Annotated in this window: 105 protein-coding genes and 2 pseudogenes (1 of these 107 cut by a window edge); 46 read left to right on the plus strand and 61 right to left on the minus strand. The window is 73.6% G+C overall.

The genetic code is table 11. From position 1 onward, the window contains the following. A partial coding sequence (locus AB0C99_RS11220) for a transglycosylase domain-containing protein (protein WP_362472758.1) occupies positions 1–2,193 on the minus strand: 2,193 nt, incomplete at its 3' end. 226 nt (positions 2,194–2,419) lie between these two features. Between AB0C99_RS11220 and AB0C99_RS11225 the strand changes: the two genes are divergently transcribed. From AB0C99_RS11225 to AB0C99_RS11235, 3 genes are read left to right on the plus strand one after another with little or no spacing between them, the layout of a single operon-like run. After that, the gene (locus AB0C99_RS11225) at positions 2,420–2,944 is read left to right on the plus strand and encodes a PadR family transcriptional regulator (RefSeq protein ID WP_362472761.1); all 525 of its coding nucleotides are present in this window, start codon (positions 2,420–2,422) and stop codon (positions 2,942–2,944) included. Further along, positions 2,941–3,624 (plus strand): ABC transporter ATP-binding protein, encoded by a 684-nt coding sequence (locus AB0C99_RS11230; RefSeq protein ID WP_362472764.1) that lies wholly within the window; start codon positions 2,941–2,943, stop codon positions 3,622–3,624. The genes AB0C99_RS11225 and AB0C99_RS11230 overlap by 4 nt, the downstream gene beginning before the upstream one ends. Further along, positions 3,621–5,966, plus strand: a complete 2,346-nt coding sequence (locus AB0C99_RS11235) for an FtsX-like permease family protein (RefSeq protein WP_362472767.1) — start codon at positions 3,621–3,623, stop codon at positions 5,964–5,966. Before AB0C99_RS11230 ends, AB0C99_RS11235 begins: the two co-directional genes overlap by 4 nt. 92 nt (positions 5,967–6,058) lie before the next feature. Here the strand turns inward: AB0C99_RS11235 and AB0C99_RS11240 are convergent, their stop codons facing one another. Then, entirely contained in the window at positions 6,059–7,000 is a 942-nt protein-coding gene (locus AB0C99_RS11240) for a LysR substrate-binding domain-containing protein (protein WP_362472770.1), read from the minus strand. Positions 7,001–7,152: 152 nt separating this feature from the next. On the opposite strand from AB0C99_RS11240, the gene AB0C99_RS11245 reads away from it, so the two are divergent. Both AB0C99_RS11245 and AB0C99_RS11250 read left to right on the plus strand, forming a co-directional pair. After that, complete coding sequence (locus AB0C99_RS11245; protein WP_362472773.1) at positions 7,153–7,707, plus strand: peroxiredoxin; 555 nt, start codon at positions 7,153–7,155, stop codon at positions 7,705–7,707. Between the two features lie 2 nt (positions 7,708–7,709). Then, complete coding sequence (locus AB0C99_RS11250; protein WP_362472776.1) at positions 7,710–8,243, plus strand: alkyl hydroperoxide reductase; 534 nt, start codon at positions 7,710–7,712, stop codon at positions 8,241–8,243. 61 nt (positions 8,244–8,304) lie between these two features. Here AB0C99_RS11250 and AB0C99_RS11255 read toward each other — a convergent pair whose 3' ends face one another. From AB0C99_RS11255 to AB0C99_RS11275, 5 genes are all read right to left on the minus strand, one after another. Continuing rightward, positions 8,305–8,988: a hypothetical protein gene (locus tag AB0C99_RS11255; RefSeq protein ID WP_362472779.1), complete on the minus strand. Its 684-nt coding sequence runs from the start codon at positions 8,986–8,988 to the stop codon at positions 8,305–8,307. Continuing rightward, complete coding sequence (locus tag AB0C99_RS11260) at positions 8,985–10,394, minus strand: AI-2E family transporter (RefSeq protein ID WP_362472781.1); 1,410 nt, start codon at positions 10,392–10,394, stop codon at positions 8,985–8,987. Before AB0C99_RS11260 ends, AB0C99_RS11255 begins: the two co-directional genes overlap by 4 nt. Positions 10,395–10,495: 101 nt before the next feature. Then, complete coding sequence (locus AB0C99_RS11265) at positions 10,496–11,206, minus strand: transglycosylase SLT domain-containing protein (RefSeq protein ID WP_362472783.1); 711 nt, start codon at positions 11,204–11,206, stop codon at positions 10,496–10,498. A gap of 342 nt (positions 11,207–11,548) precedes the next feature. Then, positions 11,549–12,871, minus strand: a complete 1,323-nt coding sequence (locus tag AB0C99_RS11270) for a PhoH family protein (protein WP_362472785.1) — start codon at positions 12,869–12,871, stop codon at positions 11,549–11,551. Between the two features lie 308 nt (positions 12,872–13,179). Next, positions 13,180–13,941, minus strand: coding sequence for an isoprenyl transferase (locus AB0C99_RS11275; protein WP_362472788.1), 762 nt, complete (start codon positions 13,939–13,941; stop codon positions 13,180–13,182). Positions 13,942–14,051: 110 nt separating this feature from the next. On the opposite strand from AB0C99_RS11275, the gene mgrA reads away from it, so the two are divergent. Next, positions 14,052–15,089 carry an L-glyceraldehyde 3-phosphate reductase gene (mgrA, locus tag AB0C99_RS11280; protein ID WP_362472790.1) on the plus strand — a complete coding sequence of 346 codons (1,038 nt, stop codon included), beginning with the start codon at positions 14,052–14,054 and terminating at the stop codon, positions 15,087–15,089. Positions 15,090–15,388: 299 nt separating this feature from the next. Here the strand turns inward: mgrA and AB0C99_RS11285 are convergent, their stop codons facing one another. Both AB0C99_RS11285 and AB0C99_RS11290 read right to left on the minus strand, forming a co-directional pair. Further along, a complete protein-coding gene (locus AB0C99_RS11285) occupies positions 15,389–16,912 on the minus strand; it encodes a DUF2079 domain-containing protein (RefSeq protein ID WP_362472792.1) in 1,524 nt (507 codons plus the stop codon). A gap of 25 nt (positions 16,913–16,937) precedes the next feature. Further along, positions 16,938–17,681 (minus strand): A24 family peptidase, encoded by a 744-nt coding sequence (locus AB0C99_RS11290; RefSeq protein WP_362472795.1) that lies wholly within the window; start codon positions 17,679–17,681, stop codon positions 16,938–16,940. Between the two features lie 89 nt (positions 17,682–17,770). Here AB0C99_RS11290 and AB0C99_RS11295 point away from each other — a divergent pair, with 89 nt between their 5' ends. Next, positions 17,771–18,175 (plus strand): DUF192 domain-containing protein, encoded by a 405-nt coding sequence (locus AB0C99_RS11295; RefSeq protein WP_362472798.1) that lies wholly within the window; start codon positions 17,771–17,773, stop codon positions 18,173–18,175. Here AB0C99_RS11295 and AB0C99_RS11300 read toward each other — a convergent pair. Both AB0C99_RS11300 and AB0C99_RS11305 read right to left on the minus strand, forming a co-directional pair. Beyond that, positions 18,147–19,259 (minus strand): hypothetical protein, encoded by a 1,113-nt coding sequence (locus AB0C99_RS11300; protein ID WP_362472801.1) that lies wholly within the window; start codon positions 19,257–19,259, stop codon positions 18,147–18,149. The two genes, AB0C99_RS11295 and AB0C99_RS11300, sit on opposite strands and share 29 nt — an antisense overlap. 116 nt (positions 19,260–19,375) lie before the next feature. Then, the gene (locus tag AB0C99_RS11305; RefSeq protein ID WP_362472803.1) at positions 19,376–19,732 is read right to left on the minus strand and encodes a hypothetical protein; all 357 of its coding nucleotides are present in this window, start codon (positions 19,730–19,732) and stop codon (positions 19,376–19,378) included. A 169-nt stretch (positions 19,733–19,901) separates the two neighbouring features. Between AB0C99_RS11305 and AB0C99_RS11310 the strand changes: the two genes are divergently transcribed. Beyond that, complete coding sequence (locus AB0C99_RS11310) at positions 19,902–20,885, plus strand: hypothetical protein (protein WP_362472805.1); 984 nt, start codon at positions 19,902–19,904, stop codon at positions 20,883–20,885. Here AB0C99_RS11310 and AB0C99_RS11315 read toward each other — a convergent pair. The 14 genes and pseudogenes from AB0C99_RS11315 to AB0C99_RS11380 form a co-directional block, all read right to left on the minus strand. Next, positions 20,830–22,053, minus strand: a complete 1,224-nt coding sequence (locus AB0C99_RS11315) for a hypothetical protein (protein ID WP_362472808.1) — start codon at positions 22,051–22,053, stop codon at positions 20,830–20,832. The two genes, AB0C99_RS11310 and AB0C99_RS11315, sit on opposite strands and share 56 nt — an antisense overlap. A gap of 6 nt (positions 22,054–22,059) precedes the next feature. Then, the gene (locus AB0C99_RS11320) at positions 22,060–22,671 is read right to left on the minus strand and encodes an OmpA family protein (RefSeq protein ID WP_362472810.1); all 612 of its coding nucleotides are present in this window, start codon (positions 22,669–22,671) and stop codon (positions 22,060–22,062) included. Positions 22,672–22,681: 10 nt separating this feature from the next. Next, positions 22,682–23,227 carry a hypothetical protein gene (locus tag AB0C99_RS11325; protein ID WP_362472813.1) on the minus strand — a complete coding sequence of 182 codons (546 nt, stop codon included), beginning with the start codon at positions 23,225–23,227 and terminating at the stop codon, positions 22,682–22,684. Between the two features lie 57 nt (positions 23,228–23,284). Then, positions 23,285–23,902 (minus strand): annotated as a pseudogene (locus tag AB0C99_RS11330) (hypothetical protein); the annotation flags it as partial. A 35-nt stretch (positions 23,903–23,937) separates the two neighbouring features. Then, on the minus strand, positions 23,938–24,174 hold the full coding sequence (locus AB0C99_RS11335) for a Flp family type IVb pilin (RefSeq protein ID WP_362472816.1): 237 nt from the start codon (positions 24,172–24,174) through the stop codon (positions 23,938–23,940). A 90-nt stretch (positions 24,175–24,264) separates the two neighbouring features. Continuing rightward, positions 24,265–24,858: a response regulator transcription factor gene (locus AB0C99_RS11340; RefSeq protein ID WP_362472819.1), complete on the minus strand. Its 594-nt coding sequence runs from the start codon at positions 24,856–24,858 to the stop codon at positions 24,265–24,267. Between the two features lie 10 nt (positions 24,859–24,868). Continuing rightward, positions 24,869–25,756, minus strand: coding sequence for a DUF5936 domain-containing protein (locus tag AB0C99_RS11345; protein ID WP_362473187.1), 888 nt, complete (start codon positions 25,754–25,756; stop codon positions 24,869–24,871). Between the two features lie 15 nt (positions 25,757–25,771). Then, a complete protein-coding gene (locus tag AB0C99_RS11350) occupies positions 25,772–26,728 on the minus strand; it encodes a type II secretion system F family protein (RefSeq protein ID WP_362472822.1) in 957 nt (318 codons plus the stop codon). A 143-nt stretch (positions 26,729–26,871) separates the two neighbouring features. Further along, on the minus strand, positions 26,872–28,218 hold the full coding sequence (locus AB0C99_RS11355; RefSeq protein WP_362472825.1) for a CpaF family protein: 1,347 nt from the start codon (positions 28,216–28,218) through the stop codon (positions 26,872–26,874). Continuing rightward, positions 28,215–28,679, minus strand: coding sequence for a TadE/TadG family type IV pilus assembly protein (locus tag AB0C99_RS11360; protein WP_362472828.1), 465 nt, complete (start codon positions 28,677–28,679; stop codon positions 28,215–28,217). Before AB0C99_RS11360 ends, AB0C99_RS11355 begins: the two co-directional genes overlap by 4 nt. Then, positions 28,676–29,062 carry a TadE/TadG family type IV pilus assembly protein gene (locus AB0C99_RS11365; RefSeq protein ID WP_362472830.1) on the minus strand — a complete coding sequence of 129 codons (387 nt, stop codon included), beginning with the start codon at positions 29,060–29,062 and terminating at the stop codon, positions 28,676–28,678. Before AB0C99_RS11365 ends, AB0C99_RS11360 begins: the two co-directional genes overlap by 4 nt. Position 29,063: 1 nt before the next feature. After that, positions 29,064–30,317 carry a P-loop NTPase gene (locus AB0C99_RS11370; RefSeq protein WP_362472833.1) on the minus strand — a complete coding sequence of 418 codons (1,254 nt, stop codon included), beginning with the start codon at positions 30,315–30,317 and terminating at the stop codon, positions 29,064–29,066. 8 nt (positions 30,318–30,325) lie between these two features. Continuing rightward, complete coding sequence (gene cpaB / locus AB0C99_RS11375; protein WP_362472836.1) at positions 30,326–31,030, minus strand: Flp pilus assembly protein CpaB; 705 nt, start codon at positions 31,028–31,030, stop codon at positions 30,326–30,328. A 107-nt stretch (positions 31,031–31,137) separates the two neighbouring features. Then, positions 31,138–31,995, minus strand: coding sequence for a hypothetical protein (locus AB0C99_RS11380; RefSeq protein ID WP_362472838.1), 858 nt, complete (start codon positions 31,993–31,995; stop codon positions 31,138–31,140). A gap of 370 nt (positions 31,996–32,365) precedes the next feature. Here AB0C99_RS11380 and AB0C99_RS11385 point away from each other — a divergent pair, with 370 nt between their 5' ends. Both AB0C99_RS11385 and AB0C99_RS11390 read left to right on the plus strand, forming a co-directional pair. Then, positions 32,366–34,024: a glycosyl hydrolase family 18 protein gene (locus AB0C99_RS11385; protein ID WP_362473190.1), complete on the plus strand. Its 1,659-nt coding sequence runs from the start codon at positions 32,366–32,368 to the stop codon at positions 34,022–34,024. A 209-nt stretch (positions 34,025–34,233) separates the two neighbouring features. Further along, positions 34,234–35,577: a M14 family metallopeptidase gene (locus AB0C99_RS11390; protein WP_362472841.1), complete on the plus strand. Its 1,344-nt coding sequence runs from the start codon at positions 34,234–34,236 to the stop codon at positions 35,575–35,577. Positions 35,578–35,586: 9 nt separating this feature from the next. On the opposite strand, the gene AB0C99_RS11395 is transcribed toward AB0C99_RS11390, so the two are convergent. The 5 genes from AB0C99_RS11395 to AB0C99_RS11415 all read right to left on the minus strand — a co-directional run bounded on the left by AB0C99_RS11395 (position 35,587) and on the right by AB0C99_RS11415 (position 40,114). Then, complete coding sequence (locus tag AB0C99_RS11395) at positions 35,587–36,120, minus strand: hypothetical protein (RefSeq protein WP_362472844.1); 534 nt, start codon at positions 36,118–36,120, stop codon at positions 35,587–35,589. Between the two features lie 55 nt (positions 36,121–36,175). Then, on the minus strand, positions 36,176–37,642 hold the full coding sequence (locus tag AB0C99_RS11400) for a gluconate:H+ symporter (protein WP_362472847.1): 1,467 nt from the start codon (positions 37,640–37,642) through the stop codon (positions 36,176–36,178). Between the two features lie 115 nt (positions 37,643–37,757). Continuing rightward, positions 37,758–38,168, minus strand: coding sequence for a RidA family protein (locus tag AB0C99_RS11405; RefSeq protein ID WP_362472849.1), 411 nt, complete (start codon positions 38,166–38,168; stop codon positions 37,758–37,760). A gap of 12 nt (positions 38,169–38,180) precedes the next feature. Further along, positions 38,181–38,939 (minus strand): IclR family transcriptional regulator, encoded by a 759-nt coding sequence (locus AB0C99_RS11410; protein ID WP_362472852.1) that lies wholly within the window; start codon positions 38,937–38,939, stop codon positions 38,181–38,183. Continuing rightward, entirely contained in the window at positions 38,936–40,114 is a 1,179-nt protein-coding gene (locus tag AB0C99_RS11415) for a sugar kinase (RefSeq protein ID WP_362472855.1), read from the minus strand. The genes AB0C99_RS11410 and AB0C99_RS11415 overlap by 4 nt, the downstream gene beginning before the upstream one ends. Before the next feature lie 164 nt (positions 40,115–40,278). Here AB0C99_RS11415 and AB0C99_RS11420 point away from each other — a divergent pair, with 164 nt between their 5' ends. Beyond that, a complete protein-coding gene (locus tag AB0C99_RS11420) occupies positions 40,279–41,544 on the plus strand; it encodes an alanine racemase (RefSeq protein WP_362472858.1) in 1,266 nt (421 codons plus the stop codon). Between the two features lie 22 nt (positions 41,545–41,566). Then, on the plus strand, positions 41,567–43,159 hold the full coding sequence (locus AB0C99_RS11425) for a D-aminoacylase (protein ID WP_362472860.1): 1,593 nt from the start codon (positions 41,567–41,569) through the stop codon (positions 43,157–43,159). Here AB0C99_RS11425 and mptB read toward each other — a convergent pair. Further along, entirely contained in the window at positions 43,131–44,672 is a 1,542-nt protein-coding gene (mptB, locus tag AB0C99_RS11430; protein WP_362472863.1) for a polyprenol phosphomannose-dependent alpha 1,6 mannosyltransferase MptB, read from the minus strand. The genes AB0C99_RS11425 and mptB overlap by 29 nt on opposite strands. A 114-nt stretch (positions 44,673–44,786) precedes the next feature. On the opposite strand from mptB, the gene AB0C99_RS11435 reads away from it, so the two are divergent. From AB0C99_RS11435 to AB0C99_RS11460, 6 genes are all read left to right on the plus strand, one after another. Further along, a complete protein-coding gene (locus AB0C99_RS11435) occupies positions 44,787–45,998 on the plus strand; it encodes a pyridoxal phosphate-dependent aminotransferase (RefSeq protein WP_362472866.1) in 1,212 nt (403 codons plus the stop codon). A gap of 90 nt (positions 45,999–46,088) precedes the next feature. Next, a complete protein-coding gene (locus AB0C99_RS11440) occupies positions 46,089–46,481 on the plus strand; it encodes a hypothetical protein (RefSeq protein ID WP_362472869.1) in 393 nt (130 codons plus the stop codon). 123 nt (positions 46,482–46,604) lie between these two features. Beyond that, on the plus strand, positions 46,605–47,726 hold the full coding sequence (locus AB0C99_RS11445) for a hypothetical protein (protein WP_362472872.1): 1,122 nt from the start codon (positions 46,605–46,607) through the stop codon (positions 47,724–47,726). Further along, the gene (locus AB0C99_RS11450; RefSeq protein ID WP_362472875.1) at positions 47,723–48,913 is read left to right on the plus strand and encodes a toxic anion resistance protein; all 1,191 of its coding nucleotides are present in this window, start codon (positions 47,723–47,725) and stop codon (positions 48,911–48,913) included. The genes AB0C99_RS11445 and AB0C99_RS11450 overlap by 4 nt, the downstream gene beginning before the upstream one ends. Further along, positions 48,910–50,493 carry a VWA domain-containing protein gene (locus tag AB0C99_RS11455; RefSeq protein WP_362472878.1) on the plus strand — a complete coding sequence of 528 codons (1,584 nt, stop codon included), beginning with the start codon at positions 48,910–48,912 and terminating at the stop codon, positions 50,491–50,493. Before AB0C99_RS11450 ends, AB0C99_RS11455 begins: the two co-directional genes overlap by 4 nt. Continuing rightward, on the plus strand, positions 50,480–51,070 hold the full coding sequence (locus tag AB0C99_RS11460) for a hypothetical protein (protein WP_362472881.1): 591 nt from the start codon (positions 50,480–50,482) through the stop codon (positions 51,068–51,070). The genes AB0C99_RS11455 and AB0C99_RS11460 overlap by 14 nt, the downstream gene beginning before the upstream one ends. 150 nt (positions 51,071–51,220) lie before the next feature. On the opposite strand, the gene AB0C99_RS11465 is transcribed toward AB0C99_RS11460, so the two are convergent. Next, entirely contained in the window at positions 51,221–53,044 is a 1,824-nt protein-coding gene (locus AB0C99_RS11465; protein ID WP_362472884.1) for a phosphoenolpyruvate carboxykinase (GTP), read from the minus strand. Between the two features lie 214 nt (positions 53,045–53,258). On the opposite strand from AB0C99_RS11465, the gene AB0C99_RS11470 reads away from it, so the two are divergent. Next, positions 53,259–53,927 (plus strand): hemolysin III family protein, encoded by a 669-nt coding sequence (locus AB0C99_RS11470; protein ID WP_362472886.1) that lies wholly within the window; start codon positions 53,259–53,261, stop codon positions 53,925–53,927. A gap of 18 nt (positions 53,928–53,945) precedes the next feature. Continuing rightward, positions 53,946–54,578, plus strand: coding sequence for a TetR family transcriptional regulator (locus tag AB0C99_RS11475; RefSeq protein ID WP_362472889.1), 633 nt, complete (start codon positions 53,946–53,948; stop codon positions 54,576–54,578). Here the strand turns inward: AB0C99_RS11475 and AB0C99_RS11480 are convergent. From AB0C99_RS11480 to AB0C99_RS11490, 3 genes are read right to left on the minus strand one after another with little or no spacing between them, the layout of a single operon-like run. Further along, complete coding sequence (locus AB0C99_RS11480) at positions 54,532–55,551, minus strand: glycosyl hydrolase (protein ID WP_362472892.1); 1,020 nt, start codon at positions 55,549–55,551, stop codon at positions 54,532–54,534. The genes AB0C99_RS11475 and AB0C99_RS11480 overlap by 47 nt on opposite strands. Before the next feature lies 1 nt (position 55,552). After that, positions 55,553–56,206 carry a vitamin K epoxide reductase family protein gene (locus AB0C99_RS11485; protein ID WP_362472894.1) on the minus strand — a complete coding sequence of 218 codons (654 nt, stop codon included), beginning with the start codon at positions 56,204–56,206 and terminating at the stop codon, positions 55,553–55,555. A 19-nt stretch (positions 56,207–56,225) separates the two neighbouring features. After that, the gene (locus AB0C99_RS11490; protein ID WP_362472897.1) at positions 56,226–56,729 is read right to left on the minus strand and encodes a DUF5949 family protein; all 504 of its coding nucleotides are present in this window, start codon (positions 56,727–56,729) and stop codon (positions 56,226–56,228) included. Positions 56,730–56,878: 149 nt separating this feature from the next. Between AB0C99_RS11490 and AB0C99_RS11495 the strand changes: the two genes are divergently transcribed. Further along, positions 56,879–57,310: a tyrosinase family oxidase copper chaperone gene (locus AB0C99_RS11495; protein ID WP_362472900.1), complete on the plus strand. Its 432-nt coding sequence runs from the start codon at positions 56,879–56,881 to the stop codon at positions 57,308–57,310. Then, the gene (locus tag AB0C99_RS11500; protein WP_362472903.1) at positions 57,294–58,160 is read left to right on the plus strand and encodes a tyrosinase family protein; all 867 of its coding nucleotides are present in this window, start codon (positions 57,294–57,296) and stop codon (positions 58,158–58,160) included. The genes AB0C99_RS11495 and AB0C99_RS11500 overlap by 17 nt, the downstream gene beginning before the upstream one ends. Before the next feature lie 50 nt (positions 58,161–58,210). Here AB0C99_RS11500 and AB0C99_RS11505 read toward each other — a convergent pair whose 3' ends face one another. The 6 genes from AB0C99_RS11505 to AB0C99_RS11530 form a co-directional block, all read right to left on the minus strand. Continuing rightward, the gene (locus AB0C99_RS11505) at positions 58,211–58,483 is read right to left on the minus strand and encodes a chaplin (RefSeq protein WP_362472906.1); all 273 of its coding nucleotides are present in this window, start codon (positions 58,481–58,483) and stop codon (positions 58,211–58,213) included. A 297-nt stretch (positions 58,484–58,780) separates the two neighbouring features. Beyond that, positions 58,781–59,275: a hypothetical protein gene (locus AB0C99_RS11510; protein WP_362472909.1), complete on the minus strand. Its 495-nt coding sequence runs from the start codon at positions 59,273–59,275 to the stop codon at positions 58,781–58,783. Positions 59,276–59,406: 131 nt separating this feature from the next. Further along, positions 59,407–60,393: an LPXTG cell wall anchor domain-containing protein gene (locus tag AB0C99_RS11515; RefSeq protein WP_362472912.1), complete on the minus strand. Its 987-nt coding sequence runs from the start codon at positions 60,391–60,393 to the stop codon at positions 59,407–59,409. A gap of 195 nt (positions 60,394–60,588) precedes the next feature. Continuing rightward, complete coding sequence (locus AB0C99_RS11520; protein WP_362472915.1) at positions 60,589–60,858, minus strand: hypothetical protein; 270 nt, start codon at positions 60,856–60,858, stop codon at positions 60,589–60,591. Between the two features lie 252 nt (positions 60,859–61,110). Next, the gene (locus AB0C99_RS11525; protein ID WP_362472918.1) at positions 61,111–61,977 is read right to left on the minus strand and encodes a hypothetical protein; all 867 of its coding nucleotides are present in this window, start codon (positions 61,975–61,977) and stop codon (positions 61,111–61,113) included. A gap of 278 nt (positions 61,978–62,255) precedes the next feature. Next, positions 62,256–62,495, minus strand: coding sequence for a chaplin (locus tag AB0C99_RS11530; protein WP_362472921.1), 240 nt, complete (start codon positions 62,493–62,495; stop codon positions 62,256–62,258). A gap of 409 nt (positions 62,496–62,904) precedes the next feature. On the opposite strand from AB0C99_RS11530, the gene AB0C99_RS11535 reads away from it, so the two are divergent. Genes AB0C99_RS11535 through AB0C99_RS11575 form a run of 9 tightly spaced genes read left to right on the plus strand, consistent with a single transcriptional unit; the run spans position 62,905 to position 74,381 of the window. Then, complete coding sequence (locus AB0C99_RS11535; protein ID WP_362472924.1) at positions 62,905–63,996, plus strand: DUF3344 domain-containing protein; 1,092 nt, start codon at positions 62,905–62,907, stop codon at positions 63,994–63,996. Next, positions 63,983–65,119: a glycosyltransferase gene (locus AB0C99_RS11540; RefSeq protein WP_362472926.1), complete on the plus strand. Its 1,137-nt coding sequence runs from the start codon at positions 63,983–63,985 to the stop codon at positions 65,117–65,119. The genes AB0C99_RS11535 and AB0C99_RS11540 overlap by 14 nt, the downstream gene beginning before the upstream one ends. Next, positions 65,116–66,549, plus strand: coding sequence for a sugar transferase (locus tag AB0C99_RS11545; protein ID WP_362472929.1), 1,434 nt, complete (start codon positions 65,116–65,118; stop codon positions 66,547–66,549). The genes AB0C99_RS11540 and AB0C99_RS11545 overlap by 4 nt, the downstream gene beginning before the upstream one ends. A 2-nt stretch (positions 66,550–66,551) precedes the next feature. Further along, a complete protein-coding gene (locus AB0C99_RS11550) occupies positions 66,552–67,886 on the plus strand; it encodes an O-antigen ligase family protein (RefSeq protein ID WP_362472932.1) in 1,335 nt (444 codons plus the stop codon). Next, entirely contained in the window at positions 67,879–70,476 is a 2,598-nt protein-coding gene (locus AB0C99_RS11555) for a lipid II flippase MurJ (protein WP_362472935.1), read from the plus strand. The genes AB0C99_RS11550 and AB0C99_RS11555 overlap by 8 nt, the downstream gene beginning before the upstream one ends. Next, complete coding sequence (locus AB0C99_RS11560) at positions 70,391–71,212, plus strand: polysaccharide deacetylase family protein (protein WP_362472937.1); 822 nt, start codon at positions 70,391–70,393, stop codon at positions 71,210–71,212. The genes AB0C99_RS11555 and AB0C99_RS11560 overlap by 86 nt, the downstream gene beginning before the upstream one ends. Before the next feature lie 20 nt (positions 71,213–71,232). Then, a complete protein-coding gene (locus AB0C99_RS11565; RefSeq protein WP_362473193.1) occupies positions 71,233–72,573 on the plus strand; it encodes a glycosyltransferase in 1,341 nt (446 codons plus the stop codon). Positions 72,574–72,585: 12 nt separating this feature from the next. Continuing rightward, positions 72,586–73,242, plus strand: coding sequence for a lipopolysaccharide biosynthesis protein (locus AB0C99_RS11570; protein WP_362472940.1), 657 nt, complete (start codon positions 72,586–72,588; stop codon positions 73,240–73,242). Beyond that, the gene (locus AB0C99_RS11575; protein WP_362472943.1) at positions 73,239–74,381 is read left to right on the plus strand and encodes a GNAT family N-acetyltransferase; all 1,143 of its coding nucleotides are present in this window, start codon (positions 73,239–73,241) and stop codon (positions 74,379–74,381) included. Before AB0C99_RS11570 ends, AB0C99_RS11575 begins: the two co-directional genes overlap by 4 nt. Before the next feature lie 648 nt (positions 74,382–75,029). Here AB0C99_RS11575 and AB0C99_RS11580 read toward each other — a convergent pair. After that, positions 75,030–76,196 (minus strand): annotated as a pseudogene (locus AB0C99_RS11580) (glycosyl hydrolase); the annotation flags it as partial. Between the two features lie 159 nt (positions 76,197–76,355). Here AB0C99_RS11580 and AB0C99_RS11585 point away from each other — a divergent pair. Then, the gene (locus AB0C99_RS11585) at positions 76,356–77,672 is read left to right on the plus strand and encodes an ATP-grasp domain-containing protein (RefSeq protein WP_362472946.1); all 1,317 of its coding nucleotides are present in this window, start codon (positions 76,356–76,358) and stop codon (positions 77,670–77,672) included. A 143-nt stretch (positions 77,673–77,815) separates the two neighbouring features. Next, positions 77,816–79,075 carry an FAD-dependent oxidoreductase gene (locus AB0C99_RS11590; protein WP_362472948.1) on the plus strand — a complete coding sequence of 420 codons (1,260 nt, stop codon included), beginning with the start codon at positions 77,816–77,818 and terminating at the stop codon, positions 79,073–79,075. A 69-nt stretch (positions 79,076–79,144) separates the two neighbouring features. Here AB0C99_RS11590 and AB0C99_RS11595 read toward each other — a convergent pair whose 3' ends face one another. Together AB0C99_RS11595 and AB0C99_RS11600 are read right to left on the minus strand one after the other, a co-directional pair. Beyond that, on the minus strand, positions 79,145–79,336 hold the full coding sequence (locus AB0C99_RS11595; RefSeq protein ID WP_362473195.1) for a chaplin: 192 nt from the start codon (positions 79,334–79,336) through the stop codon (positions 79,145–79,147). A 194-nt stretch (positions 79,337–79,530) separates the two neighbouring features. Then, the gene (locus tag AB0C99_RS11600) at positions 79,531–79,734 is read right to left on the minus strand and encodes a hypothetical protein (RefSeq protein ID WP_362472951.1); all 204 of its coding nucleotides are present in this window, start codon (positions 79,732–79,734) and stop codon (positions 79,531–79,533) included. A 118-nt stretch (positions 79,735–79,852) separates the two neighbouring features. Between AB0C99_RS11600 and AB0C99_RS11605 the strand changes: the two genes are divergently transcribed. Then, positions 79,853–80,881 (plus strand): LCP family protein, encoded by a 1,029-nt coding sequence (locus AB0C99_RS11605; RefSeq protein WP_362472954.1) that lies wholly within the window; start codon positions 79,853–79,855, stop codon positions 80,879–80,881. A 46-nt stretch (positions 80,882–80,927) separates the two neighbouring features. On the opposite strand, the gene AB0C99_RS11610 is transcribed toward AB0C99_RS11605, so the two are convergent. After that, a complete protein-coding gene (locus AB0C99_RS11610) occupies positions 80,928–82,955 on the minus strand; it encodes a thioredoxin domain-containing protein (protein ID WP_362472957.1) in 2,028 nt (675 codons plus the stop codon). Between the two features lie 157 nt (positions 82,956–83,112). Next, positions 83,113–83,508, minus strand: coding sequence for a rodlin (locus AB0C99_RS11615; protein WP_362472959.1), 396 nt, complete (start codon positions 83,506–83,508; stop codon positions 83,113–83,115). Between the two features lie 295 nt (positions 83,509–83,803). Here AB0C99_RS11615 and AB0C99_RS11620 point away from each other — a divergent pair, with 295 nt between their 5' ends. Then, positions 83,804–86,968: a tetratricopeptide repeat protein gene (locus AB0C99_RS11620; RefSeq protein ID WP_362472962.1), complete on the plus strand. Its 3,165-nt coding sequence runs from the start codon at positions 83,804–83,806 to the stop codon at positions 86,966–86,968. 178 nt (positions 86,969–87,146) lie between these two features. Here AB0C99_RS11620 and AB0C99_RS11625 read toward each other — a convergent pair whose 3' ends face one another. Continuing rightward, positions 87,147–87,380 carry a hypothetical protein gene (locus tag AB0C99_RS11625; RefSeq protein ID WP_362472965.1) on the minus strand — a complete coding sequence of 78 codons (234 nt, stop codon included), beginning with the start codon at positions 87,378–87,380 and terminating at the stop codon, positions 87,147–87,149. Further along, positions 87,373–88,254 (minus strand): mycothiol conjugate amidase Mca, encoded by an 882-nt coding sequence (gene mca, locus AB0C99_RS11630; protein WP_362472966.1) that lies wholly within the window; start codon positions 88,252–88,254, stop codon positions 87,373–87,375. The genes AB0C99_RS11625 and mca overlap by 8 nt, the downstream gene beginning before the upstream one ends. A gap of 110 nt (positions 88,255–88,364) precedes the next feature. On the opposite strand from mca, the gene AB0C99_RS11635 reads away from it, so the two are divergent. The 4 genes from AB0C99_RS11635 to AB0C99_RS11650 all read left to right on the plus strand — a co-directional run bounded on the left by AB0C99_RS11635 (position 88,365) and on the right by AB0C99_RS11650 (position 94,631). Continuing rightward, positions 88,365–88,766 (plus strand): DUF4307 domain-containing protein, encoded by a 402-nt coding sequence (locus AB0C99_RS11635; protein WP_362472968.1) that lies wholly within the window; start codon positions 88,365–88,367, stop codon positions 88,764–88,766. A gap of 190 nt (positions 88,767–88,956) precedes the next feature. After that, positions 88,957–89,454 (plus strand): transcription elongation factor GreA, encoded by a 498-nt coding sequence (greA, locus tag AB0C99_RS11640; protein ID WP_362472971.1) that lies wholly within the window; start codon positions 88,957–88,959, stop codon positions 89,452–89,454. Between the two features lie 129 nt (positions 89,455–89,583). Further along, the gene (locus tag AB0C99_RS11645; protein WP_362472972.1) at positions 89,584–92,004 is read left to right on the plus strand and encodes a serine/threonine-protein kinase; all 2,421 of its coding nucleotides are present in this window, start codon (positions 89,584–89,586) and stop codon (positions 92,002–92,004) included. A 23-nt stretch (positions 92,005–92,027) separates the two neighbouring features. Next, complete coding sequence (locus tag AB0C99_RS11650) at positions 92,028–94,631, plus strand: protein kinase (protein ID WP_362472975.1); 2,604 nt, start codon at positions 92,028–92,030, stop codon at positions 94,629–94,631. 19 nt (positions 94,632–94,650) lie between these two features. Here AB0C99_RS11650 and AB0C99_RS11655 read toward each other — a convergent pair whose 3' ends face one another. The 3 genes from AB0C99_RS11655 to ilvA all read right to left on the minus strand — a co-directional run bounded on the left by AB0C99_RS11655 (position 94,651) and on the right by ilvA (position 98,011). After that, positions 94,651–95,508, minus strand: a complete 858-nt coding sequence (locus tag AB0C99_RS11655) for an ABC transporter permease (RefSeq protein WP_362472978.1) — start codon at positions 95,506–95,508, stop codon at positions 94,651–94,653. After that, complete coding sequence (locus AB0C99_RS11660; protein WP_362472980.1) at positions 95,505–96,563, minus strand: ATP-binding cassette domain-containing protein; 1,059 nt, start codon at positions 96,561–96,563, stop codon at positions 95,505–95,507. Before AB0C99_RS11660 ends, AB0C99_RS11655 begins: the two co-directional genes overlap by 4 nt. 215 nt (positions 96,564–96,778) lie before the next feature. Beyond that, on the minus strand, positions 96,779–98,011 hold the full coding sequence (gene ilvA / locus AB0C99_RS11665) for a threonine ammonia-lyase (protein ID WP_362472983.1): 1,233 nt from the start codon (positions 98,009–98,011) through the stop codon (positions 96,779–96,781). Between the two features lie 169 nt (positions 98,012–98,180). Here ilvA and AB0C99_RS11670 point away from each other — a divergent pair, with 169 nt between their 5' ends. The 3 genes from AB0C99_RS11670 (at position 98,181) to AB0C99_RS11680 (ending at position 99,461) form a co-directional block, all read left to right on the plus strand. Next, positions 98,181–98,708 carry a MarR family transcriptional regulator gene (locus AB0C99_RS11670; protein ID WP_362472986.1) on the plus strand — a complete coding sequence of 176 codons (528 nt, stop codon included), beginning with the start codon at positions 98,181–98,183 and terminating at the stop codon, positions 98,706–98,708. A gap of 145 nt (positions 98,709–98,853) precedes the next feature. After that, complete coding sequence (locus tag AB0C99_RS11675; RefSeq protein WP_362473198.1) at positions 98,854–99,213, plus strand: sigma factor-like helix-turn-helix DNA-binding protein; 360 nt, start codon at positions 98,854–98,856, stop codon at positions 99,211–99,213. Next, complete coding sequence (locus tag AB0C99_RS11680) at positions 99,210–99,461, plus strand: hypothetical protein (protein WP_362472989.1); 252 nt, start codon at positions 99,210–99,212, stop codon at positions 99,459–99,461. Before AB0C99_RS11675 ends, AB0C99_RS11680 begins: the two co-directional genes overlap by 4 nt. 49 nt (positions 99,462–99,510) lie before the next feature. On the opposite strand, the gene AB0C99_RS11685 is transcribed toward AB0C99_RS11680, so the two are convergent. Then, positions 99,511–100,665: a cystathionine gamma-synthase gene (locus AB0C99_RS11685; protein WP_362472991.1), complete on the minus strand. Its 1,155-nt coding sequence runs from the start codon at positions 100,663–100,665 to the stop codon at positions 99,511–99,513. Between the two features lie 72 nt (positions 100,666–100,737). On the opposite strand from AB0C99_RS11685, the gene AB0C99_RS11690 reads away from it, so the two are divergent. Together AB0C99_RS11690 and msrA are read left to right on the plus strand one after the other, a co-directional pair. Then, positions 100,738–101,844, plus strand: a complete 1,107-nt coding sequence (locus AB0C99_RS11690) for a hypothetical protein (protein ID WP_362472994.1) — start codon at positions 100,738–100,740, stop codon at positions 101,842–101,844. A 100-nt stretch (positions 101,845–101,944) separates the two neighbouring features. Beyond that, entirely contained in the window at positions 101,945–102,604 is a 660-nt protein-coding gene (gene msrA / locus AB0C99_RS11695) for a peptide-methionine (S)-S-oxide reductase MsrA (protein WP_362472997.1), read from the plus strand. A 4-nt stretch (positions 102,605–102,608) separates the two neighbouring features. Here msrA and AB0C99_RS11700 read toward each other — a convergent pair whose 3' ends face one another. The 4 genes from AB0C99_RS11700 to AB0C99_RS11715 all read right to left on the minus strand — a co-directional run bounded on the left by AB0C99_RS11700 (position 102,609) and on the right by AB0C99_RS11715 (position 105,336). Next, positions 102,609–103,058 carry a hypothetical protein gene (locus tag AB0C99_RS11700; protein ID WP_362473000.1) on the minus strand — a complete coding sequence of 150 codons (450 nt, stop codon included), beginning with the start codon at positions 103,056–103,058 and terminating at the stop codon, positions 102,609–102,611. Positions 103,059–103,063: 5 nt separating this feature from the next. Further along, complete coding sequence (locus AB0C99_RS11705; protein WP_362473002.1) at positions 103,064–103,645, minus strand: hypothetical protein; 582 nt, start codon at positions 103,643–103,645, stop codon at positions 103,064–103,066. A gap of 164 nt (positions 103,646–103,809) precedes the next feature. Beyond that, a complete protein-coding gene (locus AB0C99_RS11710) occupies positions 103,810–104,196 on the minus strand; it encodes a DUF1330 domain-containing protein (protein WP_362473005.1) in 387 nt (128 codons plus the stop codon). Positions 104,197–104,292: 96 nt separating this feature from the next. Further along, positions 104,293–105,336, minus strand: a complete 1,044-nt coding sequence (locus tag AB0C99_RS11715) for an NAD(P)-dependent alcohol dehydrogenase (RefSeq protein WP_362473008.1) — start codon at positions 105,334–105,336, stop codon at positions 104,293–104,295. Between the two features lie 129 nt (positions 105,337–105,465). Here AB0C99_RS11715 and AB0C99_RS11720 point away from each other — a divergent pair, with 129 nt between their 5' ends. Next, positions 105,466–106,341 carry a helix-turn-helix transcriptional regulator gene (locus AB0C99_RS11720; protein WP_362473010.1) on the plus strand — a complete coding sequence of 292 codons (876 nt, stop codon included), beginning with the start codon at positions 105,466–105,468 and terminating at the stop codon, positions 106,339–106,341. A gap of 80 nt (positions 106,342–106,421) precedes the next feature. On the opposite strand, the gene AB0C99_RS11725 is transcribed toward AB0C99_RS11720, so the two are convergent. Beyond that, positions 106,422–107,684, minus strand: a complete 1,263-nt coding sequence (locus AB0C99_RS11725) for an Ig-like domain-containing protein (RefSeq protein ID WP_362473011.1) — start codon at positions 107,682–107,684, stop codon at positions 106,422–106,424. Between the two features lie 201 nt (positions 107,685–107,885). Continuing rightward, positions 107,886–108,227, minus strand: a complete 342-nt coding sequence (locus AB0C99_RS11730) for a hypothetical protein (protein WP_362473013.1) — start codon at positions 108,225–108,227, stop codon at positions 107,886–107,888. A 109-nt stretch (positions 108,228–108,336) separates the two neighbouring features. Here AB0C99_RS11730 and AB0C99_RS11735 point away from each other — a divergent pair, with 109 nt between their 5' ends. Beyond that, positions 108,337–108,606: a hypothetical protein gene (locus AB0C99_RS11735; protein WP_362473015.1), complete on the plus strand. Its 270-nt coding sequence runs from the start codon at positions 108,337–108,339 to the stop codon at positions 108,604–108,606. A 69-nt stretch (positions 108,607–108,675) separates the two neighbouring features. On the opposite strand, the gene hutH is transcribed toward AB0C99_RS11735, so the two are convergent. The 3 genes from hutH to AB0C99_RS11750 form a co-directional block, all read right to left on the minus strand. Further along, a complete protein-coding gene (gene hutH / locus AB0C99_RS11740; RefSeq protein WP_362473200.1) occupies positions 108,676–110,217 on the minus strand; it encodes a histidine ammonia-lyase in 1,542 nt (513 codons plus the stop codon). A 254-nt stretch (positions 110,218–110,471) separates the two neighbouring features. Then, complete coding sequence (locus AB0C99_RS11745; RefSeq protein ID WP_362473017.1) at positions 110,472–111,128, minus strand: PIG-L family deacetylase; 657 nt, start codon at positions 111,126–111,128, stop codon at positions 110,472–110,474. Positions 111,129–111,140: 12 nt separating this feature from the next. After that, positions 111,141–112,003 carry the 3' portion of an aminoglycoside phosphotransferase family protein gene (locus AB0C99_RS11750; RefSeq protein WP_362473019.1) on the minus strand. 25 nt of this gene lie beyond the right edge of the window, so the window shows 863 of its 888 coding nt (coding positions 26–888); its start codon lies off the right edge, out of view — the gene reads right to left on this strand; its stop codon occupies positions 111,141–111,143.

A 112,003-nucleotide genomic window follows, 5' to 3' on the forward strand; every position in this document is an offset into this window, starting at 1 on the left:
GCGCGATGTCCCCCGGGTACGGCGAGGCCGGACCGGGGACGAAGGCGGTTCCGTCGTCGGTCCGGTCGTGCCCCCGGTCGGGGTCGGCTCCGGCGGCGTCGTGGCCGTCGACGTCGGCGGCCGGGTCGGCGTGGTGGCCGTCGAGGTCGGCGGCTGGGTCGGCGTGGTGGCCTCGTCGCTCGGCGTCGTGGTCGGCGTCGGCGAGCCGCTGGAGGTCCCGGTCGGCGTCGGCAGGCCGGTGTCGCCGCCGGAGGTGCCGTCGGTCTTCAGGTCGAAGGGGGTGTCCGAGCCGCCGCCGAGCGCGGCGGTGGTGTAGGCGCCCCAGATCTGCGCGGGGGTGCGGCCACCGTTGGCGCGGCCGTCGTTGATGGTGTTGGTGAGGGTGACCTGGTTGCCGCTGGCGTCCTCGCCGAACAGGCCGACGGCGGTGACCAGCTCGGGGGTGTAGCCGACGAACCAGGCCGAGCGGTTGTTCTCGGAGGTGCCGGTCTTGCCGGCCGCCGCGTAGTCGCCGGCGGCCCGGAAGCCGGAGCCGGACTGGACGACGCCCTGCATGGCCTTGGTGGTGGTGTCGGCGGCCTCGCGGCTGATCACCCGGTCGCCGATCGACTTGACCGGCTCGGCCTTGCGGTCCTTGTGCTCGGCGGACTTCACCAGGGTCGGGGTGACCTTGACGCCGTGGTTGTCCAGGGTCGCGTAGACGCCGGCCATGTCCATCGTGGAGGCGCCCATGACGCCGAGGGACATCGACGGGGTGGCGCCGAAGTCGACGCCGTCCTTCATGCCGAGGCCGATCGCGGTCTGCTTGGTCTTGGTGGGGCCGACGTCGACGATCATCTGGGCGTAGACCGAGTTGATCGAGGAGTTGGTGGCCTTCTGCACGCTGACCGGGCCGTAGCTGCGGTTGTCCTCGTTCTCCGGGGCGAAGGCGATCCGGCTGCCGACGACCGGGCGCTTGCTGTCGCCGTCGTAGACCGTGCCGAGGCCGATCTTGCGCCCGTCCTGGGTCACGGAGCCGTTGTCGATCGCGGAGGCGAGGACGAGCGGCTTGAAGGTCGAGGCGGGCTGGTAGTCGCGCCGGGTGGCGTTGTTGGTCCAGTGCTCGGTGGCGCCGACGCCGCCGTACATGGCGACGACCGCGCCGGTCTTCGGGTCGACGGAGGTCGCGCCGGCCTGGACGGTGGCCTGCTTCTTGCTGTCCTTGCGGTTCAGCTTGTCCTCGAGCTCGTCGTCGACGGCCTTGACGAGGGCCTTCTGGCGCTTCTCGTCGATGTTGAGGGTGATCGTCCAGCCGCCGGCCTTCAGGTCCTCCTCGCTGACGCCCTGGCGCATCAGCTCCTGGTTGGCGGCCTCGACGATGTAGCCGCTCTGGCCGCTCATGCCCTTGGGGGCCTTCGGCTTCTGCGGGACGGGGAACTTCATGCCCGCGCGCTTGCCCGCGTCGAGCCAGCCCTCCTCGACCATGTTGTTGAGGACGTAGTTCCAGCGCTGCTCGACGAGCTTGCGGCCCTCGGGGCCGGCGGAGGTCCAGTCGTACTGGCTGGGGGCCTGGAGCACGGAGGCGAGGTAGGCGCCCTGGCCGGCGTCCAGCTTGCTCGCGTCGACGCCGTAGTACGCCTGGGCGGCGGCCTGGATGCCGTAGGCGTTGCGGCCGTAGTAGCTGGTGTTCATGTAGCCGGCCAGGATCTCCGGCTTCTCCATGTTCTGGTCGACCTTGATCGCGATGACCATTTCCTTGAGCTTGCGCGTGGCCGTCTGGTCCTGGCTCAAGTAGTAGTTCTTCACGTACTGCTGGGTGATGGTCGAACCACCCTGCTTGCCCTTGCCGGTGAGGGTGTTCCAGGCGGCGCGGACGGTGCCCTTGATGTCGACGCCGTTGTCCTTGTAGAACGTCTTGTTCTCGGCGGCGACGAAGGCCCGCTGGACGTCGAGCGGGACCTTCTCCAGGCCCACGATCTCCCGGTTGACCTTGCCCGTGCGGGCCATGACCTTGCCGTTGGAGTACTTGTAGATGTTGCTCTGGAGCGTCGCCTCGACGTTGGCGGTCGGCACCGGGACCAGGGTGTAGACCGTGTAGAAGGCGCCTATGACGAGCAGGCAGCCCACGATGAACGTGCCCAGGAGTTTCTTCCAGGTGAAGAGCCGGCGTATCCGCCCGCCCTTCTTCGCCTGGCCCTTGCCCGTTGGACCCATGTCTCCGTGCTCCGCTCGTCGTGGAATCAGCTCAGAAAGCTAACACCGCCCATGGAGACAAAGGGCGATCGATCCGTATTTTCCGGACGTGACAATCAGCACCCGCTCCCGACGGAACCGACGCTCGGGAGCGCCCGATGGTTGTGTGCCGCCGGTCACAGTCCGCCCGTTCGAGGCCCCCACCTCGGTATACATCGTGCGTATACACCCCATGTACAGTGCCACCATGTCCATCGGTCACACCCTGCTCGGACTCCTGGAGTCCGGCCCGCGCCACGGCTACGACCTCAAGCGCGCCTTCGACGAGCGGTTCGGCCACGACCGGCCGCTGCACTACGGACAGGTCTACTCGACCATGTCCCGGCTCCTGAAGAACGGCCTCGTCGAGGTCGACGGCATAGAGGCCGGCGGCGGCCCCGAGCGCAAGCGGTACGCCATCACCGAGGCCGGCATCACCGATGTCGGCCAGTGGCTGGCCACCCCCGAGAAGCCCGAGCCCTACCTCCAGTCGACGCTCTACACCAAGGTCGTCCTCGCACTGCTCACCGGCCGCGGCGCCGCCGAGCTCCTCGACGTGCAGCGCACCGAGCACCTGCGCCTGATGCGCGAGCTCACCCGGCGCAAGAAGGACGGCGACCTCGCCGACCAGCTCATCTGCGACCACGCCCTCTTCCACCTGGAGGCCGACCTGCGCTGGCTGGAACTGACCGCCGCGCGGCTGGACCGGCTCGCCGAGGAGGTCCGCCGATGAGCGCCGAACCGCTGCTCAGGGCGAGCGGGATCGACAAGGCGTACGGGCCGACCCCCGCGCTCGCCGGGGCCGACTTCGCCCTGCGGGCCGGCGAGGTCGTGGCCGTGATGGGCCCCTCCGGCTCCGGCAAGTCCACCCTGCTGCACTGCCTCGCCGGCATCGTCCGCCCGGACGCCGGGACCATCCACTACGACGGGCGTGAGCTCACCGCCCTCAGCGACGGGCAGCGCAGCGCCCTGCGCCGCGCCGACTTCGGCTTCGTCTTCCAGTTCGGCCAGCTCGTCCCCGAGCTGACCTGCGTCGAGAACGTCGCCCTGCCGCTGCGGCTGAACGGCGAGCGCCGCAGGAGCGCCGAGGAGAAGGCGCGCACCTGGCTGACCCGCCTGGAGGTCGAGGACGTGGCCGGCAAGCGCCCCGGCGAGATCTCCGGCGGCCAGGGCCAGCGGGTCGCGGTCGCCCGCGCGCTCGTCACCGCCCCGCGGGTGATCTTCGCCGACGAGCCGACCGGCGCGCTCGACTCGCTCAACGGCGAGCGGGTCATGAGCCTGCTCACCGACGCCTCCCGGGACACCGGCGCCGCCGTCGTCCTGGTCACCCACGAGGCCCGCGTCGCCGCCTACTCGGACCGCGAGGTCGTCGTCCGCGACGGCTCCGTACGGGACACGGAGTGGGCGGTATGAGACTGCGGAACTGGACCCGCGACCTGGCGCTCGGCGCGCGGTTCGCCGTCACCGGCGGGCGCGGCGGCTGGATCCGCACGGCCCTGACGGCGACCGGCATCGGCTTCGGCGTGGCCCTGCTGCTGGTCGCCGCCTCGCTGCCCCACATGCTCTTCCAGCGGGAGGTCCGGGAGTCCGCCCGGGTGCCCGACGCCAGCTACGAGGTCGCCAAGCCCGGCCCCGACACCTTCCTGCACGTCGGCCACCAGACCGAGTTCCGCGGCGAGTCCGTCACCGGCCTGGTGCTGCGGCCCGAGGGCCCGCGCGCCGCGGTGCCGCCGGGCGCCGCCGCGATCCCGGGGCCGGGCGAGATGGTGGTCTCCCCCGCCCTCGCCGAGCTGCTCGGCTCCCCCGAGGGGGCGCTGCTGCGCGACCGCCTGCCGTACAAGGCCGTCGGGACCCTGGGCGAGGCCGGCCTGATCGGCCCGGCCGAACTGCGGTACGTGGCGGGCAGCGCGACGCTCACCACCGACGACTACGACGGGCGCGGCAAGACCTACGGCTGGTCGGTGCCCGAGGAGCAGACGAACGCCTTCCTGCTGCTGCTCGTCGTCATCGGCTGCGTGGTGCTGCTGCTGCCGGTGCTCGTCTTCATCGCCACCGCCGTCCGCTTCGGCGGCGAACAGCGCGACCGGCGGCTCGCGGCGCTGCGGCTGGTCGGCGCGGACACCGCGATGACCCGGCGGATCGCGGCCGGCGAGTCCCTGGCGGGGGCCCTGCTCGGGCTCGCGGCGGGCGCCGGGTTCTTCGCCGCGGCCCGGCAGTTCGCCGGCACCGTGACGTTCTGGGACGTCAACGCCTTCCCGTCCGACGTGTCCCCGCTGCCCTGGCTGGCCGCCGTGATCATCGGCGCGGTGCCGGTCGCCGCCGTCGCGGTCACCCTCTTCGCGCTGCGCGAGGTCGCCATCGAGCCGCTCGGCGTCGTCAGGACCGCCGTCCCGCGGCCCCGCCGGCTCCTGTGGCGGCTGGTCCTCATCCTGGTCGGCGGGGCCCTGCTCGTCCCGTCCATGACGGGGGTGCGGATCGACCAGACGGAGATCGACACGGTCTGGATCGCGGGCGGCACCACGCTGTCCCTGATCGGGCTCACCACCCTGCTGCCCTGGCTGGTGGAGGCCCTGGTGAAGCGGCTGCGGGGCGGCCCGCTGGCCTGGCAGCTCGCCGTCCGCCGGCTCCAGCTCAGCAGCAGCGCCGCCGCCCGCACGGTCAGCGGCATCGTCGTCGCGGCGACCGGGGCGATCGCCCTGTCGATGATGTTCCAGGCGATGCAGCAGGACTTCATGCGGCCCACCAACCAGGACACCGCCCGCGCCCAGATGCAGACCCGGGTGCACGCCCGGGACGGGGACACGGCCCGCCGGGCGGTCGACCGGCTGGCGAAGACCAAGGGCGTCACCGGGGTCTCCGGCGTCATCGAGTCCAGCGTGTGGCGGTCCGGTCCGCTGCCGGAGGGCCAGGACGGCGGCGGGATCACCTCGGCGTTCGTCGGCGACTGCGCCTCGCTGCGCGAGCTCGCCACCCTGCCCTCCTGCGCGGACGGCGACGTGTTCATCGCCCTCACGCACGGCGACGGCGGCCCGGAGGACGCGTGGGTGAGCACGACCGCGCGGCCGGGGGCCGAGGTGGCGCTGGGCGAGCGGGTACGGGGCAAGGCCGCGCCGCCCACCTGGCGCATCCCGGCGTCCGCCCGCGTGGTGGACTCCCGCCTGGACCCGATGGGCATGAAGCAGTTCGGCGTCCTCGCCACCCCGAAGGCGCTCGACGCGGCCCGGCTCGACGCCCCGATCGCCAACGTCATGATCCGGGTCGACCCGGCGGTGCCGGACGCGCCCGAGTACATCCGCAACACGGTCGCCGCCCTCGACCCGCTCACCCGGGTCGACACCCTGCGGAACATGGAGCGGGACGCGCAGTACTCCAGCGTCCGCACCGGGATCCTGGTGGGCGCCACGCTCACCATGCTGCTGGTGGCGGCGTCGCTGCTGGTCACGACGTTGGAGCAGCTGCGCGAGCGGCGCCGGCTGCTGTCCTCGCTGGTCGCCTTCGGCACCCGGCGCTCCACGCTGGTCCTGTCGGTGCTGTGGCAGACGACGGTGCCGATCGTGCTCGGGCTCGCCCTCGCGGTGGCCGGCGGGCTCGGCCTCGGCATGGTGCTGCTGCGGATGATCGGCAAGTCGGTCGAGGACTGGTGGGTCTTCCTGCCGGTGGCCGGCGTGGGCGCGGCCCTGATCGCCGCGGTGACCCTGCTGAGCCTGCCGCTGCTGTGGCGCCTGATGCGCGCGGACGGGCTCAGGACGGAGTAGCGGGCCGGACGGCACGGCGGTCCGGACGGAGCAGACGGCCGGACGATACGAGGTGGGCGCGGGGTTTTCAGGTCTCCGCGCCCACCGGCGTCTCAGCCCCCGGTCCCCGCGCCCACCAGCCGTACCGGCAGCCGCCGCATCGCCTCCCGCAGCGCGTCCGCGAGCTGCTCGAACTCCGACTGGCGGGCCGCGCCCGTGCGCATGGCGAGGGCGATCCGGCGGGACGGGGCCGGGTCGGCGAAGCGCCCGGTGTGCAGGGCCGCGTCGCGGGCGGTCTCCACCTTGACGGCGGTGCGCGGCAGCAGCGTCACCCCGAGCCCGCCCGCCACCAGCTGGACCAGCGTGGACAGGCCCGCCGCGGTGGTGGTGACCGGGGTCCCCTCCGTGCGCCCGGCCTCGCGGCAGATGTCGAGGGCCTGGTCGCGCAGGCAGTGCCCCTCGTCGAGGAGGAGCAGCTTGAGCTCCTTGAGGGCCTCGCGCGGGATGTCCGTACGCCCGGCGAGCGGATGCCCCTCGGCGGTGACCAGCACGAAGTCCTCGTCGAAGAGGGGCAGCTCGGTGACCCCGGGCGCGCCGAGCGGCACCGCGAGCAGCAGCAGGTCGAGCCGGCCGGCGGCCAGCCCGTCGAGCAGCGAGGAGGTCTGCTCCTCGTGGACCTGGAGGTCGAGCGCGGGGTAGCGGGTGTGGACCAGGCGCAGCACGGTCGGCAGCAGGTAGGGGGCGACGGTCGGGATGACGCCGAGCCGGAGCACGCCGGTGAAGGGCGCCTGGGCCGCCTCGGCCTCCTCCATGAGCTCGCCGACCGCGTCGAGCACGGCACCGGCGCGGACCGCGAGCCGCTCCCCTGCGGGCGAGAGCAGCACCTTGCGGGTCGTACGCTCAAGGAGCTGGACACCGAGTGCCTCTTCGAGGGCCGACACCGCGCCCGAGAGGGCCGGCTGGCTCATCCCGATGGCCGCCGCCGCGTCCCGGAAGTGGAGGTGCTCCGCGACCGCCGCGAAGGCTCTGAGCTGGGACAGGCTGGGTTGCTTCACGCGCCGTACGGGAATCACTGATAACCACCTTCGATCAACGTGAGCAAGTCTAGCTATTTCACTGATCAATGCACTCCGTGCCATGCTGGGGATCCGTCCAACCCCTCACGGAAGACCCCAAAAGGGACCCTCCCGAAACGCAAGGAGAGCGCGTGCTCACTGTCGGTGACCAGTTCCCCACCTACGACCTGACCGCCTGCGTGTCGCTGGAGAGCGGCAAGGAGTTCGCGCAGATCGACCACAAGTCCTACGAGGGCAAGTGGCGCGTGGTGTTCTTCTGGCCGAAGGACTTCACCTTCGTCTGCCCCACCGAGATCGCCGCCTTCGGCAAGCTGAACGACGAGTTCGCGGACCGCGACGCGCAGATCCTTGGTGTCTCCGGCGACTCCGAGTTCGTCCACCACGCCTGGCGCAAGGACCACGCCGACCTGCGTGACCTGCCCTTCCCGATGCTGGCCGACTCCAAGCACGAGCTCATGAGCGACTGCGGCGTGCGCGGCGAGGACGGCTTCGCCCAGCGCGCGGTCTTCATCGTGGACCCGAACAACGAGATCCAGTTCACCATGGTGACCGCCGGCTCCGTCGGCCGTAACCCCAAGGAGGTCCTGCGGGTGCTGGACGCCCTTCAGACCGACGAGCTGTGCCCGTGCAACTGGAACAAGGGCGAGGACACCCTGGACGCCGGCGCCCTCCTGGCCGGTGAGTGAGCATGGCGCTCGATGAGCTGAAGGCCGCCGTCCCGGACTTCGCCAAGGACCTGAAGCTGAACCTCGGCTCGGTCATCGGCAACAGCGACCTGCCGCAGCAGCAGCTGTGGGGCACCGTGCTCGCCTGCGCCATCGCCTCGCGCTCGCCGAAGGTGCTGAAGGAGCTGGAGCCCGAGGCCCAGGCGAACCTGAAGCCCGAGGCGTACCAGGCCGCCAAGTCGGCCGCCGCGATCATGGCGATGAACAACGTCTTCTACCGGACCCGGCACCTGCTGTCGGACCCGGAGTACGGGACGATGCGCGCCGGTCTGCGGATGAACGTCATCGGCAACCCCGGTGTCGACAAGGTCGACTTCGAGCTGTGGTCGCTGGCCGTCTCCGCGATCAACGGCTGCGGCCAGTGCCTGGACTCGCACGAGCAGGTCCTGCGCAAGGCCGGGGTCGAGCGCGAGACCATCCAGGAGGCCGTGAAGATCGCCGCGGTCATCCAGGCGGTCGGCGTCACGCTGGACGCCGAGGCGGTCCTGGCCGAGTAGGTCCGGTCCGCACGCACGACGAGAAGGGCCCCGGGGCGCAGCACGCCCCGGGGCCCTTCCGTCATGCCGTCGACCTGAGCGCCGCCAGCAGCGCGTTCGCGTCCTCCAGGAGGTAGGTCCTGGTCGCGGCGGGATCGAGCGGCGGCGGCTCCTTGGGCGGCTGGTCGCCCTCGTAGACCAGCTCAGGGGTGAGCGCCAGCTCGACGACCGCCTGCCCGTCCAGGACGCTCAGGGTCATGTCGCCGGTGGCGCCCTCGTCGCGGAGGTAGGCGAGCTCGCCGGAGCCCGAGACGCGGTCGCCGATGCCCCGGAAGGGGTCGTTCATCCGCGCCTCGAACTCCGGGCGCGGGTCGGTGACCCGGTGCAGGGTGTACGTGACGGAGAGCCGGTACGGGACGGGCTCGGCGGCCAGGGTGACCGTGCACTCCGCCCGGAACAGGCCCGGGTGGTCCAGGATCATCGGGTTGGTGGCCTCTCCCTTGGGCCCGAAGGCGGAGGAGAGGCCGGGCAGGGCGGCCTTCCGGCAGGGCTCGTCCTCGGCCCGGTAGCCCTTGAAGTCGGGCCCGTCGGGCCCCGTCCGCTCGTACGCGACGAGCCCGGCGCCCCACACCGCCGAGGCGGCGGCGGCCCCGCCGAGCGCCCACAGCCAGGGGCGGCGGGGTCCGCGCGGGCCCCGCTCGGCGGGCAGCGGCTCCAGCGCGGCCGGGTATTCCGTACCGCCGACGAGCTCGGGTTCCGAGATCATCCGTCCACCCGCTCGGCCGTGCCGGGCGCCGGGGTCGGGGCGACCTCGTGGGCGGTGGCCCCGCGCGGCTCGGGCGCGGCCCGCAGGGCCTGCTCGTGGCTGTACGCGCGGAGGTAGCCGACCACCGTGTTGGCGACGGCGACCAGCGGGACGGCGACGACGGCGCCGCCGATGCCCGCGGTGAGTCCGCCGGCGGCGACGGCGAGGACCACCGCGAGGGGGTGCACCCGCACGGCCCGGCCCAGGATGAAGGGCTGGAGGACGTGGCCCTCGATCTGCTGCACGGCGAGCACCACGACGAGCACCATCAGGGCGGTGAACACCCCGTTGGTGACGAGCGCGACGACGACGGCGAGGGCGCCGGAGAGCACCGCGCCGACCATCGGGATGAAGGCGAACAGGAAGATGAAGACGGCGAGCGGCACCGCCATCGGCACATCGAGGAAGTAGAGCCCGAGGCCGATGAAGACGGCGTCGATCAGGGCGACGAGCACCGTGCCGCGGACGTACGCGGTGAGGGTGACCCAGGCCCGCGGGCCGGCTCCGGCGACCCCGGGCCTGGCCTGCGCGGGCACCAGCTTCAGCGTCCACTCCCAGACCTTCTTGCCGTCGTAGAGCAGGAAGAGGGTGGAGAACATGGCGAGCAGGATGCCGGTCATCGCCTCGACGATCACGGTCACACCCTGGAGCCCGGCGGAGGTGATCTGCTCGGCGTTGGCGCCGATGGTGTCGCTGAGGTTCTTGGCGATGTCGTTGATCTGCGACTCGGTGACGTGGAACGGGCTGTCGAGCAGCCAGCGCTTGAGCTCCTCGATGCCGTCGCGGACCTGGTCGGACAGGTTGTCGATGTTGTCCATCACCTGCCAGACCACGAACCAGCCGACCAGCCCCATCACGACGAAGCCGGAGACGGCGGTGACGGCGGTGGCCAGCCCGCGCGGCAGGCCCTTGCGGCGCAGCAGGACCACGATGGGCTGGAGCAGCGCGGTGATGAGGAGCGCGGCGACGAAGGCGAGCACGACGAGCTGGACGGAGCTGATCACCTTCATCAGCACCCAGACCGTCCCGGCGAGCACGAGCAGCCGCCAGCCGGCCTCGGCGGCGACCCGCATCCCCCACGGGATCGCGGCGACGGGGTCGGGGCGGGCGGCGACCGCGGGCGCGTAGGCGGGCGGCGCGGGGACGGAGGCCGCGGGGTCGGCGCCCGCGGGCGGCGCCGCGACGGGCTCCTTCACGACGGTGACCGCCGGTTCCGGCGGCATCGGCGGCGTCGGCGGTACGGGCGGCACGGGGGGCGGGCCCAGCGGGTCCTCGCGTTCGGCCTCCGCGCGGCGCTCGTCCAGGCGCTCGCCCATCCGGCTGACGCTCGCGCCCAGCCTGTTCAGCCATCCTGGCAGTCTCGACATGCTCTTTCCCTCTCCCCCTCCGAACCCCCGAACCTACACGCACGCAGCCCCCCACCGTAGGGACGGCGAGGGGCTGCGTGAAGTTGAGAGCGGTGCCGGTACTAGTACCAGCGGTTGGCCGTCCAGAACGACCAGGCGCCACAGGGGCTGCCGTAACGGCCGTCCATGTAGCTGAGGCCCCACTTGATCTGGGTGGCCGGGTTGGTCTGCCAGTCGGCGCCGGCCGAGACCATCTTCGAGCCGGGGAGCGCCTGCATGAGGCCGTAGGCGCCGGAGCTCGCGTTGACCGCGCGGTAGTTCCACCCGGACTCGTGGTCCACGATGTTGCTGAAGCACTGGAACTGGTCCGCCGGGATCATCTGGCGGGCCATCGCCTTGACCTCGGAGACGCTGTAGGAGCCCTGGGCGGAGAAGCTGCTCGCGTCGCGCAGCGCGGAACGGCTGGCGCGGTCGGCCTCCTCCTTGCGCTCCTTCTCGGCCTTGTCGGCGGCCTTCTTCTTGGCCTCGGCGTCCTTGGCGGCCTGCACGCGGGCGGCTTCCTCGGCGGACTTGCGCACGAGGGAGTCGGCGGCGGCGGCCTGCACGTCGGCCTGCTCCGCGAGGGTGGAGACCTGTACCTTGGCCTGCTCGCCCGCGGGGATCTCCGCGAGCAGCGTGGTGTCGGCCGCGGTGGCCTCGAAGTTGTCGTCGGCGGGCTGCGCGGCATTGCCCGAGGCGACGCCGACGACGGCGCCGACGGTGGTGACCGCAGTGGCCGAAGCCACCGCGAATCCCCGGACCGAGATCCGGCTCACACGGTTTCCTTCCAGCATCGCCCGCGCTGGTGACCGAGCGGGCGAAATCGTGCCCCTGGCGCTGGTCTCCGAACTGCTGGGTCACAGAAGACACGGGCCCGTGGTGCTGTGGGCGGCATACGGCTGACGGCTGTTCAGTTGTGTGGTGCCGCACCCCAGAGGGTGCACGTGTGCCGTATGCGGGGCCTGACGGAAGCAAGACTTTGCCGGACGCCCGTACCGCAAGGCAATTCCGAACTGCGTGTGAAAGCTCACACCCGAACAGGCGCACGGGATTTGGCCGATACGGCGGACAGCGCGGCGCCGCCCGGCTAAGCTCCTGCGCTTCGCCGGGCGGCGCCAACTGGGGTACGGAACGGGTCAGATCTGCCCGTCCTCCAGCAATTCGGTCACGAGCGCGGCGATCTGCGAGCGCTCGGAGCGGGTGAGCGTGACGTGGGCGAAGAGCGGATGCCCCTTCAGCTTCTCGACGACGGCCACGACTCCGTCGTACCGGCCGACCCGCAGGTTGTCGCGCTGGGCGACGTCATGGGTGAGCACCACCCGGGAATTCGAGCCGATCCGGGACAGGACGGTCAGCAGAACGTTCCGCTCCAGGGACTGGGCCTCGTCGACGATGACGAAGGCGTCGTGCAGCGAGCGGCCCCGGATGTGGGTGAGCGGCAGCACCTCCAGCATCCCGCGCCCGAGCACCTCCTCGATCACCTCGCGGCCCGCCACGGAGGACAGGGTGTCGAAGACCGCCTGGGCCCAGGGGCTCATCTTCTCGGCCTCGGTGCCCGGCAGATAGCCGAGCTCCTGGCCGCCGACCGCGTACAGCGGGCGGAAGACCATCACCTTCTGGTGCTGGCGCCGCTCCAGGACCGCCTCCAGGCCCGCGCAGAGCGCGAGCGCCGACTTGCCGGTGCCGGCCCGGCCGCCCATCGAGACGATGCCGACCTCCTGGTCGAGCAGCAGGTCCAGGGCGATCCGCTGCTCGGCGCTGCGGCCCCGGATCCCGAAGACCTCCCGGTCGCCCCGCACCAGCCGGACGCCGCCGTCGGCGGTGACCCGGCCCAGCGCCTTGCCGCGCTCGGACTGGAGCACCAGGCCGGTGTGCACGGGCAGCTCGGCCACCTCGGGCACGTACAGCCGCTCCTGGTCGTACAGGATGTCGATCTGGTCCGCCGAGAGGGCCAGTTCGGACATGCCGGTCCAGCCGGAGTCCGTGATGGCGAGCTCCGCCCGGTACTCCTCGGCGAGGAGCCCGACGGAGGACGCCTTGATGCGCAGCGGCAGGTCCTTGGAGACGACCGTGACGTCGTACCCCTCCGCCTGGAGGTTGCGCGCGACCGCGAGGATCCGGGAGTCGTTGTCGCCCAGCCGGTAGCCGGCCGGGAGGACGCCGGGGTCGGAGTGGTTGAGTTCGACGCGGAGCGTCCCGCCCACGTCCCCGATGGGGAGGGGGGCGTCGAGGCGGCCGTACCGGACCCGGAAGTCGTCCAGGTGGCGCAGGGCCTGCCGGGCGAAGTAGCCGAGCTCGGGGTGGTGCCTCTTGGCCTCCAGCTCGGTGACCACGACGATCGGGAGCACGACCTCGTGCTCCTCGAAGCGGGTCATCGCGCTGGGGTCGGCCAGCAGGACGCTGGTGTCGAGAACATAGGTGCGCCTGTCGGACAAGCGGCGCTTCGTGCTGGTCACCACGGAAGGACAGACCCCCTTCGAGCACCCCTGTGAGGTCGGGGTGCGACGGCTCCGCCCGCGGGGGAACCGCCGTCGCTGCGGAATGGGACCGGGCTCAGGCCACGATGCGCGGGCCGAGCTCCGGCCCTCCGCTTCGTCCGTACAGACACTGCACGGTCGTCCTGGTGCAAAGGGCCTCCCGGGTGGCGGTCTCCGTGCCGCTCACTTCACCAGGGATATGCCCTCGAACACACGCCGTCATGCAGGGGCATATGACGGCGTGTTCATGAACAAGGGGTGACCAGGGGTACCGGAGAGACCGGAGGGGGTCAGGAGCCGAAGCGGCGGTGCCGCGCCGCGTAGTCGCGCAGCGCGCGCAGGAAGTCGACCTTGCGGAAGGCGGGCCAGTGCACTTCGCAGAAGTAGTACTCGGAGTGCGCGCTCTGCCACAGCATGAATCCGGACAGGCGCTGCTCGCCGCTGGTGCGGATCACCAGGTCCGGGTCGGGCTGGCCGCGCGTGTAGAGGTGCTCGGAGATGTGCTCGACGTCGACGATCTCGGCGAGCTCCTCGAAGCTCGTGCCCTTCTCCGCGTGCTCCAGGAGCAGCGAGCGGACGGCGTCCGCGATCTCCTGGCGGCCCCCGTAGCCCACCGCGACGTTCACGAGTATCCCCGTGTTGTCGTGGGTGGACTGCTCGGCCTCCTTCAGCACGGACTGGGTACGGGCGGGCAGGAGGTCCATCGTGCCGACGTGGTGCACCCGCCAGCGGCCGTCGGAGGCGAGCGCGCGGACCGCGTCCTCGATGATCGAGAGCAGCGGGACGAGCTGCTCCTCGGGGCGGTTCAGGTTGTCGGTGGACAGCATCCAGAGGGTGACGACCTCGACGTCCGTCTCGGAGCACCAGCCGAGCAGTTCCCGGATCTTGTCCGCGCCCGCCTTGTGACCCTGCTCGGGGGTGCCGCCGGCGGCCTTGGCCCAGCGGCGGTTGCCGTCGAGGATGACACCGATGTGCTTGGGCACCTGGTCGTGGTCGAGTCGGCCTTCCACCCGGCGCGCGTACAGCCCGTACACCAGGTCGCGCAGGTTCACCGTGCTTTACCCCTCCATGAGTGTCGGCCCCCCGAAGCCGCCACATTACTGCGCACGGGTCACGGCCTCCCAGCCCGGGACTGTCACAAGTCCGTGATAAGCAGAGATACGTGACTGATTCCCCCCTGTACCGCGCCTCCTCGACCCGCTACGACGCCATGGAGTACCGGCGCACCGGCCGCAGCGGGCTCAAGCTGCCCGCCGTCTCGCTCGGCCTGTGGCACAACTTCGGCGACGACCGCACCCTCGACTCCCAGCGGGCGATCCTGCGCCGCGCCTTCGACCTGGGTGTCACCCACTTCGACCTGGCGAACAACTACGGCCCGCCGCCCGGCTCCGCCGAGCTCAACTTCGGCAAGATCTTCGCGCAGGACTTCGCGCCCTACCGGGACGAGCTGATCGTCTCGACCAAGGCGGGGTACGAGATGCACCCCGGCCCGTACGGCGAGTGGGGCTCCCGCAAGTACCTGATGTCGTCACTCGACGCCTCGCTCAAGCGGATGGGCCTCGACTACGTCGACATCTTCTACTCGCACCGCTTCGACCCGGAGACCCCGCTGGAGGAGACGATGGGGGCGCTCGCCTCCGCCGTCCGGCAAGGCAAGGCGCTGTACGTCGGCGTCTCCTCGTACACGAGCGAGCAGACCGCCGAGGCGGCGCGGATCCTCAAGGAGATGGGCGTCCCGGCCCTGATCCACCAGCCCTCGTACTCGATGATCAACCGCTGGACCGAGGAGGACGGGCTGCTCGACACGCTGGAGGCGGCCGGCATGGGCTGCATCTCCTTCGTGCCGCTGGCCCAGGGCCTGCTCACCAACAAGTACCTGAAGGGCATCCCGGAGGGCTCCCGGGCCACCCAGGGCAAGTCGCTCGACCCGAACCTGCTCTCCGACGAGGTGCTGCGCCGGCTGCGCGGCCTCGCGGACATCGCCGGGCGGCGCGGGCAGTCGCTGGCGCAGCTCGCGCTGTCGTGGGTGCTGCGGGACCCCCGGATGACCTCGGCGCTGATCGGCGCGTCGAGCGTGGCGCAGCTTGAGGAGAACGTGGCGGCGCTGGCGGCGGCTCCGCTGTCGGCGGCGGAGCTGGCGGAGATCGACTCCTTCGCGGTCGACACCGAGGGCACCAACATCTGGGCCGGCCGGGGCTGACGCGCCCCTGAGGGCACCGGAAGAGACCGGAAGAGAAACCAGAGAGAAAAGGGCAAGAAAAACGGGCCGGTCCGTGGGGGGGATACGGACCGGCCCGAGGGGGGGTTTCCACCATAACCCTTCATTAGTCGTGCTGCGCGCCACCCGCGCCGACCGGAGTGTCGCGGACGCCCCGGAGGCCAAGCGGCACAAGGGCTCCGGGGGTGTGTGGCGGGTTTGCGCCCGGGTGTGGCGGCGGAATCGGTACCTCCGACGGGGGACCCCCGCGCCGGATCGCCCGGTTGACGCGGCGCCGCAGGTCAGGACGGGGTGCGGGGGGTCTTCGTCCGGTGCAGCAGGGTGATGCCGTCACGGCGGGCGACCAGCTCGTAACCGTGCAGGCGCCGGGCGTCGCGGAGTTCCGCGAGCTGCTGGGGCAGCGGGTAGGGCCAGTGGCCGGGCTTGTACGGCCAGGACTCGGGGGTCTCGCTGTCGTGGACGATCCACTCGGCGGTCGGCGGCGGGACCTCGCGGGGGTAGTCGTAGAGCCTCCCGCCGACCGGGAAGGTCGGGAAGAGGACCACCTCGCAGCGGGCGGTGAGCTGGGGCGCGAGCCGGTTGGAGGCGGCGACGGTGGCGCCGTCGGGGATCTCGGCGAGCAGCGCGCGGGCGGCCCGTACGTGCGCGGTGGTGTGCCAGGTGGCCCGCTGGGCGAGCTGGGCCAGCGGGAACGAGGGCAGCAGCACCGCCGTCACGGCGAGCACGGTGGCGAGCGGGGCGCGGCGGCGGCGCGGGTCGGGCTCGCGGGCGAGGACGTCGACGAGCGCGGCGAAGACGACGGGCATCAGGATCGCGCTGTAGTGGAAGGCGGTCCCCCAGTGGAAGCCGTTCTCCGAGGCCATCCGCCAGCCGAGGGTGGGCAGCGCGATCAGCGCGAGCGGGGAGCGCAGCGCGAGGAGCGCGGAGGGGGCGAAGACGAGCACGAGGGTGGTGGCCTTCGTCTCCGGACGCAGCAGGTCGAGCGGGGCGTGCGCGAGGGCGCCGAGGAGCGAGCCGTGCGCCGCCGCGAGGTTGCCGCCGTGGGCGTAGCCGCCGGCCGGGGCGAGGGCCGGCAGCAGCACCGTGATCTCCAGGAACGAGCCGAGCAGGCCCGCGGCGACGGTGCCGAGGCCGAGCCGGAGCGTGCCGCGGTCGGCGCGGCCCTTGAGGACGAGGTAGCCGCCGACGGCGGCGAGGGTGAGGCCGAGGTCCTCCTTGACCAGGAGGAGCGGCGCCGTCCAGCCGACGGCGGCGCGCCAGCGGCGGGCGCCGAGCGCCTCCAGGCCGAAGGCGAGCAGCGGCACGGCGAGGCTGACCTCGTGGAAGTCGAAGGCGGCGGCGGAGGCGACGCCCCAGCTCAGCCCGTAGCCGGCGGCGACGCAGTGGGCGGCGCGGCGGCCGAGCGCGCGCAGCGCCCAGCGGGCGAGCGGGACGACGGCGAGCGCGAGGAGCGCGGACTGGGCGACGAGCAGGGTGAGCGGGGAGGGGAAGAGCCGGTAGAGCGGGGCGAGGGCGGCGAGCAGCGGGTGGAAGTGGTCGCCGAGCAGGTTGAAGCCCTCGCCGCGCAAGGGGGCGACGGGGATGCGGAGTTCGGCGTAGGCGCGGACGGCCTGTTCGAAGATGCCGAGGTCGTAGCCGGTGGTGCGCAGGAGCTGGTGGCGGCGGACCGCGACGGTCGCGTAGAGCAGGCAGAGCGCGAGGGCCCAGGCCCAGGGCAGGACGCCGGGGCGCCGGTGCCAGGGGGTGGGGGCGGGCGGGGCCGCTCCGCGCGTGGCTGATGCCGGTTTTTCGGCGATTGTCCGCATATGGGGTGATGCTAGGACGGCCTGTTCAGGGGGTGGCGGTGAACGCGCCGAGGAGCAGGCCGAGGAGGGCGCCGCCGAGCATGAAGGGGCCGAAGGGGATCGCGGAGCCGCGGCCCGCGCGCCGGGCGAGGACCAGCCCGAGGCCGTACAGCGAGCCGAGCAGGAAGCCCGCGAACGCCCCCGCGAACAGCACGCCCCAGCCGTACCAGCCGAGCGCGGCGCCGAGCGGCACGGCCAGCTTCACGTCGCCGAAGCCGAGCCCGGCCGGGTGGGTCAGGTGGAGCAGCAGATAGCCGCCGCCGAGCACCAGCGCGCCCAGCAGGGCGTGGCGCCAGGACCCGGCCGCGTACGGCAGCAGGGCGGCGGCCCCGAGCAGCGGCGGGAGCGCCGCCGCGAGCGACAGGGTCAGCGGGTCGGGCAGCCGGTGCACGCGCGCGTCCACCCAGGCCAGCAGGATGCCGACGGGGGCGGCCAGCAGCCAGACCGCCACCTCGGGCCGGGGCCCGCCGGCGGCGGCGAGCGCCGCGCAGACCAGCGCCGTGACCAGGGGCGCGGCGGACGGCGCCCGGGTGGTGGCGCAGCCGCCCCGGCCCGGCCCGCCGAGCCAGCCTCGGGCCGGACCGGCGAAGGGGTGCCCGGCGGGGCAGCGGTCCCGCCACGGCTCCCCGGCGGGGACGGCGAGCCGGTACGCGGCCCGGGGCACGAAGCGGCCCGCCGCCGCGCCCCACAGGGCGGCGGCGACGACGAAGGCGAGCGAGACGGGGTCCACCCGCCGACCCTAGGGCCTGTCGTCACACTCCGGTCGTCGCATGGCAGAGGGGAGTGTCACGACAGGCCCTGAGAACTAGGGTCGGCGCCATGGGGAGACCAGAGGGACGCGGAGGGCGGCGGCTGCGGCTGCCGGGCCGGGGGTGGCGGGACGGCGGCGGGTCGCTGGGGACGCCGGGCGGGGCGGTGCCGTTGGAGATCGCCGCTTCCTCTCGCGCGCGGCGGCGCGGGCTGCTCGGCCGGGACGGGATCACGGGGGCGCTGCTCATCACCCCGACCAACAGCGTGCACACCTTCGGGATGCGTTTCCCCCTCGACGTGGCCTATCTGGACCGCTCGCTGACCGTCCTCGCCGTGGTCGCCATGCGGCCGGGCCGGCTCGGCATGATCCGCCCGCGCGGACGGCACGTCCTGGAGGCGGAGGCGGGCGCGATGGCCGTGTGGGGGCTGCGCCCGGGGGTGCGGGTCACGGTGGACCCGACCCCAGCAGGGTGAAGGCCCCGTAGACGGCGGAGGCCAGCGCCAGCGCGGCGAGCACCGGGACGGCCGTACGGGCGCGGAGCCGGGCCAGGGCGACGGCGGGCGGCAGCAGCAGCCCGAACGCGGGCATCATCAGGCGCGGCCGGGAGCCGAAGTAGGCGGCGCCGACCAGGGAGATCACGACGACAGTGACCGTGTAGACGAGCAGCGGGAGCGGCTGCCGCTGCCGCACGCACAGGGCCACCAGCCAGCCCAGCAGCCCGAGCGCGGCGCACAGGCCGAGGGCGGCGGGCCAGGGCAGCCCGGCGATGAAGCGGGCGAGGGCGACGCCGCCGTCGATGGAGTTGCCCCAGGCCGACTGGACGTCGAAGTAGGCGGTGGCGCTGCCCTGCCGGACGCCGACGTAGACGATGTACGCGAGCCAGCCGAGCGGCGCCAGCAGCGCGCCCGCGAGGACCGGGGCCCGCAGCCGGCGTTCCCGTACGACCGTGACCAGGGCGGTGATCCCGATCGCGGCGATCAGCGCGGCGGCGGTCGGCCGGGTCAGGCCCGCGAACACGCACAGCGCGCCCGCGAGGATCCAGCGCCCGCGCAGCACCGCGAGGACCGACCAGGCGGCGAGCGCGGTGAACAGGGTCTCCGTGTACGCCATCGACTGCACGAACGCCGTCGGGTACACCCCCCACAGCACCGCGAGCACCAGCCCGGCGCGCCGCCCGGCCACATGGGCGCCGACCTCGTGAATGCCCCAGGCGGCGGCGAGCGAGGCGGCCCAGGAGACCAGCAGCCCGGCGGTGGGCACGTCGACGGGCAGGACGGCGGCGACGGCCCGTTCGAGGGCCGGGAAGAGCGGGAAGAACGCCAGGTCGGCGTGGACGGCGCCGTCGGGGAGGGTGACCTGGTAGCCGTAGCCGTGCTCGGCGATCCGGGCGTACCAGACCGCGTCCCAGCGCCCCGAGAGCCGGTGCAGCCCGTCCTTGCCGGTGGCCGCCGCGACGACGGCGAGCACGGCGAGGCCGAGCAGGCGGGTGGCGGCGTAGGCGCCCAGGGCGGCCCAGGGCGGCCCAGGGCGGGGCGGGGCGGCGGTGCTGCGGGACATGCGGTCGATTATGTCCGCAGCACCTCGCGGGACCGGCCGGGTGAGGGGCGGGGTGATCAGGGGCGTGATCAGCCGGGTGGCCGGCCCGGCGTCGGTCCGCCGGTTCGGCCCGGTGGTCAGCCCGGCGGGCGGAGCCGGAGGTATCGCGCGGAGAGCACCGGGCCGAGCTGCCCCGCGATCTCGTGGCCGGGCTCCGGCGGCTTGGGCAGGTCGCCCAGGAACGAGGTGACGATCACCTCGTCGATGCCGAGGACGCCCCGGCAGCACTGCTCCTCCAGGAAGTCCAGGGTCCGGCGCCAGCGGTCCTGGTCGGCGAGGAAGGAGCTGACCGTGCCCTGGACCACGTCCCAGAAGAAGACGTGCGGCAGGACACCGCCCTGGCTGAAGACATGCGACTCGTAGGCGTCACGGAACTCGGGAATCCGGTCGACGAGGTCGCTGACCAATTGGACACTCGGTGTCGTGGTCGTCATGGGCTGCCCATTTCGGACTTCGAAAGCGCTCTGTAGCTGTTGCTCTTCTGACCAGGATGCTCCTCCCGAAGTGCCCCGTCCCGTCACTTTTGCGCTTTCCTGACGACGTCTTATGCACGGTTTTCCACAGGGGGTGCGAATGATCCCCCATCCGTGGATCCTTGCGCGTATGTACGAGTTGGCGAGGCTCGCGAGGGGCGGGGTGCTCCTCACGGTGTGGGCGCTCGCGGCCGGCTGGCCGCGGGCGCGACTGGCCGCACGGCTGCGCGGGGAGGGCCGGCAGCGGATCTGGAGGGGCGCCTGGGCGGTCCCGGGGAAGGAGGTGGACCGGTGGGTGCGGGCCGGGGCGGTCCAGCTGCTCCGGCCGGAGCTGGTGTGCAGCCACCGGACGGCGGCGGCGCTGCACCGCATCGAGCTCCCGGCGGCCCGCCGGGGCGGGACGGGTGGGCCGGACGGGACGGAGCCGCTGGAGTTCACCGGGCCCGGGGGCGGCTCCGCCGGTGGCCGGATACGGGTGTACGGGACCGCCCGCCTGACGGACCGTGACCGGGGGACGCGGCGCGGGCTGCGGGTGACGAGCCCGGCGAGGACGGTCGCCGACCTCATACGGGCCGCCGCCACGCGCGAGGAGGCGCTGGTGGTCGCGGACTCGGCGCTCTCCCGCCGCCGGGTGGGCGGCCGCTGCCGGGAGCCGCTCCTGGACCGGGAGGCGCTGGCGGCCGCGCTCGCGGTGCCGCGCCGTCCGGGCGGCCCGCGGGCCCGGCGCCGGCTGCCGCCGGCCGAGCCGGGCGCGGGCTCGCCCGCCGAGACGGTCGCCCGGCTGCGGCTGCGGGACGCGGGCCTGTTCCCCGAGGTGCAGCCGGTGCTCCGGGCGCCCGGCGGGCAGGCGCTGCGCCCCGACTTCCTGTTCCGCGCCGAGGGGCTGGCCGTGGAGATCGAGGGCTTCGCCTTCCACGGCACCCGGGAGGCGCACGAGCGGGACGTGCGGCGGTTCAACGCGCTGGGGGGCTGCCCCGGGGTGCGGCGGGTGCTGCGCTTCACGGCACGGGAGGTGTTCGAGCACCCGGACCGGATGACGGCGGCGGTCCGGGCGGCCCTCAGCTCTCTCGGGACGCCGCCGCGTGCCGGCCCGCGGGCCGCCGCCGCCCCATGACGAAGGGCCAGACGCCGAGGCCCGCGAGGAGGACGGTGCCGGTGCCGATCCCGGCGAAGCCGAGCGCCCGGAGGGCGGGATCGGGGGCGGCGGGGCCGGCGGACCCGCCCCCTCCTCCGTCCCCGCCCCCGCCTCCTCCCCCGGCTCCTCCGGGGAGGTGGGCGAGGTCGAGGTCGAGGGCGAGGGGGGCGGGCGCTCGGCGGTCGAGGGTGAGCTGGACGTAGTAGGCGCCCGCGAAGCGCATCGCGCTCACCGCTTCCGTGGCGCCCTCGTTGCGCTGGGCGTAGGCGGCCGGGGCGGTGGCGAGGAGGAGCTCGGCCGGGGCGCCGGTGTACAGCGCCTTGCGCTCCTCGACGGCGCCGCGCGCGGGGTTGTAGAGCGCGAGCCGGAGCCCGTCCGGGAGGGCGGACCGGCCGGGCGGGGGCGTGCCGCCGGCGAACCGGGCCCGCGCGAAGAGCTGCTGGCCCCAGGCGACCGGCACCCGGTAGAAGCGGCTCTCCCCCGGGCGCAGTTCGTCGCGCCAGGTGCCGTCGGCGACGGGGGCGGCGTCGTTGAAGCCGGTGCCGCCGCGGGCCGTGCCGCGCGCGGGGCCGGTGCCGAGGGCGGCGGGCGGGGCGGTGCTCCAGCCGGTGGGCGCGGGGCCCGCGCCGTCGGGGGCGCCCGTGTCGGCGACGTAGCCGAGCTCGACGGTCCGCCGCCGCACCGCGCCCAGCGAGCGGCCGACGCCCTCGACCACGAGGACGTACTCCCCCGGCTCCTGGCAGGGGCGGCCGGGGCCGATCCGGCGGGAGACGTAGTCGGCGACGGGGCGGGCGGTGTCGCCGTAGAAGCGGATGTCGTTGGGCGGGCCGCAGGCCGCGCCGGAGGCGGAGCGCAGGGCGAGCGAGAGGCCGTCGACGACGTCGACGCGGTCGCCGGGCTCGGGGGCGAGGACGGCGGAGAGGAAGACGTCCGAGGTGCCGTCGAGCCGGAGCCGGTACGTGTGCGTCTCGCCGCGCGCGAGGGCGTCGGTGTAGGTGCCGGGGCCCGGCAGCACGGCCCCGGAGCGGACGGGGCGGGCGTCCGGGGCGGTGCGGTAGCCGGGCGGCTCGGCGGCGGGGCCGGGCGCCGCCGTGCCGCCCAGCAGCGCGGTGGCGAGGAGGGCGGCGAGGAGCGGGGGCGGCGGCACCGGCGGCTACCCGGTGGTCCGGGGGAAGGAGACCTCGACCCGGCGGTTCTTCTTCCGCCCCTCCTCGGTGGCGTTGTCCGCGATCGGGTAGTCCTCGCTGTAGCCGCGGATCTCGAAGGTGGTGCCCGCGTCGAGGTTCTTCGCGAGCTCCTGCTGGACGGCGTCGGCGCGCGCCTTGGAGAGCTTCAGGCCGTGCTCGTAGGTCCCGAGGTCGTCGGTGAACCCGAAGACGCGGACGCGGCCGGAGCCCTGCTTGTTGATCTCCACGGCGATGGCGGCGATGCGGGCGGTGGCGGCGGGGCTCAGCTTGGCGCTGTCCTTGCCGAAGAGGACCTCGGCCTGGAGCGCGAAGGTCACGTCGACGTTGGTGTCCTCGCGGCGCTGCTCGCCGCCCTGCTCCTCGACGATCTGCTTGATGTCGAGGATCTTCGCGGGGGCGAGGGTGGCGCCGTCGGGGAGCATCAGCTCGGGCGAGTTCGCGTCGATGGCGGGCGGCGGCGACGCGCTCCCGGCCGCCCCGGGCGGGTCGTCGGCCCGCGCGGTCCCTACGACGGCGGTACCGGACAGCAGCAGGAGGCAGGCGGTGAGAGCGGCGAGTCGGCGGGGTGTCGTCGTCATGGCTGCGCCCTCAGGAGAGCTTGATGGTGGCGGGGTCGAAGGTGGGGAGCTGGAGGGAGACCTCGGTGGTGGTGGGGGGTGGGGCGGGGAACTGCATGAAGACGGAGGTCCAGGCGCCGGCGGCGAGGCTGGAGAGGTCGGTGGTGGTGAGCGGCCGGCCGTCCGTGTCGCGGAGTACGTAGTAGCGCTTCTTCCCGACGGAGTCGACGAGGGTGGCGCCGCCGAGGGAGTTGCCGTGCTTGATGATCTCGGTCTCGTCGCCGCCGAGCTGGGCCGGGATGACGTTCATGGCATCGGACTTGTTCGTCAGTCTGCCCTTGACGGTCAGGAACCCGCCCCGGTCGCGCTTCGCCTCGAAGACCGAGAGTTCGAGGCCCTCCTGCCCCTTGAGGACGGCGATGGGCTCGGCGGGCTCCTCGGACTGTGGCCGGGAGTCGCCGCCGCCGCTCTTCGGGGAGCTCGTGGTCGCCGCGGGTTTGCCCTGCGGCGGCTTTTCCTCACCACCACAGGCTGCGAGACCCAGGGTCAGTCCGGCCGCGATGACCACCGCGGCCATCCCTCTTCCGGCCTTCGTTGCGTGCCGCACACTCATCAGAACAGGGTCCTTCGCTCGTCAGTCGGCCAGTCGGACGGAGAAGAGGACAGCCGCGTCGGGCAGCCTCGGGCGCTCGGGGTCGATGGTCCACTCGACGCCGTCGCAGACGAGGCCGGTGATGGGTTCCGGTTCGGGGCTCGGCGTCGGTGTCGGCTCGGGCGTCGCCGTGCCGGTGGGCGTGGGAGTGCTGGGCGTCGGCGGAGACGTCGGCGGAGGCTCCTCGAAGACGCAGCGCGGTTCGAGCACGGCGGTCGCGCTCGCCACCGCGTGCTGCTTGGCCGCCCCCGGCAGGCCCACGGCGTCGAGCGTGCGGATCCGCACCCGGAAGCCGGACTCCAGGGGGGTGCACCCCGTGTCCCAGAGCTCCGCGCGGTTCTTCGACGCGAAGAGATCCGCCCGCTCGCAGGCGCGTCCGGTGTCGTACTCCTCACCCCGCAGGTACCCGCCCCAGGCACCGGGATCCAGGATCACGTCGAGCCAGCCGTCCCGCAGTTGCTCCCGGGCGTCCTGCGCCGCCGCGAGCGCGGCGGCATCGGCCGCGGTCTGCCCGCCATTGCGGGTGGCCGCCGCCTGTCCGACGGCGAAGTACACGAACGCCAGGAAGAGCAGACCGGCGATCACCGCCACGTAGACGGGAAACGCCTGGCCCGCATCGCCCGCCGGGCGGCCGGCTAGTGCCCGCCGCCCTGGCCGCCGCCGCCGCCCGTCAGTTCGCCGATCTTCTTGGAGATCGCGTTCTTGATGTCCTGGCCGATGCTCGTGCCCGTGATCGCGACCACGATCGCCACCACCACCACGATGATCCCCAGGTACTCCACCGCCGTCTGCCCGCGGTCCCCGCGCCTCCTCGACCAACTGCCCGCCTGTACGCGGGCCTTGGTCAGGAGCTTCAGCAGTGCGTCGTTCATGGTCTTCCCCTCCGTGTCCGGCGACGCGGGCAGGGTACGCCTCCGAGGCGGGGCGTTCACAGGGTCCGTAGGCCCAATCACGGTGGGTAGTCATGACGCCGTCCTCGTGCCGAGCCAGGAGGCGATGGCCTCGCCGCGGGTGGCGCTGTCGAGTTTGGCGAAGATGCGGTTGATGTGGTTCTTCACCGTCTTCTCGGTGATGGAGCAGCTGGCGGCGATCTGCTGGTTCGTCATGCCCGACGCGATCAGGTCCATCACCTCCGCCTCCCTCGCACTCAGACCGAAGCGTCCCACACTTGGTTGCATCTGCGAAGCAGGATTTCGAAAACGCAATATGTTCGAGACAGTTGAGCTTCCGCCACCATGTGCAGTCGCACGCATCACCCGTAAGAGCTCCGCCACCGTGAACGCCCCGTGGACCAGGTGCGGCACCCCCTCCGGCACCCCCGCGCCCGGGTGGGTCAGCAGCAGGACCGGCGCCGCCGCGGTCAGGTCCCGCGGCGCCGTCGCGGAGTCCAGGAGGATCAGGTCCGGGGCCGTGCGGCGGGCCGTCGTCACCGTCTCGCGGGCGTCCGGCGGCTCCGCGACGACGCCCACCACCCGCAGCCCCGCCCGCGCCCCGAACAGCGTCGTGAGGCCCGCCCGGACCACCGGGTTCGGGCTCACCACCAGGACTCTCAGCACTCCCCTCACCTCACTCGCCGGTGATCGAGCCGAAGTCGGTGCCCGTGCCGAGGAACAGGCCCGCCCCCAGCAGGATCATCGTCGCCGGGACCATCAGGGTCGTGATCACCATCGTCGCCTTGGGCACCGCCTTCGCCGCCTTGCGCCGCGCGTTCTGCGCGTCGGTGCGCCGCATGTCGGTCGCGATCTGGATCAGCGTGTCGACGATCGGCGCGCCCAGCTCCTCGCCCTGCTGGAGCGCCGTGACGAACTGCGCCACCTGCTCCGAGTCGTTGCGTCGCCGCAGCTCGTCGAACGCCTGGCGGCGGCTGACGCCCATGTCCATCTGGCGCAGGGTGATCCGCAGTTCGTCCGCCCACGGCCCCTCGTACCGCTCCGCGACCCGCTCCAGCGCCTGCCGGAAGCCGAGCCCGGCGGAGACGACGACGGCGAGCACGTCGAGGAAGTCCGGGAGGGTCCGCTCGATCTGGTCCTTGCGGATCCGCACCGCCGACCAGATGCCCACCTCGGTCCAGAACGCGCCGAAGGCGAACAGCAGCACCGCGACCAGGAACGAGCCCCTGGTCAGCATCAGCAGCCCGCCGAGCACCCCGAGGAAGCCGTAGACGGCCCGCCGCGCCCCGTACCGGTCGATCGTCAGGCCCCCGGGGTTGCCGGCCAGGTCGATCCGGCGCCGCACCGAGCTGACCCGCTTGGGCCCCATCAGCCGCAGCACGGCGGGCGACCAGCGCATCCCGAGCCGGTCCACGAGCGAGTCGACGGCCCCGGTCCGGGTCGCGCCGACCTCCAGGGCGAGCTGGAGGTCCGAGGGCAGCTTCGCGTCCGCGCGGTAGAGCCGGACGCCGTAGCAGACACCGGCGACGGAGAGCCCGGCCAGCAGGGCGAGGAGGAGGTCCACGGTCGTCACACGCCCCTACACGTCGATCTTCGAGAAGCGGCGGATCGCGACGAAGCCGAGCCCGTACAGCGCCACGGCGATCACCACCGCGAGCTGCCCGAGGCCCGAGCCGGTCATCCGGTCCAGCGCGCCCGGCTGCATGTTGTCGATGAGCAGCAGCGAGCCGACGCCGATGACCGGCACCGCGTACGCCGTGAGGCTCACCTGCGAGAGCTGGGTGCGGACCTCGCGCCGGGTCTCCTTGCGCTCCTCCAGCGTGTCGGTGAGGTTGCGCAGCGAGGAGACCACGGTGCCGCCCGCCCGGTTCGCCAGGACCAGCGTCGTGACGAGGACGACGAGTTCGCGCGAGGGCAGCCGCTCGGCCAGCTCGCCGAGCGCCTCGTCGACCGAGGTGCCGACGGCGAGCTGCTGGGCCACCTTCTCCAGCTCGTCGCCGGCCGGGGCCTCCAGCTCGTCGGCGGCGAGCGAGAGCGCCATCCGCAGCGCGAGTCCGGCCTGGGTAGCGTTGGCGAGGATGCGGGAGAGCTCGGGGAGCTGGTTGATGAACTTCTCGATCCGCTTCTGCCGCTGCCAGTTGAGGAAGCCCAGCGCCACCCACACCCCGAGGAAGCCGCAGATCGGGCCGAAGAACGGGGAGAGCAGGGCCTGGCCGACGACCCACAGGACGACGACCGTCGCCGTCATCGCGACCACGAACTCGCCGGGCGTCACGTCGAGTCCGGTGGCCGAGATACGCCGCTCCAGCCGGCGCCCGAAGGCGGTGCGGCGGACGCGCCGGTCCAGGCCCCGGAACGGGCGGCGGCGCCCGCCCGGACCGCCGTCCCCGCCCTCGCCCGCGTCGGCGGACAGGCGGGCGATGAGCGCGGCCTTCTGGGCGGCCCCGCTCGCGTACGTCCGGATGCCGAGCACCGCCAGCACACAGCAGACCAGCGTCGCGCCCACGGTCAGCAGCGTCGGGTTCACGTCGGTCATCCTCTCCTTCTCCCCCTGGCCCTGTCCTCTGGCCCTGTTCCTCTGGCCTTGTTCCTCTGGCCTTGTTCCTCTGGCCCTGTTCCTCTGGCCTTGTCCCTCTGTCCCTCTGTCCCTCTTCGCCCGCTCCTCGTCCCCCGCTTCGGCTACTTCGCTTCCCGCACCGCCAGTTGCTCCTCGTGCGCGGCCACCCCGAACGCCTGCGGGAGCGGCTGCCCGGCCATGTACAGCCGCTGGGCGACCCGGCGCGGCAGCGGGTGGTACGCGAACTCCCCGTACACCCGTCCATCGGCCGCCGGCGGCTGGGCCAGGAACCGGCAGACGGTGGCCAGCAGATAGCGCTCGCGCCCGTCGGAGGCGAGGATCGCGATCTCGGTGACCCGGCGGGTGCCGTCGGGGTGCCGGGTGAGCTGGACGAGGACGTCGACGGCGCTGTTGATCTGGTCGCGCAGCGCCTCGAAGGGCACCTTGACCTCCGACATCGACGCCAGGGTCTGGAGCCGCATCAGGGCGTCCTCGGCCGAGTTGGCGTGCACGGTGGCGAGCGAGCCGTCGTGGCCGGTGGACATGGCCTGGAGCATGTCGAGGGTCTCGCCGCCGCGGACCTCGCCGACCACGATCCGGTCGGGGCGCATCCGGAGCGAGTTGCGGACGAGGTCGCGGATGGTGACGGCGCCCCGGCCCTCGATGTTGGGCGGGCGGGCCTCAAGGCGGATCACGTGGGACTGCTGGAGCTGGAGTTCGGCGGAGTCCTCGATGGTGATGACCCGCTCGCCGTCGGGGATCAGCCCGGACAGCGCGTTGAGCAGCGTGGTCTTCCCGGTGCCGGTGGCGCCGGAGACGATGATGTTGAACTTCGCCTGGACCAGCCCGGAGAGCAGCAGCAGCATCTGCTCGTCGAGGGAGCCGAGGCCGACCATCTCGTGCAGGGTGTACGCGCGGGGGAAGCGGCGGATGGTGAGGGTGGCGCCGGTGAGCGAGAGCGGCGGGATGACGACGTTGACGCGCTCGCCGGAGGGCAGCCGGGCGTCGACCATCGGGTTGGACTCGTCGACCCGCCGGTTGACGGTCGACACGATCCGCTCGATGGTCTGCATCAGCTGCTCGTGCGAGGCGAAGCGCAGCGGCAGCAGCTCCACCCGGCCCGCGCGCTCGATGTAGATCTGGTCCGGGCCGTTGACCATGATCTCGGTGATGGAGGCGTCTTCGAGGAGCGGTTCGAGGACGCCGAGCCCGAGCGCCTCGTCGACCACGCGCCGGATCAGCTGGGCCCGTTCCGCGGTGGAGAGGACGGGGCCCTCGCGGCTGATGATGTGCCCGAGGACCCGCTCCAGGCGGGCCCGGCGCTCGGCGGCGGCGAGCGCGGACATCTCGGTGAGGTCGATCTCCTCCAGGAGCTTGGCCCGGAAGGACGCGACGAGGTGTCCGTCCTCCCGGCCGCCGCCCGCGGCGCCGGTCTCCTCGGGGTGGCCGATACGGGACCTGAGACTCACGGCCGGTCCTCCTGGGGGGCGTCGGGCAGGGGCATGACGGCGGTCCTGGTCACGGGGTCGAAGCTCGCGAAGGGGATGAGGGAGGGGATGGAGACGGTCACGGTCGCCGTGCCGCCGTCCACCAGCACGCGCGTGATCCGGTTCGCCGTCCAGCCGCTGACCGACGCCCGCGCCACGGCCTCCGGCCCGGGTACGGACTCGGGGTCGTCCACGCTCGCGGCCCGTGCCGCCGCCCGCGCGGCCGTGCCCGCCTGCTGGGCGGCGTACGCGGCGATGCCGAACTGCACGCCGACGAGGCCGACGAGGAGCAGCAGCGGCAGGAAGCCCAGGTACTCGACGGCGACCTGGCCCCGGTCGCGCGGCCGTCGCGCGAGGCCCCGCCCACCGGGCCGCCCGGGCCGGAGCGGCCGGGTGCGCCGGGACCGGCGGAGGCGCGGGGGGCTTCCCCGTCGTCGTCTCATCGTCCCTCCCCCTCCCATACGGCCGCGGCGTCGCCGGTCACGTCGAACGGGAAGCTGCCCGCGCCCGGGAAGAGCACCGGCACCCGCAGCCTGACGGTCGCCCGGTAGAGCCCGCCGTCCCGCCCGCAGTCGGGCCTGGCGCCGGCCGCCCACGCCCCGTCCAGGTGCCGCTTCGCCGCCGCCGCGCAGTCGCCGTCCACGGCCCCGGCGCGCGCGCCCTCGTCGGCCGCGTTCCCGGCGAGGGTGAAGGTGTAGCCGATCAGCACGCACTGCCACAGGAGCACCAGGGTGAGCAGGATCAGGGGCAGCATGCCGACGAACTCGACGGCCACCTGCCCCCTGTCGTCCCGCCCGGCGCGTCCCGTGTCGGCGGCGCGTCCCATGTCAGCGGCCCGCCCCGCGCCGCCGCAGCCCGAGGGCGCCGCGCTCCCCGCCCCGTACCAGCTCCTTGCCCTGGGCCGGGGCGCCGGTCTTGACCAGGCCCAGTTCGCCCGCGAGCGCCCACAGGGCCTGCTTGACGGTGGAGCGGGTGTCGAGGTCGTGGAGGCGGCCCGCGTCGACGACGGCGGCGAGCTCCTTGAAGTGGGCGGGGACGGTGACGCCGGCGATCCGGGTGCCGGTGATCTTCTGGACCAGGGGCGGCTGGATCTCGGCGGAGCGCTGGTGCCGGTTGACGAGCAGGGTCGTCTCCTCCGGCTTGCGGACCTGGAGCCGGTCCCACATGCGGACGGTCCGCTTGGCGGCCCGGACGGCGACGACGTCGGGGGTGGTGACCAGCAGGGCCGTGTCGGCCATCTCGACGGCGGCGGCCCCGGCGCTGTCGAGGTGGGTGCCGCAGTCGATGACGACGATCTCGTGGCGGCTGCGCAGGGCGCTGACGATCTGGCGGGCGGAGCGGTCGGTGACCTCCTCGGCGCGCTCGCCCTCGGCGGGGGCCAGCAGCAGGCTGACGCCGGTCTCGTGGACGTACACGGCGTCCTGGAGGACCCGGGGCGAGATGTCGTCGACGGCGGCGAGGTCGGCGAGCGAGCGGCGGAACTGCACGTCGAGGTAGGAGGCGATGTCGCCGCCCTGGAGGTCCATGTCGACGAGGGCGACGGTGTGGCCGGAGGCGCGGGCGGCGAGGGCGAGGTGGACGGCGGTGACGGTGGCGCCGACGCCGCCCTTGGCGCCGCTGACGGTGACGACCCGGCCGCCGGGTCCGGTGAGGGCCTCGGTCCCGGCGCCGAGGTGGCGGCGGACGCCGGTGGACCACTGGGCGGCGGCCTGGACGCGGCTGGCGAGCTCCTCGTAGCCGAGGGGGAGGGTGACGAGGCCGCGGGCGCCGGAGTCCATGGCGGCGGAGAAGAGCACGGGGCTGGCGTCGGCGGTGATGAGCACGACACCGACGGCGGGGAAGCGGAGGGCGACCTCGCGGATCAGCTCCAGGGCGGGCACGGGGCCGATCCGCTCGTGGACGAGGACGACTTCGGGGAGCTCGTCGAGGGAGTCGGCGGCGAGGCGGGCCAGGGTGTCGACGAGCTGGGTCGAGTCGGTGACGGGGGCGGCGGGCTCGGCGTCGGGGAGCTGGCCGATGAGGGTGGTGACCGCGCGGGCCGCGTCCGGGTCGCCGACCGCCGGCAGGATCCTGGTGGTCATGCGGGGCCTCACTTGTCCTTGTCGAGCGTGTAGGTGCGGTCGCGGGCGTCGGGCGGGGTGCCGCCGCCGGGGGCGACCAGGGCGAGCCGGACGTGCTCGGCGAAGGACTCGGCGTAGGCGACGCGCTGGGTGTCGACGGTGGAGAGCGCGAAGGTGATCGGGACGGCCTCGGTGGCGCGGTTGCGGTCCTCGCGGTCGGGGGTGAGGGCGGTGAGCTGCCCGACGTCGATGACCTTGGCCCCGGCGACGATCATCTTGGACTGGGCGGCCTGGCCGCCGCGTTCGCCCGCGAAGGTGGCGTAGATGTTGACGGTGGCGCCGGGGGTGATCTTGCCGGCCACTCCGGTGGCGGCGTCGATCATGATGGCGATCTCCTGCTGGCCGGGTTCGAGCGCCGGGCGCTTGACGATCATGTCGCTCTGGAGGAGCGAGCCGGCCTTGAGGGTGGTGACGGCGATCTTGCCCTCGGTCTGCGCGAGGTCGGTGACGGCGGTGGCCGGAAGCCAGCGCTCGGGCATCGTGATCTTCTCGAAGCGGCCGGGCCCGAGCGCGGTGTACGGCTGGATGTCGTCCTTGACCCGGTACGCGGTGACCTCGGGGCCGACCTTGGAGTTCACGTCGCCGATCACCGAGAGCACGCCGGCGAAGGCGCCGAGGGCGCACAGGACGGAGAGGAGCAGCAGGATGACACCACGGCGCTGGCGGGAGTTCATGGCCGTACTACCTCGATCGTGGACGTGTGGCGCGACGGGCGGGCGGGGGACAGGGACGGGGGCGGGGAGGGCGACGGGGGCGGGGGCATGAGCGGCGGTCCACCGGGCTAGCGGGGCGACGGGGCGGTCGCCCTGGGCGGTTCGGCCGCGGGCAGCGGGGCGGCGCAGAAGCCGCAGCGGTCGCCGATGAGCTCCATCCGGCACCAGTGGCAGGTCTCCCGGCGGACGGAGGCGACCAGTTGGTAGAGGACGGGCAGGTCGGCGAGGTGGGCGGCGAACTCGACCAGCTTCGGCGTCCCCCACCAGCGGGGCGAGGACTCGGGCAGCGCGGTCTCCTGGACGGCGCGGACCTGCCAGCGCGGGGCGAGGACGGTGGCGGGCCAGTCGCTCTGGAGCTGGCCGCGGGCGAGCACGAGGTCGGTGGTGAACTCGGGCCCGGTGAGCGCGTCGGGGCCGGATCCGACGCGTACGAGTTCGGCCACGGGTCCGGCGAGGACGCCGAACTGGGCGCCGGGCAGCCAGCCCTTGACGTGCGAGGTGAGGCCGACGGGGACGCGGTCCAGTTTGGCGACGGAGCCGAGGACGGCGCCCGCGTAGACGTAGTGGGTGAGCAGCCGGGCGGCGGAGGCGAGGACGCCGGGGCTGAAGTCGCAGCCGGAGAGCTGGCGGAGCTGGCGGACGAGGACGGCGGCGCCGAGCGGCGGCAGGGCGGTCCTGACGATCGCGATCCGGTCGGATTCGAGCAGCGCGCGGACGGTGTGCAGGCGCTGTTCGGTGGCCGGGGACGCGGCGGCGGGGCAGACGACGACGACGTGTCCGTGCCGGTCGAGCAGGAGCTGGACGTCGGCGAGGGCGGCGTCGAGGGACCGGGTCTCCGGTCCGGGCAGCACGGCGGCGGGCGGGGTCGCCGGGTCGGTGGGCGGCAGCACCAGATCGGGGCTGGTGACCGCAATCGCTGTCGGCACGCGGGCTCCCCCGATCCCTCACTGACCCCTACGACCACTACGTGCCGCGTTCGCGGCGTCACGCCTCTGCACTTTATCCACGTCTCCCGGGGTGGTGAACAGACAATCCTTCAAGCTCCGTCACTTTCTCGGCCCTCGGACGTCCGCGACGGGGCGGTCCTGAACTGCGGCTCCTGCCAGAGGTCTTGACAACCCGATTGGTCTGGACCAGCTTGTTCCCCCGACGGTGGCCACCGTTCCGCACCTCCGTACGAAGGCGTACGGCCTCCCCTCCCCTGCCTTTTCCGCCTTTCCCGCCTTACCTGCCTTTCCCCCGCCCTCCCCACTCCCCCACCGGAGGCAGCAAGTGGACCGCACCACCAGAGCCGCCCTGGCGCTCGCCGTAGGCGCCGGACTCGTCCTCGTCGGCGGCACCGGAACCGCCCAGGCCGCGGACGTCAACGTGGCCAAGAACGCCGGCTTCGAGAACGGCCTCGCCAACTGGACCTGCTCCGCGGGCAGCGGCAGCGTCGTCGCCTCGCCGGTGCGCACCGGCGCCGGCGCCCTGCGGGCCGCCCCGGCCGGCCTCGACAACGCCAAGTGCAGCCAGACCGTCACGGTGAAGCCCAGCTCCACGTACACGCTGAGCGCGTGGGTGCAGGGCGGTTACGCGTACCTCGGCGCGAGCGGCACCGGCACCACCGACGTCTCCACCTGGACCCCGGACAGCGCCGGCTGGAAGCAGCTGACCACCACGTTCACCACCGGCGCCAACACCACCTCGGTGCAGGTCTACACGCACGGCTGGTACGGCACGGCCGCCTACTCCGTCGACGACGTGAGCGTCTTCGGGCCCGACGGGGGCGGCGGCACCGACCCGCAGCCCACCGTCCCGGCCGTCCCCGCCGGCCTCGCCGCGGGCGCGCCCACCACCACGTCCGTCCCGCTGACCTGGGGCGCGGTCTCCAACGCGACCGCCTACAAGGTCTACAAGGACGGCGCCCTCGCCACCACGGTCAACAGCGCCTCGGCCACGATCGCGGGCCTGACGGCCGACACGACGTACCAGTTCCAGGTCTCCGCCACCAACACCGCCGGGGAGTCCGCCAAGTCCGCCGCCGTCTCCGTGAAGACGGCCAAGCCCACCGACCCGGGCCCCGGCCCGGCCGTGCCCAAGCACGCGGTGACCGGCTACTGGCAGAACTTCGACAACGGCGCCGCCAAGCAGAAGCTGCGGGACGTCCAGGCGCAGTACGACATCATCGCCGTCTCCTTCGCCGACTCCACCACCACGGCCGGCCAGCTCGCCTTCAACCTGGACCCGGCGGTCGGCTACGCCTCCGTCGCCGACTTCAAGGCGGACGTCGCCGCGAAGAAGGCGGCCGGCAAGTCCGTCATCCTCTCGGTCGGCGGCGAGAAGGGGAACGTCACGATCAACAGCGACGCCTCCGCCACCGCCTTCGCCGACAGCGCGTACGCCCTGATGCAGGAGTACGGCTTCAACGGCGTGGACATCGACCTGGAGCACGGCATCAACTCCACGTACCTGACGAAGGCGCTGCGCCAGCTCTCCGCCAAGGCGGGCTCCTCGCTGGTCATCACGATGGCCCCGCAGACCATCGACATGCAGTCGACCGGGACCGAGTACTTCAAGACCGCGCTGGCCGTGAAGGACATCCTCACGGTGATCAACACCCAGTACTACAACAGCGGCGCGATGCTCGGCTGCGACGGCAAGGTCTACAGCCAGGGCTCGGTGGACTTCCTCACCGCGCTCGCCTGCATCCAGCTCCAGGGCGGCCTCGACGCCTCCCAGGTCGGCCTCGGCGTGCCCGCGTCGACCCGCGGCGCGGGCAGCGGTTACGTGGACCCGCAGATCGTGAAGAACGCCCTGGACTGCCTCGCCAAGGGCACCTCCTGCGGCAGCTTCAAGCCCGCCCAGACCTACCCGGGCATCCGCGGCGCCATGACCTGGTCCACCAACTGGGACGCGACGGCCGGCAACGCCTGGTCGAACGCGGTCGGCCCGCACGTCCACGGCCTGCCGTAGCCGTAGCCGTACCGACGCCATAACCCCTTCGGGGGAAATCACCTCGCAGCGCCGCCGCTCCCCCGGCGGCGCTGCGCCGTTTCCCGGGTCCGGGGCCGGAAGAATGTGGCCGAACCCCACGCCTTGACCGGTCCATGTCATGGCTCCACCATGTCAGCACCGCACGGCCGTCTGTCGCACTCCCCCACACTCCCCACCCAGGAGACAGCATGCGACTTCGTATCCGCGGAGGAAGGTCCGCCGCGCTGGCGGGCCTCCTGGCGCTCGCCCTCGCGGCGCCGATCTCCGCGCTCGCTACCCCCGCCGGGGCCGACCCGGCGCCGACCGCCGCCGCCCGCGGCGGGGAGGAGGTCATCCGGCAGTACGAGATCGCCGGACCCGCCACCCCCGCCGAACGCACCGCCCTCGCCGCCACCGGCGTCTCCATCGACGAGGTCGACGCCGGCCACGTCGTCGTGAGCGGCAACGCCCAGCAGGCGGCGCACCTCAAGAGCCTCGGCTACAAGCCGGTGGCCCTGCCCGCGCCGCCGGACCGCGGCAAGTCAGCCGCCAGCGCCCTCGGGCCGCTCGACTTCCCGTCCGCCGACGCGAAGTACCACAACTTCGCCGAGATGAACGCGGAGATCGACCAGCGCCTCGCCGCCTACCCCTCGATCATGAGCAAGCGGGTGATCGGCAAGACGTACCAGGGCCGCGACATCATCGCGATCAAGGTCAGCGACAACGTGGGCACCGACGAGAACGAGCCCGAGGTCCTCTTCACCGCCCACCAGCACGCCCGCGAGCACCTCACCGTCGAGATGGCGCTGTACCTGCTGCGCGAGCTGGGCGCCGGCTACGGCTCGGACCCGCGGGTCACCGACGTGGTGAACAACCGCGAGATCTGGATCGTGCCGGACCTCAACCCGGACGGCGGCGAGTACGACATCGCCAGCGGCTCCTACCGGAGCTGGCGCAAGAACCGGCAGCCCAACTCCGGCTCCACGTACGTCGGTACGGACCTCAACCGGAACTGGGACTACAAGTGGGGCTGCTGCGGCGGCTCCTCAAGCTCCAAGAGCTCCGAGACCTACCGGGGCGCGGCGCCCGAGTCCGCGCCCGAGGTGAAGGTCGTCGCCGACTTCGTCCGCTCCCGGGTCGTCGGCGGCAAGCAGCAGATCAAGAGCGCCATCGACTTCCACACGTACAGCGAACTGGTGCTGTGGCCCTTCGGCTGGACCACCGCGGACACCGCCACGGGCATGACGCAGGACGACCGCGACGCCTTCGCCGCGGTCGGCAAGAAGATGGCGGCGAGCAACGGCTACACCGCCGAGCAGTCCAGCGACCTGTACATCACGGACGGGTCGATCGACGACTATCTGTGGGGCGCGCAGAAGATCTTCGCGTACACCTTCGAGATGTACCCGACCGATTCCTGGAGCGGCGGCTTCTACCCGCCCGACGAGGTCATCGAGCGGGAGACCAGCCGCAACAAGGACGCCGTGCTCCAGCTCCTGGAGAACAGCGACTGCATGTACCGCTCGATCGGCAAGGCCGCGCAGTACTGCTAGGCGCCACCGCTAGGCGGTCTTGGCGTCCTCGTCGAAGTAGGCGTCCAGCACGGCGTCGAGCTGTGACTCCCACTCCGTGATGCGTCCCCTGGCCGGTGCGTCGATCTCGATCGGGTACCAGCGCCGGTCAGGGGTGTGCACGGTGACGGTGAACCGCTTGCCGAAGCGCCCCGACGCGGTCTCGACCGCGCCGATCTCGTCCCAGCGGAACTCGCAGCTCTCCTCGTCGAGGCTGAGCCGCACACCAGAGCCGTCGGCGGTGATCCGGGCCCGCCGGTCGGCGGCCTCGAAGACGGGCCCCTCGGCCGCGTCGGCCGTGTCGGCCGTGTCGGGCACGGCGTCCTCGACGGCCTCGCCGGCCTCGGAAGCCTCACCGGCCTCCGAGGTCTCGGGGCTCTCCGGCGCCTCGTCCGTCACCACCGGTCCGGCCGCCGTCGTCGCCTCCTCCTCCGGGCGTGGCCCCGTGATCCCGGGGACGAACGCCGGATCGGCCGCGGCGCCCTGGAGGGGCGGAATGCTGCTGGGTCCTGAGCTCTTCTCCACGGGGGAAGTATGGCCGACGATGCTGTGAGCGGGGCAAGTGGGCCCGGCTACCCGGCTAGACGACCAGACTGAGCGCCGCCGCGACCACGAACCCGGCCAGGGACAGCACCGATTCGAGGACCGTCCAGGACTTGAGGGTGTCCCGCTCCGAGATGCCGAAGTACTGGGAGACCATCCAGAAGCCGCCGTCGTTGACGTGCGAGGCGAAGATCGAGCCCGCCGAGATCGCCATGATGACCAGGGCCAGGAACGCCTGCGAGTGGTCGCCGCCCTCGACCAGCGGGAGCACGATGCCGGCCGTGGTGACGATGGCGACGGTGGCCGAGCCCTGGGCGACCCGCAGCACCAGCGAGATCAGGTAGGCGAGCACGATCACCGGCAGGCCGACGCCGTCGAAGGTGTCGGAGAGGGCCTGGGCGACCCCGCTGGCCTTGAGGACCGCGCCGAAGACGCCGCCCGCGCCGACCACCAGCAGGATGTTGCCGACCGGCTTCAGCGACGAGGTGGACACCTGCTCCAGGGACTTGCGGCTCCAGCCGCGCCGGATGCCGAGCAGGTAGTACGCGAGGACCAGGGCGATCGTCAGGGCGACGAAGGGGTTGCCGAAGAACTCGACCACCGAGCGCAGCGTGGACGGGTCGAGGGCGATCGAGGAGAAGGTCGAGGCGAGGATGAGCACCAGCGGCGTGCCGATGATGAAGAGCACCGTGCCGAGCGGTACGGGCGCCTCCGAGCCGCCCCCGCGCTCCGCGGCCACCCGGGCCCTGGCCTCCTCGGCCGCGTCCAGCATGTCCTGCGGGACCTCGACGAAGATGCGCTTGCCGATCCAGGCGGCGTAGGCCCAGGCGGCGAGGACGGCGGGGACGCCGACGATGACGCCCATGAGGATGACCCAGCCGAGCGAGACGTGCAGCAGGCCCGCGGCGGCGACCGGGCCGGGGTGCGGCGGCAGGAAGGCGTGGGTCATGGAGAGGCCCGCGAGCAGCGGCATGCAGTACAGCAGGATCGATTTTCCGGACCGCTTGGCGGCGGCGTAGACGATCGGCGCGAGGACGAAGATGCCGACGTCGAAGAAGACCGGGATGCCGAAGATGAGGCCGGTGAGGCCCATCGCGAGCGGGGCGCGCTTCTCGCCGAAGAGCCCGAGGAGCCGGCTGCTGAGCACCTCGGCGCCGCCGGAGACCTCCAGGATCGCGCCGAGCATGGTGCCGAGGCCGATGATGATGGCGACGTGGCCGAGGATGCCGCCCATGCCGTTCTCGATGACGGAGGTGGCGGCGGACTTCTGGACGGTGCCGAAGAGTTCGGTGACCGAGAGGCCGGCGGCGAGGCCGACCGCGAGGGAGACGGCGAGCAGCGCCACGAAGGGCTGGAGCCGGGCCTTGATGATCAGGAGCAGCAGCAGGCCGATGCCGAGCGCGGCGACCGTGAGGAGGCCGGCGGTGCCGGGTATCAGGAGGAGCACGCCGCCGGTGTGGGGCGGGGCAGGGGGCGCGTCGGCGGCGAGGAGGGTGAGGCTCATGGAGGGGGACCTCGGTTCTGTGGTGGTTCCGTGTCTCGTTTCCGGGCAGGGCGGGGCGCGGCACGGCGTTCCGGGGTGAACGCCGTGCCGTGAAGCGGCTGGTGGAGCGGGACGGTCAGCTCAGGACCGCCAGCGCGTCGATCTCGATGAGCAGGCCCTTGGGCAGGCCGACGTAGACCGTGGTGCGGGCCGAGGCGGGGGCCTTGAGGCCCTGCTCCTCGAAGTAGGCGTTGTAGATCTCGTTCATCTCGGCGAAGTGGTCGACGTCCGTGAGGTAGACGCGCATCATCATCACGTCGTCCCAGCTCGCGCCGCCCTCTTCGAGGATCGCCTTGACGTTGGCGAAGGTCTGGAGGGTCTGCTCGCGCAGGGTCGGGCCCGCGGGCGTCGGGGGCTGGCCCTCGACGGCGGGCAGGAAGCCGACCTGGCCGGCGACCTGGAGGATGTTGCCCTTCTTGACGCCGTGGGAGAACTTGGCGGGCGGGGCGGTGTGGGTGGCGGGGACGAGGGCGATCTTCTCGGTCATGCGGTCCGTTTCCTAACTGTCTTTCCTGGCGGTGTTTCCGGAGTAGTCGCGGCTGATGTCGTCGGCGGTGCGGCGCACCAGCGGGAGCAGGGTGAGCAGCTCCTCGGCGGTGACCACCACGTTCGGCGCGGAGACCGACATGGCGGCGACGACGCGCCCGTCGGCGCCGCGGATGGGCGCGGCGACGCAGTTGATCGACTCCTCGTGGCCACCGAGGTCGGTGGCCCAGCCCTGTTCGCGCACGGTGGCCAGCTCCTTGAGGAAGGCGGCGGCGTTGGGCGTCGAACGGGGCGTGTACAGGGGGTAGTCCAGCTTGGCGGCGATCGTGCGGCGCTCGGGCTCGGGGAGGTCGGCGAGGAGCAGCTTGGCGACGGCGGCGACGGTGATGGCGACGGGCTTGCCGATGCGCGAGTACATCCGGACCGGGTAGCGGCTCTCGACCTTGTCGATGTAGAGCACCTCGCCCTCCTCGTGGACGGCGAGGTGGACGGTGTGGCCGATGCGGCTGTTGAGGGCGGCGAGGTGGGGGTGGGCGACCTCGCGGATGTCGAGGTTCTCGACGGCTTCCTGGGCGAGCGCGAAGAGGCGGGCGCCGAGGCGGTAGCGCTGGTCCTGCTGGCGGTAGACCAGGCCGTGTTCGTGCAGGGTGCGCAGCAGCCGCAGGGCGGTGGACTTGTGCACGCCGAGCCGGTCGGCGACCTGTCCGAGGTCGGCGGGCCCCTGCGCGAGCAGCGGCAGGATGCTGAGCGCGCGATCGACGGTCTGGCTCATGGCGTACGTACCTCCTGGTCGTCCCCCGTCCACCCGGGGCCGAGGTGCAGTCTCCCCCAGGCCGCCTCGTCGAGTCCGGCGAGCCGGTCGGCGCGGGCGCGCCGGGGCGGTTCGGCGAGGTCGCCGGGGACGGTGAGCGCGGCGGCGGCCGTCAGGTGCCCGTGCCGCACCCGGGCGACGGTACCGAGCCCGCGCAGCGTCCCGGACAGGAACCCGGCGGCGAAGGCGTCCCCGGCCCCGACGGGGGCGACGACGTCGACCCGGGGGGCGGGGACGGAGACGACGAGGTCGGGGGCGGCGGCCCCGCCACCGGAGGCGGCTCCCTCCCCGCCGGGGGCGAATCCAGCCCCGCCGGCGTTTGAGGCGCGGGGGTCCGGGGGCGGCGCCCCCGGGGACGACACGGCGGCGCGCTCGGACACGACCGCCCCTTCCCCGCCCCGCTCGAACACGACCGCCCCCTCCCCGCCCCGCTTCACCACGAGCACCGCGGGCTCCGGCAGCAGCGCCCGGATCGCCTCCGGCTCGCCGACGCCCCAGGCGTCCTCCGCCTCGTCGGCGCCGACGAAGACGAGGTCGGCGCCCCGGGCCAGCTCCAGCAGCACCCGGCCGCCCTCGGCCGGGTCGGCCCACAGCCCGGGGCGGAAGTTGACGTCGAAGGAGACGAGCGGGCGCCCGGCGCGGGGCGCGGTCAGCTCGCGCACGAGGGCCAGGCAGGAGGCGGAGAGCGCCGGGGTGATGCCGGAGAGGTGGAGGATCCGCGCGTCGGCGAGGGCGGCGTACGGCACGGTCTCGGGCGACATCGCGGAGGCGGCGGACCCGGCCCGGTAGTAGACGACCTCGTGCGCGTCGCTCGCCCGGTCGGTGGCGGTGCGGAAGTAGACGCCGGTCGGCCGGCGCGGGTCGGTCCGGACGGCGGTCACGTCGACCCCGTACCCCCCGATCGCCCGGACCAGGTGCTCCCCGAAGCCGTCCCGGCCCACCCGGCCGACCCACTTGGCGCGGTGTCCGGCGGCGGCCAGCGCGCAGGCGACGTTGGACTCGGCACCGCCGATCGCGCGGGTGAAGGAGGGCACCTCGGCGAGGCGCCCGGGCCGCTCGGGCAGGAAGGTGACCATGGATTCGCCGAGGCAGACGACCTCCGGCGCCTCGTCCGCGGGAGGCGGGGTTCCGGTCACCTTCGGGCTCCTTCACGCTGGTGCGGCGGGGGCGGTTCGGCGCCGGTTCCATTGACCCGGCGTTGGCCCGGATGTTAGACAGCCTTAAGCGATACGCGCAACGGGCGTTGCACATACTGCAACAGCAGCGCCTCCCGCGCCGGAACCCTCAAGGAGGAGGACCCATGCCGGACCTGGCGAACGAGGTCGTCGACCACCGCTTCAAGGCCCTGCCGCCGGACGCCGAAGGGCTGACCGTCGGAGAGCTCGCCGCCCAGCGCCGCAACCTCTTCACCGGCGGCTTCACCACCCCCGTCCTCGCCCTCTCCGCCGAGTCCGTCGCGCACAACCTGCGCCTCCTGGAGGAGTACGCGGAGCGCCACCGGCTCGCCTTCGCCCCGCACGGCAAGACCTCCATGGCCCCCCAGCTCTTCGACCGCCAGCTCGCCCACGGCGCCTGGGGCATCACCGCCGCCGTCCCCCACCAGGCCCGCGTCTACCGCGCCCACGGCATCGCCCGGATCTTCCTCGCCAACGAGGTCGTCGACCCCGTCGCCCTGCGCTGGCTCGCGGGCGAGCTCGACGCTGACCCGGACTTCCGCTTCGTCTGCTACGTCGACTCCGTGCGCGGCGTCGAGCTCATGGACGAGGCCCTGCGCGCCGCCTCCGCCGGCCGTCCCGTCGACGTCGTCGTCGAGCTCGGCGCGGGCGACGGCGCCCGCACCGGCGCCCGTACCGAGGCCGACTGCGCCGCCGTCGCCGACGCCGTCGCGGCCGCCCGCACCCTCCGGCTCGTCGGCGTCGCGGGCTACGAGGGCGAGGTCCCGGGCGCCGACCCGGACAAGGTCCGCGGCTGGCTGCGCCGCCTCACCGCGCTCGCCGCCGACTTCGACAAGGCCGGCCGCTTCGACCCGGCCGTCGGGGAGATCGTCGTCAGCGCGGGCGGCAGCGCCTGGTTCGACGCGGTCGCCGAGGTCTTCGCCGAGATCCCCGCGCTCTCCCTGCCGGTCCTGAAGCTGCTGCGCTCCGGCGCGTACGTGAGCCACGACTCCGGCCACTACCGCGAGCTCACGCCCTTCAACCGGGTCCCCGAGGAGGGCGCCCTGGAGCCCGCCTTCCGGCTCTGGGCGCAGGTCGTCTCCCGCCCCACCCCCGAGCAGGCGTTCACCAACGCGGGCAAGCGCGACGCCGCCCACGACCTGCACCTCCCCGAGGCCCAGGTGGTCCGCGACGCCCGCACCGGCGAGATCCGCCCCGCCGACGGCGTCACCGTCACCGGCCTGTCCGACCAGCACGGCTGGCTGCGCACCGGCCCGGAGGCCGACGTCGAGGTCGGCGACTGGATCGGCATGGGCCTCTCCCACCCCTGCACCTCCTTCGACAAGTGGCAGCTGATCCCGCTCGTCGAGGCGGACGGCACCGTCGTCGACTACGTCCGCACCTTCTTCTGAGCCGCCGACAGGAGCCCCGACCATGGATCTCGTCTTCCGCGACGCCGAGGTCGTCGACGGCACCGGCGCGCCCTCCTACCGCGCCGACGTGGCCGTCACCGACGGCCGGATCGCCGCGATCGTCAAGGAGGGCGCGGCGGCCGGCTGTCAGCGCCCCACCGCCCGCCGGACGGTCGACGCCGACGGCCTCGTCCTCTCCCCCGGCTTCATCGACATGCACGCCCACAGCGACCTGGCGCTGCTCCGCGACCCGGACCACAGCGCCAAGGCCGCGCAGGGCGTGACCCTGGAGGTGCTCGGCCAGGACGGTCTGTCGTACGCGCCCGTCGACGACCGCACCCTCGAAGAGGTCCGCCGCGCCATCACCGGCTGGAACGGCGACGGCTCGGACATCGACTTCGACTGGCGCACCGTCGGCGGCTACCTGGACCGGCTCGACCGGCAGGGCATCGCCGTCAACGCCGCCTATCTGATCCCGCAGGGCACGGTCCGGATGTACGCGGTCGGCTGGGACGACCGCCCCGCCACCGACGCGGAGCTGGACCGGATGCGGCTGCTCGTCGCCGAGGGCCTGGAGCAGGGCGCGGTCGGCATGTCCTCGGGCCTCACCTACACGCCGGGGATGTACGCGCCCGACGCTGAGCTGACCGAGCTGTGCCGGGTGGTCGCCGCCCACGGCGGCTACTACTGCCCGCACCACCGCTCCTACGGGGCGGGCGCCCTGGAGGCGTACGCGGAGATGGTGCGGCTGACCCGGGACGCGGGCTGCGCCCTGCACCTGGCCCACGCCACGATGAACTTCGGCGTCAACGAGGGGCGGGCGCCGGAGCTGCTGGCCCTCCTCGACGAGGCGCTGGCGGACGGCGCGGACATCAGCCTCGACACGTACCCGTACACCCCCGGCTGTACGACCCTGGTGGCCGTGCTCCCGAGCTGGGCGCACGAGGGCGGGCCGGAGGCGCTGCTGGCCCGGCTGCGCGACGACGCGACCGCCGAGCGGATCCGGCACCACCTGGAGGAGCTCGGCTCGGACGGCTGTCACGGGGTGCCGGTCGACTGGGACACCATCGAGATCTCGGGGGTCACGGACCCGGCGCTCGCGGGCTCCGTGGGCCGGCGGGTGTCCGGCTGGCCCGCCGCCCGCGAGCTGCTGCTGGCCGACCGGCTGGGCACGACGATCCTCCAGCACGTGGGCCACGAGGAGAACGTCCGGGCGATCATGCGGCACCGGGTCCACACGGGCGGCTCGGACGGCATCCTCCAGGGCTCCAAGCCGCACCCCCGCGCCTACGGCACCTTCCCGGAGTACCTGGGCCGGTACGTGCGCGAGGAGGGCGTCCTGTCCCTGGAGGAGTGCGTCGCCCACCTGACCTCCCGCCCGGCGGCCCGGCTGCGCCTGCCGGACCGCGGCCTGGTCCGCGAGGGCTACCGCGCGGACCTGGTCCTCTTCGACCCGGCGACGGTCGCGGCGGGCTCCACGTACGCGTCCCCCCGCGCCCTGCCGACGGGCATCCCGCACGTCCTGATCGACGGCCGGTTCGTGATGGAGGACGGCAAGCGCACGGACGTGCTGGCGGGCCGCTCGGTCAGGAGGACCCGGACGACGACCGGCTGACGGACGACGACCGGCCGCCCCACGGCAGCCGCCGCCCCCGGGCCCCGGCCTCCGTCCCCGCGTCCGCACCGGCCTCGGCACCCGCCTCCGCCTCGCGACGGCGCCGCCGCCGCGGGGCGGGGACGGACGGGGCGCCCCCGCCCGGGGGCGCGGTCCGGCGCAGCCACACCGCGCCCACCGCCAGCACCACGCCCATCAGCGCGAAGCCGTACCAGGGCGTGCGGCCCGAGGGGGCCGTCTCGTAGGCGAGCGCCCCGCAGACCACCGCGAGCCACCGCCCCCACGGCCCGTCCCAGGCGACCGCCGCCACCGCGCAGACCCCCCACAGCGCGTACCAGGGCTGCACCATCGGCGACAGCGCGACCAGCGCCAGCAGCGACAGGCCCAGGCCGAGCACCGGGTCGGTCCGGCCCTTCCAGACCCGCCGGCCGAGGGCCGCGATGATCCCGAGGGCCGCCAGCAGGCCCAGTTGCTGGACGACCGCCTTCACCGGCTCCGGGTCGTCCGCGACGAGCAACCCGAGCCCGAGGCCCAGGTCGCTGGTGACGGAGAGCGCGGTGTGGATGGTCCCGGCCACGCTCTGGGTGCGGAGCCAGCCGAAGCCGGTCCCCGCCGCCACCGTCGCGCCCGCCGCGACCGCCGCGGCGACGACCCCGGGCAGCAGCCCCTTCAGCACGCCCCGGACGCCCCCGCCGGCGCTCCGCGCCACGAGGATCCCGACGAACAGCAGCGCCACCGCCGCCGGCGACTTCACCATGACCGCGAGCCCGACCAGCACGCTGCCGGCCACCCACCGCCCGCGCACGGCCAGCAGCAGGCCGCCGAGCATGAGGCCGATCATCAGGCCGTCGTTGTGGGTCCCGGCGACGACGTGGATGAGCAGCAGCGGGTTGAGCGCGGCGAGCCACAGCGCGCCGGGCCGCCCGTCGGAGAGCCCGCGCACCGCCCAGACGATCAGGGCGAGCGCGCCGACGCCGATCAGCCGCATCCCGAGGACGGCGGGCACGACGGCGCCGCCGGTGAGCTTCACGACGGCCTGCGCGAGGACGAGGAAGACCGGCCCGTAGGGCGCGGGGGTGTCGGTCCAGTGCCCGCCGACGCTGGCGGCGGCGTCCCAGCCGAGCTCGCCGGGGCCGAGGACGGCGGGCCCGGCCCCGTACACGTCATGGCCTTCGAGGACCATCGCGCCCTGGGCGATGTAGCTGTACACGTCGGCGCTGTAGAGCGGCGGCACGAGCAGCAGCGGCGCCGTCCAGCAGGCGAGGGTGACCCCGATCCGGTCCCGCGCGCCCTCGGCGTACAGGCGCCCGTAGCGCCACCAGGCGGCGACGAGCAGGGTCAGGCCGAGGTACGCGAGGACGGCGCCGGCCACCGTGACGGCGGAGCCGCGCGGCTCCCACAGGCCCCAGCCGCCGCGCTCCGGCAAGGTCCCGGCGGCCCAGCCGCCGACGGCGACGGCGAGCGCTCCGGCCGCCCCGAGCCACCGGCACCCGGCAGTACTGAAAACCCACATGACGGACCAACCTACCCGCGTCCCGGCCCGCGCCCGTCACTCTCCCGGGTGCCCCGGCCCCGACGTGGCACAGAACACGGGGCGCGCCGACCGGCCCCGCCGTAAGCTCTCGTCATGCAGGTGATCCAGTCCACGAAGCTGTCCAACGTCTGTTACGAGATCCGCGGCCCGGTGCTCGAAGAGGCGATGCGACTGGAGGCTGCGGGCCACCGCATCCTCAAGCTCAACACCGGCAACCCCGCCGCCTTCGGCTTCGAGTGCCCCCCGGCGATCCTCGAGGACGTGCTGCGCAACCTCTCCGACGCGCACGGCTACGGCGACGCGAAGGGCCTGCTGTCGGCCCGCCGGGCGGTCATGAGCCACTACGAGACCAAGGGCATCCCGCTCTCCGTCGAGGACATCTACCTCGGCAACGGCGTCTCGGAGCTGATCCAGATGTCGATGCAGGCGCTGCTCGACGACGGCGACGAGGTGCTGGTCCCGGCGCCGGACTACCCGCTGTGGACGGCGGCGGTCTCGCTCGCGGGCGGCACGGCCGTGCACTACCGCTGCGACGAGCAGGCGGACTGGATGCCGGACCTGGCCGACATCGAGCGGAAGATCACCGACCGCACCAAGGCGCTCGTCCTGATCAACCCGAACAACCCGACCGGCGCCGTCTACGACGACGAGATGCTGCGCTCGCTGACGGACATCGCCCGCCGGCACGGCCTGGTGGTCTGCTCGGACGAGATCTACGACAAGATCCTCTACGACGGGGCCACCCACACCCCGACCGCCGCGATCGCCCCCGACCTCCTCGTCCTCACCTTCAACGGAATGAGCAAGAACTACCGGGTGGCGGGTTTCCGCTCCGGCTGGCTCGCGGTCTGCGGCCCGAAGCACCACGCCTCCTCGTACATCGAGGGGCTGACGATCCTGGCCAACATGCGCCTGTGCGCCAACATGCCGGCCCAGCACGCGGTGGCCGCCGCGCTCCAGGGCCGCCAGTCCATCGAGGACCTGGTGCTGCCGGGCGGGCGGCTGCTGGAGCAGCGCGACACGGCGTACGAGCTGCTGACCTCGATCCCCGGCGTGACCTGCGTGAAGCCGAAGGGCGCGCTGTACCTGTTCCCGCGCCTGGACCCGAACCTCTACAAGATCAAGGACGACCGGCAGATGGTCCTGGACCTGCTGCGGGCCGAGAAGATCATGGTCGTGCACGGCACCGGCTTCAACTGGCACGAGCCGGACCACTTCCGGATCGTCACCCTGCCCGCCGCCCCGGACCTGGCGGACGCGGTGACCCGGATCGGCACCTTCCTGGACGGCTACAGCCAGCACTAGGCACGTTCGACCCCGACCCGATTCGGACAGCACTCAACTTTAGATTGAATCTAAGCTAGGATGCCTCCAGAGCAATCAGGAGGCCGTCCCATGTACGAACCGATCCGCACCAAGTCGGTCCACCGGATGGCCGACGACGACCGCACCGCGTACCCGCACCGCTCCCGCGAGGAAGAGCTGGACATCCAGCTCGCCGGACACCTCGCCGCCCTGCTCGCCGTCACCGACGAGCTCGGCGACGGCGAGGCCGGCGAGCTGATCGCCCGGCAGGTCGCCCGGCTCCGCGGCGCGCCCCCCGCGCGCCACGCGGGCCTCAGCGGCTCCCCCGCCGAGGCGCTGCACCGCAGGGCGCACGCCCTCGCGGGCCGCGCGCTGGTCGTCGCCGCCTCCCGGGCCGACACGGCCGCCGCGATCCTCGCCGCCGAGCGCATGGACGCGCACACCGCGGCGCTCACCGGGGAATCCCTGGTCGGCGCCCCCTGACGGCCCCGGTCCGCGCGGCCACGACACCGCGCGGACCGGGCGCCACCCACCCCGGACGTCACCCGTCCGGTTCCCTACCGGGATCGCGGCTTCACTCCGCGTCCATCTGACTCCCCCTGGAATGTGGGTTTCCGCGAGCACGCTGCCCGCGTGAGACGCATTCTGGGAATCGTCCTCGCCGTCCTGCTCCTGGGCGGCGTGGCCGCCGTCCTCGTGACGGGCGGCGACCAGGACGACAAGGGCACGGCAACGAAGACCGTGCGAGGAGTGATCGGGTCGGAGAAGGCGGAGTTCTTCGCCGATCCCGAGGTCGTGAAGGCCCTTGCCGCCAAGGGCCTCACCGTACGGACGGAGACCTCCGGGTCCTGGGACATGGAGCGGCTGCCCCTCAAGGGCTACGACTTCGCCTTCCCGTCCGCCAAGGCGCCCGCCGACGAGATCAAGGCCAGGACGAAGGCGGGCGGCACCCCGCTGCGGCCCTTCTACTCGCCGCTGGTCGTCGTCGCGCACAGCGCCGCCGCGAAGGTGCTCGCCGCCAACGGGCTCGCCGCGCTCGGCCCCGGCGGCCGCACCGGCACCCTGCGCATGGCCGCCTATCTCGACGCGGCCCGCGGCGACCGCACCTGGCAGCAGCTCAAGGGCTCCGCCGGGCACGCCGAGCTCAGCGGCACCCTGTTCGTCACCACCACCGACCCGCTGTCCTCCAACTCCGGCGCCCTCTACCTGGCCGCCGCGAGCTACGTCGCCGACGGCGGCCGGGTCGCCGGGGACCAGGCCGCCGTGGACCGCACCGCCCCGCTGCTGCGCAAGCTCATCCAGGTCCAGGGCGCCCAGCAGTCCAGCTCCGACGCCCCCTTCCGGGACTTCGTCAGCGGCGTCGGCAACCCCCTGGTCCTCGTCTACGAGTCGCAGGTCGCCGCCCAGCTGATCGCCAAGCGGGACCCCGGCGACCTCGTCGTGCTCTACCCCGACACGACCGTCAGCAGCGACCACACCCTCGTCCCGCTCACCGAGGCCGGCCGGACCCTCGGCGAGCTCCTCTCCGACGACCCGGAGCTGCGCCGGCTCGCGGTCCGCCACGGCTTCCGGCCGCAGGGCGCACCCGCCGAGTTCACCGCCGCCACCGCCGGGCTCACCGGCTACCTCGACCAGACGCTCACCGGAGTCCGCCAGGCGCCCGTGCCCACCTCCGCGGTGCTGCACCGGATGGCCCTGCGGGCCCGCGACCAGGGGGACACTCCATGACCACGCCCAGCGCACCGGACAGCCCGCTCGTCCTCACCCCGCCCGAGCCGGTCGCCCCGGTCCGCGCCGAACAGGCCAAGACGCTCGTCCCGGTGGACGACGCGGTCCGCGCCGAGATGGCCCGGCGCGCCGACGAGTACGTCGGCTCGCTCGCCGGACTCGACGCCCGCTCCCCCGAGTTCGCCGGCCGGATCGACGAGATCACCGGCCTCGGCGGCGGCGAACTGCGCTCCGCCGCCCAGCAGTCCAACCGGATGCTGGACCGCACCGTCCGCTCCCTCGGCTCCGGCGGCGGCGACCCGACCTCCCGGGTCGGCGACTCGCTCGTCGCGCTGCGCCGCACCGTCGAGGACCTGGACCCGCGCGACACCGCCGCCAAGGGCGTCCGGGGCCTGCTGGCCAAGCTGCCCGGCGGCAACCGGGTCCGCGACCACCTCGCCCGGTACGCCTCCTCCAAGGCCACCCTCGACCGCATCCTGGACGCCCTCGACGGCGGCAAGGACGAACTGCGGCGCGACAACGCGGCCCTGCGCACCGAGCGGGCCCGGCTGTGGGAGACCATGGGCCGGCTCCAGGAGTACGCGGTCCTCACCGAGGCGCTGGACGCGGCCGTCGAGGAGCGCCTCGCCCGCACCGGCGACCCCGCCGAGGCCGACGCGCTCCGCGCCGACGTGCTCTTCCCGCTCCGGCAGAAGCACCAGGACCTGCTGACCCAGCTCGCCGTCTGCGCCCAGGGCTATCTGGCGATGGACGTGGTGCGCCGCAACAACGAGGAGCTCATCAAGGGCGTGGAGCGGGCCGCGACGACCACCGTCACGGCGCTGCGGATCGCGGTGATGCTGGCCTCCGCCCTGGACCACCAGAAGAAGGTCACCGAGCAGGTCACCGCCCTGCGCGGCACCACCGAGAACCTCATCCAGCACAACGCGGACGCCCTCTCCGGCCAGTCCGGCGACATCCAGCGGCTGGCCGCGGAGCCCGCGGTGGGCCTGGAGACCGTGCGGAACGCCTTCCGGCAGATCTACTCGACGCTCGACGCCATCGACACGTACAAGATCCGGGCGACCGAGTCCATGGCGCAGACCGTCGACGCGCTCGGCGCCGAACTGCGCACGGCCAGCGCGCACCTGGAGCGCAACCGTGCCGCCGACGGCGGGCCCGGGATCCTCGAAGGGGGCCGCGGATGAGAACCCGCGCCCTGGCCCCCCTGCGCGCCCTGACCGCCGCCCTCGTCCTGGCCCTCGCCGCCACCGGCTGCGCGGGCGGCGGCGGCGCCGACGGCCCCGCCCCGGACGACCGCGCCTACCGCCCCGGCACCCTGCGGGTCCTCGCCTCCTCCGAACTCGCCGACATGGCCCCGGTCCTGGAGGAGGTCCGCAAGACCACCGGCGTCACCGTCCGCCCCACCTACACCGGGACCCTCGACGCCGTCCGGCGGATCGCGTCCGGCGAGGCAGACAAGGAGTTCGACGCCGTCTGGCTGTCGTCCAACGCCTATCTGCGGCTGCGCCCCGACACCGCCCGCCGGATCACCGGCGAGACCCCCGTGATGGCCTCCCCGGTCGCCGTCGGCGTCCGGCCCGCCGCCGTCGCCCGGCTCGGCTGGGACCCGGCGAAGGTCACCTGGGCGCAGCTCCACCGGGCCGTCGCCGACGGGAAGCTCGGCTACGGCATGACCGACCCGAAGCGCTCCAACTCCGGCTTCGCCGCGCTGGTCTCCGTCGCCTCGGGCCTCTCCGGCGCCCAGTCCGCGCTGACCGAGCGGGACGTGCGGGCGGCCACGCCGAAGCTGAGGGAGTTCTTCGCGGGGCAGAAGCTGACCTCCGGCTCCTCCGGCTGGCTCGCCACCGCCTACGCCCGCAGGACCGACGTCGACGCGATCGTCAACTACGAGTCGGTGCTGCTGTCGATGCCCGGCGGCCTCACCGTGATCCGCCCCGCCGACGGGGTCGTCACCGCCGACTACCCGCTGACCTCGCTCACCGCCGCGCGCCCCGAGGCCAGGGACGCGACCCGCCGGCTCGCGGACCGGCTGCGCTCCCCCGAGATCCAGCGCCTGATCACCGAGCGGACCCTGCGCCGCCCGGTGGTCCCGGGGGTCGCCCCGGCGCCCCGGCTCGCCGCCGGGCCCCGCCGCGAACTGCCCTTCCCCGGCAGCCGGGCGGTCGCGGACGGGCTGCTCGACGCGTACGACAACACCCTGCGCCGCCCCTCCCGCACGGTGTACGTGCTGGACACCTCGGGCTCGATGGAGGGCGCGCGGCTGGACCGGCTGAAGGCCGCGCTGGCGCAGCTCACCGGGGACTTCCGGGACCGCGAGGAGGTGACCCTGATGCCCTTCGGCTCCTCGGTGAAGGGCGCCGAGGTCACCACCCGCACGGTCGACCCGGCGGCCCCGAAGGCCGCGCTCGACGCGCTGCGCGCCGACGCGGGCCGGCTGTCGGCCTCGGGCGGCACCGCGATCTACTCCAGCCTGAAGGAGGCGTACGCGCGCCTCGGCGCCGACGCCTCGGACGGCGCCTTCACCTCGATCGTGCTGATGACGGACGGCGAGAACACCGACGGCGACCCGGCCTCGGCCTTCGACTCCTTCTACGCGGACGAGCTCACCCCCGCCCAGAAGCGCACCCCGGTCTTCCCGATCCTCTTCGGCGACTCCGACCGGTCCGCGCTCACCCACATCGCCGAACTGACCGGCGGGCGCCTCTTCGACGCGACCCGCGGCTCGCTCGACGGAGCCTTCGAGGAGATCCGTGGCTATCAGTGACCGGCTGCTGCGGTACGCGGAGTCCCGCAAGAACCTCACGGGCTGCGTGGCCGGCCTGGCCGGGGTCGGGCTCGCCCTGACCGGCGCGGCGGGCCCGCTGTGGCCGCTGGTGGTCGCGGGCCTGTACGGGGCGGGGGCGCTGATCGCCCCGCCCGAGCGCCCGGCGGCGCCCGGCTTCCCGGACCCGGCCGAGCAGCTGGACGCGCTGCGGGCGGACCTGGCGACGCTGCGCGGCTACCTCGCGGAGGTGGAGCTGCCGCCGGCCGCGCACGGGCGGCTGACGGAGCTGGACACGCTGCTGGGCGCGCTCCTGGAGCCGGGCTGGGTGAGCGAGTCCGCGCATCTGCGGCTGCTGGGGCGGGCGGTGCGCCAGGACGTGCCGGAGGCGGTGGACGCCTTCGTGCGCAGCCGCTGGTGGGACCGGGCGGTGCCGGGCAAGGAGCCGCCGGAGCGGCACCTGGAGCGGCAGCTCACGGCGCTGCACACGGAGCTGCGGACGGTCGCGGAGGCGCTGCACGAGGCGGAGGTGCGGCGCCAGGAGACCCACACCCGCTATCTGGAGGACCGGGGCCGCTGAGCCGCCGGAGGAGCCGGGACGTGCGCCGGCCCCCGTAGCCGTGAGGGGGCTCCGGGGGCCGGATGCGTCGTGGCGGACCGTCGTGACCCCACTGGTCAGGGCGGTGTTTCGGGGCAGCCCACCACGCGTCTTCGGGATGCCGCTACGGGATCAGCCCAGGCGCTCGACCAGCGCGCGGTACTCGTCCCACAGCTCCTTCGGGGTGTGCTCGCCGAAGGTCTCCAGGTGCGCGGGGACCAGGGCGGCCTCCTCGCGCCAGACGTCCTTGTCGACGGTGAGCAGGAAGTCCAGGTCGGCCTCGGGGAGGTCGAGCCCGTCGGTGTCGAGGGCCTCGCGGGTCGGCAGCACGCCGATGGGGGTCTCGACACCCTCGGCCTTGCCGTCGAGGCGCTCGACGATCCACTTGAGCACGCGGCTGTTCTCGCCGAAGCCGGGCCACACGAACTTGCCCGCGTCGTTCTTGCGGAACCAGTTCACGTAGTAGATCTTCGGCAGCTTGGCGGCGTCCTTGTCGGCGCCGACCTTGACCCAGTGGGCCATGTAGTCGCCCATGTTGTAGCCGCAGAACGGCAGCATGGCGAAGGGGTCGCGGCGCAGCTCGCCGACCTTGCCCTCGGCGGCGGCGGTCTTCTCGGAGGCCACGTTGGCGCCGAGGAAGACGCCGTGGTTCCAGTCGAAGGACTCGGTGACCAGCGGCACGGCGGAGGCGCGGCGCCCGCCGAAGAGGATCGCGGAGATCGGGACGCCCTTGACGTCCTCCCACTCGGGGGCGATCGTCGGGCACTGCCCGGCCGGCACGGTGAAGCGGGCGTTCGGGTGGGCGGCCGGGGTCGTCGACTCCGGCGTCCAGTCGTTGCCCTTCCAGTCGGTGAGGTGCGCGGGCGCCTCCTCGGTCATGCCCTCCCACCAGACGTCGCCGTCGTCGGTGAGCGCGACGTTGGTGAAGACCGAGTTGCCCCAGAGGGTCTTCATGGCGTTGGCGTTGGTGTGCTCGCCGGTGCCGGGCGCGACGCCGAAGAAGCCGGCCTCGGGGTTGATCGCGTAGAGGCGGCCGTCCTCGCCGAAGCGCATCCAGGCGATGTCGTCGCCGATGGTCTCGACCGTCCAGCCGGGGACGGTCGGCTCCAGCATGGCGAGGTTGGTCTTGCCGCAGGCGGACGGGAAGGCGGCGGCCACGTACTTCGCCTCGCCCTGCGGCGGGGTGAGCTTGAGGATCAGCATGTGCTCGGCGAGCCAGCCCTCGTCGCGCGCCATGACGGAGGCGATGCGCAGCGCGTAGCACTTCTTGCCGAGCAGGGCGTTGCCGCCGTAGCCCGAGCCGTACGACCAGATCTCGCGGGTCTCGGGGAAGTGCGAGATGTACTTGGTGGAGTTGCAGGGCCACGGCACGTCGGCCTCGCCCTCGGCGAGCGGCGCGCCGAGGGTGTGCACGGCCTTGACGAAGAAGCCGTCGGTGCCGAGCTCGTCGAGGACGGCCTGTCCCATGCGGGTCATGGTGCGCATGGAGACGGCGACGTACGCGGAGTCGGTGATCTCGACGCCGATGGCGGAGAGCGGGGAGCCGACGGGGCCCATGCAGAACGGGACGACGTACATCGTCCGGCCCTTCATCGAGCCGCGGAAGATGCCCTGGTCACCGGCGAAGAGGTCCTTCATCTCCGCGGGGGCCTTCCAGTGGTTGGTCGGGCCCGCGTCCTCCTCCTTCTCGGAGCAGATGAAGGTGCGGTCCTCGACGCGCGCGACGTCCGTCGGGTCGGAGGCCGCGTAGTACGAGTTCGGGCGCTTGACCGGGTCGAGCTTCTTGAAGGTCCCCTTGGCGACGAGCTCCTCGCACAGGCGCTCGTACTCGGCCTCGGATCCGTCGCACCAGACGATCCGGTCGGGCCGAGTGATCTCGGCGATCTCGTTGACCCACGAGATCAGTTCCTTGTGCTGGGTGGGGACGGTGGAGGGAGCCGCGTTGTCGCGCGCCACGATTGCTCCTTGTTGAGGGGTTTTTTGGAGATGTCTGCCCCTTGGGGGCTGCGACCCGGATGCGTCGTAGGCGCTCATCCGGTGCCGACCGCACTCATTTGATCATCCGATGCTACCGCCCATATGTCCAGAGGGCCTCACACGTGAGCATCGCCACTCGGACCGGCCCCGCGCATATCCGGTACCTACGGAGGCGTAGGTAGCATTCGGTGTCATGACTGCAGCCACGCCGGAACTCACGCCGCTCCCCCTCAAGCCGCGACTCAGGGGCTGGCTGCACGCCGGGATGTTCCCCGCGGTGATCGTCGCCGGACTCGTCCTGGTCGCCCTCGCGGACTCCCCGCGCGCCCGGATCGCCTGCGGGATCTACGTCCTCACCGCCTGCCTGCTCTTCGGCATCAGCGCCCTCTACCACCGCGGCAACTGGGGCCCGCGCGGCGAGGCGGTGCTGCGCCGCCTCGACCACGCCAACATCTTCCTGATCATCGCGGGCACCTACACGCCGCTGACGCTGCTCCTGCTGCCGGACTCCACCGGCCGCCCGCTCATGTGGGCGGTCTGGGCCGCCGCCGCCGCGGGCATCGCCTTCCGGGTCTTCTGGGTCGGCGCCCCCCGCTGGCTGTACACCCCCTGCTACATCGCCATGGGCTGGGCCGCCGTCTTCTTCCTGCCCGACTTCATGCGCACCGGCGGCATCGCCGTCCTCGTCCTGGTGATCGTCGGCGGCCTGCTCTACAGCGCGGGCGGCGTGATCTACGGCATCAAGCGCCCGAACCCCTCACCCCGCTGGTTCGGCTTCCACGAGGTCTTCCACTCCCTCACCCTGGCCGCGTTCATCGTCCACTACGTGGGCATCTCGCTCGTCGCGTACCAGCACTCCTGACCAGCCTGACCAGGCACAATGACGGCCATGCCCGTCACCCCCGAGCGCCCCGGCCTGCGTGAGCGCAAGAAGCTCAGGACCCGCGCCGCGATCCGCCGCGCCACCTTCCGGCTCGTCTCCGAGCAGGGGTACGAGGCCACCACCGTCGAACAGATCGCGGCGGCGGCCGAGGTCTCGCCCTCGACCGTCGCCCGCTACTTCCCGGTGAAGGAGGACATCCTCCTCACCGACGACCAGGACGCGCTCCTCGAAGCCCGGCTGCGCGCCCGCCCGGCCGGCGAGGAGCCCCTGGAGTCGCTGCGCGCCGTCGTCCTCGACGCCGTCGCGACCGCCCTCGCCCACGAGCCGGAGGAGATCCGGCTGCGGGCCCGCCTGATGACGGAGATCCCCGCGATCCGCGCCCGGCTCACCGAGACCACCGCCGAGAGCGGCCGGCGGCTCTCCCGGGCCGTCGCCGAGCGCACCGGCCGCGCCCCCGACGACCTGGAGGTACGGGTCTTCACCGCGGCCGTCCTCGGCGCCCTGCGCGAGGCCACCCTGCACTGGGCCGAGCACGGCCAGGGCGACGACCTCGTACCCCTCCTCGACCGCACCGTCGACACCCTCAAGGCCGGCCTGACGCTCCGCCCGCCCGCCCCAGCGCGCCCCTGAGCACCTCGCCCGAGGCCGGGTTCGCCGCGCAGCCCCACACCCCGTGCGGGCAGTAGTCGGTGAAGGTCTGGTACACCGGCCGGTGCCGCGCGAACCAGTCGAGCATGCCCCGCACGTACGCCGGGTTGTCCCCGTTGCGGAACAGCCCCCACTCCGGGAACGACACCGGCTTGCCGCGCGCCGCCGCGAAGGCCGCGTGGTGCGCGAGCCCGTACGGCTCCGTCACCTGCTCCTCGAAGGACAGCCCGGCCGGCTGGTCGTAGGCGTCCATCCCGATCACGTCCACGTACGCGTCCCCCGGGTAGCAGCGCGGCCAGGCGATCGCGTCCAGCCCCCGGCTCGGCGTGAAGTCGAAGCGGAAGCGCTGCCCCGGCACCTCCCGCAGCACCCCCACCACCCGGCGCCAGTACGCCTTCCAGGACTCCGGGTCGGGCCCGCAGCGATGGCTGTACGTCGTCCCGTTCATCTCCCAGCCCAGCACCAGCACCGCGTCCGCGAGCCGGTACCGCACCAGCCGCTCCCCCAGCGTCCGGAAGTGCCCGTCGTACGCCCCGGCCGCCCCGCCCCGCAGCCCCGCCCGCACCTCCCCGTCGTCCAGACCGGCCTCGCTGCGGTCGAGCAGCGGCACGTTCAGCACGAACAGCCGCCCCGGCCGCTCCTCCTTCCAGCGCGCCCACGGCTCGAACAGCGCCGGATGGCCCTCGATGTTGGACCACCGGTCGCCCGGCAGATAGGTGTGGCCCACGCTCAGCGGCGCCCCGCCCAGCCAGCGCTCCACCCCGGCGATCCGCCGCACCCCGGCCTCGTCGGAGCCGGTGAAGAAGCCGGCCGGCACCGCCGGGTCCACGGACGGCACCACCGGGGCCGCCCGCTCGCCGGGCGCGAGCCGCTCGTACGGCAACAGGAACGCGAAACAGGCCGCGAGCAGCAGCGTCAGCGCCACTCGCGGCCAGGAGGAAAGGGGAAGGCGCACGTCAGCTCGTCCAGAACTCCCACCAGCGGGTCAGGACCAGCATCCCGATGATCCCGATGTGCAGCACCGGCAGCGCGAAGGTGAAGTCGCCCAGGAAGCCCCGCACGGCGGGCGGCGCGGGCAGCGAGCCGTGCCGCACGTTGTGCGCGGTGACGTACCAGAACATCGTGATCGTCGCGCACCAGGCCAGACAGCACCACAGGCACAGCGAGTTGATCTCGTACAGCGACTGGTACATCAGCCAGGTGCAGAAGCCGACCCCGAACAGCATCCCGGCGTTGAGCCCGAGCCAGAACCAGCCCCGGTAGCGGGCGCCGGCCAGGATCCCGACGCCCACCGCGACGACCACGGCGTACGTGACGAGCCCCAGCATCGGGTTCGGGAAGCCGAACACCGCCGCCTGCTCGCTCTTCATGATGTTGCCGCACGAGACGACCGGGTTGAGGCTGCACCCCGGCTGGAAGCCCGGGTCCTCCAGGAGCCTGAACTTGTCGATCGTGATGACCCAGCCGGACAGCACGCCCGCCGCGCCCGTCACGATCAGCATCCAGGCGAAGGCCCGGCTCGCGCCGGTCCCCGCTCCGCCCGTCCGCCCGTCCTCGCGCTCCGCCTGCCGCTGACCCGGCACCGCTCCCCGTACGTTCACCGTCGCCATGACGCCGCCCCCCGTCCGCTCAGCCCTGGATCCGGCTCACCGGCACCGCGACGTGACCGGTGTTCCGCACGACCTCGTCGTCGGAGATGAACGCCTTGAGGCGGCCCTCGTCGACCGGCGCGCCCGGCTCCGCGTCCGGCCACGGCGCGACCGGGATCTTCACGATGACGTGGCCCGTCTCGTACGCCGCCGCCTGCCAGTCCGCCGACACCGGGCACTGGGCGTTCATGAACGGCAGCGTGAGCACCGCGCGCTCCGCCTCGACGAGCAGGTGGGCGCCGATCCCGCGCTCCTGGCCGGCGTCGACGACGATGTCGCCGATCGGCACGCCCATGCCCTCCAGGGTCTCCCGCAGCTCCGCCTCGCCGGCCTCGCGGCCGTGCAGGCCGTCGCCGACCGAATACACCATCAGGAACGGGGTGGCGGGCATGTCGTCGGTGGGCCCGAGGGTCCACGAGATGACGCTGAGCGTTCCCATCGTGTGGGCGCTGTGCTCCGCGGAAAGGACGTTGGAAGTGGTCATGGTTCCGGATGCTAGGGGACGAACACGGGCCCCCCTTCGCCGAATTCACTCATTCGGCCGACATTCCAACCGACCGCATTTCCGGCGCAACGAACCGCGGTTTACATCGTTGTGCCCAGAGGGCATCAGCCGACCTCAGGAGATCGCACATGATCGTTCCGCGTCGTGCCGCTTTGCGGTCCCTCTTCGCGCTGGCCGTCACCGCCCTCACGGGCGGAGCGCTGGCCAGGATCGCGGCGAGGGAGCCGACCCGGCCCGCCCGCCCCGGCCCCGCGACCGCCGCCGGCCCCGCCGTCGCCGCCTCCGCCGCCCTGTTCGACGAGATGTACGCCGGGCGGCGCATCCAGGGCCTCCCCGGTCCGGACGGCGAGCCGCTGGCCCTCGTCGACGGCCGCCCGCTGCACCTGATGCGGTGCGCCGACGGCGGCTTCGTCACCCCGATCGACCACTACGAGTCCTGTCCGACGCCGCTGGCGGCCGTCCGCGCGGCCGTGGACGGGCTGGGCACCGCCCGGCTGTCCCGGCTCGCCGCCGCCCACGGCACCCACCCCGGAGGGAGCCCGCGTGGCGTACACGCGTAAGAACCAGAGCGACCTGACCAGCGCCGAGCGCAAGCGGTTCGTCGCCGCCGTCCTCGAACTCAAGCGGACCGGCGGATACGACGACTTCGTCCGCACCCACATCGACCACTACGTCGCCGACGGCGAGGGCAAGCTCCGGGAGGCGCACATGTGCCCGAGCTTCCTGCCCTGGCACCGCAGGTTCCTGCTGGAGTTCGAGCAGGCGCTGCGCCGGATCGACCCCTCGGTGACCGTGCCCTACTGGGACTGGACCCGCGACAACACGCCCGCGTCGTCCCTGTGGGGCGAGGACTTCATGGGCGGCAACGGGCGCCGGGGCGACCTCCAGGTGATGACCGGCCCCTTCGCGTACGCGGGCGGGCGCTGGACGGTCAAGCAGAACATGACCGAAGGCGCCTTCCTCACCCGGGACTTCGGCCGCCCCCGCGACCCGATCACGCTGCCGACGGCCGCCCAGGTGGAGGAGGTCACGGGCGAGCGGGTGTACGACGTGTCGCCGTGGAACTCGACCAGCTCCTCCGGCTTCCGCAACGGGATGGAGGGCTGGGGCGGCGGCCAGGGCAACGCCCGCTACCGGCTGCACAACCGGGTGCACCGCTGGGTCGGCGGGCTGATGCTCGGCGGCGCCTCGGTCAACGACCCGGTGTTCTGGCTGCACCACTCCTTCGTCGACCTGCTCTGGTCGCGCTGGCAGCAGCGCAACCCGGGGGCCGGCTACCTCCCGAAGGACCCGCCGCCGCTGGGCGATCCGCAGTACCGCAAGGTGGTCGCGCTCAACGAGCGGCTCGGCCCGTGGAACGTGACCCCGGCGGAGCTGCTCGACCACAGCGGGATCTACCGCTACGCATGAGAGTGTCCCCCCGGCCCGACGGGCCGGGGGGACACTGCCGGGGCTGGGGTTCAGCCGCCGTAGCCGCCCTCACCGTGGCCGCCGTCGACGTTCGCGCACTGGTTGCCGAAGGTCGGGTTCAGCAGGCCGATGACGCTGACGCTGTTGCCGCAGAGGTTGACCGGGACGTGGACCGGGACCTGGACGACGTTGCCGGAGGCGACACCGGGGGAGTGGGCGGCGACGGCCTCGGCGCCGGAGTCGGCGACGGCCATGCCGGCTCCGCTGAGGGCAACGGCACCCGTGCCGGCGAGAACAGCGGCAGCCTTCGCGATGCGAGACATCAAGAGCTCCTTGAACGTGGAAAGCGACCGCGAGAATCACGGTCACGTGGTCCTTCAACGGCGAAACGGCGTGCGGGTCACGGCCATTGCTCCGAATGGAGACCACAGCGGAAGAGATGGCCCGCGGATCACGCGTCCGCCCGCCGTCGGATTACGGCGGAAAGGACGCGGGAGCCGCGGGCCGCGGCCATGCGACAAGCCTTCCTCTGCAACGAGCGGTGACCCCTCGGGTGGCGGGAAGAATCGTGTCTTCACCCGCCTGGTCAAAGGTCGTACAAAGGAACGCCGTCCGGCCGGCTACGGCGCCAGGCCGAGCTGGGGGTCCAGCGCTCCGTTCAGCGCGGGGGTGAGGACGCCGACCTCGGGGGCCTTGAGACCCGGCAGCATCTCGCCGGGGCGGGGGGCGCCGAGCACGTTGCCCACGGTGGCGCCGGGGGTGACGGCGTTCATCTCGGAGCGCGGGCTGGAGAGCTCGGCCGTGCCGGGCTCGCTGCCCCGCAGCACCTCGGGCAGCGGGGCGGCGATGTCGGTCCGCGACAGGGTGCTGTCGAGCGGGACGCGGGGCAGGGTGAGGTCCGGCAGGCTGCCGACACCCTGGTGGAAGCCGGTGGGCGCGCCCGGGACCGGCGTGGGGACACCGGTCTCCAGGGTCGGGGCGTCCATCGGGATCACCGGCTCAAGACCCTGGAGCGGGACCACCACGGGAGCGTCCGCGGCGGCGGGGGTCGCCAGGGCGGCGGAGGCGAAGGCGGTGGCCAGGAGGCCGAGAGCGGCGTGAGAGCGCAGATTCATGTCCTGCGAACGAGTCCGGGGCGGGGAACGTGACGAGATTCCCCTGAGTGCAGCAACGCCGGGGGTCCGCACCGGTGAGCGGTGCGGACCCCGGTTGACCGTACGTCAGCCTGGGCTGCCGTACGGGCCGTTCAGTGGCGGCCGCGGACGAGCCGGCCGCCGCGCAGGTACATCACGCTGCCGCCGACGAGGAGCGCGGCGCTGATCGCGGCGGCGCCCATCAGCGCGGTGGAGTCGCTGCCGGTGTCGGGCAGGTGCGGCGGCTGGCCGGGCGGGGTGGTGGGGCCGCCGGGCTCGTCCGGGTTGGTGGGCGGCGGGGTCTCGCCGCCGGGCGGGGTCGGGTGGCCGGGCGGGTTGGTGTGCCCGGGCGGGGTCGGGCCGCCCGGCGGCGGGGTGGTCGGGGTGCAGTCGGGCCCGGTCTGGCCGTCCTCGCAGTCGCCCGGCTCGTCGGGGTTGGTCGGCGGCGGGGTCTCGCCGCCGGGCTCGCAGTACGGTCCGGTGTGCCCGTCCTCGCAGTCGCCCGGCTCGTCCGGGTTGGTGGGCGGCGGGGTCTCGCCGCCCGGCGTGCACCAGGGGCCCGTCTGGCCGTGCTCGCAGTCGCCGGGCTCGTCGGGGTTGGTGGGCGGCGGGGTGCTCGGCCCGCAGTCGGGCCCGGGCTGCCCGTACTCGCACTCCCCCGGCTCCCCCGGCCCCCCGGGCTCATCGGGATTGGTCGGCGGCGGGGTCTCGCCCCCGGGCGGCGTCGGGTGGTCGCCGGGCGGGGTCGGGTGGTCCCCCGGCGGCGTGGGGTGGTCCTCGGGCGGGGTCGGGTGGTCGCCGGGCGGGTGCCCCTCGTCCCCGTAACCGTCGGGTTCGTCGTCCCCGTAGCCCTCGGGGCCGTCGGCGGCCGACTTCACGGCCTTGGCGCACAGTTCGCTGACGGCCGCCCCCATCGCCCCGAGGTGCGCGTGGTCGCCGCAGACCTCGGCGGCGGCGGGCATCCGGGGGCGGTCGCCCGGCCCGGGCGAGTCCGCCGCGGCGCCGGTGGGGTTCGCCATGAGGGCGAAGCCGCCGGACAGCGAGAGAATGCCGGTCGCCGCCGCAGTGGTCAGCATCTTCCTGGTGATGATGGATCGCATACCGCTCTTCCTCTGGAAAACGCCGTGCGACGGCGTGGGGATGGCGAGAGCGTATGGAGCGGGTGTCGTGGGCGACCGACCCCACGCGACACATGATCCGAAAATCATTCAATCGGACTCAAAAGGGGGACGCGCGAAGGCCCTGGCGCGGAAGGTCCGCCAGGGCCGGGTACCGCGAGGGACTTTGACAGTCCGTCAGCCCGCGAGGCCGCCCAGCGGGACGCCGCCGAGCAGGGAGCCCGCGCCCCCCTTGCCGACCTGGTTCAGCTGGCCCGCGGTCTCGGTCACCTTCTGGACGGGCGAGCCGTCCGTGGTGCTGCTGAGCGCGTCGGACTTCAGGCCCTCACCGGTGAGCGATCCGAGGCCGCCGTCCAGGCTGGTGGGAACCGAGGCCATCGCGGGCGCGGCGATACCCAGGGCCATCACGGAACCGGCGATGACCGCGGCCACCTTGGTGGGCTTCATGAATGGGGATCCTTCCTTCTGGCGTGCACGCGTCGGCGCAGGCAACTGGCTTTCCGCACAGGCGTCTTGAGCGATTCCCGTGCGACTTTCTGCCTCTGTAACGAGGCGTGCGCCCGCCGGAAACTCCGGGAGGAGGGAATTCTCGACACTGCACCCGAATGATGCGGGCCGGTGCGATCTACCGATGGAATGACCCGCGAGCGGCCGTGCCCGCCCGGGGACCCCGGGCGGGCACGGCCTCGTGACGGACGGTCAGCGCACCGGAAGCGGCGGCTTGATGGGGAGCGCGCCGGTGTCGACCGGCGGCTTCACGGGGGCCTCGACCGGCAGCGCGGGCGCGGCCAGGCTCGGCAGCGCGGGCAGCCCGGCCAGGTCCGGGGCGGGCAGGCCGCCGCCGAGGACGGTCGCCACGGCCAGGTTGACCAGCGAGGTCAGGGCCGAGGTGACCTGCGGGACGACCTTGCCCGCGTCACCGGAGGTGACGGCGGCGAGCAGACCGGCCACCGCCGTCTGCACCCCCGCGAGCGCGTCGGCGACGACGTCGGCGGGCGCGGCGGCCCGGACCCCGGCCGTGACGGGCAGCCCGGCCGGCGCGCCCACGGCGGGCAGCCCGGCGGCGGGCGGGGCGACGGCCGGGAGCCCGGCGGCGGGGAGTCCGGCCGCGGGGGTCGGGACGGCCGGGAGGCCGGTCGCCGGGGTCGGTACGGCCGGGAGGCCGGTCGCCGGGGTCGGGGCCGCGGGCGGGGGCGGGTCCACCGCGGGGGTTCCGGGGACCGGGGCCTCTGGGACCGGGGCCGGGGCGGCCTCCTTCGCCGCGTCGACGGCGGTGTCGATCTTCTTCTTGAGCGCGTCCGCGTCGGCGGCGGGCAGTTGCCCGCCGTCGACCTTGAGCGCCGCGGTGATCAGCTCGGTGACCGGGGTGCTCACGGAACCGAGGTCGCCGAGGGCTTCGGCCTGGGCGAGGAGGGCGGCCGCGTCGGGGAGGGGGGCTCTGCCGCCGGCGAGGGTGGCCGGCAGGGCGGGACGGGCTTCGTCGGCGAAGGCGGGTCCCGCCGTACCGAGGGTGAGAACGGCGGATATCGCCAGGGCGGTGAGACGGGGTACTGCGTGGGGACGCATATGTGTTCCTTTTCCTTATGCGTCGGACAACTTCCCCCTCACCGTGCCTGCGGGTATAGCGGTCCGCAACCGCAGAACTACTGAGCGCCACGTCTCCGTTCGAGTGAATCCGGCCTCCGACCTGCCCCTCCCAGGGGCGTACGCCGTTGCACCGGACGGCGCACGGGGGTGCGTCCGAACGAGTCACCACCCAGTGAGCAGACGGCGAAAGGCCGGCGCGCCACCCCTGGCGGGGGCGGCGCGCCGGCCTCGGAAGGACCACGATCCGGCGTGCGAGATCAGGCGTTGATGCAGGTGTTGCCGAAGGCCGGGTTCAGGGCGCCGATCACGTTGACGGTGTTGCCGCAGACGTTGACCGGGACGTGGACCGGGACCTGCACGACGTTGCCGGACAGGACACCCGGGGAACCGATGGCCGCGCCCTCGGCACCGGCGTCGGCGGCGGCGACACCGGCGGTGCCGGCGACGGCGGCGGCGGCACCGAGGGACAGGACGACGGCCTTCGCGATACGGGACATGAAGAGGATCTCCTCGATCGATGGGAAGCGACGGATTCCACGCGGGCTGATCCGCCTGCGGGGTCGGCGCGGACGGTTCAGCCCGGCTCCTTCAACAACGGCCCGGGAATTCATCGGTTGCTCTCCCGAACGGGTGACGTTCAACCGATCTTTGGGCCATAGGAGGGTCATTCGAGTGACCGGACCTGGAAAGGGGCAACACGCCCAACGAGGAACCGGCCGGAAGGATACGGAAGTTAGCGTTTGTGAGCATCTAATGCTTACTATCGCCCGCCGTGGGGGTTATAACGTTCCCGAACGTTGCTTCCGGTCCCGTCACGCGTTCTTGCATTTTGCGCGGACGACACCTTCCTCTCTCCCGGTCTACACGGGTCTTCCCTTCCTTCTCTCATCAAAGCGGAGAACCTGTATGCGGAATTCAGCGGTTCATGCCGTACGCCGGGGCGCGCTCTGCGCCGTGTCGTGCGCGGCCCTCTCCGCCGCGCTCCCGGCCGCATCCGCCGTCGCCCCTCCCCCCTCCTCGGAAGCCGCCCGACTCCCCTTCGCACCGCGGTACCAGGCCACCCTGCACGGTGGCATCGTCCGCGCCGCGAACGCCTCGGCCAGGGGGACGCTGGGCACCGAGTCCGTCAACGACGGCGCCACGATGGGGTACGTGGACGTCGACGACGACGCCAACACCTACAACTCCAGCAGCGCCGAGCTGCGCGTCCCCGACGGCGCCCGGGTCACCTGGGCGCGCCTCTACTGGGGCGGCAACCTCCGCGTCGGCGAGCAGAAGCCGCCCAAGGACAACGGGCGGGTGCTGATCGCCGAGCCCGGCGGCGACTACAAGGCGCTGCTCGCCGACACCACCACCGGCCACCGGACCGGCGACGGCGCCGACGCCTTCCAGGCCAGCGCCGACGTCACCGAACTCGTCCGCTCGGCACAGTCGGGGCTGTGGACCGTCGCCCAGGTCAACGTCGCCATGGGCCGCTCGGCCGTCGGCGGCTGGGGCGGCTGGACGCTGGTCGCCGCGTACGAGAAGGCCGACGAGCCGCTGCGCCGACTGGCCGTATGGGACGGTTTCGAAACGCTCGGTCCGAAGAACCGCGAGCTGGGAATCCCGGTCGGCCTCGGCAAGGACCGCATTCCCGAGGGGGCGGACGGCTCGCTCGGACTTGTCGCCTATGACGGCGACCGCGGGACTTCCGGGGATTACCTCGCGGTGGAATCCGAACGGGCTAAGACCGTCCGGCGGAGCACGCTCTCCGATTCCGCGAATTCCGCGGACGACGTGATGAACTCCAGCATCACGGAATCGGGAACAAGTCGGATGGAACGACTGCCCGCTCATCAGAACACCCTGGGGTACGACTCCGACGTCTTCGATCTGCGGGGGGCGCTGCGCCATGGGGCCGATCGTTTCCACATCCGCGTCGGCACCCGGACGGACACCGTCTGGCTCGGCGCGCTCTTCCTCCAGGCGGAGGTCGAACGGGCCGGTGCCCGGCGCTGACGTGCTGCACGCGGTCCAGCCCGGCGACGGCGGGGTCGCCCGCGTCGTCACCGACCTGGTCCGCGCCCAGCTCGCGGACGGGCTGCGGGTCGCCGTGGCCTGCCCGCCCGGCACCGGACTCGCCGACGCCGTACGGGCCGAGGGCGCCGACACGTACGCCTGGCGCGCGGGCCGGGACCCCGGTCCCGGGACCCTGCGCGAGACCCGGGAGCTCGGCCGGCTGCTCCGTACCGTGCGCCCGGCGCTCGTCCACGCGCACAGCGCCAAGGCCGGGCTGTGCGCCCGGCTCGCGCTGCGCGGACGGGTGCCGACGGTGTACCAGCCGCACGCCTGGTCCTTCGAGGCGGTCGAGGGGACGACCGCGGCGCTCGCCCGCCGCTGGGAGCGCTGGGCCGCCCGCTGGACCGACCGGATCGTCTGCGTGAGCGAGGCGGAGCGGCGCACCGGCGAGGCGGCCGGGGTGCGGGCCTCCTGGGCGGTGATCCACAACGGGGTGGACGCCGTGCGCTTCGCGCCCGCCGGACCGGAGCCCGCTCCCGGACCGGGCGCGGACGGGACGGCCGGGCCGCTCGTCGTCTGCGTCGGGCGGCTGTGCCGGCAGAAGGGGCAGGACGTGCTGCTGGCCGCCTGGCCCGCCGTGCTCGACGCGGTCCCCAACGCCCGGCTCGTCCTGGTCGGCGAGGGCCCCGACGGGGAGACCCTGCGGGCCGCCGCCGGGCCCTCGGTGCGCTTCGCCGGCGCCGTGGCCGACACCGCGCCCTGGTACCGGGAGGCCGACCTCGTCGTGCTGCCGTCCCGCTGGGAGGGCATGGCGCTCGCGCCCCTGGAGGCGATGGCGTGCGGGCGGCCGGTCGTCGTCGGCGACGTCGACGGGGCGCGGGAGAGCCTGCCGCCCGGTCACGAGGAGACCTGCCTGGTCCCGCCCGGGGACCCGGCCGCCCTCGCCGCCGCGCTCGGCCGCCTCCTCGGCGATCCCGGGCTGCGGCGCTCGCTGGGCCGGGAGGCCCGCGAACACGTACTCAGCAGTTTCGATGTGCGGCGCACCGGCGCGGCCGTCGCGGAGCTCTACCGCGAACTGGCCGGAGTGCGGTGCACGCAGCACAGAGAGCCGATTGCGCAGTGACTACCGAAAGCACCAGCCTCCCCTCCTCGCCGGGCTCCTGGCCCTCGGCGGGCCCCTTCGCCGGCCTCGGCTCCCTGGCGCCGCCGCGCGGCGGCGCCGGCCGGGTGACGCTGCCGCCCCGCCGCCCGGCGCGGCGGCGGTCCGCCGCCGTGCCGCTGCTGGCGGCCGACGCGGTCGCCGTCCTGCTCGCGGTCTGCGCGCTGTCCGTGGCGCACCGCCGCTGGGAGCTCTCGCTGCTGGTCGTCGGCCTCGTCGTGCTGCTCGACGGCCGGGCCGGGCTCTACCGGCCGGCCGCCCCGCTGACCGGCGCCCTGGACGAACTGCCCGCGCTGGCCTCCCGCGCCGGGGTCGCCTGGTGCGTGACGGCCGCCGCGGTCGCCGCGTACGCCCCGGCGCTCGCCATCGGCCCGCTGCGGCTGTGCGGGGCGTACGCCGCGCACCTGGCGGCCGTCGTGACGGTGCGCGGCCTCGTGCACGCCCGGCGGCGGCGGACGGCCCGGGCGCACCCCCGGTCGGCGCTGGTGGTCGGGGCGCCCGCGGCGGCCCGGCGGTTCGCCGCCGCGCTCGCGCAGCACCCGGAGTACGGCATCCGGCCGGTGGGCCTGGTGGCCGGGCGGACGGACGGCGAGCGGGGGCTTCCGGTGCTCACCGGCACCGAGGACATCCACCGGGCGGTCATCCAGAACACCGTCCGCGACGCCGTCTTCCTCACCCCGGACGACGGCCTGGTGACGCTCTTCCAGCAGTACGGCTGCACCACCTGGCGGGTCGGCGGCGAGTCGCGCCCCGGCGCCATGGGCGACCACCTGTACGGCTACGGCAGCCACCGCCTGGTGCCGGTCGGCGAGCGGCCCGGGCTGACCGCGAAGCGGGCCCTGGACGTGGCGCTGGCCGCCCCGGCGCTCGCGGTCGCGCTGCCGGTGCTGCTGCTGTGCGCGCTGGCGGTGCGGCTCGCGGACGGGCCCGGGGTGCTGTTCCGGCAGGAGCGGGTGGGCCAGGACGGGCGCCTGTTCACGCTGCTGAAGTTCCGTACGCTGCGCCCCTCCGACGAGACCGAGTCGGCGACCCGGTGGAGCGTCGCCGACGACCACCGGATGAGCGCCGCCGGGCACTTCCTGCGCAAGACCTCGCTGGACGAGCTGCCGCAGCTGTGGAACGTGCTGCGCGGCGACATGAGCCTGGTCGGCCCGCGGCCCGAACGCCCCTTCTTCGTAGCCCAGTTCAGCCGGGTGCACGCGGGGTACGCGGCCCGGCACCGGATGCCGGTGGGGCTCACCGGGCTCGCCCAGGTGCACGGCCTGCGCGGCGACACCTCGATCGAGGACCGCTGCCGCTTCGACAACCACTACATCGACCACTGGTCGCTCTGGCAGGACGTGTGCATCCTGCTGCGCACGGCGGCCGGGCTCGTGCGACCGACGGGGAGCTGACGATGGCGACGGCCGTTTCGCTGCCGGGGACCGGCGGCCGGACCTCCCCGGCCGCCCCCGGGGTACGGGAGTGGGCGCGCAGGGCCGGGGCCCTGTCGCCGGTGCTCGCGGTGATCGCGCTGCTGCTCGTGCCGGGCGGCGGGGGCGGCGCGCAGGGCGGGACCGGCGGCACGGGCACGGTCGCCGACGCGGCCTCGGGGCTGCTGGTGCTGATCTGCCTGGTGCGGGTGGTGCGTTCGGGGGCCCGGCCGCTGAGCCGGGCGGCGGCGGTCGTGCTGGGGCTGCCGGTGCTCGGCATCTGCCTGGCGGCGATCACCTCCAACGACCCGGGCGCCAGCCTGCCCGGGGTGGCCCGCTACGTACAGATCTTCGTGCTCGTCCCGGCCGCCGTGCTGCTGCTGATCCGCGACCGGCGCGACTTCGCCGTGGTGGCGTGGGCGCTGGTCGCGCTGGCGCTGCTGGAGGGCGGGGTGGGTGTCGTGCAGTTCCTGACCGGCACCGGCGCCTCCTACCAGGGCGCGGACATCCGCGCGGTCGGCACCTTCGGGGCGACCGACGTGATGGGCATGGCGACCGTCGTCGCGTACGGGCTGGTCATCGCGACCGGGCTCGCGCTCGGCGGCACGGCGGGCCGGGCCCGTACGGCCGCCCTGGTCTGCGCCGGGCTGCTGTTCGTGCCGCTGGTGCTCTCCTTCAGCCGGGGCGCGTGGATCGCGACCGTGCTGACCGTGGCCGTCCAGCTGCTCCTGTCGGGGATCCGGCGGGCCGCCCGGGTGGCGCTGGCGGCGGGCGCGCTGGGCGTGGTCCTGGTCGGCGGGCTCGGCATCGGCTCGGACATGGTCAAGGAGCGGGTCACCAGCATCACGCAGGTCGCGGGGGCGCCGGACCAGTCGGTGACGGACCGGTACACGATGTGGGCCGCGGCGGGCCGGATGTGGCGCGCCGAGCCGCTGACCGGCGTGGGCCTCAAGGGCTTCCCCGCGTACCGCGACTCGAACGCCTCGCTGGCGCTGTCCTCGGGCAGCGATACGGCGGGCGCCGGCGCGGTCTTCCAGCGGCAGCCGCTGCTGTCGCCGCACAACATGTACCTGCTGGTCCTCAGCGAGCAGGGCCTGATCGGGCTGCTCGCCCTGGCGGGCAGCTGGGCCGCGCTGCTGGTGGCGGCGCTGCGGCGGCGGCGCCGGGGCGCGGACTGCGCGCTGGTCGCGGTCGGGCTGCTGGCCTGGCAGCTCATCGACTTCTTCTACGCGGACATCGGCGGCCCCTCGACGGTCCTGATGTCGGTCGTCCTCGGCCTGGCCGCCTGGTGGTCGCTGGCGGAGGTGCGCCGTGCGTGACCCGTGGTCCGGCCCGCCGGACCCGACGGACACCGCCCCGGTCCCGCCCGCCCCGTCCCCGGGCGCGCGGGACCGGGGCACGCCCGCGGGCGGACGGCCGGGCGGCCCGGCGGGCGCTCCCGGCGGGGTGCACGGCGAGGGCCCGGCGGGCGCTCCCGGCGGGGTGCACGGCGAGGGCCCGGCGGGCGCTGCCGGCGGGGCGGACCCTTGGGCGGCCGGGGCGGCGGAGGACGCGTTGTGCGTGCCGCCGTCGGGCGGGGCCGGGGACCGGGACAGGGACGGGAACGGGAACGGGCGGGGCGAGTGGGACCAGCGGGACATGCAGGGCTCGCGGGGCACGCGGGGCACGCGGGACGCGGCCGGACCCTCCGGGGGTCCGACGGCGTCCGGCGTGCCCGGCGCGCCCGGCGCGTCCGGTGGTCCCGGCCAGCCCGGCGTGTCCGGCGGTCCCGGCGGTCCCGGTCTCCACGGCGACCCCGGCGGTCCCGCCCTGCCCGGCGGTCCCGGTGTCCCCGGCTCCCCCGCCGTCGACCCCTGGAGCGCCGCCGGTTCGGTCGAGGACACGCTCGACCTGCTCTGCGGGCTGCCGCCAGGGCGCGGGCACGGGGCGTGGGCCCTGGCCGCCGCGCCGGGCGCGCACGCCGCCGCGGTGGCCGGGCGGGCGGCCCGCGCGGCCGGGGTGCCGGCGACGCAGCGGGGCCACGCCGCCTGGAACGGGCGCCGGACGGCACACGAGACGGCACCGGCGGCGGAGCACGAGGGCCGTCCGTCGTTGCTGGGCGGGCGCCCGCTGGCCGGCGGCGCCCGCCCCCTGGAGTCCGCCGCGCGGGCGGTGCCGACGCCTTCCCCCGAGCAGGGCTGGCGGCCCCAGGCGGCCCCGGCCCCCGCCCCCGCCCCGGCCACCGGCACCGGCACCGGCCGCCACGCCCGCCGGAAGGGGAGCCTCCCGGCCGCCGCCGGGTCCGGGCGCTTCCTGCTGCGGGCCGCCTTCGTGACGGCCGCCCTCACCGCCGTCGGCGCGGTGCTCGGGCTCGTACGGGACCAGATCCTGGCCCGGTACTTCGGCGCGGGCGCGGAGACCGACGCGTTCCTGGTGGCGTGGACGGTCCCGGAGTTCGCCTCGACGCTGCTCATCGAGGACGCGATGGCGCTGATCCTCGTACCGGCGTTCTCCCGTGCGCTGGCCCGCCGTTCGGGCAGCCTGTTCGGGGACCCGGTGCGGGCCCTCGTCCGGGCCACCCTGCCGCGGCTCGTACTCTCCGTGGCGGTCGTCTCCGCCGTGCTCGTGGCCGCCGCGCCGCTGCTGGTGTCCGCGCTGGCGCCGGGGCTGCCGGACCCCCGGCTCGCCGTCGACTGCACGCGCCTGACGGCGACCTGCGTGCTCTCCTTCGCGCTCGCCGGCTACTGCTCGGCCGCCCTGCGCGCGCACGGCTCCTTCCTGCCGCCGGCCGCGATCTACGTGGCGTACAACGTCGGCATCATCGGCACGATCCTGCTGCTCCGGGAGCCCTTCGGGGTGCGGGCCGCCGCCGCCGGGGTCGCCGTCGGCGGCGTCCTGATGGTGCTGGTGCAGGCGCCCTCGCTGGTCCGGGAGCTGCGCGCCCGCCCCGTACCGAAGGAGGAGCCCAAGCCCGTACCGACCGGGGACGGGCGGCTGCTGGTGCTCGGGGTGATCGCGCCGGTCATCGTCTTCGCGCTGACCCGCCAGTCGCAGATCCTCATCGAGCGCTTCCTCGCCTCGCCGCTCCCGGCGGGCGCCATCTCGCATCTGAACTACGCGCAGAAGATCGCGCAGATGCCGATGATCCTCTCCCTGATGCTCTGCACGGTCAGCTTCCCGGTCGTCGCCCGCGCCCTCGCGGCGGGCGAGGCGGAGGCGGCCCGGCGCCGGGTCGAGCGGGACCTGCTGCTCGCCGCCGTCGTCGTGCTGATCGGCGCGTCCACGGTGATCGCCGCCGCCCCGCAGATCGTCGAGATCCTCTTCCAGCGCGGCGCGTTCGACGCCTCCGACACGGCCGCGACCGCCGCCGTGATGCGGGTGTACGCGCTCGGCCTGCTCGGCCAGACCATGGTCGGCGCCCTGGTCCGCTGCTACTTCTCCGCCGCCCGCCCGCTCTGGTACCCGGCCGCCGCGATGGGCGCCGGGCTCGCCGCGACCGGGCTCGCCGGGACCGTCCTCGCCCATCTGTGGGGCGCGGTCGGCATCGCCGGCGCCAACGCGCTCGGCATCACCGTGACCGCCGTGATGCTGCTGCTCGGCGCGCACCGCCAGTCCGTCCCGATCGACGTGCCCCGCCTCGGCGAGGGCCTGCTGCGGCTCACCACCGCGGGTGCCTGGGCCACCGGCGCCGGCTGGCTGTGCGCCGTCGCGATCGGGACGCCGGTGCTCGCCGTCGTCGTCGCCGCGCTCGTCGTCGTCGGCGTGTTCCTGCTGTTCGTCGCGTGCGCCGCCAAGGCGCCCGAGATTCCGCCCCTCCCCCGATCCGCCTGCCGAAGGACCCCCCATGCCCGCCGTCGCACTGCGTCGACTGCTGCCGAAGCCGCCCCTGTGGGTGGCGATGTACCACTCGATCGCGGACAGCCCCGATGATCCGTACCAGGTGACGGTCTCGCCCGTGCGGTTCGCCCGGCAGCTGCACTGGCTGGGCGACCGGGGGCTGCGCGGGGTCTCCGTACGGGAGCTGCTCGCCGCCGCCGCCGAGGGGCGCGACCGGGGCCTGGTGGGGCTGACCTTCGACGACGGCTACGCCGACTTCCTCGAATCGGCGGTGCCGCTGCTGCGGCGGCACGGCTTCACCGCGACCGTGTACGTGCTGCCCGGGCGGCTCGGCGGCGACAACGCCTGGGACGAACTCGGCCCGCGCAAGCCGCTCCTCGACGAGGACGGCATCCGGCGGGCCGCCGCCGCCGGGATGGAGATCGGCTCGCACGGCCTGCGCCACGTGGACCTGGTCGCGCTCGCCGACGCGGCCGCCGGTCCCGGCGAGGCGGGCGCCGCCGCCGAGGCCGCGCTGCTCGCCGAGACCCGGCACAGCCGCGAGCTGATCGAGGACATCACCGGCGATCCGGTGGACGGCTTCTGCTATCCGTACGGGAAGACCGACACCCGGGTGGTGCGCGCCGTCCGCGAGGCGGGCTACCGCTACGCCTGCGCCATCGACCCGGGCCCGCTGTCCGGCGTCCTCGCGCTGCCGAGGGTGCATGTCGGCGAGGCCGACACGTCCTGGCGGCTGACCGCGAAGCGGCTGCTGCACCCGCTGCGGCGCAGGCGGCCCGCCGGCCTGGTGCCCGCGCAGGGCGGCCCGGCCCCGGCGCTGCTGTCGTGAGCGCGGGGGCCCGCGCCGACCTGAAGGTGCTGCACGTGATCACCGGCCTGGGCATCGGCGGCGCCGAGCAGCAGCTGCGGCTGCTGCTGCGCCATCTGCCGGTCCAGGGCCGGGTGGTGACGCTGACCAATCCGGGGGCGGTGGCCGAGGGGATCGAGGCCGACGGCACCCCGGTGACGCACCTCGGGATGACCGGCAACCGGGACCTCGGCGCGCTGCCGCGGCTCGCCCGGATCATCCGGCAGGGCGGCTACGACCTCGTGCACACCCACCTCTACCGGGCCTGCGTGTACGGCCGGGCCGCCGCGCGGCTCGCCGGGGTCCGCCCGGTCATCGCGACCGAGCACTCGCTGGGCGAGGCGCAGATCGAGGGCCGCCCGCTGTCGGCCGGGACCCGGGCGCTGTACCTGGCGTCCGAGCGGCTCGGCACCTCCACGGTCGCCGTCTCGCCGAGCGTCGCCCGGCGGCTGGCGGACTGGGGCGTGGCCCCGGCGCGGATCCGGGTGGTGCCGAACGGCATCGAGTCGGGCCGCTTCGCCTTCGACCCGGAGGCCCGGTCGCGGACCCGGGCGGCGCTCGGGCTGCCCGCCGACGCGTTCGTGGTGGGCGGGGTCGGCCGGCTGGCCCCCGGCAAGCGCTTCGACCGGCTGGTACGGGCGGTGGCCTCGGTCCCGGAGGCCCGGCTGCTGCTGGTCGGCGAGGGCGACCGGCGAGCCGAACTGCTGCGGCTGGCCGGGGAGTGCGGGGCGGCCGACCGGGTGCTGCTGCCGGGGGCGATCGCGGATCCGCCGGGGGGTGGGGTGGGCGGTGCGCTGTCCGGTCCTGCGGGCGGTGGGGCGGGCGGTGCGCTGTCCGGTCCGGCGGGCGGTCCTGCGGGCGGTGCGGCGGGCGGTCTGTCGGCCGACGCGGCAGGCGGTCCGGCGGCCGGTCTGTCGGCCGACGCGGCGGAGGGTGCCGCGGCCGGTGCCGCAGGTGGTTCCGTACGCGGTCCGGTCGGCGGTCCGGTCGGGGGGCGCCCCGATCTGCCCTCGCTGCTGGCCGCGATGGACGTGTTCGTGTCCACCTCCCCCGACGAGACCTTCGGGCTCGCGGTCGTCGAGGCGCTGGCGGCGGGGCTGCCGGTGCTGTACGTCGCCTGTCCCGCGGTCGACGACCTGCCGGCGGGCGCGGCGCCCGGCGCCCGCCGGATCGGCGAGTCCGTGCCCGAGCTGATCGGCGCGCTGCGCGAGCTGCGCGCCGCCGGGGCGGAGCGGCTGCCGCAGCCCGAGGCCGCCCGCCACTACGACATCGCGCACAGCGCCCGGAAGTTGCTGTCCCTCTACGACCAGGCCGTCCACGGCACCCCTCTTCCCGTGAAGTGAGAGCTGAGCACCATGACCACGAAGACCACGAACCCGCCACGTCCCGCGTTCCTCACCCCCGCCCGCTGGATGGTCCTGCCGGCCGCCGTGCTCGCCGGCGCGGCCCTCGGCGGCGGCTACGGCGCCCTGAAGACCCCGCAGTACGCGGCGACCAGCTACGTCATCGTCGTCCCCGCCGAGAAGTCCGACCCGGGGTCGGCGCTCGGCTTCGCCCAGGCGTACGGGCGGGTCGCCACCGACATCGCGGTGACGGGCGACGCGCAGGTGTGGGCGGGGGTGTCCGCGGACACGCTGCGCGCGAGCGTGCAGGCGGCGACCTCGCCGGACGCGCCGATGATCTCGATCACGGCCCGCTCGGCGAAGCCCGCGCAGGCCGTGTCGATGGCCGACGGCGTGGCCCGCGCGCTGGTCCTGGACAGCTCGCACGTCGCCTCCAACACGGGTGTGAAGGTCGTGCAGTTCTCCCGCGCGACCAAGCCGGTGTCGCCGGTGTCCCCGTCGGCGCCGCTGTCGGCGCTGGTCGGCGCGTGCGCGGGCGGGCTGCTGGGCGGGCTGGTGCTGCTGGTCCGGCCGAAGCGGGCCGCGCGAGCGGAGGCGCGCCACTCGCGGCAGGGCGCCGCCGTGCCGGGTCCCGCGATGGCGCAGCAGCCGGAACCGGAGGCGGTGTGAGCGGCAGATCCCTGTCCGCGGAGGTCTGCCGGGACCCGGCGGAGTTCGGCCGGCTCGGCCCCGAGTGGGCGGCGCTGTACGCCCGTTGCGCGACGGCCACCCCGTTCCAGTCGCACGCGTGGCTGCACTCCTGGTGGCTCTCGTACGGGCGGCCCGGCGCGCTGCGGGTGGTGCTGGTGCGGCGGGCGGACGGCACGCTGGTCGCGGCAGCGCCGCTGATGCGGGCCCCGGGGCCGCTGCCGGTGCTGACCCAGCTCGGCGGCACGATCACCGACTTCACGGACGTGCTCCTCGACGACGCCTGCCCGGACGCGGTGCCCGCGCTCGCGGCGGCGCTGGCGGGCGCGGCCCGGGGCGGGCTGATCGACCTGCGCGAGGTGCGGCCGGGCGCGGCGGCGGAGCGGGTCTTCGACGCGTGGCGCGGCCCCCGGCGGCGGCTCGCGGACTCGCTGTGCCTGGAGCTGCCCGCCGTACCGATGGAGGCCCTGCTGGAACGCATCCCGTCGGGCAAGGCCCAGCGGGTGCGGGCGAAGCTGCGGAAGCTGGACGCGCTCGGCATCGACGAGCGCATCGTGACGGCGCCGGAGGTCCCGGAGGCACTGGAGCGGCTGCTGACGCTGCACCAGCTCCAGTGGCGGGGGCGGGGGGTGACCGCCGAGCACACCAGCGAGCGGTTCGCCCAGCACCTGGCGCGGGCGGTGCGGCCGATGGTGGAGTGCGGGGACGCGATGGTCACCGAGTTCCGGCTGGCCGGGGACGTGGTGGCGGCCGACCTGACCCTGATGTCGCGGCGGCTCGCGGGCGGCTACCTGTACGGCGCGGACCCGGCGCTGCGGGCGCGCAAGGTGGACGTGGCGACGATGCTGCTGCGGCACGGGGCGCGGGAGACCAGCGCGAGCGGCCGGGCGACGCTGAGCATGCTGCGCGGCACCGAACCGTACAAGCACCACTGGCGCCCGGAGACCGTGCCCAACCAGCGGCTCATGCTGGGCGTACGGAGCGCGGCGCCGTTGCTGTGGCTGCGCGCGGGCGCGGCGGCGGGGCGGCGCTGGGCGGCCCGGCAGGCGCGGGAGCGGGAGTGGCTGGGCCGGGCGCTGAGCCGGCTGCCCGGCCGGACGCCGCACGGTGGCGGAGGATGAGCTCCACCGCCGTGCGGCGCCCGCGGCCGCGGGCAGGGGTCAGAAGGGCCAGACCCCCTTCAGCGCGCCCTTCCAGTCGACACCGAGGCCGTTGGCCCAGCCGCCGGTCCCGGACACGGACTCCTTCACGGTGCCCTGCACGGACTCCTTCACGGACTCCTTCACGGACTCCTTCACCGTGTCCTTCACGGTGTCCTTCCAGGACTCCTTCCAGGACCCCTTGGGGACGCAGACCGGCCCGCCGATCCAGCTCTCGACCCATGAACCGAGGTTCACGGTCCAGCAGTTGGGCTTCGGCTCCGGCTTCGGCTCCGGCTTCGGCTCGGGCTTGGGCTCGGGCTTCGGCTCCGGCTTCGGCTCCGGCTTCGGCTCCGGCTTCGGCTCCGGCTTGGGCTCGGGCTTCGGCTCCGGCTTCGGCTCCGGCTTCGGCTCCGGCTTCGGCTCCGGCTTCGGGACCGGGACCGTCGGGTCCGTCGGCTCGGTCGGATCCGTGGGCTTGGTCGGCACCGTGGGGTCGGTCGGCTTCGTCGGCACCGTGGGGTCCGTCGGCTTCGTCGGCACCGTCGGGTCGGTCGGCTTCGTCGGCACCGTCGGGTCGGTCGGCTTCGTCGGATCCGTCGGCTTCGTGGGCACCGTCGGCTTCGTCGGGACGGTCGGCTTCGTGGGCACCGTCGGCTTCGTCGGCACCGTCGGCTTGGTCGGCACCGTCGGGTCCGTGGGATGCGTCGGCTCGCTCGGCTCCGTCGGATCCGTCGGCTCGCTCGGCTCCGTCGGATCCGTCGGCTCGGTCGGCTCCGTCGGGACCTGGGGCTCGACCCCGTACAGCGCCTGCCGGAACACCTGCGACGACTTCGGATTGTCGTCGCACTGCCAGACGCCGTGCGGGCAGTAATCGGTGATCGTGTGATAAAGCGGCTTGTGCTGCCTCATCCATTCGAGCATCCGCCTCATGTACTCGGGGTTGTCTCCGTTCCGGAACAGACCCCATTCCGGATAGGAGATCCGCTTTCCGTGCTGGGCAGCGAAATCGACCTGCGCCTGGAGCCCGTAGGGCTCACTGACGTGCTGCTCGAAAGTCGAACCGGCCGGCTGGTCGTACGAATCCATGCCGACGATGTCGACCACGTCGTCGCCCGGGTAGCACTCGGTCCACGGAACGGCGTCCCGGCCCCGGCTCGGGTTGAAGTCGAAGCGGAAGGTCTGCCCCGGCACGGCGCGCATCGCGGTGACGATGCGGGTCCAGTACTTCTTCCAGGACGTCGGGTCCGGCCCGCACCGGCTGGTGTACGTCGTGCCGTTCATCTCCCAGCCGAGGACGACGACGGTGTCCGGGACCCCCAGGTCCACCAGCTTCTCGGCCAGCTTCCGGAAGTGGTGGTCGTAGTACCCCGCCGCGCCCAGCTGCAGCTGGCGGCGCACCTCGTAGTCGGAGACCCCGGCCTCGTTGCGCTCCAGCATCGGCACGTTGAGGACGAACAGGCGGTCGGTGCGCTGGTTGCGCCAGTCCGCCCAGGCGTCGAGGAAGCCGGTCGGGCCCTCGATGTTCGACCACAGGTCGCCGGGCAGGTAGGTGTGGCCGACCCGGAGCTCGTGGCCCCCGAGCCAGCGCTCCAGCTGGGCGATCCGGGCCACCCCGGTCGGGCCCGAGGCCAGGAAGGCGCCCATGGCACCCGACAGAGTCGGTTGGGGGTCCCGGGTCGTTACGGATTCGGCGGCGCGGGCGGGGGACGACAGCACGACGGAACCTGAGGCGAGGAGACCGGCGGTGAACACCCCCAACCACGTTCTCGAAGCCCGTCTCTTTCGGTTCGCCATGGCAGGTCCTTCTCTCTCACGCCGTTTGATGGTCCGTCAGTCTGATACTCCGAAAGTATTCCTAATGAGCCGACCGAGAACTCGGCTTGGATCTGATCAATAGTCCATTAGAGGATTCTTCATCCCCCAGTTGGGGCACCCCGAGACGAAGGACATGCCGTGCCGAGTTTTGACAGCCGCGTCCCCGCGGTCCTTGTGCGGCTCGACCCGAACCCTTTTCATCACGGCACGCTCGGCGCCGCGCGGTCTTTGGGACGGGCGGGCATCCCGGTCCACGCGGTGGTCGAATCGCTCTCCAGCCCGGTCGTCCGCTCCCGCTATCTGCTCGGCGCCCACGCCCGCCCCGCCGAGCCGTCCCCGGCCGAACTGACCCGGCTGCTGCTGCGGATCGCGGACCGGCTGCCCGGCGGCCCCGACCAGCCCGCCGTCCTGGTGCCCCTCGACGACATCACCGCCCTGTCGCTCGCCGAGTGCCGCCCCGAGCTCGCGGGCCGCTACCTGCTGCCCGAGCAGTCGCCGGAACAGCTGGCCAGGGTCGCCGACAAGGCCCAGCTCGCCGAGACCTGCCGGGCCCTGTCGCTCCCCCACCCCCGTACCGAACTGCCCACCAGCGCCGACGAGGCCGCCGCCATGGCCTGGTCGCTGGGGCTGCCGGTGATCGCCAAGTGGAGCCGGCCCTGGCTGCTGCCGCCCGGCGGCGGGCTGCGCAGCACCACGATCGTGGGCTCGCTCGCCGAGGTCCGGGAGCTGTACGCGCGCACCCCGCAGGCCGGCAGCCGGCTGCTGCTCCAGGAACTGCTGCCGGCCGGCCGCGACCTCGACTGGTTCTTCCACGGGTACGTGGACTCCGCCGGCGGCTGCGCGACCGGGGCGACCGGCCGCAAGGAACGCTCCTGGCCCGACGGCGCCGGGCTCACCGCCGTCGGCCGCTGGAGCGCGAACCCGGCCGTCGACACGATGGCCCGCGAACTGCTGGCCGCGCTCGGCTACCGGGGCGTGTGCGACCTGGACTTCCGGCTCGACCGGGCGACCGGCGCCTACCACCTGCTGGACTTCAACCCGCGCCCCGGCGCCCAGTTCCGGCTCTTCGCGGACCGGGACGGGCTCGACGTGGTCCGGGCGATGCACCTGGACCTCACCGGGCGGCAGGTCCCGGCGCACACCCCCGCGTTCGGGCGCCGCTTCGTCGTCGAGAACTACGCGGCCCTGTCCGTCCTCGCCTCCCCGCGCCGCCGGTACGCGGCCGAGCCGGGCGCCTCCCGGCGGCGCGGCGAACGGACCGAGACGGCCTGGTTCGCGGGCGACGACCTCGCGCCGGCCTTCGCGATGCTGCGGGCCTGGCTCTCCCACACCCTGCGCAAGGGCCTGCTGTCCCTGCGCCGGAGCCTGCGGGCCGGGCGCACCCGTCGCCCGGCCGACGAGCTGTCGTCCCCGCCGCCGTCGCGCGCGAGGTCCGGCCAGATGACCCAGCACTGACCGGACACCGGCGACGGGTCACCGGCGACCGACCGGCGACCGACCCCTCCCCGTACAACCGGTCACTTCCCACCCCTCTCCCTCTCCCTCTCCCTCTCCCTCTCCCTCTCCCTCTCACGGAACGACGAAGGCGGAACCACACGATGTACGACCTGGTGATTGTGGGCGCGGGACCCTACGGCCTGTCCGTGGCCGCCCACGCGGCGGCGCACGGGCTGAACCTGCGCGTCTTCGGACGCCCGATGGAGTCCTGGCACGCCATGCCCTCCGCGATGTTCCTCAAGTCCGAGCCGTGGGCCTCGCACCTCTCCGACCCCCGGGGCGCGTACGGGCTCGACGCCTACGCGGCCACCCAGGGCGTCCGCGCCGAGCACGGGGTGCCGCTGCCGGTCGGCTTCTTCGCCGCGTACGGCGACTGGTTCGCCCGCCAGGCGGTGCCGGAGCTCGACGAGCGGCTGATCTCCCGCGTCGCGCCCGGCCCGGACGGCGTGGGCTTCGAGCTGACCGCGGAGGACGGCGAGACGCTCCGGGCGCGCACGGTGGCGCTGGCCGTCGGCGTGCTCCCCTTCATGGAGGTCCCGGGCCCGCTGCGCGGACTGCCCCGCCGGTACGTGACCCACTCCAGCCACCACGGCGAGCTCGACACCTTCGCCGGCCGGGACGTCACCGTGATCGGCGCCGGGCAGGCGGCCCTGGAGACGGCCGCGATCCTCACCGAACAGGGCGCCGCGGTGCGCATCCTGGCCCGCTCCGACCGGCTGAACTGGAACACCGTGCCGCCCGCCCTGGACCGCGGCGCCTGGCGGTCGCTGCGCGCGCCGCACACGGGGCTCGGCTGCGGCTGGCAGAACCGGCTGTACGCGGACACCCCCGGGATCTTCCGGCGGCTGCCGGCCCCCACCCGCGAGCGGATCTTCGACTCGGCGCTCGGCCCGGCCGGCGCCTGGTGGCTGCGCGAGCGGTTCGCGGCTGTCGGGGACGTGCGGCTCGGGCAGCGGGTGACGGCGGCGACGGTGACGGCGGACGAGCGGCTGCGGCTCGACGTGGCGGGCCCGGACGGGACCGGCTCGGTGGAGACGGACCACGTCATCGCGGCGACCGGCTTCGTGCCGAGCCTGGACCGGGCGGACGTGCTCGCGCCCGCGCTGCGGGACGGGCTGCGCCGGGTCGGGGCGGGCGGGGCGCCCGAGGTGGGGGCGCAGTTCGAGTCCTCGATGCCGGGGCTGTTCCTGGCCGGACTGCTGACGGCCCCCTCGTACGGGCCCTCGATGCGCTTCGTGTTCGGCGCGGGCTACACGGCGGGCCGGCTGGTCAAGGGGGTGCGCCAGCGGCTGCGGGCGGGCGGCGGCCGGGTGGGCCGGCCGCGCTCGGGCGAGGAGCGGGCGGTGGCCGCGTCCCGCTGACGGACGAGGGCCGGCCCCGGGGAGCGTGGTGGACACTCCCCGGGGCCGGCCCCTTGCCGTACCCGAACGTCAGGCGTTGATGCAGGTGTTGAACGCGGCCGGGTTCAGCAGGCCGATGACGTTCACGCTGTTGCCGCAGACGTTGATCGGAACGTGGACCGGGACCTGGACCACGTTGCCCGAGAGGACGCCCGGCGAACCGACGGCGACACCCTCGGCACCGGCGTCGGCCATCGCCGGGGTAGCGGCGCCCAGGGCCATGATCAGACCGGCGACGACGGCGGCAGCCTTCTTACACTTCATTTCGTCTGGATCCTTTCCTACGGCGAAGACGGTTCTCCGCTGCACACTCCCCCAACGAATCCGTCGAGAAAAGGAAACCGACGCGGCGCCGGACGTGCGCGATTCACTCCAACGCTTCACACCGGAATGCGCGCATTCGGGTGTCCAGGTCTTCAATGCGGCCAGATCGGCGCCCGGGTGAGCCGTTCCCATTCACGGTCGGGGACGCCCGGCACCGCCCGTCCGGCCTGCATCCACTGCCTGGCCAGCGAGGAGTAGAGCGGGAAGGGTTCCCGGTCGGCCGGCTGCGGGTCGGCCACATATCGGCTCTTCGGAATGAAGGCCATCCGCTCCCATTTCCCGGGTTCGGGCGTCATATTCGCTCCTTCCGGTGTGGTCCCGGCATCATGGCACAGCCTCCGCAGCGGAGTGATTCGTCCTGTCCATGTCGCGTCGCGTACCTGTGTGCGAATGCGTCCGATTTAACGTTTCGCCATGAAATTCCCCCGCCCAGGACGCCTCGTGCTCCTGTCCACGGCCCTGGTCGCGCTCGCCACCGGTTCGCTGGCGCTGGCCCCCTCCGACCTGCCCTCCCCCACGTACGGCCTCAACCTGCTCGTGGTGGGCACCGACGTCCGCGCGGGAGTGACGGCCGAGGAGAAGGAGAGGTACCGGCTCGGCAGCGCCGAGTGCGCCTGCACCGACGTGATCATGCTGGTGCACGTCTCCGCGAAGAACGACCGGGTGAGCGTGGTGAGCCTGCCGCGCGACTCGCTCACCACCTTCCCCGCCGGCCATGTGGACCGGCGTACGGGCGAGGAGCACGACGCCCACCTCGCCAAGATCAACCACGCCTGGGCGGAGGGCGGCCCGGCGCTCGCCATCGAGATCGCGGAGGCCACGACCGGGGTCCCCGTACACCGCTATCTGGAGATCGACTTCCGGCGCTTCATGGACACCGTGAACCACTTCGACAAGGGCGTCCCCGTCTGTACGAAGACCCGGCTCAAGGACCCGGTGACCGGCATCGACCTGCGCGCCGGCACCACCCCGCTGCGCGGCGGACCGGCGCTCCAGTACGTCCGCTCCCGGCGCGCCGACGGCAAGATGGACTTCGGACGGATCCAGAAGCAGCAGCTCTTCGTCGCCAACGCGCTGCGCAACGTACGGGACGGCCTGCTGCGCGACCCGAAGGCGCTGCGGGCCCTGGCGGCGACCCTGCGGGGCACGGCGAAGGCCGAGCGCGGGATCTCGGTGCCGGAACTGGTGACGCTCGCGGGCCGGCTGCGGAACGTCACCCCGGCGCGCACCGAGTTCGCGACGGTGCCGATCGCCGGGTTCAACGAGGACGTCGAGGACGTGGGCTCCACCCTGGCCTGGGACGACGATCAGGCGACCGAGGTGTTCGGCGCCCTGCGCACCGACCGCCCGCTCCCGAAGGCGAAACCGAAGCCGACGAGCGACATCCCGCAGGGCCTGGGCGACTACAGACCGGTGAGGGGCGACAAACTGCTCTGCAAGTAAAAACCAAAAGGGGAGGAGGCCCTGAAACAGCCCTCCTCCCTCCCCCTCACCCCCGCAGGGCGCGGGCGAGCTGCGCCGGATCGGTCGTGGGCGCCTCGCAGGCGAAGTGCCGGCAGACGTACGCGGCGGCGGCCCCGCCCACCAGCGGACGGTCCTTGAGCAGCGGGAACTCCTCGCCGTCGGGCGGTCCGAAGGCGAACACCGCGCCGGGGGTGGTGGCATCGAGGGCGGTACGGCACAGGGCGCGGAAGGCGTCGTCGTCGCGGGCGCCGACGACGGCGATCTCGCGCGGCCCGTCGAGCAGCGCCTCCGAGACGGCGAGCCCCCAGCCGATGAAGCGGGGGGCGCGCGGGCCGAGCGCCTTGACCACGCCGAGGGCCCCTTCGGCGGCGGCGCGGTGGGGCGCGGAGCCGGTGTGCGCGGCGTACGAGAGCAGCGCCCCGGCGGCGGCGGTCCAGCCGGACGGGGTGGCGTTGTCGGTGGGGTCCTGGGGGCGCCGGATCAGCGGCTCGGCGTCGTGGGCGGTGTCGTAGAGCGCGCCGCCCTCGGCGGTGAACTGGTCGAGGACGATGTCGAGCAGGAAGCCGGCGAACTCCAGCCACACGCCCTCGCCGGTGACGGAGGCGAGCGCGAGGAAGCCCTCGGCGACGTCGGCGTAGTCCTCCAGCACCCCTGTGTTGCCGCCCGCGTGCCCGTCCTTGGAGGTACGGGTCAGCCGCGCGCCCTCGCCGAGGTGCAGCCGGACGAGCAGGTCGGCGGCTTCGGTGGCGCGCTCGACCAGGTCGGGGCGGTCGAGCAGGGCGCCGGTCTCGGCGAGCGCGGCGATGGCGAGGCCGTTCCAGGCGGCGACGATCTTGTCGTCGCGGCCGGGCCGGGCCCGCTCGTCCCGGGCGACGAGGAGCCGGTCCCGGATCCCGGCGATCCGCTCGGCGTCGGCGACGCCGGCGTCCTGGGGAAGCTGGAGCACGGAGGAGCCGTGCTCGAAGGTGCCCTCGTCGGTGACGCCGTAGTGGCGGGCGGCGTACGCGCCGTCCTCCTCGCCGAGCACGGCGACGAGCTGCGCGGGCGTCCAGGCGTAGTAGGCCCCCTCGACGTGCCGCCCGGTCCCGTCGTCGGAGTCGGCGTCGAGCGCGGAGGCGAAGCCGCCCTCGGGGGTGCGCAGTTCGCGGACCATGAAGTCGGCGGTCTCCAGGGCGACCCGACGCGCGAGCTCGCTGCCGGTGGCCCGCCACAGGTGCGCGTAGACCCGGCAGAGCAGGGCGTTGTCGTACAGCATCTTCTCGAAGTGCGGCACGACCCAGGCACGGTCCACGGCGTAGCGGGCGAAGCCGCCGCCGAGCTGGTCGTAGATACCGCCGCGGGCCATCGCGTCGCAGGTGTCGACGGCCATCTGGAGGGCGCCCTCGGCCCCCGTACGGGCGTGGTGGCGCAGCAGGAACTCCAGCACCATCGACGGCGGGAACTTGGGCGCGCCGCCGAAGCCGCCGTGCTTCGCGTCGTACTCGCGGGTGAGCCCGAGCAGCGCCTGCGACAGCTCGGCCTCCCCGGGCACCCCGTCGCCGCCGTACGCGAGGGAGCGCCCGGCGAGGTCCTTGACGATCCGCCCGGCGACCTCGGCGACCTCCTCGCGCCGCCCGCTCCACGCCTGCGCGACGCCTTCGAGGACCTCGGGGAAGGAGGGCATCCCGTGCCGGGGCTCGGGCGGGAAGTAGGTGCCGAAGTAGAACGGCTCGGCGTCGGGCGTGAGGAACACGGTCATCGGCCACCCGCCCTGCCCGGTCGCCGCCTGCACGGCCTCCATGTACACGGCGTCGACATCGGGCCGCTCCTCGCGGTCGACCTTCACAGCGACGAAGTGCTCGTTGACGATCGCGGCGATCCCGTCGTCCTCGAAGGACTCGTGGGCCATGACGTGACACCAGTGACAGGAGCTGTAGCCGACGCTGAGCAGGACGGGTACGTCGCGGCGCCGGGCCTCCTCGAACGCCTCCGCCGACCAGGGCCGCCAGTCGACGGGGTTGTCGGCGTGCTGGAGGAGGTAGGGGGAGGTCTCATGGGCCAGTCGGTTCGCCATGGGCCCATCCTCGCGCATCGGGGGGCGATACGGCGGAGCCCCGTCCGCGCGCCACGGGGGTGCGGGTGTCGTGGGTGGGGCAGGCATATGGGAAAGCGACCCCGTTCCTCGCAGGTCGAATGCGAGGAACGGGGTCGCTTCAGGCGAGAAGCTGGCGTCAGCCGCCGACGTTCCCGTTCTGGGAGAGGACCTCGCCCAGGATGTGCGACAGAGCGTCGTCGCCCTTCTGCTGCACGGAGTTCTGGGTGCAGGTCTGGTTCGAGATCGGGTTGCCCAGGACGTCCTGGACCGCGATCGGGACACCGATGAGGGCGCCGATCGGAACCTGGGCCTCGATCTTCTGCACGTCGAAGCAGTGCAGGACACCGCCGTTGATGAGGCCGAAGTTCGGGCTCATGTAGCCACCGGTGGAGTTGCTGCCGATGGACTGCTTCGACTGGTTGCCGATGATGTTGGCGCTGCCGCCGTCGTTGCCGGCAGCCATGGCCGTCGACGCACCCATGCCCACGACGGAGGCGGCAACCGCAGCGGTGGCAAGAACCTTCTTGATCACGAGATCTTCCTTCTTGAGCTCGATGGCCCGGAACTGCTCCGTGTTGACCGAAGCGACCTGATCAACTGCCTCGGGAGGGATTGGTTCCGGCGCGTCACCCGGACGCGGTATTCGGCACATGAACGCCATCGGACGGGAGCTCGTCGGGCAGCCGTTCGACTTGGCGGGGGCGGGGGCCGACTCCCCTGCAATCACGGGACGTTCGCACCGCTCCCTCGCGCCGACGGGCGTCCCGCAGGACACTTGTCCTCGGACAGTTCGGGCCGGAACTCCCGGCCGACGGAGGGGGACGCGGATGCGGGAAAGCCACCGGGCCGAGGCGGAGCGCCTGTGGGAGGAGGCCGTCGCGGCGGAGGTGCGGCGCTCCGGGGGCCGTGTCGACGGCGAGGCGCTGCGGGGACGCGGGCGGGCCGCGCTGGACGCGATCACGGCCCCGGCCGCCGGGGAGTACGCGGCCTATCTGGCGGCCGTCGAGGCGGGTGAGGGCGGGGCGGCCGTACCCATGGAGCTCGGTACGCCCGCGCTGGTCACCGCCGTCGCCGCCGTGGCCGCGGTCGGCGGGGACCTCGCGCTGGGCACCGCCGCCGGGACCGCCTTCGGCGCGGGCGCCGTCGTGGCGGTGGCGGGGGCGGCGGCCACGGCGCTGAAGGCGGGGGTGGAGCGGCGGGCGGCGGCGCACCGCAGGGCCGGGGACCTCGGCCGGCCGGGCGGCGCCGAGCAGTTGCGGCTGCGCTGGCTGACGGCGCTGGAGGTGCGGGGCGTGCGGCCGTTCCTGGAGCAGCAGCGGGTGCTGCTGGGCACGGCGGGGCAGCCGCCGCAGAAGGTGGTGGAGCGGCTGCGGGGCGCGGACCGGAGCGCGGCGGCCCGGCGGCGCAGCGTCCTTGAGCAGTCGTTCGGTCAGTTGCCGGACCCGGCGGGGGCGTTCGCCGGGCGGCGGGGCGAGCTGGGGCAGATCAGCAAGTGGGTGCAGGAGGGCCGGGCCGCGACGACGACGCGGCCGACGGTGGTGATGCTGCACGGGGCGCCGGGCTCGGGTCGTACGGCCCTGGCGGTGCGGGCGGCGCACGCGCTGCGGGACCAGTTCCGCGGGGCGTGCGTGGTGGATCTGCGGGGCGGCGGGACGCGGGGCGAGAAGCCGCTCGCCACCCGGGAGGCGCTGCTGCACCTGCTGAACCGGCTGGGGGCGCCGCGCGAGCAGTTGCTCTTCCGGGAGCGGGCCTCGGCGGAGCAGCAGGTGCGGCGGCTCGCGGAGCTGTACCACCAGCAGCTGACGGGGCTTCCGGTGACGGTGGTGCTGGACGACGCGGTGGACGCGGAGCAGGTGCGGACGCTGCTGCCGGAGCGCTCGGACAGCCTGGTGCTGGTGACCTGCCGCAAGCCGCTGGACCTGGGCGCGGACGTGCCGGCCTCGGTGCACGCGCTGCCGGTGTCGGCGCTGGACGAGGCGGCCGCGGAGGAGCTGCTGGGCGCGGCGGAGGGCGCCCGGGGGCCGTACGACGCGGAGGGCTTCGCGCGGACGCGGGAGCTGTGCGGGGGGCTGCCGCTGGCGCTGCGGGCGGCGGGGGCGCTGCTGGGCGGGCGCCCGGCGGGCACGGTGGCGGAGCTGCTGGGCGCGGCCGGGGCGGACGCGGGGCCGGTGGAGCGCGCGTTGACGGCCGGGTACGCGGCGCTCGACGAGGACGGGCGGCGGCTGTTGCGGCGGCTGCCGCTGGCGGGGCGGGCCTCGCTGGGGGCGGCCGCGGCGGGGGCGCTGCTGGGGGCGTCGGACGCGGAGGGCGCGAGGCTGCTGCGGGAGCTGGCCGGGGCGGGGCTGCTGGACCACGTGCGCGGGAAGCGGTTCCGGCTGCACGACGCGGTGCGCGGCTTCGCGGCGGCGCGGCTGGTCGAGGAGGAGGACCAGGCGGACATCGCGGCGGCGCAGGAGCGGCTGATCCGGGACTACGCGGAGCTGGCGGACACGGTGATCCGGATGGTCGACGGCAAGATGTCGACCCGGGTCAACCGGGTGGCGCGCTTCGGCGGGCACGGCTTCGGTTCGCTGGAGGCGGCGCTGCGCTGGCTGGACGAGGAGTCCAGTTTCATCACGGCGACGCTGCGGCACGCGGAGGGGGTGGACCAGCAGACGGTGCTGGACCTGCTGGGCGCGCTGTGCGACCACTGCCTGCTGCGCGGCGACCTGTACCGGCTGGGTGAGATCAACGAGCTGGCGGACGCGGTGGGGCAGGGGCTGCTGTCGCGTTCGGTGCAGTGGCGGACCGGTATCGCGGCCCGGCAGCTGGGCGAGCTGGACAAGGCCCGGACGACGCTGACCTCGGTCGTCTCGCTGTACCAGGAGGCGCACCAGGACGCGGGGGCGGCGCTGGCGCTGTGCTCGCTCGGCATCACCCTGCACCACCAGGGCAGCCTGCGGGAGGCCGCGGCCCGGCTGCGGGAGGCGCTGGCGCTGCAGGAGCCGGAGTCGCTGGCGGCGGACCGGGGCTGGACGCTGCACGCGCTGGCGGCGGTGGAGCGGGACCGGGGCGAGCTGGCGGAGGCGCTGGCGCTGCTGGACCGGGCGCTGGCGCTGCACCGGGAGAGCGAGTCGCTGCACGGCGAGGCGTGGGCGCACTTCCAGCGGGGCCAGGTGTGGCTGCGTACGGGCGAGGCGGAGCGGGCGGAGGAGGAGCTGCGGCTGGCGCTGGAGCAGTACGGGCGGACCCATGACGGGCGCGGGCAGGCGTGGGCGCTGACCCAGCTCGCCCGGGCGCGGCTGGTCGCGGGGGACCCGGCGGCGGCGATGGACGGGCTGCGGCAGGCGCTGGTCCGGCACCGGGAGCAGGAGGACGCGCGCGGCGAGGCGTGGACGCTGTACTACCTGGGGCACGCGCTGGAGGAGCGGGGCGAGCGGGACCAGGCGGTGCGGGAGCTGGAGCGGGCGCGGACGATGTTCTCGCGGATGCGGGACGTGTACGGGCTGGCGTGCGCCCGTCACCATTCGGGCCGGGTGACGCGGGACCAGCGGGCCGCGCAGACCGGCAACCTGCGTAATTCGGGCTTCGCCCGGCAGCTTCTGATGGACGCGCGCGCGGACTTCCACCGCGTCGGGGCGGCCCACGGGGAGGCGTGGACCTGCCTGGAGCTGGCGATCGTGGACGCGGGCAACGGGCGCGCGGCGCAGGCCCTGGACCTGTGCGGCGAGGCGGCGCGGCTCTTCGCCGGGTACGGCGACCGGCGCGGTGCCGACTGGGCCGCCTTCCTGCGCGTGACGCTCCTGCCGGACCCGGCGGCGGCCCGCGAGGAGCTGGCCGCCCTCGCCGCCGCCCGCCATCCGTCCCGCGACCCGCGCGTGGACGACTGCGCGGCGGCGTACGCCCACGTGCTGGACCGCGCCGCCTCCCCCGCCCCGGCCTGGGCGGCCTGGGACCTGGGGATGGTGCCGGGGCGCGGGGCCCGCGAGGTGATGGGGGTGGAGCCGGCCTGAGACGGGGCGGGCGCTGAGGTGAGTCCCGCCCGTAATCCTCGGGGCGCCGGAAGCGCCCCGAGGCGGGCCCCGGCGGCGATCCCGTAAACGGCCCCCGAAGCGGGCCCCGATCAGCGGCCCCGTAAGCGCCCCGAAGCGGGCCCCGGCGCACGGCCGGGGCCCGCTTCGGGGGCCGCCCCTACTTCTTCGCCGGAGGCGTGGCCGCGGTGGCGGTGGCCGGGTCCGGGGTCTCGGTGAAGTCGATCTTGTGCATGTGGCGGTTCATCGACTTCATCAGGCCCCAGACGGCCAGCGCCAGCACGGCGAAGACGACGAACCCGAGGACGCCGGGGGTCACCTTGTTCTTGTCCAGTTCCTCGGCGGCGAAGGGGACAAGCTGGGTCAGTGCCAGGTGTGCGCTCATGTCAGGCATTCTCGCGGATGCCCGCGAAGAGATCTTGCTCGGGGAGGGATGTGGCGACGAGGGACTTGCTGAGCTCGTACTCCTCGGTCGGCCAGACCTCCTTCTGGATCTCCATCGGGACCCGGAACCAGCCGCCGTCGGGGTCGATCTGGGTGCGGTGGGCGATGAGCGCCTTGTCCCGGGTCTCGAAGAACTCGGAGCAGGGCACGAAGGTGGTCAGGGTCCGCTCCTTGCGCTCGAACTCCTTCCAGCGCTCCAGCCACTCCCCGTACGGGGACTCCAGGCCGCGCTCCAGGAGGGCCTGGTGCAGGGCCTCGGTGCGCGGGCGGTTGAAGCCCTGGTTGTAGTAGAGCTTCTGCGGCTGGAAGGCCGGGCCGAACTCCGACTCGGGGTACTTCTCGGTGTCGGTCGCGCCCTCGAAGGCCACCATCGTGATCTTGTGGGTCATGATGTGGTCGGGGTGCGGGTACCCGCCGTTCTCGTCGTAGGTCGTGATGACCTGCGGCCGGAAGCGGCGGATGCGGCGGACCAGCTCGCCGGCCGCCTTGTCCACGTCCGCGAGGGCGAAGCAGCCCTCCGGCAGCGGCGGCAGCGGGTCGCCCTCGGGCAGCCCCGAGTCCACGAAGCCCAGCCAGTCCTGCTCCACGCCGAGGATCTCGCGGGCCTCGTCCATCTCCTTGCGGCGCACCTCGTGGATGTTCGCCTCGATGTACGGGTCGCCCTGGAGCTTGGGGTTGAGGATCGAGCCGCGCTCGCCGCCCGTGCAGGTCACCACCAGGACCTCCACCCCCTCGGACACATACTTGGCCATCGTCGCCGCGCCCTTGCTCGACTCGTCGTCGGGGTGGGCGTGAACGGCCATCAGTCGCAGCTGCTCAGTCAAGACAAGGTCCTCAGTGATTCGTCGCCTAGGGAGGTCTCTATAGTGACGGAATCGGGGGTGGGAAAAATTCCGGCCCCGTGGCCGAGGATTCCGGCGGCGAGAGGACGACCATGAGCGCGGTGCGTGAGCAGCTTCCCGAGGGGCGGTACGGCCGCTCCGCGGACGAGCGGGCCGACCGGAAGCTCAAGATCGCCGGAGCCGTGCTCGGCGCCCTCTTCCTGGCCATGATCGGCTGGTTCGGCTGGCACTACGTCGGCGGCACGAAGATCAGCGCCGAGATGATCAAGTTCGACGTGGTGAGCGACACCGAGGTCCAGGTCCACCTGGAGATCCGCAAGGACGCCGACGCGACCGGCGTCTGCACGCTGCGCTCCCGCTCCGAGGACGGCGCCGAGGTCGGCCGCAAGGACGTCCCCGTCGAGGGCTCCGCCACCCGCCAAGACACGGTCTACTCGATCCGTACGACCGCGAAGGCCACCAATGCCGAGCTCCTGGGGTGTACGGCGCGGTAGCGGTGGGTAGGGAGCCGGGGACGAGCCCCGGCGGGTCACCACGGTGACCTGGGGTGACGCGAACCCCGTGGTTTATGTCCTCCCGCTTTTCGCCACTCATTGTTAGGCTCGTGGTTTCGCCCGCCCGGGAAGGGACGTCCTTCCCGTGTAGGGCGATGCTTTGTATTCCCAGTACCTACGAGGAGCACCTGTGACCCAGACCAGCGACAACGTCACCTGGCTCACCCAGGAGGCGTACAACAAGCTCAAGGGCGAGCTTGAGTACCTGTCTGGTCCCGCGCGCATCGAGATCACCGCCAAGATCGCCGCCGCGCGCGAGGAAGGCGACCTGCGCGAGAACGGCGGGTACCACGCGGCCAAGGAGGAGCAGGGCAAGCAGGAGCTCCGCATCCGCCAGCTCACGCAGCTCCTGGAGCACGCCAAGGTCGGCGAGGCCCCCGCGGACGACGGCATCGTCGAGCCGGGCATGGTCGTCACGATCGCCTTCGACGGCGACGAGGACGACACGATGACCTTCCTGCTCGCCTCCCGCGAGTACGCGAGCGACGACATCGAGACGTACTCGCCGCAGTCCCCGCTGGGCATCGGCGTCAACGGCAAGAAGGCCGGCGAGGACGCCCAGTACGAGCTGCCCAACGGCAAGCTGGCGACGGTGAAGATCCTCGCGGCGAAGCCGTACAGCGGCTGATCCACCCGATAAAGCGGCTGATCCACCCGATCCACGCGCGCGAAGGGCCGGTCTCCCGGAAGGGGCCGGCCCTTCGTCATGCCCATGCAATGATCGGCGGCGGCAGGCCACACGAGGGGGGCGGGGCAGGTGCTGGGACCACTGCGCGAGGGCGCGCCGCGGCGGATCGGGCCGTACGAGGTGCTGGCCCGGCTCGGCGCCGGCGGCATGGGCGAGGTCTATCTGGCCCGGCGCGACACCGCCTCCGGGGAGTTCTTCGCCGTCAAGACCGTACGCCGGGACGTGGCCGGCGAGCCCGCCTTCCGCGAGCGCTTCCGCCGCGAGATCCGGATCGCCGGCATGGTCCGCAGCCCGCACGCCGCCGCGCCCGTCGGCGGCGACGCCGACGCCGAGGTGCCCTGGCTGGCCACCGCGTACGTCCCCGGCCCCAGCCTCGGCCAGGCCGTCCGCCGCTCGGGACCGCTGCCGGTCGACGCCGTCCGCGCCCTCGGCACGCGCGTCGCCCGCGCCCTCGCCGACCTGCACGCGGCCGGGGTGCTGCACCGCGACCTCAAGCCGGGCAACGTGATGCTCGCCGTCGACGGGCCGCGCCTGATCGACTTCGGCATCGCCCGCGCCCAGGGCGCCACCACCATGACCGCGACCGGCCTCATGGTCGGCACGCCCTCCTTCATGTCGCCCGAGCACGTGGCCGGCGCCCGGAAGGTGACCGCCGCGTCCGACGTCTTCTGCCTCGGCTCCCTCCTCTGTTACGCGGCGACCGGCGAGGACCCGTTCGGCGACGGGCCCGTGGCCGCCGTGCTCTACCGGATCTCGCAGGCGGAGGCCGACCTCACCCGGCTGCCCGCCGAGCTGCGCGAGGCCGTCGGCGCCTGCCTGGCCGCCGACCCGGCCGACCGGCCCACCCCGGAGGTCCTGATCGGCCTGCTCGGCCCGCTCGGCGGCGAGCGGCAGGCGCCGCCGTGGCCGGTCGCGGTGCGCGAGCACATCGGGGAGTACGGGACGGAGCTCGCCCGGCTCGTCGCCGCCGGCGGCCCGCTCCTTGAGGTCCCGGTCACCGCCCCGGTCACCGGCCCGGTCGTCACCTCCGGGCCGCCGGGGCTGCACTTCGCGCCCACCGCCGCGCCGACCGGCCCGGCCCCGGCCCCCGCGCCCGCCCCGCCCAGGCGCCGCCGGGCGCTGATCGCCGCCGTGGCCGCCCTCGCCGTCCTGGGCGGCGGGCTCGGCGCGTATCTGCTGTGGCCGGAGCCCGCGCCCCCGAAGAAGCCCGTCGCCGCCGCGCCGAAGGCACCCGCCGGGCCGCACGTGCCCGGCGTCGACGACCAGGGGCTCGCCGACGCCTCCGGCTACGTCCCGCAGAACGCCGCCCAGCGCCCGGCCGGCTGGAAGCCCTGGCGGGCGAAGCTGTCGGCGCCCGCCTTCGGCTGCTCGGGCAACGAGCGGGTGCTGGTGTGCCGGACGACGTCCGGGACGTACGAGGCGCTCGACCCGGCGGACGGGAAGCAGCTGTGGGCGGTGGACCCGGGCAACGAGCAGGCCCCGCAGGACAGCTACATCGGCCCCACCGGCCAGGTCTTCATCGCCCAGGAGGCGACCCGGCCGGTCGTCCACGACGGGGTCGCCGTGCTCGCCTTCGGCGGCGAGGTCCAGGCCCGGGACGCGCGCACCGGCGCGGTGAAGTGGAAGGCGGCGGCCCAGGCGGAGCAGGGCGAGCGCAGCCGCCCGATCGTCGCCGACGACGTGGTCCTCGTCGCCGCGAAGACCGGGGAGGACGACAGCGCGGGCAAGCGCGTCGGCGTCTTCGCCTACTCCCTCGCCGACGGGCGCGAGCTGTGGACGAAGGGGCTCAACAACACCGACCTCGCCAAGGCCGCGTCCCGGAACTTCGGCCCCGTCGCCTACGCCAAGGGGCTCGCGTACGTGCTCAGCGACGGCGGGCTCGTCGCGTACGACGTGAAGACCGGGGCCGTGCGCGGACAGGTCAACGCCGACGCGCGCGGCTGCGAGGAGATCAAGGTGTTCGGGGCGAGCGCGTACTGCGTCGACGTCTTCCACGACGGCACGAAGGAACGCGCGCACCTCCTCGACTCCGCGACGCTCACCACCGTCAAGACCCTGCCCGCGCCGCCCAAGGGGGTGAGCCCGGCGTTCGCCACCGAGGGGCTCGCGGCCGGGACCGCCCGCGAGAAGGGCGGGCTGAAGCTCTTCGACCCGCGCGACGGCAAGGAGCTGGGCTCGTACGCCGCGACAGCCTCGCCCGCCGGGCGCTCCCAGGTCTCGTCGGCTCCGCTGCTCGCGGGCGACCAGGTGGTGTACGGCGACCTCACCTCGCTGTACACCGTGCGGATCGGCGCGGACGGCAAGCCCGGGGCCCTGAAGGTCACCCCGGTGCCGGGAGCGCCGGGAGCGCGCGAGGGGAAGACGTACGACCCGCTGATCGGCGACCTCTACTCCCGGAAGCTGCGCGCCCCCGACGTGCTGCCCGTCGGCGGGCTCGCCTACCTCGTCTACGACCAGGGCGTCGTCGCCTCGGTCGCGCTCCCCCGCTGACACCTCCGGAAAGGCGCGTCGCCGTGCTGGAAGCACTCCCCCCGGGCCCCCCGCGGCTCGTCGGCCCCTACCGGCTGCTCGCCCGGCTCGGCGCGGGCGGCATGGGCGAGGTCCACCTGGCTTGCCGGGCGGACGCGCCGACGGCCGATCCGCGCCGGATGGTCGCCGTGAAGACCGTGCGGGAGGACCTGGACGCCGACGCGGACTTCCGGGCCCGGTTCCGGCGCGAGATCACCGCGGCGCGGGCGGTGGACAGCCCCTACGCGGCGCGGCTCGTGGACGCGGACGCGGAGGCGGCGGTGCCGTGGCTGGCGACCGAGTACGTGCCCGGTCCCTCGCTCGCGGAGGCCGTCGTACGGTCCGGAGCCCTGCCGGTCGCGGCGGCGCGGGCGCTCGGGGTCACCCTGGCGCGGGCGCTGGACGCCGTGCACGGCGCGCAGGTGCTGCACCGGGACCTGAAGCCGGCGAACGTGCTGCTCGGCGCGGACGGGCCGAAGCTGATCGACTTCGGCATCGCGCAGGCATTCGAGGCGACGGCGCTGACCTCGACGGGACTGGTGGTCGGCTCGCCCGGCTTCATGTCGCCGGAGCACCTGACCGGCAGCCGGGCCGTGGTGCCCGCGTCGGACGTGTTCTGCCTGGGCGCGGTGCTGGCGTTCGCGGCGAGCGGGCGGGGGCCGTTCCACGACGACGAGATGGCGGCGGTGATCTACCGGATCAGTCGCGCCGAGGCCGAACTCGACGGCGTTCCGGCGGAGTTGCGGCCGGTCGTGGAGCGGTGCCTGCGGCTGGACCCGGCCGGGCGGCCGTCGGCGGCGGAGCTGGCGGAGCTGCTGGAGGCGAGGGAGGGGGCGGGGGCGGCGGAGGCGGCGGGGGCGTCGGGGCCGAGGGGCGCGTCGGAGGCGTCCGGGCCGTCCGAGGCGTCGGAGGCGGCGGGGCCGAGGGGGGCGTCGGAGGCGTCGGAGGCGGCGGGGCCTAGGGAGGCGTCCAAGGCGTCGGAGGCGTCCGGGCCGTCGGAGCCCTCCGAGGCACCCGAGCCGTCGGAGGCGTCGGTCGGTGGCTCGGTGGAGGGGGCTTCCGCGGAGGCCGCCGGGGTCTTCCCGTGGCCGTCCGGGGTGCTGTCGCTGCTCGCCTCGTACCGGGAGGCCGCGCGGGTGGTGGGCGAGGAGGCCGCGTCGGGGGCGGGCGTGGCGGAGCTGCCGACGCTGGCGCCGGTGGTGCCGTACTCGCCCACGGCGGTCGGATACCGGCCCGCCGAACCGGGGCCCGCGCCGCGTCGGCGGCCCTGGGCGGCCGTCTCGGCGGCCGTCGTGGCGGTGGCCGTGGTGGCCGCGGCGGGGGTCGTGTTCCTCGGCCGGGGCGGCGGGCAGGACGGCGCGGGCGGGCCGGGGGCGTCGGGGCCCTCGGGGAGCTCCTCGCCGTCCACGAGCGCCTCCGGACCGGCCGCGCCGAGCGCGCTGAGCCGGGTGGTCCTGCCGTACGGGGGCGAGGGACACACCGGCGACTTCGGGACGGCCGCCACGGACCGCGCGTCCCGACCGGCGGGCTGGTCGCCGTGGACCACGAAGACGGATCCGGGTACGGACGCCTGCTCGCTCGCCCCGAAGGTGCTGCTCTGCGTCGGGTCCGGCGGCGCGGCCGTGGCCCTGCGGGCGGCGGACGGCACCCGGCTGTGGTCCGTCCCCGGGCGGGAGGTGCCCGGCGAACCGGGGCAGCTGTCGTCGGCGGGGCACCCGGCGGTGGTCGGCGACACCGCGTACGTCACGGGCCCGACCGGGATCACGGCCTACGGGATCGAGGACGGGCGCCGGAAGGGCGAGATCGCGGCGCCCGGGAGCGACTGGGCGATCAAGGGGTCCGATCTGCTCGACGGCGTCCTCTACTCCGCGTATCTCGACCGGCGGGGCCGGGGCACCGGCCTGGTCGCGGCGGTCCGGCTCGACGGGAAGGGCTCCGGCCGGCAGCTGTGGCGGACCCCGCTGGACGCCATCCCGGAGAAGCCGGTGGCGGGCGGGGGCCGGGTGTACGTGCCGATCCACGTGGCGACACCGGTGGCGCTCGACGCCACCACCGGGAAGGAGTCGGCGCGCGCGGCGGCCGGGATCGAGTGCGGCGTGATCGTGCTGCACGGCGACTCCGTGGTCTGCCCGGGCGACCAGGACCGCGGGATGCCCGTGCTGGACGCGCGGACCCTGAAGCGGCAGCGCACCCTGGGCGCGGGCCGGCGGATCACGGGGACCCCGGCGGTGCGGGCGGACGGGACCGTGGCGGTGACGGCCGATCTGGACACCACGCCCGGCCGCCTCGACAAGGAGTTGGTCGCCTACGACCTGGCGAGCGGCCGGGAGCGGTGGGTCGCAACGCCGATGGCCTTTCGTGCCCCTCCGGCCCAGGCCCTCTTCGCCGGTGACCGGGCGGTGACCACCGGCCAGAACGAGGTGACCTCGATCCCCGCGACCGGGCCGCCGGCGCGGATGGAGGACGTCGCGGTCTCGGCGGCCACCGTGCCCAAGGGCTTCAGCGCGTCCACCCTGATCCCCGGCACGCCGCTGGTCTCCGGAGGAGCCGTGTTCGTGCCCTTCTCCGACGGCCTGGTGATCTCCGTCTATCTCCCCTCGGGGCCCTGAGCCACCGCCCGCGCGCCCGTCACACCGCCGCCGACCGGTACTTGCGCACCGACAGCGTGCGGAAGACGACCACGATGAGGACCGAGTAGATCAGCGAGGCCCACACCGGGTTCTGCATCGGCCAGGCGTCGGAGGTGGACAGGCCCGGATTGCCGAAGAGTTTGCGGCACGCCTGGACGGTGGCGCTGAACGGATTCCACTCGGCGACCGGCTGGAGCCAGCCGGGCAGCTTGCTGGAGTCCACGAACGCGTTGGAGATGAAGGTGACCGGGAAGAGCCAGATCAGTCCGCCGGAGGTCGCCGCCTCGGGGGTGCGCACGGACAGGCCGATCAGCGCGCCGATCCAGGTGAAGGCGTAGCCGAGCAGGAGCAGCAGGCCGAAACCGGCCATGACCTTCGCGAAGTTGGTCGGCGCGTCCGAGCCGGGGCGCCAGCCGACGAGCAGGGCGACGAGCGCGAGGACGGTGAGGGTCAGGGCCGTCTGCACCAGGTCGGCGAGGGTGCGGCCGGTGAGCACCGCGCCCCGGGCCATCGGCAGGGAGCGGAAGCGGTCGATGAGGCCCTTGTGCATGTCGTCGGCGATGCCCGCGCCCGCGCCGGCCGTGGCGAAGGTGACGGTCTGGGCGAAGATGCCGGCCATCAGGAAGTTCTTGTAGACGTCCGGGTCGGTGGTGTTCCCGATCTGCATCGAGCCGCCGAAGACGTACGTGAAGAGGATCACGAACATCACGGGCTGGATCAGGCCGAAGATGATCATCTCGGGGATGCGCATCATCCGGATCAGATTGCGCTTGGTGACGACCAGCGAGTCGTGGATCGACTGGGCGACGGCGCCGCGCGGCCTGGGCCGGGGCGCGGTGTCGGTCAGGGTGGTCACGAGGCCGCCTCCGTCACCTTGGCGCGCTCGCCGCCGCGGGCACCGCCGCCGCCGGAGCCGCCTCCGGAGCCTCCGGAGTCGTCGGGGTCGTCTTCGGACCGCTCCGCGGTGTGGCCGGTGAGCGAGAGGAAGACGTCGTCGAGGGTGGGGCGGCGGAGCCCGATGTCGTCGATCTCGACACCCACCGTGTCCAGGTCGCGGATGACCTCGGCGAGCAGCTTGGCGCCGCCGGAGACCGGGACGGTGAGCCGGCGGGTGTGGTCCTCCACGGAGACCTCGCCCCGGCCGGTGCCCGCCACCCCGTGGCGGGCGAGGACCTCGCGGGCCGGGGGGATCATCGCGCGGGTGTGCACGACGACTTCGACGCGCTCGCCGCCGGTCTGGGCCTTGAGCTCGTCGGAGGTGCCGCGGGCGATGACCTTGCCGTGGTCGACGACGCAGATGTCGTGCGCCAGGTGGTCGGCCTCCTCCAGATACTGCGTGGTGAGGAGGAGGGTGGTGCCGCCCGCGACGAGCTCCTGGATGACCTCCCACAGGGCCTGCCGGTTGCGCGGGTCCAGGCCGGTGGTGGGCTCGTCCATGAACATGACGGGCGGCGAGACGACCAGGGCGGCGGCCAGGTCGAGGCGCCTGCGCATGCCTCCGGAGTACGTCTTGGCGGGGCGGTCGGCGGCGTCGGCGAGGTGGAAGCGCTCCAGCAGCTCGCCGGCCCGCTTCTTCGCCGCCTTCCCGCTCATCTGGTAGAGCTGGCCGACCATCTGGAGGTTCTCCCGGCCCGTCAGATACTCGTCCACGGCGGCGAACTGGCCGGACAGACCTATGGAGCGCCGCACCTCGTCGGGATGCTTGAGCACGTCGATCCCGGCGACGACGGCCCTGCCGCTGTCGGGCTGGAGCAGGGTGGTGAGCACGCGGACGGCGGTCGTCTTCCCCGCGCCGTTCGGTCCGAGGAGGCCCAGGACGGTGCCCTCCGGCACGTCCAGGTCCACCCCGTCGAGAGCTCGTACGTCACCGAAGGTCTTCACCAGACCCTCGGCGTGGATCGCGCCGTGCATGTGGGTTCTCCCAGCGAGTTTGGCGGGATTCTCTTGTCGGTCCTGGCCGGATTCGAGCGCTTCCGTCCAAGTCTAGGGACGCCGGGCGGGCGGCGCCCAGCGAACATGTGACCCGGACCACTCGACCCCGGACCACAAGCTAACGCGATACATCGCGATACACAAGGCTTGTGGACAACCGGGGCCCGCCTCGGCCCGGCACCGCGCCCCCCGCCTCAGCCCAGCACCGTGTACCCCGCGTCCCGCAGCGCCTCCGCGACCTCCGCGCAGTGCTCCGGGCCCTTGGTCTCCAGGTGCAGTTCGACCTCCACCTCCGTCAGCCCGAGCCGCGGGTCGGTCCGCACGTGGCCCACGTCCAGCACGTTGGCGTCCACCACCGTCAGCACCGCGAGCAGCGTCGCGAGCGCGCCCGGCCGGTCGGTCACCTTCACCCGCAGGCTCAGGTAGCGGCCCCCGGCGACCATGCCGTGCCGCAGCACCCGCTGCATCAGGAGCGGGTCCACGTTCCCGCCCGACAGCACCGCCACCACCGGCCCCCGCCCGAAGGACCGCGGGTCGGCCAGCAGCGCCGCCACCGGGCTCGCCCCGGCCGGCTCCACCACCAGCTTCGCCCGCTCCAGGCACAGCAGCAGCGCCGCCGCGAGCTGGTCCTCGGTCACCGTGCGGACCTCGTCCACGAACTCCCGGACCAGCTCGAACGGCACGTCCCCGGGCCGCCCCACCCGGATCCCGTCCGCCATCGTGACCGGCGACTCGACCGCCACCGGGTGCCCCGCCGCCAGCGACGGCGGATAGGCCGCCGCCCCCTCCGCCTGCACGCCGATCACCCGCACGTCGGGCCGCAGCGACTTCACCGCGAGCCCGATCCCGGCCACCAGTCCCCCGCCGCCGACCCCGACCAGGATCGTCCGCACCTCCGGGCACTGCTCCAGGATCTCCAGGCCGACCGTGCCCTGGCCCGCGATGACGTCCGGGTGGTCGAAGGGGTGGATGAGGACCGCGCCGGTCCGCGCCGCGTACTCCTCCGCCGCCGCCAGCGTCTCGTCCACGACGTGCCCGTGCAGCCGCACCTCCGCCCCGTACTCCCGGGTCGCCGCCACCTTCGGCAGCGGGGCGCCGACCGGCATGAAGACCGTGGCGTGCACACCGAGCAGCGAGGAGGCCAGCGCCACGCCCTGCGCGTGGTTGCCCGCCGACGCGGCGACCACCCCGGCCGCCCGCTGCTCGGGCCGCAGCCCCGCGATCCGCACGTACGCGCCGCGCAGTTTGAAGGAGCCGGTCCGCTGGAGGTTCTCGCATTTCAGGTGGACCGGCGCCCCGACCAGCGAGGAGAGATGGCGGCTGGACTCCAGCGCGGTGGTCCGGGCCACCCCGGCGAGCATCTTCTGCGCCCCGCGCACATCGTCGAGGATCAGGCGCTGAAAGGGGTCTGGCGTACGGAAGGTCATGACATCGAGTTTCGCAGTTCACAAGCCCTCCGGCCGCCCGGCGAGCCCTTGTCCCGCCCGGCCGGGATCCCGTTCCCGACCGGATCGCGCAGCGCCGGTACGGACCCCGGCAGGTCCGCGTACTCTGTCCCCCACCAACCGACCACCGCACGAGAGAGCCCCTACAGCCATGCCCACATCTCAGGACATGACGACAGAGCTTGACCCCGGCCTCCTCGATGCCCTCCAGCACCAGGTGGCCGTCTTCGCCAGACGGGCCGAGCAGACCCGGCTCGGCGGCACCGGGCAGCTCCGCAACTCGATGGACCGGGCCGCGTACCTGCTGCTCAACCGGCTCGACCAGGAAGGGCCCATGGGCGTCAAGGCGCTCGCCGCCGGCATGGGCATCGACTCCTCCACGGTCACCCGCCAGGTCGCCCCGCTCGTGGACACCGGCCTGGTCAAGCGCACCTCGCACCCCGAGGACGGGCGCGCCGTCGTGCTCCAGCTCTCCCCGCGCGGGCAGGCCCGCCTGGAGGAGGTGCGGCTCTCCCGCCGGCAGCTCATGGCGGAGGTCACCGAGGGGTGGACGCCGGAGGAGCGCGAGTCCTTCACCACCCTGCTCACGCGCTTCAACTCGGCGCTCTCCGCACGCCAGTCGGGGCTGCCCGTCGTCCAGGAGCCCGCCGCCCCGGCGGAGTCCGCGCCGGAGTCTTGACCGCGGGCGCGCGCTGGCCTCATATGAGGAGGTGCGCGAGCGGAGATCCAGCCCGGACGGCCGGGGCGGACAGGGCGGGCAGGGCGGTGAACACGCCTACCGCGCCCGGGAGTTCGACGCGTTCGTCGCCGGGGCGGCGGGCCGGCTGCTGCAGACCGCGACCCTGCTCACCACCGAGCCCGCGCACCGCAACCCGCGCGCGCAGGCCCTGCTCACGGCCGCCCTCGCCCACACGTACGCCCAGTGGGGCAGGCTGCGCGGCGAGGACCCGTACGAGGTCACCCGCGCCGAGCTGGCCACCCGCTTCGCCCGCACCGCCTGGCGGCACCACCGGGGCCTCGGCGGGGTGCTCTCCGCGCTCACCCCGCAGGAGCGCCTGATCGTCGTGCTCCGGCTGTACGAGGGGGTGGCCGAGGAGCAGACCGCGGCGCTGCTCGGGCTGCCGGAGGAGCGGGTGCGGGCGGTCTGCGCCCGGTCCGTCACCGCGCTGCGGGCCGCGTCGTGAACCGGCACGAGCACAAGGAGGACGAGGTCCGCCGGATGCTGGAGACCGGGCACCCGCGCGTGCCGCGCGACCTCGCCGCGCGGGCGGCGGCCCGGGGCGTACGGCTGCTGCACCGGGACCGGGCGCTGCGGCGGGCCGGGTGGGCGCTGCTCGCCCTCGCGGTCGGCGCCTTCGTCGTCTGGGCCTCGGTGGTGCGGCCCTGGGAGGCCCCGCCGGCCGGGACGACGCCGCCGCTCGAAGGCTGGTGAGGGCGGGGCCCCGGACCGGACGACCGGGGCCCCGCCCTTCCCTCCCTGCCTAGCCGAGCGCCTCGCGCAGGTCGGCCAGCAGGTCGTCGGCGTTCTCGATGCCGACGGAGAGGCGGACCAGGTCCGCCGGGACCTCCAGGGCGGAGCCCGCGACGCTGGCGTGGGTCATCCGGCCCGGGTGCTCGATCAGCGACTCGACGCCGCCGAGGGACTCGCCCAGGGTGAAGAGCTTGGCGCGGTTGCAGACCTCGACCGCCGCCTCCTCGCCGCCCTCGACGCGGAAGGAGATCATGCCGCCGAAGTTGCGCATCTGCTTCGCCGCGACCTCGTGGCCGGGGTGCTCGGGCAGGCCCGGGTAGAGGACCTGGGTGACCTTCGGGTGCTGGGTCAGCATCTCGACGATCCTGCCGGCGTTCTCGGCGTGCCGGTCCATGCGGACGGCGAGGGTCTTGATGCCGCGCAGCACGATCCAGGAGTCGAAGGGGCCGGCCACGGCGCCCATCGCGTTCTGGTGGTAGGCCAGCTCCTCGCCGAGCTGCTCGTCGGCCGTCACCAGGGCGCCGCCGACGACGTCGGAGTGGCCGCCCATGTACTTGGTGAGGGAGTGCACGACGACGTCCGCGCCGAGCGCCAGCGGCTGCTGGAGGTAGGGCGAGGCGAAGGTGTTGTCGACGACCAGCTTCACGCCGGCCTGCCGGGCGACACCGGCGACGGCCTCGATGTCGGTGATGCCGAGCAGCGGGTTCGAGGGGGTCTCGACCCAGATCAGCTTCGTACGCTCGTTGAGCGCGCCGCGCACGGACTCGATGTCCGAGGTGTTCGCGACGGAGAAGTCCACGCCCCAGCGCTCGACGACCTTGGCGAAGAGGCGGAAGGTGCCGCCGTACGCGTCGTTGGGGATGACCACGTGGTCGCCGGGGGCGAGGAGGGTGCGCAGCAGGCAGTCCTCGGCGGCGAGCCCGGAGGCGAAGGCGAGGCCGCGCCGGCCGCCCTCCAGCGCCGCCAGGTTCTCCTCCAGGGCGGTACGGGTCGGGTTGGCGCTGCGGCTGTACTCGTAGCCGCCGCGGAGCCCGCCCACGCCGTCCTGCTTGTAGGTGGACACCTGGTAGATGGGCGGGACGACCGCGCCGGTCAGCGGGTCGGCGGTGTTGCCCGCGTGGATGGCGCGGGTCTCGAAGTTCTGGTGGGAGTGCTGGTCGCTCATGGTCAGGAGCGTAGTGCCGGGGAGCCCCGGCCGCCGCCGTATGTCTCAGCGGGCGTCCTGGACAATGGACGCATGGAGATTCTGTGGTTCCTGATCGCGCTCGGGCTGCTCTTCGGCGTCCTGGGCCCCTATGTGCTGCGCCGGCGCGGCGGCGGCATCCGGCAGGTGGCGCCCGGCGCCCCGGACGCGGCGGACCCGGAGGCGTACGGCTTCCTCCGGCAGGAACAGCAGGACGTGCGGCTGCCGGGGCCGGACCGGGACCTGCTCGACGTGCTGGACGTGGTGCAGGCGACGCAGGACTGGCGGGCCGCCTCCCAGCTCCTGAAGGGCACCGCGAAGGAGGGCGAGCTGCGCTGGCAGCGGGTCCAGGCGTTCGCGGGCGCCGCCTCCCTGGAGCTGGCCGAGCGGCCGGGGGTCGGCGGGGCGTGGCTGCGGTCCTGGCGGGCCGACGCCCCGAAGGACCCGGGCTGCGCGCAGGTGTACGCGGAGTTCCTGGTGCAGCAGGCGTGGCGGTCCTCGTCGGCGGGCGCGGACGACTTCCGGATCATCCTGGAGGAGGCGCGGGCGGCGTGCGGGCAGGCCGCGCTGGCGGCGCCGGGCGACCCCGTGCCGTACATCTCGGAGCTGGCGGTCGCGCGCGGGCTCGGTGACACCCACGAGCAGTTCGACCTGCTGTGGGCGAAGGTGATCGACCGGGCGCCGCAGCACATGGGGGCGCATCTGGCGGCGCTGCACTACTGGTGCGAGAAGTGGCACGGCTCGCGGGAGGAGGCGGACCACTTCGCGACGACGGCGGCGGCCCGCGCGCCGCAGGGCTCGCTGCTGGCGGCGCTGCCGCTGTTCGCGGTCTTCGAGCACCAGCCCGACCTGGTGATCGTCCAGGACTACTACCGCACGGCGGTGGTGTCGAAGGCGATGGAGGGCGCGATGTACGCGGCGCACTCGGCCCGCGAGGACGACCCGATGCTGGCACACGTGCGGCACCTGCTGGTGCACTTCCTGATCCGCGCGGAGCGCTGGGAGGAGGCCATGCGGCTGCTGGTGCGGGTGGACGGCTACGTGGGCGCGCTGCCGTGGACGCTGAGCGGGGACCCGGCGCTGGAGTACACGGTGTACCGGAACCTGGCGGTGGCGGGCTACGAGTCGAACGGCGGCAGCCCGGCGACGCTGGCGCGCTGACTCCTGCCCCTCCGTACGAGGTGAGGGCCCCCGGCGGGAATCCGCCGGGGGCCCTCGTTGTTGTGAGGGGAGCCCCACGACCGTCGAGGAGAGATGCCCGATGTTCCTGTCCCGCACCCCCGTCCTCCCCACCGCCGACCAGGCCCTGCGCGGCCGCCCGGAGCCCGAGTTCGCGGTCCCGGAGCGGCACACCGTCCTCGGCACCCCGCTCCTCGGCCCCTACCCGGAGGGCCTGGAGGTCGCGGACTTCGGCCTGGGCTGCTTCTGGGGGGCCGAGCGCAAGTTCTGGCAGACCGAGGGCGTGTACACGACGCTCGTCGGCTACCAGGGCGGGCTGACGCCGAACCCGGCGTACGAGGAGGTCTGCTCGGGCCTCACCGGCCACACCGAGGTCGTCCGGGTCGTCTTCGACCCGTCGAAGGTCTCGTACGAGCAGCTCCTGAAGCTGTTCTGGGAGTCGCACAACCCGACCCAGGGCTTCCGCCAGGGCAACGACGTGGGCACCCAGTACCGCTCGGCCGTCTACACCCACTCCCCCGAGCAGGCCACCGCCGCGGCGGCCTCGCGCGAGGCGTACCAGCAGGTCCTGACCGGCTCGGGCTACGGCACGATCAGCACCGAACTCCTCCCGGCGGAAGGCCGCCCCTTCTACCCGGCGGAGGGCTACCACCAGCAGTACCTGGACAAGAACCCGGCGGGGTACTGCGGCATCGGCGGGACGGGGGTGTCGTGCCCGATCGGGGTGGCGCAGGCGGAGTGACCCGCTAGGCGCCGTCGGCGCGGGCCGCGAGGAGCAGGTAGAGGCCGCCGCCCGCGCAGAGTGTCCAGCCCGCCGCCCACAGGCGGCGCAGCAGGCCCTCGCGTCGCCAGCACATCCAGGTCATCAGGGTCGTCGTGACGGCGAGCACCGCGAGGAGCGGCGCGGGCATCGGCGGGGAGTCGACGAACAGGCCCCCGCTCCGGGCCCGGGTGACCCCCTCCACCAGCGTGATCACTCCCACGGCCACGAACACCGCGGCCAGCACGCGCACGAAGCGCACCCCCGGCGGGCGGCGCAGGAACGGCGCCCCGACGAACACCACCGAAGCCTCCGACATCGCCTGGAGCCGGCGTGCGGCGCCCCGGAGGTCCGTCACCACCACCACTCCGAGGATCGTCATCCAGACCCCGGTCACCAGCACCGACAGGGCACCGCCCGGATCGGTTCCCGCCATCGCGCTCACTCCCCCTCTTTCCCCGAGATCGTAGACGGCGCCGGTACGGGCCCCGCCGTGAGCAGGACCAGCAGCTGACCCGCCCCGCCCAGCACCCAGCCCGCCAGCCACAGCAGCTGGAGGCCGGAGCCGAGGCCCGCGAGGAAGGCGTAGAGGCCGGCGGTGGTGAGTACGGCGGCGGTCCTTCGGGCGGTGCCGCCCCCGGTCCAGTCCCGCCGGAGCGATCCGTTCCGCCGCCAGTTCATCCAGGTCAGCGCCGCCGCCATGGCGACCAGCACCGGCAGCAGCGGGTCCGGCAGCCGCGGCGGGTCGACGTACGGCTCGCCCCGCGCGGTCAGGACCGTCCCCAGGGCCAGCACGGCCGCGCCCGCCAGCGCGAACACCGCGCCCAGGAGGCGGGTGGCGCGGACCTTCCGGCGCGGTCCGGGGATCGTCCCCGTCCCGGTCCCCGGGCCCGTCCCCGCCGGCCGCTCGTTCCAGCGCTCCGCCGCGCCCCGGAGGTCCCCCGCCAGGACCACGCCGAAAGCCACCATCCCGATGCCGGCCGCCAGCGCGTACAGCCCGCCGGCCCCGCCGCTCCCCGTCACGCGGCACCTCCCCCCTCGTCCCGACGGACGGTAGGCGACCGCCGGGCCCCTCCGCGATGCCGGTGACCGGCAGTCCCGGGAGCCCCGGCCTGCCGGGCTCAGGCCGCGCTCAGGCCGCGCTCAGGCCGCGCTCGGGCCGGGATCAGGCCGCGCTCGGGCCGGGCTCAGGCCGACGCGGTGGCGGAGCGGAGGTGGGCGGCCGTCGCGGCGGTCGCGTAGCCCTCGGGGAGGCCGTCGATCAGGAGGACGTCGCCGGTCATGTGGCGGGTGCGGAGCGGTATCAGGGCCTGGTACGCCTCGGAGTCGTACCAGCCGCGGGCGTCGTCCAGGCTCGGGAAGCCGATGATCACGACGGCGCCGGGCCACTCGCCCTCGCGGACCTCGCGCTCGGGGGCGCCGTGGACGAGGAAGCGCCCGCCGAAGGGGTCCAGGGTGTCCTGGATACGCTCCATGTAGACGAAGACCTCCTCGTCGAGGACGGGCTTCGGGTGCAGGTTGCCGATGGCGTAGGCGGGGGTCTTCGCGGGCTGGTGCTGCTGCGTCGTCGTCATGGGTACAGCGTGCCGGGGCGGGGGGTCCCGGGTCGATTACCCCGGAGGTCATGCCCGGACGGGCCGGGGTCCGCGGACCCCGGCCCGTCCGGCGCGTCAGATCGTCGACGCGTCGATCACGAAGCGGTAGCGCACGTCGGAGGCGATGACCCGCTCGTACGCCTCGTTGATCCGGTCCGCCGGGATCACCTCGATCTCGGAGCCCAGGCCGTGGGCGGCGCAGAAGTCGAGCATCTCCTGGGTCTCGGCGATGCCGCCGATCATCGAGCCCGCCAGCGTCTTGCGCCCGCCGATCAGCGAGAACAGGCTGACCTTCACCGGCTCCTCGGGCGCGCCCACGTTGACCAGGGCGCCGTCGGTCTTGACCAGGCTCAGGTAGGCGTCGAAGTCGAGCGGCGCGGAGACCGTGGAGATGACCAGGTCGAAGGTGCCGGCCAGGGTCTCGAAGGTCGCCGGGTCGCTGGTGGCGTAGTAGTGGTCGGCGCCCAGTCGGCGGGCGTCCTCCTGCTTCTTCAGGGACTGGCTGAGCACCGTCACCTCGGCGCCGAGCGCGTGCGCGATCTTGACGCCCATGTGCCCGAGGCCGCCGAGGCCGACGATGGCGACCTTCTTGCCGGGGCCCGCCTGCCAGTGGGCGAGCGGCGAGTAGAGGGTGATGCCGGCGCAGAGCAGCGGCGCGGCGACGTCGAGGGAGATGCCCTCGGGGATGCGCAGGGCGTAGTTCTCGTCGACGACGATGTGGGTGGAGTAGCCGCCGTAGGTGGGCTCGCCGTGCTGGTCGAGGGCGTTGTACGTGCTGGTGCCGCCGCCCGCGCAGTACTGCTCCAGGCCGCGCTCGCAGTACTCGCAGGTGCGGCAGGAGTCGACGAAGCAGCCGACGCCGACGCGGTCGCCGACCACGTGCTTGGTGACGCCGGAGCCGACCTCGGTGACGATGCCCGCGATCTCGTGCCCGGGCACCATGGGGAATATCCCCTCGCCCCAGCCGTCGCGGGCCTGGTGGATGTCGGAGTGGCAGATGCCGGCGTACTTGATCTCGATGAGGACGTCGTGTGCGCCGACGGCCCGGCGCGGCACGGTGGTGCGCTCCAGCGGGGCGTTGGCTGCGGGGGCCGCGTAAGCGGAGACGGTCGTGGTCATGGCGGCAAGCCTGCCGGATCCGGGCGCCGTTACCCAGACCACTGTCCGGCCTATGTCCGGTGTGCCTACCACTGGCAGGGTCAGGCTCGTCCGCGCGTCCGCGGCCCCGGGCGGGAATACTGGGGAGGCATGGACCTCAGTGCGGAACTCAGCGAATTCCTGCGCTCCCGCCGGGCGCGCCTGAAGCCGCAGGACGTGGGGCTGCCCGAGTTCGGGCGGCACCGGCGGGTGCCGGGGCTGCGCCGGGAGGAGCTGGCGCAGCTGGCCGGGGTGTCGGTGGCGTACTACACCCGGCTCGAACAGGGCAACGGGCGCAACGTGTCCATGGAGGTGCTCGACTCGATCGCGCGGGCGCTGCGGCTGAGCGACACGGAGCGGGCGCATCTGACGCACCTGGCGAAGCCGATGGTGAAGAAGCGGCAGAAGGCGGCCGTCGCCCGCCCGCAGAAGGTGCGGGCGGGGCTGCGGCAGCTCCTCGACTCGATGGACGGCGTGCCCGCCTTCGTGCTGGGGCGGCGCGGCGACATCCTGGCCTGGAACCGCATGGCGCGGGCCCTGATGGGCGATTTCGCGGCCTGGGAGCCGCGCGAGCGGAACATGTCCCGGCTGGTCTTCCTCGACCCCAACGCGCGCGATCTGTACGTGGACTGGGAGTGCAAGGCGGTCGAGGTGGTGAGCGTGCTCCGGCTGTACGCGGGGCTGCACCCGGACGATCAGGAGCTGCTGGCGCTGGTGGGCGAACTGTCGGTCAGGAGCGAGGAGTTCCGCTCGCTGTGGGCGGCGCACACGGTGACCGACAAGGGGCACGGGACGAAGAAGGTGCGGCATCCGCTGGTGGGCGAGATGACGCTCTCGTACGAGTCGCTGAAGGTGTCCGGGGACGACCCGGACCTGATGCTGGTGACGTACCACGCGGAGCCGGGCTCGCCCTCGGCGGACGCGCTGCGGCTGCTGGCGCAGTGGGGCCTGGAGGAGCACGACGAGGCCACGGACCTGCGGAAGTAGCGGCGGGCCGAAGGGGAGCGGCCCCCTCGGACCGGAGTCCGAGGGGGCCGCTTCCGTGCGTACGCGGTGGTGCGGGCGGATCAGACGGCGGAGCCGGCCTTCCACGCCGACCAGCTCATGTTCCAGCCGTTGAGGCCGTTGTCGGGCGCGATCGTCTTGTCCTTGGAGTTCTTGACGATGACGACGTCGCCGATGAGCGACTTGTCGTAGAACCAGGCGGCCTGCTGGTTCGGGTCGCCGGCGCCCTTGACGTCGGCGAGGCCCACGCAGCCGTGGCTGGTGTTCACGGAGCCGAAGATCGAGCGGGAGCCCCAGTAGTTGCCGTGGATGAAGGTGCCCGACGTGGACAGGCGCATGGCGTGCGGCACGTCCTTGATGTCGTACTCGCCCTTGCCGTCGGAGTCGGTGAAGCCGACGGTGGCGCCGTTCATCCGGGTCTCCTTGAACTTCTCGGAGATCACCATCTGCCCGTTGTAGGTGGTGTTCTCCGGGGAGCCTGCGGAGATCGGGATGGTCTTGATCGTCTGGCCGTCCTGCTTGACGGTCATCGTCTTGGTGGCGACGTCGACGGTGGAGACCTGGTTGCGGCCGATCTTGAAGGTGACCGTCTTCTGCTGCACGCCGAAGACGCCCTTCGCGCCCTCGACGCCGTCGAGGTCGAGCTTCAGGGTGATCGTGGAGTTCTCGGTCCAGTACTTCTCGGGGCGGAAGTCGAGCCGCTGCGAGTTGAACCAGTGGCCGACGACCTCCTGGCCCGTGCTGGAGGAGACGGTGACGCCGCCCTGGACGGCCTTCTTGTCGGTGATCGCCTTGTTGAAGTTGATCGAGACCGGCATGCCGACGCCGACGGTCGAGCCGTCCTCCGGCGTGAAGTTGCCGATGAAGCTGTTGGCCTGGGAGACCGTGGTGAAGGACGCGTTCTCGTGCGCCTCCAGGCCGGTGGTGTCCTGGGCGGTCGCCGCGATCTTGTAGACGGTGGCGCGCTTGAGCGGCCCGGTCGGCTCCCAGCTGAGCCCGTCGGCCGATATGCGGCCCTCGACGGCGGCGCCCTCGGCGGTGGTCATCTTGACGTCGGTCAGCTTGCCGTCGGTGACGGTGACCTTGGCGTCGTTGTTGATCGACGCGTTCTGGGCACCGTTCTTCGGCGCGATGGTGATCTGCGCCTTGGAGGTCTTCTGCGCGGCTGCCTCGTCGACCTGGGCCTGCGACTGGGCGTTCGGGGAGGCGGCGCTGCCCTTGTCACCGTCGTTGCACGCCGTGAGCACCAGCACGCCACCGAGCACCGCCGCCGCCGCGGCCAGGCTCTTTCGGCGCTTGCCGTCCGTCATCACACGCTTCTCCATCGCCGCCGATTCCTGACTTCCTACTGAAACACCCATGTCTGCCCTCCGGTTCCGCTACCGGCGGGTTTGTGGGGAAGACCACTAGGGGCACCACTGTCCGACACGCGCCGGCGGAGCGTCCGGTTCCCGGGCCCGCGCGGAGACGCGGCGGGGCCCCGGGACGCCGCCGTCCCGGGGCCCCGCCGCGCGGGTCGTCCGGGGTCAGGCGCGGTCCTCGTCGTCTTCCCGCGCACCATCTTCGTCGTCGAGGTCCCACTCCATGGCATCGGGGTCGTATTCGATCTCCTCGCTGCTCCAGGACGCCTGGACGAGCTCGACTCCGGGGACGGTGCCGACCAGGTCGTACGGCTCGACGAGGTACGCCAGGGCCTCGGCGCTGTCCTCGGCGACGGCGGCCCGCGCGTGGCTCCGCTCCTCCTCGGGCATGAAGGTGTCGGCGGCGATCCGGCCCTCGGCCGCCTCGGTCAGCGACGCGGGGGCGTCGACCTCCAGGACCAGGTCGACCCGAAGGCGTACATAGCGTGATGTCTCGGATGTGCTCATGGCCGGAGCGTAGAGCGCCGGAAGCCCTCGGCTTTCCCGCGACCCGGTGTGTTCATTAGCATCGCCCTACCGGCCAATTCGCGGTTTCCGCAAGGGGGATCACCACACCGTGTCCGTCGCCCGACGCCCGCTGCTCACCGCCACCGCCGCGGGGACCCTCCTGTGCGCCCTGTGGTTCGTACCCTCGGCGACCGCCACGGTCGAGCGGCCCATGGGGGACGGGAGCAGATCCGCCGGCACCGGCGCCGAGCTGGAGCCCCGGCTCGCGGAGACCGGCGGCTTCGACAGCACCCCGTACCTGCTGGGCGGGACGGCGTTCCTGGGGGTCGGCGCGGGTTTCGTGACGCTGGCGATGCGGCGGGGCGACCGGGCCTCCTGACCGAGGACATGCGCCGGCCGCACGGAGCGGGGCTCCGTGCGGCCGGCGTGGCCTGCGTGACGTACGCCCTTACGCGAGCGGTCCCGTGACCGGCTCGACGGCGGCGACGAGGGCGCCCTCGCGCACGAACGCGTCGGCGGCGTCCAGGTCGGGGGCGAGGAAACGATCCGGCCCGGGCCCCTGGACGCCGGCCGCGCGCAGCGCCTCGATGGCGGCGCGGGAGGCGGGGGCGGGGGTCAGGCCGTGGCGCAGCTCGATGCCTCGGGTGGCCGCGTACAGCTCGACGGCGATGATCCGGTTGAGGTTGCCGATCGCGGTGCGCAGCTTGCGGGCGGCGGACCAGCCCATGGAGACGTGGTCCTCCTGCATCGCGGAGGAGGGTATGGAGTCGGCGGAGGCCGGGACGGCGAGCCGCTTCATCTCGCTGACCAGGGCGGCCTGGGTGTACTGGGCGATCATCAGGCCCGAGTCGACACCGGCGTCGTCGGCGAGGAAGGGCGGCAGGCCGTGCGAGCGGTTCTTGTCGAGCAGCCGGTCGGTGCGGCGCTCGGCGATGGAGCCGAGGTCGGCGGCGGCGATGGCGAGGAAGTCGAGGACGTACGCGACGGGGGCGCCGTGGAAGTTGCCGTTGGAGCGGACCTCGCCGTTGCCCAGCACGACCGGGTTGTCGACGGCGGCGGCCAGCTCGCGCTCGGCGACGAGGAGGGCGTGCGCCATGGTGTCGCGGCCCGCGCCCGCGACCTGCGGGGCGCAGCGCACGGAGTAGGCGTCCTGGACGCGGGGGGCCTCGCCGCTCTGGAAGTGGCCGGTGAGCTCGGAGCCCTTGAGGACGGCGAGCATGTTGGCGGCGGAGGCGGCCTGGCCCGGGTGCGGGCGGATGGCGTGCAGCTCGGGCTCCAGCACCTTCTCGGTGCCGAGCAGGGCCTCCAGGGAGAGGGCCGCGGTGATGTCGGCCGACTTGTAGAGGGTGTCGAGGTCGGCGAGGGCCATGACCAGCATGCCGAGCATGCCGTCGGTGCCGTTGAGGAGGGCCAGGCCCTCCTTCTCGCGCAGCTCGACGGGGGCGATCCCGGCGGCGGCGAGCAGCTCGCCGGCGGGCTTGACGACGCCGTCGGGGCCCTCGGCGTCGCCCTCGCCCATGAGCGCGAGGGCGCAGTGGGAGAGCGGCGCGAGGTCGCCGGAGCAGCCGAGCGAGCCGTACTCGTGGACGACCGGGGTGATGCCCGCGTTGAGCAGGTCGGCCATGGTCTGCGCGACCTCGGGGCGGACGCCGGTGTGGCCGGAGGCGACGGTCTTCAGGCGCAGGAACATCAGCGCGCGGACGACCTCGCGCTCGACGGCCGGGCCCATGCCGGCGGCGTGCGAGCGGACGATGTTGCGCTGGAGCTGGGCGCGCAGCTCGTGGCCGATGTGCCGGGTGGCGAGGGCGCCGAAGCCGGTGGAGACGCCGTACACCGGCTCGGGCTTCGCGGCGAGCGCGTCCACGGTGGCGCGCGCGGCGGTGAGCGCCTGGACGGCCTCGGATGACAGCTCGACGCGCGCGCCGTGGCGGGCGACGTCGATGACGTCCTGCGGGGTGGTGCCGGACGTCCCAAGGACGACAGTCTGCATATCCATATTCAGCACCCTACGGATTGAAGACCAACCTGTCACTAGGGGAACGGTCATTGGCTCGGCGGCTGCCAGACCCTTACCGGGTGACGCCCGCCCGGCCTGTCCCAGTCTGCATCGCCCACGCCTGACCGGCCCGCCGAGCGGCCCGCCGACCGGCCTGGCGGCCGGCGCTTCCACAGCGGCGTCATGAGCGCTCGCTCCCGTCACCGAGGGAGCCGGTCGCGCACGAACCGACGGAAGCGCGGTCTCCGTCAAAGCTCTGCCTGCTCCGCGCATTCGATCTCTCTCGCGGTGCGGAACAGTTCGGCGCAGTCCAGCCCAGACGGGAAGCTCTCGACGATCCGGTGATGCACGTGCTGGCGATGCGCGATCTCGGCCAGTTTCCGAAAGATGCTCATGTCGAGCTGCCTCTGCGAGGGGAAACAGCTCAGCGCTTCCATTTTGACGTTCAGCAGTTCTCGGGTTCCCATGAAAATCTTGGTCGGTTCGAACCCGAGGCTGTAGGGGGACCGGAAATAGCACAGGTCGCGGGCCGCCCGGAGGGCGACAGTCGTGACCTCCTGCCCGGTGACGCGGTGGTCGAGATGCTGGTCCTCGGGGAAGTGCGTATAGACGATGTCCGGGCGGGCCTCATGGAAGACCTTGAGGAGGTCGCCGTTCATCTCTCCCCGGTTCTCGACGAAACGGGTGTCCGGGATACGCGAGAAGGTGTAGTTCTCCACCCCCAGGATCGCACCGGCGGCCAGGCACTCGTCCCGGCGCTCCTCTGTGCCGTCCGACCCGGGCGTCCCGACGGTGAGGCAGTGCACCCAGACCCGTACTCCGTGTCTCGCGTACTCGTGGATGCGCATCCCCATGGCGATCTCGGCGTCGTCGGGATGCGCCACGACGATCAGGACGGTCTTCATCAAAAAGCACCGCTATCCGCGTGTCAGGCGATCGAGGACGAGGTGGCCACGCTCGATGAGTACCGGATTCCGCCGGGACAGACCGGTGGCGAGGTACGAGACACCGAGCCTCGCGGTGAGGAGACACAGGGCCCTTTCCTCGGTGTCCGAGAGTGTGCGGCCGTAGCCGGTGAAGAAGGCGGTTCTGAGGTCCGGGCGCGGAGCCCATACGGCTCCGCGCAGCCATACGAACTCTTCGATGACGACACCGTGCGCGGACATCTCGAAGTCGATCACCCCGTAGCCGAGGAGGGGGTCCCACAGCCAGTTACGGGTGGAGTAGTCGCCGTGCAGGTACGCGACGGGCAGGTGCTCGGCAAGTTGCGGCAGCCCGTGGGCAACGCACTCGACCAGAGAGCGCTGCTCGTCATCGAGGTATCCGGCGGTGGCCTCCAGACAGGCAGCGGCCTCGCTCGCCCGGCCGTCCATGGACGCGCGGGTGCTGTCGCGGTCCCGCTGCGAGGCGGGGGCAGAGGCGTCGTGCCAGCGCCTGAGCAGGTTTCCCGCCCGTTCGTGCACCCGTAGCTCCTCCTCCCTGCTGAGGGACAACCCGCGTACGACACTTCCGGGCTGGAGCGAAGTCATGATCGCCCGCAGGCCGGGATGCGCGGCAAGGAGGCGGGGTGCCTCCTGCGGGGCGAGGACACGCGCCGCGTACGCGTATCCGGCGACCTCGCGCTCGTAGTCCTCCGGGCTCGGGCTGAGCTTCACGAAAGCCTCGCTCTCGGCCGTCGGCACCCGCCAGACTCGGGAATCACGGCGGTCCCAGGAGACATCCTCGGCCGTGTCGGTGGCCCTGTCCGGCAGGTTCTCTGCGATCCATCGGCGCAGGTCGG

It is taken from the genome of Streptomyces sp. NPDC048659 (assembly GCF_040650575.1).
In the GTDB taxonomy this organism is placed as follows: domain Bacteria; phylum Actinomycetota; class Actinomycetes; order Streptomycetales; family Streptomycetaceae; genus Streptomyces.

What these genes read in the sequence shown, in the direction of transcription:
- AB0C99_RS11225 (WP_362472761.1), top strand. Translation starts at nt 2,420, where the DNA reads ATGTCCATCGGTCACACCCTGCTCGGACTCCTGGAGTCCGGCCCGCGC.
- AB0C99_RS11230 (WP_362472764.1), top strand. Translation starts at nt 2,941, where the DNA reads ATGAGCGCCGAACCGCTGCTCAGGGCGAGCGGGATCGACAAGGCGTAC.
- AB0C99_RS11235 (WP_362472767.1), top strand. Translation starts at nt 3,621, where the DNA reads ATGAGACTGCGGAACTGGACCCGCGACCTGGCGCTCGGCGCGCGGTTC.
- AB0C99_RS11250 (WP_362472776.1), top strand. Translation starts at nt 7,710, where the DNA reads ATGGCGCTCGATGAGCTGAAGGCCGCCGTCCCGGACTTCGCCAAGGAC.
- AB0C99_RS11255 (WP_362472779.1), bottom strand. Translation starts at nt 8,988, where the DNA reads ATGATCTCGGAACCCGAGCTCGTCGGCGGTACGGAATACCCGGCCGCG.
- AB0C99_RS11260 (WP_362472781.1), bottom strand. Translation starts at nt 10,394, where the DNA reads ATGTCGAGACTGCCAGGATGGCTGAACAGGCTGGGCGCGAGCGTCAGC.
- AB0C99_RS11265 (WP_362472783.1), bottom strand. Translation starts at nt 11,206, where the DNA reads ATGCTGGAAGGAAACCGTGTGAGCCGGATCTCGGTCCGGGGATTCGCG.
- AB0C99_RS11285 (WP_362472792.1), bottom strand. Translation starts at nt 16,912, where the DNA reads ATGCGGACAATCGCCGAAAAACCGGCATCAGCCACGCGCGGAGCGGCC.
- AB0C99_RS11295 (WP_362472798.1), top strand. Translation starts at nt 17,771, where the DNA reads ATGGGGAGACCAGAGGGACGCGGAGGGCGGCGGCTGCGGCTGCCGGGC.
- AB0C99_RS11300 (WP_362472801.1), bottom strand. Translation starts at nt 19,259, where the DNA reads ATGTCCCGCAGCACCGCCGCCCCGCCCCGCCCTGGGCCGCCCTGGGCC.
- AB0C99_RS11305 (WP_362472803.1), bottom strand. Translation starts at nt 19,732, where the DNA reads ATGACGACCACGACACCGAGTGTCCAATTGGTCAGCGACCTCGTCGAC.
- AB0C99_RS11310 (WP_362472805.1), top strand. Translation starts at nt 19,902, where the DNA reads ATGTACGAGTTGGCGAGGCTCGCGAGGGGCGGGGTGCTCCTCACGGTG.
- AB0C99_RS11320 (WP_362472810.1), bottom strand. Translation starts at nt 22,671, where the DNA reads ATGACGACGACACCCCGCCGACTCGCCGCTCTCACCGCCTGCCTCCTG.
- AB0C99_RS11325 (WP_362472813.1), bottom strand. Translation starts at nt 23,227, where the DNA reads ATGGCCGCGGTGGTCATCGCGGCCGGACTGACCCTGGGTCTCGCAGCC.
- AB0C99_RS11335 (WP_362472816.1), bottom strand. Translation starts at nt 24,174, where the DNA reads ATGAACGACGCACTGCTGAAGCTCCTGACCAAGGCCCGCGTACAGGCG.
- AB0C99_RS11350 (WP_362472822.1), bottom strand. Translation starts at nt 26,728, where the DNA reads ATGACCGACGTGAACCCGACGCTGCTGACCGTGGGCGCGACGCTGGTC.
- AB0C99_RS11360 (WP_362472828.1), bottom strand. Translation starts at nt 28,679, where the DNA reads ATGAGACGACGACGGGGAAGCCCCCCGCGCCTCCGCCGGTCCCGGCGC.
- AB0C99_RS11365 (WP_362472830.1), bottom strand. Translation starts at nt 29,062, where the DNA reads ATGGGACGCGCCGCCGACACGGGACGCGCCGGGCGGGACGACAGGGGG.
- AB0C99_RS11370 (WP_362472833.1), bottom strand. Translation starts at nt 30,317, where the DNA reads ATGACCACCAGGATCCTGCCGGCGGTCGGCGACCCGGACGCGGCCCGC.
- cpaB (WP_362472836.1), bottom strand. Translation starts at nt 31,030, where the DNA reads ATGAACTCCCGCCAGCGCCGTGGTGTCATCCTGCTGCTCCTCTCCGTC.
- AB0C99_RS11390 (WP_362472841.1), top strand. Translation starts at nt 34,234, where the DNA reads ATGCGACTTCGTATCCGCGGAGGAAGGTCCGCCGCGCTGGCGGGCCTC.
- AB0C99_RS11400 (WP_362472847.1), bottom strand. Translation starts at nt 37,642, where the DNA reads ATGAGCCTCACCCTCCTCGCCGCCGACGCGCCCCCTGCCCCGCCCCAC.
- AB0C99_RS11405 (WP_362472849.1), bottom strand. Translation starts at nt 38,168, where the DNA reads ATGACCGAGAAGATCGCCCTCGTCCCCGCCACCCACACCGCCCCGCCC.
- AB0C99_RS11410 (WP_362472852.1), bottom strand. Translation starts at nt 38,939, where the DNA reads ATGAGCCAGACCGTCGATCGCGCGCTCAGCATCCTGCCGCTGCTCGCG.
- AB0C99_RS11420 (WP_362472858.1), top strand. Translation starts at nt 40,279, where the DNA reads ATGCCGGACCTGGCGAACGAGGTCGTCGACCACCGCTTCAAGGCCCTG.
- AB0C99_RS11425 (WP_362472860.1), top strand. Translation starts at nt 41,567, where the DNA reads ATGGATCTCGTCTTCCGCGACGCCGAGGTCGTCGACGGCACCGGCGCG.
- mptB (WP_362472863.1), bottom strand. Translation starts at nt 44,672, where the DNA reads ATGTGGGTTTTCAGTACTGCCGGGTGCCGGTGGCTCGGGGCGGCCGGA.
- AB0C99_RS11435 (WP_362472866.1), top strand. Translation starts at nt 44,787, where the DNA reads ATGCAGGTGATCCAGTCCACGAAGCTGTCCAACGTCTGTTACGAGATC.
- AB0C99_RS11440 (WP_362472869.1), top strand. Translation starts at nt 46,089, where the DNA reads ATGTACGAACCGATCCGCACCAAGTCGGTCCACCGGATGGCCGACGAC.
- AB0C99_RS11450 (WP_362472875.1), top strand. Translation starts at nt 47,723, where the DNA reads ATGACCACGCCCAGCGCACCGGACAGCCCGCTCGTCCTCACCCCGCCC.
- AB0C99_RS11455 (WP_362472878.1), top strand. Translation starts at nt 48,910, where the DNA reads ATGAGAACCCGCGCCCTGGCCCCCCTGCGCGCCCTGACCGCCGCCCTC.
- AB0C99_RS11470 (WP_362472886.1), top strand. Translation starts at nt 53,259, where the DNA reads ATGACTGCAGCCACGCCGGAACTCACGCCGCTCCCCCTCAAGCCGCGA.
- AB0C99_RS11475 (WP_362472889.1), top strand. Translation starts at nt 53,946, where the DNA reads ATGACGGCCATGCCCGTCACCCCCGAGCGCCCCGGCCTGCGTGAGCGC.
- AB0C99_RS11485 (WP_362472894.1), bottom strand. Translation starts at nt 56,206, where the DNA reads ATGGCGACGGTGAACGTACGGGGAGCGGTGCCGGGTCAGCGGCAGGCG.
- AB0C99_RS11490 (WP_362472897.1), bottom strand. Translation starts at nt 56,729, where the DNA reads ATGACCACTTCCAACGTCCTTTCCGCGGAGCACAGCGCCCACACGATG.
- AB0C99_RS11495 (WP_362472900.1), top strand. Translation starts at nt 56,879, where the DNA reads ATGATCGTTCCGCGTCGTGCCGCTTTGCGGTCCCTCTTCGCGCTGGCC.
- AB0C99_RS11505 (WP_362472906.1), bottom strand. Translation starts at nt 58,483, where the DNA reads ATGTCTCGCATCGCGAAGGCTGCCGCTGTTCTCGCCGGCACGGGTGCC.
- AB0C99_RS11510 (WP_362472909.1), bottom strand. Translation starts at nt 59,275, where the DNA reads ATGAATCTGCGCTCTCACGCCGCTCTCGGCCTCCTGGCCACCGCCTTC.
- AB0C99_RS11515 (WP_362472912.1), bottom strand. Translation starts at nt 60,393, where the DNA reads ATGCGATCCATCATCACCAGGAAGATGCTGACCACTGCGGCGGCGACC.
- AB0C99_RS11520 (WP_362472915.1), bottom strand. Translation starts at nt 60,858, where the DNA reads ATGAAGCCCACCAAGGTGGCCGCGGTCATCGCCGGTTCCGTGATGGCC.
- AB0C99_RS11525 (WP_362472918.1), bottom strand. Translation starts at nt 61,977, where the DNA reads ATGCGTCCCCACGCAGTACCCCGTCTCACCGCCCTGGCGATATCCGCC.
- AB0C99_RS11530 (WP_362472921.1), bottom strand. Translation starts at nt 62,495, where the DNA reads ATGTCCCGTATCGCGAAGGCCGTCGTCCTGTCCCTCGGTGCCGCCGCC.
- AB0C99_RS11535 (WP_362472924.1), top strand. Translation starts at nt 62,905, where the DNA reads ATGCGGAATTCAGCGGTTCATGCCGTACGCCGGGGCGCGCTCTGCGCC.
- AB0C99_RS11550 (WP_362472932.1), top strand. Translation starts at nt 66,552, where the DNA reads ATGGCGACGGCCGTTTCGCTGCCGGGGACCGGCGGCCGGACCTCCCCG.
- AB0C99_RS11560 (WP_362472937.1), top strand. Translation starts at nt 70,391, where the DNA reads ATGCCCGCCGTCGCACTGCGTCGACTGCTGCCGAAGCCGCCCCTGTGG.
- AB0C99_RS11570 (WP_362472940.1), top strand. Translation starts at nt 72,586, where the DNA reads ATGACCACGAAGACCACGAACCCGCCACGTCCCGCGTTCCTCACCCCC.
- AB0C99_RS11590 (WP_362472948.1), top strand. Translation starts at nt 77,816, where the DNA reads ATGTACGACCTGGTGATTGTGGGCGCGGGACCCTACGGCCTGTCCGTG.
- AB0C99_RS11595 (WP_362473195.1), bottom strand. Translation starts at nt 79,336, where the DNA reads ATGGCCCTGGGCGCCGCTACCCCGGCGATGGCCGACGCCGGTGCCGAG.
- AB0C99_RS11600 (WP_362472951.1), bottom strand. Translation starts at nt 79,734, where the DNA reads ATGACGCCCGAACCCGGGAAATGGGAGCGGATGGCCTTCATTCCGAAG.
- AB0C99_RS11605 (WP_362472954.1), top strand. Translation starts at nt 79,853, where the DNA reads ATGAAATTCCCCCGCCCAGGACGCCTCGTGCTCCTGTCCACGGCCCTG.
- AB0C99_RS11610 (WP_362472957.1), bottom strand. Translation starts at nt 82,955, where the DNA reads ATGGCGAACCGACTGGCCCATGAGACCTCCCCCTACCTCCTCCAGCAC.
- AB0C99_RS11620 (WP_362472962.1), top strand. Translation starts at nt 83,804, where the DNA reads ATGCGGGAAAGCCACCGGGCCGAGGCGGAGCGCCTGTGGGAGGAGGCC.
- AB0C99_RS11625 (WP_362472965.1), bottom strand. Translation starts at nt 87,380, where the DNA reads ATGCCTGACATGAGCGCACACCTGGCACTGACCCAGCTTGTCCCCTTC.
- AB0C99_RS11635 (WP_362472968.1), top strand. Translation starts at nt 88,365, where the DNA reads ATGAGCGCGGTGCGTGAGCAGCTTCCCGAGGGGCGGTACGGCCGCTCC.
- AB0C99_RS11660 (WP_362472980.1), bottom strand. Translation starts at nt 96,563, where the DNA reads ATGCACGGCGCGATCCACGCCGAGGGTCTGGTGAAGACCTTCGGTGAC.
- ilvA (WP_362472983.1), bottom strand. Translation starts at nt 98,011, where the DNA reads ATGACCTTCCGTACGCCAGACCCCTTTCAGCGCCTGATCCTCGACGAT.
- AB0C99_RS11670 (WP_362472986.1), top strand. Translation starts at nt 98,181, where the DNA reads ATGCCCACATCTCAGGACATGACGACAGAGCTTGACCCCGGCCTCCTC.
- AB0C99_RS11685 (WP_362472991.1), bottom strand. Translation starts at nt 100,665, where the DNA reads ATGAGCGACCAGCACTCCCACCAGAACTTCGAGACCCGCGCCATCCAC.
- AB0C99_RS11690 (WP_362472994.1), top strand. Translation starts at nt 100,738, where the DNA reads ATGGAGATTCTGTGGTTCCTGATCGCGCTCGGGCTGCTCTTCGGCGTC.
- msrA (WP_362472997.1), top strand. Translation starts at nt 101,945, where the DNA reads ATGTTCCTGTCCCGCACCCCCGTCCTCCCCACCGCCGACCAGGCCCTG.
- AB0C99_RS11700 (WP_362473000.1), bottom strand. Translation starts at nt 103,058, where the DNA reads ATGGCGGGAACCGATCCGGGCGGTGCCCTGTCGGTGCTGGTGACCGGG.
- AB0C99_RS11710 (WP_362473005.1), bottom strand. Translation starts at nt 104,196, where the DNA reads ATGACGACGACGCAGCAGCACCAGCCCGCGAAGACCCCCGCCTACGCC.
- AB0C99_RS11715 (WP_362473008.1), bottom strand. Translation starts at nt 105,336, where the DNA reads ATGACCACGACCGTCTCCGCTTACGCGGCCCCCGCAGCCAACGCCCCG.
- AB0C99_RS11720 (WP_362473010.1), top strand. Translation starts at nt 105,466, where the DNA reads ATGGACCTCAGTGCGGAACTCAGCGAATTCCTGCGCTCCCGCCGGGCG.
- AB0C99_RS11725 (WP_362473011.1), bottom strand. Translation starts at nt 107,684, where the DNA reads ATGGAGAAGCGTGTGATGACGGACGGCAAGCGCCGAAAGAGCCTGGCC.
- AB0C99_RS11730 (WP_362473013.1), bottom strand. Translation starts at nt 108,227, where the DNA reads ATGAGCACATCCGAGACATCACGCTATGTACGCCTTCGGGTCGACCTG.
- hutH (WP_362473200.1), bottom strand. Translation starts at nt 110,217, where the DNA reads ATGCAGACTGTCGTCCTTGGGACGTCCGGCACCACCCCGCAGGACGTC.
- AB0C99_RS11745 (WP_362473017.1), bottom strand. Translation starts at nt 111,128, where the DNA reads ATGAAGACCGTCCTGATCGTCGTGGCGCATCCCGACGACGCCGAGATC.